The organism is Enterococcus sp. DIV2419 (genome assembly GCF_051711865.1).
In the GTDB taxonomy this organism is placed as follows: domain Bacteria; phylum Bacillota; class Bacilli; order Lactobacillales; family Enterococcaceae; genus Enterococcus; species Enterococcus faecalis.
Genome location: NZ_JBIONS010000001.1, coordinates 940460 through 1055802, shown reverse-complemented (window position 1 = coordinate 1055802; position 115343 = coordinate 940460). Strand labels below are relative to the sequence as shown.

Here is a 115343-nt window from a genome sequence, read left to right as displayed (position 1 = left end):
CAGGATCAATAAATTGCTCAAAAGTCTCAATGACATTTCCTTTGTGCATTTTGACAGCGGCCAATTCAATAATTGTATCATAAACAGCGGAAAGCCCCGTTGTTTCCACGTCAAAGACCACATAGGTAGCATCTGTTAATTCAATATGTTCTTCGTTGTAAGCAATAGGTACACCATCATCAACAATATTAGCTTCCACGCCGTATAAAATTTTAACGCCTGCTTTTTTACCTGCAGCATGGGCATCAGGAAACGCTTGGGCGCCGCCATGATCCGTAATTGCGATGGCCTTGTGCCCCCATTTCCCCGCTTGCGCCACCAAGTCACCGACTTTATTGGTCGCATCCATTGTACTCATGTTACTATGCATGTGTAATTCTACACGTTTTTCACCTTCTGGCGCGTAGTCTTTTCTTGGCGCATGGGCGACTTCCATCAAATCTTGAGCATTCATGACTAAATCACGCATGAAGGTATCTTCTTGTACACTACCACGAACACGAATCCAACTTTGTGGTTGAATCGCATCAAAAACTTGTTCATCTTTTTCCCCATTCGAAAATTTCTTCACCACGAAAGAGGAAGTATAATCAGTTATTTTCAAAATTAAAATTTTTCGTTTAGAACGCAATTCACGCACTTCTTTATCAAAAATAAAGCCTTCAATCGTTATCCGACGTTCTTCTTCCAGTATGTTTCCCATTGGCATAATGGGTTCATCATTGGGAATATTCCGACCTAAACGAATTGGACCATCAAACGCAGGCGCTTGTTGTTGTTTTTCTTTTTTCATTTGTTCATGTTTAACAAGCGATTCAGCAGCTTGTTGTTGAAAGGCTGCGGCTTGTTCTAATTTTTGCTCTTCAAACTTTTTCAGCACTTCTGCAGCTTGCTGTTGATCCATTTTTGGTTCAATATGAAATTTAGGAAACCCGTAAGAGAAATAAAGTTCCTCAATAATTGGTAAATATTGTTGCTTCAAATAAGGAATAACTGCTTCATTATCAACAGGTAAGATAATTTTCCGATCTTCAAATTGTGGTGTCTGTGTTTTTAAGACTTTCTGAACTAACGGTGTATTACATTGACTATTTAACAAGGCCAACTGCCAATAATCCGTTAATTGTTCCTCTGTAAATGTTGTCTGATTTGTGGTTATTTGAACGGAAACCTGCGCAATTTGTTGAAAAGCTAGTTCCAATTGTTGCATAAATGTTTGATATAGCATCACTGGCATCAATTCATCAAAACTTAAATGAAATTCCCATAAGCGACTTTGTTGGTGAACAATGACCTTGTCAATCCGGCCATTTTGAATTAAGGGATGTTCTTTCGCTGTGTCATCTAACTGAATTTGCGTCATCAGTTTATCAAATAAATCGCGTGCTTTTTCTGTCACAAAATGAACCTCCTTCTATCATTGAAAAAAGGCCCTCAGACAAATCTGTCAAGTGCCTTTTTTCGGTTTCTCTGCATTCGCTTCTCTATTAAGTATACTCGTTTTTTGTAAAAAAACAATCTTGTTTCTTTTCTAAAAAGAGCTAAGAAGAGCTTGAAGCAAAAATCACTTTAGATTTTTGCTTCAAGCTTAAACGCTGATAAGTGGCGGAAACAGTTTATCCTAATCATTCTGTCCGCCCTTTTCATTATTATTCCGCTTCTGATGTTGTGTTCATCAAAATAGAAAGTGTACTTTCTAATTCTTCTTTGCGTACTTCCAACATTTCACCAGTACGTTTGATTTTGACTTCTACCACACCATCGACTGCTTTTTTCCCGACTGTGATACGGATTGGACAACCAATTAAATCAGCATCAGCAAATTTTACACCTGCGCGCTCGTTGCGGTCATCAACTAATACTTCGTAGCCCGCTTCGGTCATCATTGCTTCAACTTCTTGTGATAGTTTTGTTTGATACTCATCTTTCACATTCATTTGGACCACGTGTAAATCAAATGGCGCAATTCCTGTTGGCCAATTAATACCGCGCTCGTCTGCATTTTGTTCAACGATTGCTGAAAGTAAACGACTAACGCCGATGCCATAGCAACCCATGATCACTGATTTTTCACGACCGTTTTCATCTAAAACTGTTGCGCCCATAGCATCACTGTAACGCGTTCCTAATTTGAAGATATGACCAATTTCGATTCCTTTGGTAAAGGCTAAGACACCATTGCCATCAGGAGAAGGATCGCCTTCTTGAACAAAGCGTAAATCTTCGTAACTAATTGGTTGGAAATCACGATCTGGATTTACATTTGTCAAATGATAGCCATCTTCGTTAGCCCCAACAATGGCGTTGGCTAAATCTTGAACGGCTAAATCTGCATAAATTTTAACATCTTCGGAAACATTGACTGGACCAATTGAACCAAAGCCAGCTCCTAAGACACGGCGGGCATCTTCTTCCGTTGCTTCATCTAAGAAATCAGCGCCTAAGAAGTTTTTCAATTTGACATCATTGACATCATGATCGCCACGAACCAAGACCATTACTGGCTCTTCATCGGCAATAAATAGTACTGATTTAATAATACGTTGTGGCTCAACTTCAAAGAAGTTTGCCACTTCGGCAATTGTACCCACTTCTGGTGTTGCAATTTTTTCTAAATCTAATTGTGTTTCATGTGATTTTTTCGGCGTATAAAGACTTGTTGCCATTTCTAAATTGGCAGCATAATCACTTTCTGTTGAATAACAAATAGTATCTTCCCCAATTTCAGAAATCGCCATAAATTCTTTAGAATCTTTACCACCCATGGCACCACCGTCCCCAATAATGGCACGGAATTCTAGTCCACAGCGTTCAAAAATGCGTGAGTAAGCTTTTTCGTAATCACGGTATGATTGATCTAAACTAGCTTCATCGGCATGGAAAGAATAGCCATCTTTCATGATAAATTCACGGCCTCTTAATAAGCCAGAACGTGGGCGTTTTTCATCACGATATTTTGTTTGAATTTGGTATAAATTCAAAGGTAATCGTTTGTAAGAATTAATTTCATCACGAATTAATTCTGTGAAGGTTTCTTCATGCGTTGGGCCTAAGATATAGTCACGGTCATTGCGATCTTTTAAGCGATACAAGTTAGGTCCATAAGTTTCATAACGGCCTGATTCTTTCCAAAGTTCTGCTGGTAATAACGCAGGCATTAACATTTCAACTGCATCAATTTTCTCAAATTCTTCTCGCATAATCGTTTTTAATTTTTCTAAAACACGATTGGCTAAAGGTAAATAAGAATAGATCCCTGCAGCGACTTGACGAATATAGCCTGCGCGCAACAGAATTTGATGACTTAAGACTTCTGCATCATTTGGTACTTCTCTTAACGTTGGAATTAACATTTTTGACTGTTTCATTAAAACTCTCCTCTATTTTAAAATCAACTATTTTTGATTTCTTTACACACTTTTTTACTTAAGCTTTCTCCTTAAAAGAAAAAGCGTTGAATATCGTTCCAAGTAACTAACACCATTAACACCATGACAAACCCAAAGCCAATTAACGTAATGATGCCTTCTTTTTCAGGACTAATTGGTTTTCCACGTACACCTTCAATAATGTTTAAGACAATTTTCCCGCCATCTAAAGCTGGGATCGGCAACAAATTAATAATCCCTAAGTTCATTGACAACATGGCCATTAAGAATACAACTGTACTTACTCCAGCATTGGATGCTTCTTCCGATAATTTAAACATCATGACTGGCCCACCTAGTTTGTTTAAGCTAAAGCCTGTGAATAGTGAGCCGAGTGCTTTAAAAATCTGTGTCGTACTATTCAAAGTATCCTGAATACCGCCCATCAATTTTGACGGTAAATCGGTTTTCATATAAGGATAAACGCCGACTTTACCAATCGTTTGTTTTTCCATTTTTTGTTTTTCTGGTGTCACTGTTAGTTGCTCTTCTTTGCCGTTACGCTCAACTACGAACGTTAACGGCTTTTCGGGGTTCTTCTGCACAATGGTTGTAAAATCTTCGTATTTTTTGATTTTTTGATTATTAATCGATAAGACTTTATCGTTTTCTTTCAACCCAGCTTCTGCGGCTGGGCCATTAGGAATCACTTGTCCAATTTGGTTCGTGTTTAAATCAGTGACGCCTCCTTGTAGAAAGACCGCTAACGTAAACAGAATAAACCCTAAGATAAAGTTATTCATGGGTCCCGCAAAGTTCGTCAAAATGCGTTGCGATAATTTCGCTGATTGAAATTGAACGTCAAGTGGCGCAATCCGCACCTCGGTTCCATCACTTTCAATAATCGTTGCATCATGGTCAACTTTATAAACGGTTTCTTCTTCCTCGTTTCCATTGACATAGCCCTTGATGAATAATTCTTTTTCAAGATCAAAATCAACGACTTCCATCGGAATACTATGAGGTAATTGTACTTTTTTACTTGTATTAATTTTAACCACATTACCCACGGCATTTAACTCAACAGATAGAGGCATACCTGGTGTGATTTCTGTCATGTCTTCGCCCATCCCAGCCATTCGCACATAGCCACCAATTGGCAATAAGCGAATCGTATAAGTGGTGCCATCTTTTCCACGATGCGCAAAAATCTTTGGTCCCATTCCGATTGCAAACTCACGAACTAAAATACCCGCTCGTTTTGCAAAATAAAAGTGGCCAAATTCATGTACGAGGACAAGAATACCGAAGACAATAATGAATGTGATAATTGTTTTCATAGATGTCCTTCTTCCTTCATTCACTGACGTTCAGTGCTTTTTATTATTACATGGGAAAGTCTCGTAAAACTTGCTCTGTTCCCTTCCCGATAAACCAGTGCAACTGTTTACTGAGAACAGTCGCCACTGTTAGTGAACAAATCTTTCCTTATGTAAGACAAGTTTTATTTTAGCATATTCACTCATAAATAACCATTGGACTTGACCACTTCGCCTAGATATTTTGTGTTTTTTTAGAAAACTGTATAAATGAGAGGAATTGATTACTACGACCAGTATTTATTTTAAAGACCTTCAACAATAGTAGCTAACTTTAGACCATAAACTTTTCCGACAGTTTGTCGTATTTTATCAACATGCTGATTGACATGTGCTACCATGAAAGTATTAATAGTAATTTTAGGGGGAATGAATCAATGTATGGAGAATTACATGGTAAAGTAGCCGTTGTCACTGGTGCAGCTACGGGTTTAGGATTATTTATTACTCTGCGTTATATCTTAGAGGGCATGAATGTTGTTGCTGACTATGTCGGTGAGCTGCCTAAAGAATTTGAAGATGTCCAAGCCAAGCACGCAGACCGCGTAAAATTCGTGAAGGCTGATGTCTCTAATGAAGAAGATATTAAAGCGTTAGCTGAAACCGCTTTAAAAGAGTTTGGTCATGTTGACATTTGGGTAAATAACGCCGGTGTGGAGGCTTCTTTTCCGACAATTGATATGCCATTAAAAGAATGGCAACGTGTCATTGATGTCAATTTAAACGGTGTCTTTTTGGGTTCTAGAGAGGCACTCCGAATATTTAGAGATCAAAAAATCAAAGGGTCAATCATTAATATGTCCTCCGTTCACCAAAGAATTCCTTGGCCAACGTTCGCCCACTATGCGGCAAGTAAAGGCGCAACCGAAATGTTCACGAAAACAATCGCTTTGGAATATGCGGAATATGGTATTCGTGCCAACTGTATTGCACCTGGAGCGATTAACACACCTATTAATGCTGAAAAATTTTCCGATCCCGAACAGTTAAAACAAACAACGAGCATGGTTCCTATGGGCATTATTGGTAAACCAAATCAAGTAGCTGCTGCGGCCGCTTGGTTAGCTTCTGATGAATCCTCATACGTAACCGGAACAACACTCTTTGTAGATGGCGGGATGTCTCTATATCCTTCGTTCCAACACGGAGCTGGTTAAAAAGTAGTCTGCAACAAAATTCTCTACGAATTTTTGTTGCAGACTTTGTACTATCACACACAAAATCTATCCAGGAGGCTTACCATGAAACTAGTCAAAAATGTTCTTTTAATTTTAATTGGTTTAGTTATTATCGGGATTGGCGCATCCACTTTAAGAGTGGCAGGTTTAGGAGTTGATCCTTTCACTGCTATGAATATCGGACTTTCTTCAATGTTTGGTATGCAATTAGGCATTTTTCAAATTATTGTCAATGCGTTTATTTTATTCTATGTCTATTTAAAAAACAAAAAAGCCATTGGTCTGGGAACTATTTTAAATATGCTTTTAGTAGGGATTTTGATTCAACAGATTTCTACTTGGCTTCAACCTTACGCCAATAGTTTAGGAGGCTCAACAATTGGCAAACTACTTTCTTTATTCTTCGGAGTCCTGATTTTTACATTTGGCTGCGCCTTATACATGGCTACAGATCAAGGCGAATCCCCCTATGATGCGATTGCGCCAACCATCTGTCAACAAATCAACAAACCTTACGCTTCTGTTCGAAAAGCACAAGATTTGTTGGTCCTATTAATTGGCTTTATTGCTGGTGGTCCAATTGGGATTGGTACAATTATTTGTGCATTTGGTGCTGGCCCACTTATTAGTTTTTGGAACAAGTTACTTCAACCTTTAGTAAAATAATTTTTTAACTAAAATATAAGAAAAAGCGATGACTTCATAGAGATTTTCTTCTCGAGTCATCGCTTTTTTATTTGTACTTTCTTTGAAGAAGCATGATTAGTGTGTTTCTTGTTTGGCTTTCCGTTGTTATTTTGGTTGATTATTTTGTTGGTAGAGTGAAAAACTAGCTGACAGAGCCTTCCACTACCGATTTTTGATTGAGATAGGTTGAAATATCAGTCATATCAATGATTTGGGGCAGTTGGAAATTTGAAAGTTTTCAATAGATTTCATTGATTTTGAAGTCCGCTGGTGTACATTTCGGTGTATAAAAATTTGACTTTCGTGGGCGAACGTTTGGTAGGTATTTCTGATTCTAGCATCAAAATAAACGCTATCAAAGAGATTGCAAGTCCTAATTTAGCTTTTAAGTCTAAATTAAGGACTTGTATTTATCTGTTCATTTTTTACAGACTAGAAACAATCTAAAGACAGGCAGCCTACTTATTCATAATTTTACAATATAATTTGAAAAGAGTTCTTTTAAATCTGAAACTAAAAATTGATCGTAATTCAAATAATCCTGAAAAAGTGTTTTTTCTTCACAAGGAGTATAAAATATCTCTCCATATTCTGAAATACGTACATCATAACATTCTATTTTATCATTGAAAATATCATATCTCTTACTACTATATTTTAGCCCGATATCTTTCATTATATCCATTTCTTTCATATATAACTCTCCATAATTTAGCATAATAAACAGCATCATAGGGTCATTATAAAAATGTTTTAATAAAATGTCTTTTAAATATGTTTCTTTAAAATTGTATTCTATATTTCCACGATATATTTGCACTGATTCAAAGTCTTTATGATCTATGATAATTTCATATGTAGGTTCTATTCCATACACTATACATTCCAGTATACTTTCAGGATTTGTCATAGAAACAAAAATCGTATAGTTATCGTATTTCTCTTCTAATTCATTCAAAACACAAGTAAAGTGTTGCTTCCAAATTTTATTTCCGTAAAAAGCGTTCTTTGCATTGTAAAACACTTCTTTTAGTTTTGCTAAATGGTTAGAATTGGTATAATCATAAAAAAACACATAATTCGTATCGTTCACTCCCGCTACGTCTTGTACTAATTTATTTACTGTGTATAATTGATTTTTAGCAAAAGCTCCTCCACAGATATGATGCTCAATCTTCCAACTAGAATTCAACATATTCAAAAATTTCTCTGGATAACCAATCTCAGATGTATCAGAATATGATCGGTTAATCACTTCACCTAATATTGCTTGTTCTATTTCTCCTTGTAGATCTTCTCCATCATAATTTTTTTCAATTTCTAATAATTCTTCATATAAATTTCCATAATCTATTAAGTCATTTTTACCCTGCTTTTTACAAAATTCTATATAGTTACTAATTGGTATTGTTTGGAAAGCAAGATATATCGCTTTTGGATAGATAACCTGATTATTATCACCTTGATAATTTAGATTTAATAAAATATATTCCTTGATACCTAGTTTTTCTAAAAGATAACTTATTATTGATAGTTCATCATCTATACAATGTTTAGCCTCATAGAGGAAAATATGTTGAATTCTTGATATTTTTCTTTGGATAGGATTAGGAACTGATTTTATCTTTCTTTTAGCTATTGGTATAAATTGATTATTGACTTCGATCTCATAACCTTCAACGAGTAAATCAGTTTCTAATACAAATTTAGAAAAAGGAACCAATAATTCATCCCAAGTTGTAGAAATTAAAATAACTCTAATTTCACTTTGCTTAATATATAGATTTCTTTTTAATAGAGCTGAATATTTGAAAATTTCGTGTAGCGCTTGTCGTGCAGCTTGATTACTTCTTTTTATTTCAATAATCACATAGTTTCCTTGCTTATCTTTAGCTAGTAAATCTACATATCCTTTTGTTCCATCATTATTGGGTAATAAGTATTCTTTTCCAATCAGACTTAGTTCATCTGATAAAAAGTTTAAATTTTCTGCTAAATAATCCCGAATATGGGACTCCATTTCCAAACCTCCTTCATAGGTTGAATCAAAATTTCTATACAAAAATAGTATTGAAATTTGATCATTCATTCCAATACTATTCTTATTTTATAAGTTCCCTACATACCCTCTACCTGACACAGCTCTATTCAAGATAAATTGGAAAATTGTTTCTGTCTTATTTTGAAAGACTTCTTTATCATATGAATCTGGCAAGGCTTTATCAAGTACTGTTTCTATTTTATTTTTCACTCGTTGTTTTGGCTGTTCATCTTTAAACCAGTCAACACTCAAAAATTTTCCGTTTTCTTTCATCAACGAATGATATAATTGAGTGGCTGCTGATTTCACTTGCTTTTCTTCTTCTTTTGTTAGTTTTTCTTTCAAGAGTAAATCATATAAAACCAATTCTTCTTCGGAAAGATGTTCTGTTGATGCACGCGCATCTTCTTTTTTCAAATCTTTTACAAATTTCTTTAACTCTTCAAAATAATTTTCATTTGCGGTGGCACCCGCATTATATCCTTGAACCAACTTTTCATACCTTTGAGCGAAAGTAACTCTTGTTTCATTTTTATTTAGCATTGCTTCTAATTTTTGTTCAATAAAATTTCTCAACTCAACCAATTCAATATTTACATATTCTGATTTTTGAATTTTTGCAATCACGGATTCCACATCTATTTCTGAAAGTGAGATTGTCTTATTATAATCAGCATCTAAATCTTCTTTGATATAAAATAAATTCTCCGAATCCACGCTCACATCCAATAACGCTTCAACTTTCACTTGTGCATCTTCAATTCGTTCATTTTGAATCAAATTTCCCATCATTTTTGACATGTATTGAACCAACTTATAGATACGATTATCCCAATCATATTGGAAAATTTCAGGACAAGAAGCATCATAAATATTCTTTAATAAATTCGTATAAATAATAAATTGTGCTTTTTGCTCATCGTTTGCTACAACAGCATTAACTGCTGCTTTCACCTTACAAGTTTTTGAAAATGCCTCTTCAGCAGTTACTATTTCCATTAAATCAATTTTTAAGGATGCACAAAAATGAATCATTTCTTCTTGAGTTAAGATAAGCATCTCGATCAACTCATCTACTTGTTTTACTGGCAAGTCTAATTCAGCCTCATGATGAGAACCGCCGTAGTCTTTCAGGGCTTTTTTCATATAATGGAAAATGTTTACATGATCTACAATCAAGCCGTTGATCTTAATCCCACGTTTATCATCTGAATACACACGATTCGCACGAGCTATGGCTTGCATTAATGTGTGGCTTTTCATTGGTTTATCTAAATAAAGCGTGGAAACAGAAGGCGCATCAAAGCCTGTCAGCCACATAGCAGTCACAAAAACTAACTGCAAAGGATGATCTGGATCTTTAAATTGTTCTTCAATATCCCGACCTTCATCATCAACTTGATGAGATCTTTTTCTATGTTGTGTAATATCTAAGCCAAATCGTTCAAATTTTTCTTCTTCTCCGCTTTCTTCGCTTACCACAACAGCCATTTCGACACTATTCATGAATGTTTTCTCTTTTAATAAAGCTTCTTTCTCTTCCTGAGAATGTGTTTGTTGCAACTCAGAATTAATAGCTCGTATTCTTTTTTTCCAATGCTCTTGCACTTTGTTATACATCATAACTGTCGCATATTTATCGACTGAAATAACCATCCCTTTTCCTAAAAAACCTCTTTTTGGAAAGTGTTTCACGATGTATTGAGCAACTTCGTCTAACCGGTCGTCTCGTTTCATTACGTTTAAAGAACTACGATATTTATTCTCTAATTTCTTTCTTTCTTCGTCTGTTAATTCTTCCTTATCAATAATATCCAAAAATTCATCATTTAACAGATCATTATTTAAATTAACTGTAGGGACTTTTTTTGTATAGAACAAAGGAACTGTGGCACCGTCATTAATGGAATCATTAAATGTATATTCACTCACTGGCTTTCCAAAATAATCATAGGTTAATTGTTTGCTACCTAATAATGGCGTTCCTGTAAAAGCAACATATTGTGCATTTGGAATACCCTTACGCATATTTTCAGCTAAATTTTTATATTGGGTTCGATGAGCTTCATCTACAATCACAATAATATCTTTTCGTTCAGATAGTAGAGGAAAATCTTTATATTTATCGTATCTAAATTTTTGTATCGTAGTGAAAATCATTGAAATATTACTTTTAAGTAATTTTCTAAGTTGCAAACCACTTTTAGGTTTAACCATGTTAGTATCTTCAACCACACCTGTTCGCACAAAATTTTTGATTAACTGAGAATCTAAGTCATTTCGGTCTGTCACAAGTAAAAAGGTATAGTTGCCTGCAAATTTCCGTCTTATTTTCCGAACATACATAACCATGGAAAAGCTTTTCCCACTACCTTGTGTATGCCAAAATACCCCTAATTTTCCGTTTCTAACTTCTCTATTCTCAAAAGCTTCAATCGCATGATTAACACCTAAAAACTGATGATTTTTCGCAACGATTTTCATATCTTTATTTAGATACAAAATAAAGTTTTCAATATAATCTAAAAGTTTCGCTTTTGGCATAAGTCCTTTAAGTAAATATTGGATGGAGAGCTCTTCATCATGAATTTTCGTTCGATCAATTACTTCTTTTTCATCTTCTATTTTAAGCCATTCAAAATAATGAGAGAAAGTCGAATTATAGCTACCTGCTTTGGTGATATGTCCATTTGAAATAATACATAATTGATTGAAGAAAAATAATTGTGGGATATCCTTTTTCTGATCCATCAGATTTTTTGAATACCCTACTTGGACATTTTCACTTGGTTTCTTTAACTCAATCCAAACTAAAGGAAGTCCATTGATATACACGATAATATCCGGTCGACGGTATCTAATCTCACCAGCAATCCAAACTTGTCGAGCAGCAATAAAAGAATTATTTTCAGGATGCTCAAAATCAATTAGCTTTAATGTTTCAATCTGTTCCTCATCATTAAGAGAGAATTTTATATTGATTCCATTGATTAAAGACTGATAATATTCGTAATTTTTATCTTTTAACAACCTAGAATTTAAAGAATCATCCTTGATAATTGCTTGTACTTCCTCAACAATGAGTGCTTCTGGAATTGATGGATTCAGTTTACGAGCGTATTCTAAAAGAACATCAGGTAAAACGACTTGTTTTTTTGTCTGTCGATGTGTTCCATCCTTAAGAGAAGAATTTGTTTTTGTGTAAGCATTCAAAAGTGAATAACCTAAATTTTCAAATTCCTCCATAATACGCAATTCCAGATCATCTTCCGTGATAAAATCAACCATTTTTAGACCTCCTTTAGTTCAAGTTTCGTTTTTCTTACTCTAGTTCAATTTCTCCCGAAAGAAGTTTTGGGAGTAGAGTATCTCGAGTATCTTCTAAAAACTTTATTTCTTTTTCTAACTGTTCAATTTTACAAAAAATTGGATAGACAATTTCCTTAAATTTAATCAAACTCATGTCATTTGGAATAATGAGTTTAATATTTTTCATAACTGTTCCAGAAACCTCTTTGAAAGTAGAACCACTCGCCATACTTTCAATCTTGCTTACATTTTTTTTAAGAAATAAATATAAAAACTCTGTCAGTATCTTTTTGTTTGGAACGATGGATTTAAACCCTTGATTTGTTGAAAGGTCATTACTTGCAATAGCAACATATCCTACCGGCGCTCGGGAACTAAACAATATAGTTCCTTTTGGCATTAACTTTGCGCTACTTTTAGATAAGCCTAATTCAGTAATATCCAATTTCCCATTAGATATAAATACACTTTTTTGAATAGACAAATCTTTTGGTGTAATCCATGGAATACCACCTTTTAAGTAATACTCCTCTTTCTTTTTTGAAGGAGTCCCTCCACCTATTACTTGTCCTAAATCACTAATCTTTCCCACGGTCCACTCTTCTGGAATTTCACCCAGTTCACTTTCAATCATTTTACCACCACTTGATTTGTATGGATTTCCCTTTTTATCTGGAAACTCAAAATCAATGAACCAATGGTTGAAAAGAGTTGTTGCGGTTTCTTCTAAAGTGTTTATAATTTGATTGTTGAGTTCAATTTTTTTTGAACAGGATTTATAAAAATCTCCAATTTTCTTTTGTATTTCTAGCATTGGAAAGTCAAACATCAACTCAGATATTACAGTAGGTTTAATTGATGGATATGTCGAAGTACTATTTTCAGCAGTTTTTTGTAAAATATTTGTCGTAGAAGGCAGTGTTAATAAAATATACAAATAAGTTGGATTTACTTTTTTTGTATTTGGAGACAACACAGCAAAACCAGTTGAAGCTATAAGATTTTCAACCGGATTATCTATCAAACCATAATGAAGCTTATTTGGTCTAACAGTTGATATTAATATATCATTAGGTCTTACAATTCTCTTAGCTCTACTCGGTATTTTATCAACATTAAGATTATAAGTTACTAATTTAGATATAATATTTTGATTTAAATTTGCCGTATCCAGATACCTTATTTTTTTACGTACATCATTTTTCTTTAAGGAAAATTTATTTATTTCACAAATTTCAGAAATACTATATTTCATACCCTATTCCTCCTAGGGCATTACGTATGTCTTTTTCCAACTCATTGGATTGTTGAAACTGTTCTGCTAATTGCTTTGTTAACTTTTGCATCTTCTCTTCGAATGGTTCTTCATCTGATTCTATCTCTTCTACACCAACGTATAGACCAGGGGATAAACTCCAGTCTTTTGATTCAATGCTGTTTTCCCCATGAACTGGAACAACGCTACATAATCCTGCTATGTCTTTATACAGTCCTTCTGGAAATTGTTCATTGACCCAATTTAGTTGTTTTTGCCAATGTTCCTTTTGGTCATCATTTAAGTCAATATTTTCTTGATACCAGTTTTTGAGTTCTTCATATTCTTGAGTATTGCCTTCGTATAACCTTGTAATCAAGGCAAGATTTTTAATATGCGCCTCATCAAATTTACGATGTGCACGATCTATCTGTCTATATAATTCTTTTTTATCAGCATTAATAAACAAAACTTCTTCATGTTTCTTTGATTTATCAAAGAACCAAAGAGTTGCTGGCAAAGTAACTGTATTAAACATATTTGAAGGTAACACAACAATTTGTGAGAGGTGACCACTTTCTAATAAACGTTTGCGAATTTCTTTTTGTCCGCCGTCCCCTGCTGTGGAAGCTCCATTTGGCATAACTAATGCTGCTTTTCCATTTTTTTTCAGTGCAGTGGCAAATTGATTAATCCATAAGTAATTGGCATTGGGGACTTTCTCAATTTCATCATTTTTACTAGAATTTCTTGGAATACCATATTCATTAAATCTTTTTTGATTACATACACGCTCGTATTCAACACCCCTTACATTAAACGGAGGATTGGCAAAAACATAATCAAACTTCTCATAGCTAATGTGGGGATCTTCGTAAAATGAATTGGCTTGGAAAATATCTCCGTTCATGTTATGAAGTAATAAATTCAGTTGAGCTAATTTTACAGTTGCGGGTTCTTTTTCAACGCCGTGGGCTCTTAAAGCATTTGGGCCATAGCCATGTTTTTTCGCATAAAGAGCCGATTGAACAAACATGCCTCCTGAGCCACATGCCGGATCTAATATTCTACCTTTTTTGGGTTGGACAACTTCTACCATATATTGAACAACTGATGCTGGGGTGTAAAAGACACCGCCACCTTGTCCTTCAGCCATGGCAAATTTTCCAAGAAAGAACTCATAAATTTCTCCAAAAATATCAACTGATCCCTCAGTTGGAATATCTTTAAAATTCTTCAGCAAATTTTTTAAATTCGTTGCTGGTATTTCTTTGTATTTTTCTTTGGGTAATGCTCCTTCTACAGACGATGCGTATCTTTCCATTTCAGTCATTGCATTTACAATTGCTGGCGCAATAACATCTTCTTTTTCTGGAAGATTTAATAAATAATCGTATCTTGCGTCATCTGGCACATAAATTCCTGCTAATTCAAGAGCAATCTCACTTTTATTTGCTGAAATACGTGTACTTTTTTGTCTTTTTTCAAATTCTTCTTCAATAGCTTTTTCAAATTTTTTATATTTAGCATCAGCAAAACGCAAAAAAATTAGCCCTAAAATGGGTTCAGCATAATCGTGGGCACTTAAATTAGAGTTGGCACGCATATCAATCGCCGTCGTCCAAAGATCGTCTTTCAGTTTTTTTAATTCTTTATCATTCAAATTTAGTTGCCCCTTTATCTATAAAAATATGTTTAATTATTTATATACCTAGTCAAGTAAATTATATATGAAAGCAATGTAAAAGTATACTTTTCAGTGTATTTATAGTTAATCATTACCTGTCTCGATGGAATCTATTGTATACACAACATTATCCCAATCTGAACTTAGTAAATAAGCCATTCTCAATATCTTAAAGAATGACTTTTTTACTATTTTTTATCATTACTTCAATGCAATCTTATTCTTTGTCCTATCAAGCAGATAATCAATGCTCACATCAAAACAATTGGTTATTTTAATTAGAGTACTAGCCGTCCACTCTATTTTTCCAGTTTCATATTAAGAATACGTATTTTGTGACACATTCAACAATTTTGACATTTCTTGTTGCGTTAGATCATTATCTTCTCTTATCGATCTAATATTTACATATTTCATTTTCATCACCCAATTCCATTATAAATATCTGTAATAAAGATATTATTAATTTACAAACAATTATAGAAAGGATTGATAAATTATGATAGAGAATAAAGCAATTGTTTTAACAACCAATAACAAGCAACCCATCAAACGAGTCTCCTAACAAGACATGTATGCTATGAAAGATACTCTGGAACAACTTGAATCATGGACAGATATTTTAACGGTAGTAGATAAACATTTTGCCAACAGAAAACTACCATTAGACAAGAAAAAAATCGCCAGAGATTACTACTCTTTATCTCAAATTTATGGATGATTTTTCAACCTGTATTGACCGATTAGAAACACAACTTGACCAATTAATGAAAAAAGAAAAAGTGAAAATCTCTCAATGATTCAATTATTATTTTATGAGTTCTTCGAGCATTGACAGATCTAGCTAATAAACGAAGTCAACAGCTATGCTAAAACTACATAATAGTTGTTGACTTCGTTTATTGCATTAATGCATGTAAAATATCATTTTATTCATTTCACACAATTAGGCAAGATAATCCTTTGTTCTATCCATATCACTTCATGTCGAGCCTTCCAACACTGCTTTAATCCAACGATTCAAGAATCAGTTTACAAATTTCAATTTTAATCAACAGCTCTTTTCAACTCATCAATCTCTAATGGTGAAAGAACCGTTGAAAGATTTGCATGACCTGCAAGTCTTTTCTTTGATTCCAAAGGTAATTGTTGCATGATGCTTAATAAAGTACGACTGCCAAAATAACTTTTTTCAATTTTTGCATTTTCTAACAATAAAAAGAACAGCTTAATCAATAAATCTTTTTTCTCACTATTTTTTTGTTCTTTAAGACTATCAGAAAGTGAATGAATGTTTACCTTCCCTTTATAATCAGAAATATTTTCTTCAAATACCTGTAAAGCCTTTTCTCCTTTAGTTAATACAGTGCTATCTTCATCTAAATAATAAAGAATGTCTCTTGCAAAATTACCTTTCTTATCATGCAGCATTATTTCTCGAAGCCACTCGTTTTCATACTCAAACTCAAATTCGCTTTGAAGAATAAGAATAAGTATCCAAGAAAAATTGATGCTATTCCAATTTATCTCCATTTCTTCATCACTAGGGTTTATCTTAGATAGAGCAATCAAGAACAGATTATTTTGATTCACATTATTCACATAGCCTTTTTTCAGTAATTCTTGACCTATAAGTTTAAATTTGTCTAAATCCCCTTGCTTGAATCCGCTTATTGAAAAAGAATACCCTTGGAACGTATTGATCGTAACCTTTTCTAAATCTACTGAATTGTCAACTGTTGTCAAAGCCCCCTGTGTAAATTCTCTAAATTGATTAAAATTAACATTAGCTACAATCTCTTTAATTAAACCACGTTTAGACTTGTCCTTTTTGTTTAGTAATATCAGTATGTCCAAATACCTTCCTAACTCAGTATTCATAAAATCATCACGTTCAATTAATTCAGGTCTCTCTTTATCTACATACACATAATTATAACTAAGTTTATTAACGTCAACTTGAAATAGCTTTTCAAAAGCTATATTTTCAAATTCTTTTTTAGAAATCAACTCTTGAAAGAAGAATTTTTCTTCCCAACTAAAGCTATCCAAATTGAATTTTTCTAAAAATATGCTTAACGCTTTCTCTTTTAAATCAGGGTTATAATCATCCGTTAAAATTTTGAGAAAAAGTCTATCAAATTTTGGGTATAAGCATGACCCCTTATCAATAATTATCTTTTCTATTTTTTGCGAAACTACATCATTTTTTTTCAATAGATTTAGCAAATAATTAGAAGTTTCTTTATTGGTTTTTTCAGAATAAAAGTCTTCTCTTTGTGAAAATGACTCATCTTGACTACCTAATAAAATCTCCAGGATTGATTCTTCATTTTCTTTAAGAATCTGACTACTGTCTATAAATGAACGAGGATAAACCATGCTAGCGGGTTCTGATTCAATCGCATTTTCATAAACTTCAAGTACATCTTCTCCTATTTTTGTTTTATGCTTTCTTGCAAATTCATTTAGCTCAGTTCCAAAAATAGTATCGGTAAAATCAATTTTAGCTATTAACTTGTTAACAATAGGATTAGGCAACTCCTTTTCATTATCAATATTAACTAGCATTCGTTGAAATAGACGAGTTTCCAATAAAGGTTCGGGGAAATTATCTAAAATAAACGTATCTTCGTACAATAATTTCTCGTCTAGAAGGGAATTATAGATAATTTTTATTAACCCATCCATTGAAACAATTTCATTAAATGACCAATAGAGATATCTTCCTTCTTCTTTTAGTGACTCGATAATTGGCATAATCAATTCACTTCTAAGATTAATTTTAAGACTTTGTTCACCGTAAAAAATATTTCTATGATGTGAGTTTTCTTGTTGAAATTGCTCACTTAACCAATATCCCATCAAATCTGAATCTTCAGAAAAAGATGTATTAACTAACGATTGGTTTTGTGCCAGATGTCTTCTTACTTCATTCATATCTTCTTTTGAGATATTATCTGAGGTCGGAAGTTGTTTATATACTTCAAAAAGATCTTGGCAGTAAATATTTAGTTTTTCATCATTAAAAATTCCAATAATTATTTTGAGTTGTTCATTGTTTACATCATTAAAATTTTTACTAACCATATTCCAAAAACTGCTGATATTACTAATTTTCTTCAATATAATCTGACTACGTAATGTAATTTTTAAAATCTTTTTTTGTAAATCAATATCATCAGTTTTAAAAATATCGGATAAATATCGTTCATCTTCTGAATATTTTTCAAGTGTTTTCTGATAAATTTCATTATCGGTTGATATACTATGAAGTATCGCCCAGTCCTCACTAGACTTAGACACTTCTATTTTTTTCTGAACGGTACTTACCATTTTCTCTACTTCTTTTGGCAAATCATCATAATCATCACCATACCAAAAAATGGTTGTACGATTATTTTTTTGATAGGTTTGATTATAAAGATTTCTAAACTCTTGAGATTCATTCGGCTCTGCTTTCATCATAGCAAAATTTTTAGATGTTGCTGGTAGTAAGGATAAAATCTCTTCTTCTTCCATACTACTTCCAAGAAACAAGACAATAGGTTGTTTTGTTTCAAACCATGTTCTTAAATTCTGAAATTCTTGTGTCTCTTTTAAATATTGCCGAGAATAATCCAAGGATGAATTAACAAAATAATGCCCTTCTCCTTCTGTTGTTCCATGCAAATGCAAAACATCGCCTGATGTTAGTCTGCTGCTCCAAGTGGTGAATTCATGTATATTATTTATAGATTTAAATGCATCTTTTTGCCTGATACGTTTCAAATGTTTCTCAATTTCGAAATCATAATTTGATGTTATAAAGATTGGATCTAATTTTATCAATTCAACCAACACACTATTTTCTAAATAATCTGGTACGACCTCTTTAAAAAAATATTTTTCAAAATTAAGTTTTACATCGTCAAACTCTTCTCCTAAAATACCATGCAACAAAGTATGTAATAAATCAATCTTTCTTTTGGGGCCATTATTCGATTTCAAGATTTCATCAAATTGTGAGAGTAATTTACTTGAAACTTTTACCTTTTCCCCCGCAACATGTTGTATATTGAATTGCCAAAAATGAATTAATTTTTCAATGTACCCATTCCAATTAGGGTAACCTTGCGAAAGTGAAATACCTGCTCCTATAAAAACAACTAGATTAAAGTTTTTTACTGCTCCTGCTAATGAATCAACTAACTCATTAAATTCATTTTCTGTATAATAGTTGCTCATAATAATCTCCCATCTTACTGCAATCATTTAGTTATCAGCATCTTTGGGTGTGATTCCTAAATATTATTTATCGATTTTCTTCAATAACTCTAACACTTTTTTGCAATACATATAATTATCTCTATTATACCAAACTTTCTATTTATAAACATATCTTCATCCAAGGCCAATTTACAAACTCATCAAGATAGAAAAATATTTATTCTAAAAATGCCTATTGATGCTAGTCTTAGTGCCACTTTTATTTTCAGATATCAAAAAAGCTAGGGATGCATATATGATGGCATTCCCAACTTCTATTTTGTTATTAGCCAACAGACCCCTACATAATGATTTTGAGTTAACAACTGGAATCAACGGAAAATAAACAAGGAGAATCCTACTATTACTACAGCATATGATTACGTTAGACTACAAAATAGATTAATCAAATTTGATCAGAAAAAAGAGCGGTACTCCCGTATTTCAGAGTTCCTACCCTTTCTTATTTTTTCTATTGCCTGACAATGATAATTTACCTCTTCTAAACTATCTCAAACATGATATACTTAACTAAATGATTTCAGTAATAATAAGGTTGGTGATTAACTCTTGTTTTTCTTTTTCGATTTTAAAAATAATGATGTTCCTAGTTTTGATAAAATGATGATACCGACTCTAATTGCTCTACAAGAACTTGGTGGAACAGCAAAACTAAAGGTTTTAGACACAAAAGCAATTGAAATTATGAATCTTCCTAAAGAGATAGCAGAAATTCCACATAATAATGATTCAAATAGAACTGAAGTTTCCTATAGACTTGCATGGGCAAGAACATATTTAAAGAAATATGGTCTTATTGAAAATACCACTCGAGGCACATGGTCTCTTACAGACTCCTTCAATGGGGATATTAAAAGTATAGACTCAGAATCAATAATTAAAGCTGTCCGAGAGAAAACAACTGATCGTTATCTTCTATCTAATATTGAGTCTGCCCGAGCATTTGAAAATCTCGTTTATGGAGTAATAAAAGAACGTGCAAAATCACAAAAAAAGAGATACAGTTTTTCCAATCCTGATAATTTTGATTCTGAGTTTGACATAAATTTACCGGATGGAATAGATAATATAAAAGGTCTTACATATGGAATCATAAAATATGCAAGCCCTAAAAATCAAAACATGCAACAACTTATAGTAAAAAATATAAACAGAGCCGATACATTAGGAACTGGCTATACAATACTCCTAATTATCAATTTCCAATTATCAGAAAAACAAAAAAAATTTATTTCTGAAGATGTAAAACCTTTGCTAAAAAATAACTTGATTATATGGGATAATACTGATTTATTTGAAAAAGCAAATCCTGAATCTAATTATACAAAATATATACTCTCACCAAAACGAGCTCTTATAGAAGATACACTGACTTCTACTCAATCTCAAAAAGAAAAAGACAAGAACAAATCTAATCATATTGAAAATGTAAGAAAAGCTTATAAAAATAATGATCTCGTTCTTTTTTTAGGTGCCGGTGTTTCTATTGATTCTGGTATCCCTCTTTGGTCTGAGTTGATTAAGAAATTACTTATCCAGATGATAATTAAACGTTCTGATAATAAAGAGCTAACTTCAGAAGAAATTGATATGCTAAGTGACCTTGCTTACAATAATAAAGAGGATTCTCCACTTACTCAAATGAGGTATATACGTTCTGCATTTGAAGATGATGAGTATTATGAACTGGTGCATGATGTTTTGTATTCAAAGCCACTTTCAAAAAATAATAAAATCCTAGATGCAATAATTAAACTAGCTGCACCACAATACTCAAATGCTGGACTAAAAAGTATCATAACCTATAATTTTGATGACTTAATTGAACAAAAATTCGAAGAAAAAGAATTTGAACACAATTCAATTTACCAAGAAGAAAACATGATTGCTATAGATAAATTAAATATATACCATGTCCATGGCTTTTTGCCATCTAATTGGTCAAAAAAGGAAAACGATGCTAATTTAATATTCTCTGAAGAAGATTATCATCGTGTTTATAGAGATTCTTTTTCGTGGTCTAACTTAACTCAAATAAATGCCTTTAGAGATAACACCTGCCTCTTTATTGGCTGTTCACTAACCGACCCTAATTTAAGAAGATTGTTAGATGTTTCTACGAGGAATAAAGAAAGTGCCCGACATTATGCAATATTACGAAAAAATAGAGTTGAAACTACTGATAGCAAACACGAAAAATTGTTAAAAATATATCAAAATATTGATGATAATATAAGAGAAGCCTATTTTCGTGAGCTTGGTATAAATATTATTTGGGTAGACTCATTTGAAGAAATACCCGATATAATTTTAAAACTGAAAAAATAGACTACTACAAAAATGAACCCTAGTTATCTCACTATGGTTCATTTTTATTCTTACTATTTCTTTATCCAGTTTATATCTTTTTATTTCCCCTCGTCCTCCTTTATGTTTTCTTATATCTGCTATGAAACTAATACCAATTAAATTGTATATAAAGACTTGTAGAAAACCTATTCCCTTTTTGTCTTTTTTATACCTTATTCATTTTAATAACACTAGAAAAACTGTCCCATACCACCAGAAAGTCTTAAGCAAATAGCATGCAAAATATAAGATGTGGGATTCTATTCGAAAACAGACTGGACAGATTTTAGCCTATGGCGTTTCTATGGAATATATTGATAGTAACCCTATGAGAAAAACAATGCGTCCTAAGCATAAAGAGTATGAGGGAAAACGAAAGTTCTATACTAAAGATGAATTGAATACCTTGCTAGATGCGTTCAAGGACTTTTGAAACACTAAGCAATATGCCTTCTTCAGATTACTAGCATATACTGGGATGAGAAAAAGCGAAGTTCTTGCATTACAGTGAAAAGATATTGATATGTTTAATAAAGAACTGCATGTTAACAAAACAGTTGCGATTGATGAACATAAGAATATCATAATCCAAACGCCTAAAACCAAAGCCTCAAGAAGAACGATTTCTCTTGATAAAGGGACTTTAGCAATCTTAAATGACTGGAAGATGCAACAAAGAACTGAATATCTTAAACTAGGCTATAATACGAGCTCAGAAGAGCAATATGTTTTACAACACTTAAAAACACGCTATACATTCCAAACACTGTGACTGATTGGTTAAGATATATTTTGAAAAAGTATACCTTGCCTCGTATTACTCCTCATGGGTTCAGACATACTCATGCTAGTTTGCTATTAGAAGCTGGAGAATCTGTTAAGGTAATTCAACAACGATTAGGGCATGAAAATAGTAAAGTGACATTAGACATCTATGCACACATTACAAACAACGCACCTAAGAAAACTGGTCAAAAGCTGGTCATTTCTACTATCAAGGCAAAATAAAAAAGCTAGAATCCTTATATATCAAGGGTTCTAGCTCCTATAACAGGTTTTATCCCACACTGCCTTCCATCTCATAACTAATCAACCGATTCAACTCAACCGCATATTCCATCGGTAATTCTTTCGTAAATGGTTCAACAAAGCCCATAACAATCATTTCTGTCGCTTCGGCTTCAGACAAGCCGCGACTCATTAGATAATATAATTGTTCTTCAGAAATTTTTGAAACTTTGGCTTCGTGTTCTAAGGACACTTGGCTGTTATGGATTTCGTTAAATGGAATTGTATCTGATTTTGATTTTTCGTCCATGATAATCGTGTCGCATTCGATGTGGGAAATCGAACCTGCGCTGTCTTTTCCAAAAGTCACTTGGCCACGGTAGTTAACTTCGCCGCCGTCTTTAGCAATTGATTTTGAAACAATTGAGCTAGAGGTATTCGGCGCATTGTGAATCATTTTGGCCCCAGTATCTTGGATTTGGTTAGCGCCAGCAAAGGCAATCGATAACATCGTGCCACGGGCACCTTTGCCATCTAAGTAAACGCTTGGGTATTTCATGGTTGTTTTAGCTCCTAGGTTCCCATCAATCCATTCGACAGTGGCACCTTCGTAAGCTTTAGCACGTTTGGTTACTAAGTTGTAGACGTTATCTGACCAGTTTTGAATAGTGGTATAACGACAATAAGCATCTTTTCTAGTGAAAATTTCTACGATGGCCGCATGCAAGCTGTTACTTGAATACGTGGGTGCCGTACAACCTTCAACATAGTGAACGCTGGCCCCTTCATCGACAATAATCAAGGTCCGTTCAAATTGGCCAGTATTTTCAGCGTTGATTCGGAAATATGTTTGTAATGGTACATCAACTCGAACGCCTTTTGGTACATAAATAAAGGTTCCGCCTGACCAAACAGCTGAGTTTAAAGCGGCCAGTTTATTATCTGTCGGCGGCACAAGTTTTGAAAAATACTCTTTGAATAGGTCAGGATATTCTTTTAAAGCAGAGTCAGTATCTGTAAAAATGATGCCTAATTTTTCAAATTCTTCTTTCATGTTGTGGTAAACAACTTCTGATTCATATTGAGCAGAAGCCCCAGCTAGATAAGCACGCTCAGCCTCGGGAATCCCAATTTTTTCAAAGGTTTCTTTGATTTTATCAGGTACATCATCCCAATCGCGTGCGGGTTTGTCACTCGGTTTTTGGTAATATTTAATTTTACTAAAGTCAATATCTGACAGGTCTGGACCCCATTCTTGCATGGGCATTTTATTGAATTGTTCTAACGATTTTAAACGGAAGTCAAGCATCCATTCTGGTTCGCCTTTCACGCGAGAAATTTCGCGAACGACGTCTTCTGTTAGGCCGTCTCCGGTACTAAAGACTGGTTCCACATCGTCGTGAAAGCCAAATTTATATTCTTCTAATTCAGGTACTGTACTCAATTCGTCGTCACCCTTTCTTTATTTTTCACAATGTAAATGACCGGCTTCGCCTTGTCCGTTATTAGCAACAGCCTGCTCTAAGGCTTTCCAAGCCAGGGTTGCACATTTAATCCGAGCTGGAAATTTAGCTACGCCGCTTAACATTGCTGCATCGCCTAATTTTTCATCTTCGGCCACTTCATTTCCTTGAACAAGTTGGGAGAAATCCTCTGCTAAGGCCGTTGCTTCGGCGATTGTTTTTCCTAAGACTGCATCAGTCATCATACTAGCACTTGCTGTACTGATGGAACAGCCACTTCCTTGAAAGGCGATATCTTTAATCACACCGTCTTCAATGGCCACATCCAGTTCAATCACATCTCCACAAGTAGGATTATTCAGTTCAATTGTTTGGCTAGACGCATCTAGCGTTCCGTGGTGATGTGGGTGGCTAGAATGGTCCAAAATGACTTGGCGATATAAGTTATCTAATTTAGAAAGTGCCATGCTGGAAAAACTCCTTTGTCGCTTTAATCGCTTCAACTAAGCGATCTGCGTCTTCTTTGGTATTGTATAAATAAAAACTTGCCCGTGCAGTTGCTGGCACGCTCAAATAGTTTAATAGCGGTTGCGCGCAATGGTGACCCGCTCTGACAGCGACCCCTTCCATATCTAACGCCGTAGCCACATCATGTGGATGTAAGCCTTCAATATTAAAAGCAATCACACCTGTGTGGTCTTTGGGATTCTGTGGACCATAAATCGTCAAGCCCTCGATAGCTTGCAACTTCGGCAAAACATAGTGAACAAGGGCTGCTTCATGTTGATGAATGGCCTCTAAACCAATTTCAGTTAAATAATCAATGGCGGCACCTAAGGCAATTGCCCCAGCAATATTAGGTGTGCCAGCTTCAAATTTCCAAGGAAGCTCTTTCCAAGTACTTTCTTGAAGATGAACAAAGTCAATCATTTCGCCACCAAATTCCACAGGTTCCATTTGTTCCAATAAATGACGTTTGCCATAAAGGACACCAATTCCAGTTGGTCCACACATTTTGTGACCACTAAATGCATAAAAATCAGCATCGATGGCTTGAACGTCCACAGGCATATGAGGAACTGCTTGCGCGCCGTCTACCACCATCACAGCGCCATTTTGATGAGCTAATTGTGTTAATTCTTCGATTGGATTAATGACCCCTAACACATTTGAAACATGAGCAATCGAAACAATTTTCGTTTTTTCTGTAATTTGTTGACGTGCACTTGCCATGTCTAAAAAGCCGTCTTCAGTGACGTCTATATACTTCAAAATGGCCCCTGTACGTTGAGCTAATTGTTGCCAGGGAATAATGTTTGAATGATGTTCCATGTAAGATATGACGATTTCATCCCCGGCTGTAACTGCCAAGTCACCATAACTTTTGGCAATCCAATTCAAACTGGTTGTTGTTCCTCGTGTAAATAAAACTTCCGCTGTTTCTTTGGCATGGATAAATTGGCGAACCTTTTCGCGGGAGGCTTCATAGTCCTTCGTTGCTCGTTCGGCTAACGTGTGCACCCCACGATGAACATTGGCATTATCGGTTTCATAATAATGTCGTAAAACATCTAACACTGCCGTTGGTTTTTGGGTTGTTGCAGCATTGTCTAAATAAACTAGCGGTTCATCATTAACTTCTTGAAATAAAATAGGAAACGATTGACGAATGGTTGCTGCATCCATCATGCGTTTAACTTCCCTTCAATTACTTCTACAAATTCATTTTGTACTTCTTTAACTGGAATTGCTGTAATGACAGAACCTAGGAAGCCACGAATCACCAAACGTTCCGCTTCTTCTTTACGCAAGCCGCGGCTCATTAAATAATACATTTCTTCTGGATCTACTCGACCAACGCTGGCTGCGTGTCCGGCAGTCACTTCATTTTCATCAATTAAAAGAATTGGATTGGCATCACCACGAGCTTTATCAGACAGCATTAAAACACGACTTTCTTGCTGTGCGTCGGCTCCTTTTGCGCCTTTTAAAATGTGGCCAATTCCGTTAAACGTTAAAGTACCACGTTCACGAATGACTCCATGTTGTAAAATATGACCAATCGAATGTGGCGCTTTGTTTGTCACTCGTGTGTCGATGCCTTGTGTTTGTTTACCTGCACTAATTGCAACGACTTTAACTTCTGAATGAGCACCTTCGCCAACTAAATCAGAATCAAAATCAGCCACAACATCGCCATCATTCATGACGCCTAGAGCCCAATCAACAGAGGCATCCCGCATAATATAGCCACGACGATTCATATAAGTCGTTACAGTTTTCCCTAATTGATCCACAGCTGAGTATTTAACTTTTGCGCCATCTTTGGCAATTACTTCCACAACAATATTTCCAGAAGCTTTCTTTGCGTGATGACCGGTTGATTGAAAACGTTCTAAATAACTGAATTCACTATGATTATCTGCAACGATTAAAACATGTTTAAAGAAAGGTTGGTTGCTATCTGAATCCTGAATAAACAAAGATTCAATGGGCTCTTCAATCACTACGTTTTTAGGAACGTATAAGAAAACGCCACTATTCATGAAAGCCGCATGAGCAGCTGTCAGCTTATCTTCTTCTGGTAATACGGCTTTAGTCATATAGTATTCTTTAACTAATTCTGGGTACTCTTGTAAAGCAGTAAAAATGTCTGTAAAAATTACCCCTTGTTCCGCTAATGAGGCTGGCAATTGCTCAAAAGCATGAAAAGATCCTTGTTGAACAATTAAAGGATTGTCTTTCATTTGATCAAAACTTGCGACATTTCCTTCAGAAGGCACATAACTTTCCATGTGAACATTTAATAAAGGCCAACGATGAAATTTCACACGATCAATATGTGGTAACTCACTTTCGTCAGCGTTTCTTAAAGCCGTTGTTCGCAATTCAGTCATCCAAGCTGGTTCTTCATGTTCTAGTGAAAAAGCGGTGACTTCGTCAAGATAATCCATTAGATTTACTTTTTTCATTTATCTTGTCCTCCTTACGCTTCTTCTTTGTAATCAATACCTAATTCTTGGCTGATACCAGCATAGCCTTCTGTTTCTAAACGTTTTGCCAAATCAGCCCCACCGGTTTTCACAACGCGGCCTTCCATCATGATATGAACAACATCTGGCGTGATATAGTTCAATAAGCGTTGATAATGGGTAATAATTAACGCACCAAAGTTCTCGCCGCGCATTTCATTAACCCCTTTAGAAACTACTTTTAACGCATCGATATCTAAGCCTGAATCAATTTCATCTAAAATGGCAAACGTAGGCTCTAACATCAATAATTGTAAAATTTCATTTCGTTTTTTTTCGCCGCCAGAAAACCCTTCGTTTAAGTAACGCTCAGCCATTTCTTCAGGCATATTTAATAATTCCATTTTGCTATCTAATTTTTTTAAGAACTGCATGACTGACATTTTGTTGTCTTCGTCACGTTTTGCATTGATTGCTGCACGCATGAATTCAGCATTGGTAATCCCTGGAATTTCACTTGGGTATTGCATTGCTAAGAATAAGCCTAGGCGAGCGCGTTCGTCTACTTCTAAATCTAAAACGTTGACGCCGTCAAATAGAATTTCTCCTTCTGTGACTTCATAGTTAGGATTTCCCATAATTGCTGCTGATAAAGTAGATTTACCAGTCCCATTAGGTCCCATAATTGCATGGATTTCTCCAGTATTAATTGTTAAATCGACCCCTTTTAGAATCTTTTTATCTTCAATTGATACGTGTAAATTTTTGATTTCTAACACAGACATGTACAATTCCCTCCAACTTGTTTTAATCGTTTTTCCGTTCTCACTCATTTTAGCCTAATTGAGAATGAATCGCAAATTACAATTGCTAAAAATAACAACTCTTATCATCAAATTTTAGGATTCAATTTGTGAAGGAAAATTTTAAAAGGCTGATATTTCAAAGTTTCTCTATATTTTTAAGTGATCCTCCCTACACAAAGAAAAAAATTCTGGTAGAATAAAAAAATTTATTAAAGAAAGCGTTTTCTTAAATAATTACTTTAGAATGACTTTCGCAAAGAGAGCGTTGAGATACGCCTTCATCATCTATACAAAAAAATCCAGAGCATTTGCTTCTCTGGATTCAATAATTTTTATTAGTGATTGGTTTTATACTTCTAAAAGTTCTTGTTCTTTTTCAGCAGTAATCGCATCGATATTTTTGATGCTATCATCTGTTAATTTTTGAACATCTTTTTCAAATGAACGTAATTCATCTTCGGTGATGTCGCCATTTTTTTGAGCTTTTTTCAACTCATCCATTGCATCACGACGAACGTTACGGACAGCAACTTTTGAGTTTTCCGCTTCTTTTTTCACGTCTTTGGCTAATTCTTTCCGACGTTCTTCCGTTAATTGTGGAATCACTAAACGGATGACATTTCCATCATTGGTTGGGCTAATGCCGATATCACTCATTTGAATAGCTTTTTCAATGTCAGCGATAGAATTTTTGTCAAACGGTGTAATCATTAATACACGTGCTTCTGGGATATTGATACTTGCTAATTGGTTAACTGGTGTTGGTGCACCATAATATTCTACTTGAATACGGTCTAATAGACTTGCGTTCGCACGACCAGCACGAATTTGACCTAATTCACGGCGTAAGCTTTCTTCCGCTTTTGTCATTTTTTCTTTGGCTGTTGCTAAAACTTCTTTAGACATTCTTTATTTCCCCCTTACAGTTGTTCCGATATTTTCACCAAGGATGGCACGACGGATATTTCCTGCTTCATTTAGGTTAAAGACAACTAAAGGAATATCGTTATCCATACTTAATGAGCTTGCTGTTGAATCCATTACTTGTAGCCCTTTAGAAATAACATCTAAATGTGTTAGTTCTTCAAATTTTGTCGCTGTTTCATCCACACGTGGATCCGCAGAATAAACACCATCAACATTGTTCTTCGCCATTAAGATGACGTCCGCATCTACTTCTGCAGCTCGTAACGCAGCCGTTGTATCTGTCGAGAAGTAAGGATTTCCTGTTCCTCCGGCAAAAATAACAACGCGGCCTTTTTCTAAATGACGTTCTGCACGACGACGAATGTATGGTTCTGCAATTTGACGCATTTCAATTGATGTTTGAACACGTGTAGGCACACCAAGATTTTCTAATGTATCTTGCAATGCTAAGGCATTCATCACAGTAGCTAACATGCCCATATAATCTGCTTGTGCACGTTCCATGCCCATTTGAGCACCAATTTGTCCACGCCAGATGTTTCCGCCGCCAACCACGATGGCCATTTCGATACCTAATTCATGGACCTCTTTAATTTCTTGGACGATTTCTTTAATGACTGGTGGTTTAATGCCAAAACCGTCTTCTCCGGCTAGCGCTTCTCCACTTAACTTTAATACGACACGTTGATACTTAGGTTTAACCATCATAATTCCCTCCAAGATTCTCTAAAAATCATTCAATTCCTCATTTAGATGACTTTTCACCAAAATGATTTTTTAGACCAAGCAGTGCGATCCACTGGTTTTGCCTAAAAAAAGGGAGCGCATATCAAAGTTATGCGTTCCCAAATGGCTGAAAGACTGCCTTGAATCAAGCAGTAATCAATTTATGCAGCTTCCTTTGGGGATCGCTGTCTGTTTAGATACTTATGATTCACGGCTTTTCAACCGAGCGTTTGATGCTCTTAGTTTTTCATTTGGCTCATTACTTCATCCGCAAAGTTATCTTCACGTTTTTCGATACCTTCGCCAACTTCAAAACGTACGAATGATTTTACTTCGCCGCCTTTAGAAGCAACAAATTTTTCGACAGTCATATCTGGATCTTTAACAAATGGTTGGTCAACCAAAGCGATTTCTGCTTTGAATTTTTGTAGACGACCAACAACCATTTTTTCAACGATATTTGCTGGTTTACCTTCGTTTAATGCTTGTTCAGTTAACACAGCTTTTTCGTGTTCTAATTCTTCTTGAGGAATTTGAGATTCGTTGACATAGCGAGGGTTGATTGCCGCGATGTGCATAGCAACATCTTTCGCTACTTCTTCGTCAGTTGTGCCATCGATAACTGTTAATACAGCAATACGGCCACCCATGTGTAAGTAAGCGCCAAATGCAGCATTGTCAGCTTTTTCGACAACTTCAAAACGACGGAAGCTGATTTTTTCACCGATAACAGTTGTTGCTTCGATTAAATCAGATTCGATTGTGCCTTTTTCAGTTTTAATAGCCATTGCTTCTTCCATCGTAGCTGGTTTGTTTTCAGCAACTTTAGTCGCAATATCTTTAACTAAATCTTGGAACATTTCGTTTTTAGAAACGAAGTCAGTTTCTGAGTTTACTTCAACGATTGCTGCAACGTTACCTACAGTTGCTACGTTTGCTAAACCTTCAGCCGCAATGCGGTCATTTTTCTTCGCTGCTTTAGCCATACCATTTTCACGTAAAAAGTCTACGGCTTTTTCCATGTCGCCTTCTACTTTTACTAATGCTTTTTTAGCGTCCATCATTCCAACGCCAGTCATATCGCGTAATTCTTTTACCATTTTAGCTGTAACGTCTGCCATTATTTGTGTCCTCCTCGGATATTATCAATTCTTTTTAAAAAAGCTATCTCAAAGGAGAATCAGGCTTTTTGTCGCCTAGCCTTTGAGACAGCTCCGTAATCATTATTATTCAGCTGATTCGTTGTTTCCTTCAACAACATCAACGATTTCTTCGATTGAAGTTGCTTCTGGTGTTTCTTCAACGAATAACTCTTCAGTTGCTTGGTCTTCCCCTTGGTTACCTTCGATGAAAGCGTCAGCCATTTTAGCAGTGATTAATTTCACAGCGCGGATTGCATCATCATTTGAAGGGATTACAACATCGATCTCATCAGGATCACAGTTTGTATCAACCATTGCAACGATAGGAATGTTTAATTTGTGTGCTTCTTGAACAGCAATGCGTTCTTTACGTGGGTCAACGATGTACATTACATCTGGAATTCTTGGCATATCAGCGATACCACCTAAGAATTTTTCTAAACGTTCACGTTCTTTGTTTAAGCCAGCAACTTCTTTCTTAGGTAAAACTTCGAAAGTGCCGTCTTCTTCCATTGCATTGATTTTTTTCAAGCGAGCAATACGTTTTTGGATTGTATCCCAGTTAGTTAACGTACCACCTAACCAACGATGGTTTACATAGTATTGACCAGCGCGGATTGCTTCATCTTTGATTGCTTCTTGTGCTTGTTTTTTAGTTCCTACGAATAAAGCAACGCCGCCTTCTTCTGCAACGTTTTTCATGTAATCGTAAGCTGCATCTACTAATTTCACTGTTTTTTGTAAGTCAATGATGTAGATACCGTTTCTTTCTGTGAAGATATATTTCTTCATTTTTGGGTTCCAGCGACGAGTTTGGTGACCAAAGTGTACGCCGGCTTCTAGTAATTGTTTCATAGAAATTACTGCCATGTTGTGTTTCCTCCAGTTTGGTTTTTATTTTCCTCTTCTTTTCGTCAACTCCTTGAAGAACTACCGTAGTAGCACCACTTCGCAGATGGAAAAGAATGTGGATTTCGTGTGTGAAAATCACACCTTTAACAGTATAAGATATTTTCAGAAAAATAGCAAGCCTTAAAACTAGAAATGTCGCTCCTACTGCGCTTGCCAAACAAGATGACATTCTTCGTTTCCCGTTTCATCGATGGTTCGCTTTTGTTGGACAAAGCCTTGTTTTTGATAAAAGGCATAAGCTGCTTGATTTTTCCTGTAAACAGCCAAAGATAAGAGGTCCTGTTCTTCTTTTGCTACTTGCAGTAATTTCTGACCGATGCCCTTCCCTTGAAACGCTTTTTTTATAAAAATTCCTGCGATATAGTTATCCATTAAGCCTAAAAACCCAATTATCTGACCCTCTTCTTCCGCTAAGATCAGTGTTGCTTTTGGCAACGCAGCGCGGACAAATGCCTTATTTTCTTGCCAATAAGTTGGTGCGACAAATGGATGAGCTTCTAGATTCGTTTGCAGCCAAATAGCCATAATGGTTTCTAATTCTTTTTCTGTTAACTGGGTTGTCTTTTTGATAGTCAGCATTTTTTGACACTCGTTTCTGTTATTGATTATTTTCAAAATAAAACATTAACACGCCTGCTGCGATAGCGACATTCAATGATTCTGCTTGACCTTTCATTGGAATATAAAGATTTTTCGTGGTTTCTGCTAACAATTCTGGCGAAACTCCACTACCTTCATTGCCTAAAATCAACGCATAATTTTCCACTGCCTCTTGTTCATAATAAGCAATCGCAGCTTCATTTAATTCTGTACCGAAAACTGGTAGTCCTTGCTTCTTGAATGCCTGAACCACTTCAGTCAACTCTCGTTGGAGAACTGGTAAATGATAGTGACTTCCCTGCATTGAGCGCAACACTTTTGTATTGTAAATATCTGCTGTGCCTTTACCTAAAATCACGCCTGCTAAACCTGCTGCATCAGCTGTGCGAATCATCGTACCAACATTGCCAGGGTCTTGGATATTATCTAAAAGTAACCAACCACCTTTAAAAGAAAGCGACTGCTCTTGTTGCGTTTCCAAGGTGACAATTGCCAAAATTCCTTGTGAAGTTGGCAGCTCCGACAAACTATTTAAAACCTCATCACTTACAAAAATTAATTTTTCTGTTTCTTGTTCAGCTAACCAAGTTCCCCATTCTTGTTGACCTCTTTGGTTAAACAAAATCCACTGGACATCGGCATTGGCCTTCACAGCTTCTTCAACTAAATGAAATCCTTCTATTATATATTGGTTCAGTTCTTCTCGGTACTTCTTTTTGTGTAATTTTTTCCATTCTTTTAATTGGTTATTTTTCGTTGATGTAATTTCTTTCATAAGTCACCTCGCCTTTGTATTATAGCATGCTTCTAGCTTGCTTGGATACTTGCTAGAACCAAGAAAAATCGCTATCATAAAGAAAAAAGCAAAGGAAGTGTCTCTCATGGAAAAACTAAGAATGAATGTACAAGGACGTGTCCAAGGTGTTGGCTTCCGCTACATGACAAAAATGGTGGCAGATCAATTAGGTGTCACTGGTTCGGTGAAGAACGAAGACGACGGGTCCGTTTCAATTACAGCAATTGCACCTGAAGACATAATGGAAACATTTATCAAAAAAATCAAAGATTCCCCCAGTCCGGCGGGACGTGTAACGTATGTTGATATTCAAGAAGACCCTTTGTTAGAAGAAACGGAACAATTTAAAGTGATTCAATAAACTTACTTTCTAACGATTGATTTCTTTGGGAAGAAGCCTTGAACAGCAAGTAGTTCCTGCTTTTTATTGATTTTTGTAAGAGCTTCTTTTCGATTTTGATTGAAAAAGAGCGCTGTTTCAAGTATAGTTAACCATGTAAAAATTTTTTAGAAAAGGACCGAATTACATGCGTAAATTAAACCGATGGCTTTACGGCTCTGGCTTACTATTTTTAGTAATGTTTTTATCAGGCTGTGTGAAAACAGGAGCAGATGGACAACCAACTGGTGAAGGTTTTGTCTATAACTTCCTTGTTTTACCGATGAGTAATGCAATTACTTATCTTGTCGATAACTTTAATTGGAACTATGGTTGGGCGATTATTTTTATCACCATTATTGTACGGATCATTATTTTACCGTTAGGCTTACATCAATCGAAAAAAAGCTTTATCCAAACGGAAAAAATGCAAGCAATCAAACCCCAAGTGGATGTTGCACAAGCAAAAATGAAACAAGCAAGTACGCGTGAAGAACAAATGGCCGCACAAGCAGAACTACAAAAGATTTATAAAGAAAACAATGTGAGTATGGTTGGCGGAATTGGTTGTTTGCCTTTATTAATTCAAATGCCTATTTTCTCTTCTCTGTTCTTTGCTGCTCGTTATACAAAAGGTATTGCCACGGCAAGCTTCTTAGGAATGAATTTAGGGCAACCAAATATGATTTTAGTGGCATTAGCTGGTTTAGCCTATTTAGCTCAAGGCTATATTTCAATGATTGGTATTCCTGAAGAACAAAAGAAAACAATGAAATCAATGCTGATTGTTTCACCATTAATGATTGTTTTCATGTCCTTTAGCTCACCTGCAGGCGTAGCGCTTTACTGGGTAGTTGGTGGTATTTTCACATGTATTCAATCTGCCATCACAAATATCCTCTTACGTCCAAGAATTAAAAAACAAGTACAAGAAGAATTGAAAAATAACCCACCAAAACAAGTGGTTACTCCTATTAAGGATGTGACACCAAAAGAAACAAACAAAGCAACGCAAAAAACGAACCAACCAAAAGCAAACGGCAATAAAGGTCGCAATGCTGGAAAACAAAAACGTAAATAAAAAAAGGATCGCCTCTAAACGGCGATCCTTTTTTTACTTCAATTCTTTCCCAGTCATCTCTTCAATAGTTCGAATAGACTTTGGACCAAAGCCATGCAACGAAAGTAACGCTTTTCGGCCTCGTGCGTAGAGTTCATCCACACTGTCGATTTTTTCATTCGTTAGCGCACGAACAGCTGGCTTTGATAATTGTGTTAAAATTTGTTCAAATGTTGTTTCTAGCATGCTGTCGGTTCCTCCTTAGCGGTCGAAAAGCAGCGCTTTTTATTTTACAATTAATAAATCTAAGCTAGCAATTGATAACGCCATTTTAGCAATTTGCATTAATTGTTTTAATCGGTTTTGTTTGACTTTTTCATCCTCAACCATAACCATCGTTTCATTGAAGTACGCATCAATTAACGGACGTAGATTTACTAGTGCTTCATAGTTTTCTGCAATCGTGCGTGTCGCAAATGCTTCAGATAAATCGTTAACCGCTTGATACAGTTCTTTTTCTGCCTTATTTTCAAACAGACTTGGATCAATCCCTTCTTCAGTATCACCTAAAAGTTCTTGACCTTTTTTCGCTAGATTAATAACACGCGTTAAGGCTTCCATTGATGGTTTAAAATCTTGATCTTCAAAACGGCTTTTTAAAATATTCGCTGAAGCAAATAATTTCGATAAATCGGCTTGCTCAGCAGACACCACTGCATCGATAATGTCATGGCGAACATTTTTCGTCATTAATAATTGACGTAAGCGAGCTTTCACAAATTCAACGACTTCTGCTTGTCCTTCGTTTAGTAAAACGCCATATTTCTCAACATCTTGATTCACTGCTTCATCAACTTCTGTTTGTAATTGAACTAATGGGAAGGTCCAGCCTTTATCTTCAATAATTCGGATAACGCCATAGGTTTGACGACGAAGTGCATAAGGATCGTTAGAACCTGTTGGAATCATACCAACTGAGAAGAATGAAAAGACGCTGTCAAGCTTATCGGCTAAGGCTAAAACAGCCCCGATTGCTGTTTCTGGCAATTCACCTTCACTGGAAGTTGGTAGATAATGTTCTCGAATCGCCGTTGCTACGGCTGGTTTTTCGCCTTGTAATAAGGCATATTTTTCTCCCATAATTCCTTGTAATTCTGGGAATTCACCAACCATATTTGTTACTAAGTCAAATTTATAAATTTCAGAGGCACGTTTTAAATCTTCCAATTCCTCCTCAGATAAGCCAACTTTTCGACCAATGATTTGTGCAATTAAAGCAACCCGTTGCATTTTTTCATAAATTGAACCAATCTTTTCATGGAAAGTCACATTTTTTAGTTTTTCAACACATGCTTCAATCGTTAATTTTTTATCTTCATTGTAAAAGAATTCTGCATCTTCTAAACGAGCAATTAACACTTTTTCATTTCCTTTAATCACGTTTTCAAGGTGAACATTATCCCCATTGCGAACAGCGATAAAATGCGGCATTAATAAGCCTTGGTCGTTACGAACTTCAAAGTAACGTTGGTGTTCTTTCATAGAAGTCACTAATACTTCATCTGGAACAGATAAATATTTTTCATCAAAACTGCCTACAAATGCAGTTGGATATTCCACTAAATTCGTAACTTCTTCCAATAACTCTTCATCTAAAGCTAACTGCCAATTTTTTTCTGCAGCGAGTGCGTTCGCTTGATCAACAATCATTTGTTTCCGTTTATTCGGTTGAACCACTACAAATTGTTCTTTTAATTTTGCTTCATATTCATTAGCATGTTGGAACGTCACATCGTCTCCCAAGAAACGGTGGCCACGAGAAGTTTGCCCTGTCGTCACGTCTAACACGTTGAAAGGAATTACTTCATCATCAAGTAGTGCCACAATCCAGTGAATTGGACGAATATATTCGAAATCATAGTTTGCCCAGTGCATTGTTACCGGGAAAGTTAGACTTGTAATCACGTCATTTAATTTTGTTAATACCTCTTTGGCACTTTGGCCTTTGGTAAACTTCGTCACATAGACATATTCGACACCATTTAATTCTTTGAAAACAATGTCCTCAGTTGTAACTCCTTGGCCGCGTACAAAACCTTGTGCAGCTTTTGACCAATTTCCTTCAGCATCTAAAGCAATCTTTTTCGCTGGACCCTTTACTTCTTCTTCAACATCTGCTTGTTTTTCAGGAATCGCAGTTACTTTCACGGCTAAACGACGAGGTGTGGCAAAGGATTGCACTGTTTCATAGTCTAAATGATGTTCATCTAAAAATTTGATTACTTTTTCTTCAAGTTGGATACGGCTTGGTGTGACAACATGTGCGGGCATTTCTTCTAAGCCAATTTCTAATAATAAATCTTTTGCCATGTTATTCTGCCTCCTTGGATACACTTTGATCTTTATTTAATAATGGGAACCCTAATTTTTCACGTTCAGCCACAAAAATTTTCGCTACGGAACGAGCCATATTCCGAATGCGGGCTAAATATCCTGCACGTTCCGTTACAGAGACAGCACCGCGAGCATCTAATAAATTGAATGTATGGCTACATTTTAAAATATAATCATAGGCTGGATGAACTAAACTTTCTTCAATACAGCGTTTAGCTTCTTTTTCAAATTTGTCAAAGTTTTCTAAAAGCATTTCTTGGTTACTAATTTCAAAGGAATATTTTGAATGTTCATATTCAGGTTGCACAAAAATTTCACCATATTTAACGCCTTGTGTCCATTCTAAATCATAGACACTTTCGACTTCTTGGATATATGATGCTAAGCGTTCTAACCCGTAAGTAATTTCAGAAGTGACAGGATGACATTGTAAGCCGCCAACTTGTTGGAAATACGTAAATTGGGTAATTTCCATGCCATCTAACCAAACTTCCCAACCTAAACCAGCACAGCCCATTGAAGGATTTTCCCAGTTATCTTCTACAAAACGAATGTCATGTTCTAATGGATCAATTCCTAATAATTTCAAACTTTCTAGATAAAGTTCTTGGATATTTTCAGGAGAAGGCTTCATTACAACTTGGAATTGATGATGTTGGTATAGACGGTTTGGATTTTCACCATAGCGTCCATCAGCTGGACGACGAGAAGGTTCTACGTAGGCAGCATTCCATGGTTCAGGTCCAATGGCACGTAAAAACGTGTAAGGACTCATGGTGCCGGCTCCCTTTTCTGTATCATAGGCTTGCATTAACATACAGCCATTAGATGACCAAAATTTTTGCAAGGTTAAAATCATTTCTTGTACGGTTAACTTGTTTTTCATTGTTTTCCTCCTTGGAATATTTTTTATAGACATAGGGATTGACTTTGCTTCGGGAATGTAAATTTAAAAAGGGCTACAGAAAAACAATTTTGTAGAATGGGATAATTTTTATGCTGTTATAACGTTCCACATCTACTCCATGTTTTTGGCTAAGCAGTTTGTTTTAACATAGAGGAGACAACGTTCCCTTTGGTCACCTTGTACTGTTCCACATCTGCTCTGACACTTTGTGTCAGTCGCAGTGAGGAACATGCAAAAAGTCCCCATGCCTATTAATAGACATAGGGACGAATAATTATCGCGGTTCCACCCTACTTCCGATGTGTTCATCGGCAGCTTCGTTTGTCGTACTCCAAAGTGCCTTTCAAAAGTTCCGTGTTTCTGGCTCCCACTCTCCCAGATTCGCTTAACAGAGGGTTCTTTTTACTTCTCTTTTTCTTCGTACGTATTTAACTTCTCTATCATAATACGGTGTCTGAGGGAAGTTGTCAAATTTTTTTTTAGAAAAACGTCTGCTTGTTTATGTTTCTTTTTCTTCCTTCTTTCGTGGTGGAATTTTTAACGTATTTTCCCACGTTTTCATTTGATCAATAAATTTTTTGCTTTTTAAGTGCAACCCGACATATTCATCGTATAACATATCAATCGTTTCTCGAATACTTTTCTTAGTTTCTTCTTTTACTTGAATGTTTTGGACTTTTTCATAGGAGACTTGCGAAAATAAGCGAATAAAATGAATCGCTCTAGGATCTGCATGGTAGCGCTGTTCATCTAAATGCCAATGTTTTTCACAAAGCACACCGCTATACTTTGAAGAGTAGTCAAATTTCCCTTGTGTTTCGCCACAAGCCACACAATGATGCCATTCTGGTCGTACACCAAACCGTTCTAACAATTGAATTTCAAAAATATTTGTAATGATTTCCGGATCTTTTTGCTCATTTAAAGCGGATAATGCCATGTGGGTAAATTGAAATAAGTTCGGATCATAGTGCTGATCTTCAATTGCTGCATCGACTAAGTTTAAAATATATGTTCCATATGCGTTAATAAATATGTCTTGTTGAATGTTTCGAAAAGGTTGAACTTCTTTGCTGCTATTGAGAAAAGATAAGCCTTCTTCTCTAAAATTTCCGATGTAGACGGCTTCTGTAAATGGCAGAATCGCTGGCAAAAGAGGATTATTTTTTCGATGCGCGCCTTTCACAAAAAACATCAATTTTCCATAGGATTCTGTAAAAATTTTGACGAGTTTATCCTTCTCTTTAAAATCCTTCGTAAATAAAATAATGCCTTTGGTCTCCCCTAATGCCATTCAATTCACTTCCATTTCTTATGTAAATTAGTGTAGTGTTTGGGAAGTTCGTTTATACACTCGCTTCTCAAACACTACTTTCTTAATATTCTTCTTTGCGATAACCAAAATCTTGTAAATAGATTTTTTTGTCACGCCAGTCTTTTTGGACTTTTACCCACAGCTCCAAATACACTTTGTCATCTAATAAATATTCAATATCTTGACGCGCCTTGGTACCAATTTGTTTCAGCATTTTTCCGCCTTTGCCAATGATGATGCCTTTTTGACTGTCCCGTTCTACAATAATGGTTGCTTGGACATGGACTTTATCGTTTTCATCCCGTTTCATTGAGTCCACAACGACAGCGACAGAATGAGGAATCTCATCTCTTGTTAAAAGTAACACCTTTTCACGAATTAATTCAGAAACGATAAAATATTCTGGATGATCCGTAATTTGGTCATCAGGGAAATATTGTGGTCCTTCTGGCATTTGCTCAACGAGAACATCCATTAAATGCTCAAAATTATTTCCTTCCGTGGCAGAAATTGGAATAATTTCTTTAAAGTCCATTTGTTTCGAATAGTCTTCAATAATACTCAATAAATCATCTGGATGGACTTTGTCAATTTTATTAATAATCAAGTAGACTGGACTATTATTATTTTTCAATCGTTCAATAATAAAGTCGTCACCTTTCCCGCGTTTTTGATCAGCACTTACCATAAATAAAGTAGCATCTACTTCACGCATCGCATTGTAGGCACTTTCCACCATGAAATCGCCTAAGCGGTGTTTAGGTTTGTGAATCCCTGGAGTATCGATAAAAACAATTTGTGCTTCAGGAATTGTATAAATTCCTTGAATCTTATTACGAGTTGTTTGTGCTTTGTCACTCATAATTGCAATTTTTTGGCCGACAATTCGATTTAACAATGTTGATTTTCCAACATTTGGTCTGCCGACAATGGCTACGAAACCAGATTTATGTTCAGTTGTCATTGTATTTCTCCTCTTATTTCCACATTTGAATGATTTGTAAAATTTTTGGTACAAATAGAATTAGTCCTACTAGCACTGCGAAACCGGCTGTTAATAAAACAGCTCCTGCGGCCATGTCTTTAACCTTTTTTCCGATTGGATGAAAGTGAAAATCCGTAAACATATCTACGACATTTTCAAAAATTGTGTTGATAATTTCTGCCAACCAGACAAGAAAAACGGCCAATAACAACCACAGCCATTCAGCAAGTGTTAAAGAAAACAAGAAACCAAACACAATGGCCGTGACACCAAACGCCACATGTTTGCGCATATTACGTTCTTCTCGAAAAACTGTTTTGATTCCTTGCCAAGCAAATTCTAATGAATTAATAAAATGTTTATTTTTTCCTGTTTGCTCATCTTTTAAGGCCATACGCATCTAAAATCTCTTTCTGTAAACCAAACATTTCTTTTTCATCTTCAGGTTCCATATGATCGTACCCATTCAAATGTAAAAAGCCATGTACTGCCAAAAAGCCCATTTCTCGTTCCAATGTGTGCCCATATTCAACTGCTTGTTCTGCTGCTCGCTCTGTTGAAATAATTAAATCACCTAGATTACGTGGTAGCTCTGCCAACTCTTCATCATCAAAAATAATTGGCAATTCGTCTTCCCCTTCATCCTCTAAAGCAAAACTGATGACATCTGTAGGCATATCTTTGCCCCGATAGTCACGATTAATCACTTGGATACCTGCGTTATCTGTAAAAGTCACCGACATCTCCGTATCTTCGGCAATTTCTAGAAAACCCGCTGCAAATTGCAGCAAGTTTTCGATTTCTTTGATTTCTTCTGTTGGTACTTTCTCGGTTTCATCAATGAAAGTAATATCCATTAGTCATCTCTCTTTTCTTGTTCATCTTTCATTTCTTCTGCTTCAGCTTTCATTTTTGGATACTTAATCCGTGAATGGAAGGTACTGCACAATCCATTAATTAATGATTTTTCAATGATGCGAATCTCTTTCATCGTTAACCCGCATTCATCTAATTGGCCATCTGAAATTCTATCTTGAATCACATTATGCACAAAGGCTTGAATTTTTTCGTTGGTGGGATGATCCATCGCCCGCACAGCAGCCTCACAGGTATCAGCAATACTCACAATCCCTGCTTCTCGTGTTTGTGGACGTGGCCCAGGATAACGGAAGTCGGATTCTTTAATTTCAGGATTGCGTTCTTTTGCTTTCACATAGAAAAATTTCATCAATGTTGTGCCATGATGTTGTCGACAAATGTCAATCACCATTTGCGGCATATTGTACTCTTCTAAAATTTTGGCGCCATCAATTACGTGGCCAAAAATAATTTGTTTACTATCTTCTGGTAATAAAAAGTTATGTGGATTTTCTGCACCAGCAGGTAAGTTTTCCACAAAGAAATTGGCGTGTTTAATTTTACCAATGTCATGGTAATAACAAGCAACTCGTGTTAATAGCGACCGCCCGCCAATCTCAGCAACAGCGTTAGCGCTCAAACTAGCCACCATCATGCTATGATGATAGGTACCTGGCGCTTCTTCTAACAGTTGTTTTAACAACGGATGGTTCGGATTACTTAATTCATTCAAGACAATCATACTATCATCGGTCACTAATAATTCGATATACGGATGCAAGCCCATTGTTGCTAAAAATGAAAGTACCGTTCCTGCACTTGCACAAATTAAAGCTGTCCACGTTTTACCATCTGTTAAACTCATCCCTTGATAAATCATTAAGACAACCGCCATGAAAACAGGAAAGACCACTACCCACATTAAAGCTGGGAAAACTTGCTCACTCATCCGTTTTCGTTTAACAACTGTTGCTAGAAATCCTGAGAATAAGTACATAATCAGAATAACCGTCAACGAGTTTGTGCCAATAGAATTATAAAAGATAAATAACGCAAAAACGACTTGGAAAATGGCAGCGATTATCCCTGAACGACGATTCACAAAATGATTTAGAATCAGCGGCGCAAAGGCTGCTGGATAGAACAAGGGAATATACATCAACTGCTCTGTTTGGAAAATCTGGAAGAATTTCATTAAAATAACACTGATTAGCATAGCACCCGTGTAAAAGATAATAAACGAGCGTTGTCGCGAAGGCTCAGTCACTTGTTTTGTAAAGAAAATCAACACTTCAACTTGAAGTAAAATAGCTAATGCTAATGCCACCATCGGAAAAATAGACGTATTTTGACTAGTCATTCCTAGTAACTCAAGTTTTTCGACCGCTTTTGCATCAATTTGAGTACCTTCACGAACAATAATTTCGCCTTGATAAATCATTGCGGGTTGAACAGCATTCATCGCTTTTTGGCGTAGCTCTTCTGTTCGTTTTTCATTGGCAATATCGTTTACCACAATCCCTTGGTTAACAATGTAACGAATGACTTGTTGCATGGTACTCGTAATGTCTAAGTATTGAATTTTACCGTTAGCTTCTTGGCGAATTTTATCCAAATCAGATTCTCGAACGTGATTTTGCATTGCGTCATCCACCAACATCAAACTTTCTGAACGAACCTTATCTAATTGCTCAGAGGTTAATGTAAAGATTGTTTGATAAAAAACATTAGGAAAACTTTGATAAAACGTAACTTCATCTTGCGGTAAAGATTCAAACAATGACTTTAAGCTAGCTACTCGTTCTTCCACGGTCGGCGCAGGAATCGTTTCTTCCTTTTTGGCCTTTGCTTGCTTATTGCTGTACTCTTTGTCTACTTTTTCATTCGCAGAATCAATCAATTTAAATAATTTATCAATACGATTATGTTGGACAGATGCCGTATCTTCTTGATAAATATATTCGGGTGTGACAGCTTCTGCTGCCAATTTTTTTCTTTGTTCTGTTTCGTAGGTATTCTCGATATTTTTATTTGCACGAATGGTTTTCTCGGCCAGTTGACCTTCTTTAATTTCTACTCTTTTCTGATGGACACTGCCAAACATAATCATAAATAAAAGAAGAGAAAAAACGGCTAATAAAATAGGTAAATAGGCTTTACCTAAACGATCCCCTAACTTTGTAAGTACTTTTTTCAAAAGGTACTTTCACTCCTTCCCTAACTGCTTAGGAATGCTTTTGTTGTTCTTTTTCATAGGCTTGAATAATTTGTGCTACAACCGGATGACGCACAACGTCACTGGCTTCAAAATTTACAAAGGCAATTTTTTCAATGTCTTTTAACGTACGCTCGGCGTTAACTAAACCACTTGTTACACCACGTGGCAAGTCAATCTGACTAGTATCTCCATTAACAATCATTTTTGAACTAAACCCTAAACGAGTTAAAAACATTTTCATTTGGGCAACCGTGGTATTTTGTGCTTCATCTAGAATGACAAAAGCATCATCCAATGTACGACCACGCATATAAGCAAGCGGGGCAATTTCAATAACGCCGCGTTCCATTAAACGATTTGTATGATCCATACCAAAAATTTGATACAAGGCATCGTAAACTGGACGTAAATAAGGATCGACTTTTTCTTTTAAGTCACCTGGTAAAAAGCCCAAGCTTTCGCCAGCTTCCACCGCTGGACGAGTTAAAATAATTTTTTGTACTTCGCCTTTTTTCAAGGCTGCTACTGCCATCACCACGGCTAAAAAGGTTTTTCCTGTCCCCGCAGGCCCCACCCCGAAAATGACGTCATGAGTTTTAACTGCATCGATATATTTTTTTTGACCAACATTCTTAATTCGGATGGCCCGACCATGATGGTCCTTCATAATTTCTTCTTCATACATGGCAATAAACGCCTCTAAATTTCCAGCTTTGGCCATTTTTAAAGCAGAAACGACATCTGGCGTATGCACTTTGATGCCTCGTTGAATTAATGTTTGTAGCGCTCTTAACACGGAAGCGACTAACTCTACCTCTGATGATTCGCCAATTAACTGAATAACTTCGCCACGACTATTAATCGTTACGTGGGTATTCTCTTCTAAAAATTTGATATGTTTATCATGTGTTCCTAAAAGCATGTGTGCATCATCAGAATCAGTAAGTATTAATTCCAAAGATTTTGACTGATTATCTGTCAAAAAACGTCCATCTCCTTTATTATATAGTCCTTTACAATGATACCACATTCTTATCTGTTTAAAAAGAAGTCGTACCTGATTTGACTTTGAAAGTCAAAAAAGAGAAAACCGTAAAAAGCTACCGGTTTTCTCTTTGTATAAAAAAACTAGGACAGTATCCTGTCCTAGTTTCGATAACGCTCTTAGTTTTCTTGTAATAATTCTTTCACAATTGCGTTAACTTGGTTGCCATCGGCTTTGCCTTTGACTTTCGGCATCATAGCGCCCATCACTTTACCAAAATCTTTTGGTGAAGTGGCGCCAGTTTGCGTCATTACCTCTTGAACTAGTTGACGAATTTCTTCCTCCGTTAGTTGTTGAGGCATATATTTTTCAACAATTGCTATTTCAACTTTTACTTTTTCAACAAGATCGTCGCGTCCCGCCTTTTCAAACTCTGATAAAGAATCTTTTCTCTGTTTCATCTCACGAGACAATACAGTGAGTTCTTCTTCTCCGTTCAATTCACGGCCCGCTTTAATCTGATCATTTTGAATGGCAGTCTTTAACATACGAAGTACGGCTAAAGTTTCTTTGTCTTTAGCTTTCATCGCTGTTTTAATGTCGTCATTCAATGTGGTTAGCAATGACATACCACCAACTCCAATTCATTCAAAACTAGAATTTTTTACGTTTTCTAGCTGCTTCAGATTTTTTCTTACGCTTTACACTTGGTTTTTCGTAGAATTCACGTTTACGTGATTCTTGTAAAGTACCCGCTTTTGAAACGGAACGTTTGAAGCGACGAAGAGCATCATCAAGAGATTCGTTTTTACGAACGACTGTTTTTGACATGTAATTCCCTCCCTCCGAGCTTAAAAAGTAACCGTTTTTCTTATTTGTGGGAAAAACCCACAAATTAAAATACTGTCCTTGTTATATTATAGCTAAAGCATAAATAACCGTCAACCACTCTACTGATAAAATACGAAATTTTTGTTTGATTTTTCGTCTTATTCGCTATTTTTCACAACAATCGGCACAACGACCAAGTATTTCAAAGCGATGTCCTTCAATTGAACAACCTTTTAACTGTTCTTCAAAAAAATTCATCGGACACATGTGAATTTCTTCCGTTTTGCCACAAACCGTACAAATAAAGTGATGATGATGTTCCACCTCTTGGCAACAACGGAAGCGAAACTTTTGTTCGCCATTTAATTCTGTTTTTTCTAGCAATTCTAAGCGCTCAAAGTCATGCAAGTTACGATAAACCGTATCATAACTGACTCCTTTAAAGGTTTCATTCATAAATTCATACACTTCACGTGCAGAAACATACCGATTTCGCTTAATCAAATAGCTCATCAGTAATTCTCGTTTTTTAGTATATTTTAATCCACTGGCTTTCATGGTTTCTAAGGCTTGTTCAATATTGGTTTTTACTGGTGTCATCGCCATTTCCTCCCTCACCAACCTAAATCAGAATCATTACGAAATAGATTCTGGACTTATGGTATAATAAAATTATTAAAAATGCAAGAAAGGACTTACCCTCTATGACTATTTCTGAAGAAAAAAAATGTGTGACGATTTTTGTCATCTCAGATTCTGCTGGCGAGACCGCTTCAAAATTGGCGGCTGCTTCAATGGCCCAGTACCCAACTGTTGATTTTACTTTGATTAGACGAACATTCGTTAAAGACGAAGATAAACTGGTGCAAGCGTTAGAAGATGCCAAAAAAGCAGAAGCCATGGTACTGCATACTATTATTAATGATCATCTCGTGGCGATTGCTAATCAATTTTTCAATGAGCATCAATTGTTCCATTTTGATATTTTGACACCACCAGTTGCGGAAATCGAACGATTAACAGGTGTCGCACCCATGCGGGAACCAGGTGCCTTACATCATCTGAATGAAAATTATTTTAAACGAATTGAAGCAATGGAATTTGCTGTCAAATATGACGATGGCAAGGACCCACGAGGCTTTTTAGAAGCGGATGTGTTACTTCTTGGCGTTTCCCGAACTTCTAAAACACCGCTAAGTCTCTTTTTAGCCAACAAGAACTTAAAAGTTGCTAATTTGCCACTAATTCCTGAAGCACATTTACCGAAACAATTATTCGAAATGGACCCTAAAAAAATTGTTGGCTTAACCAATGATCCCAATGTTTTAAACGGGATTCGTAAAGAACGAATGCGCGCATATGGATTACCTGAAAATACTTCTTATTCAGATATTGAAAAAATTCGGCGAGAACTGGCTTTTGCAAATGATCTTTATCAAAAATTAGGTTGTATCGTTATTGATGTCGCTTCTCTTTCAATTGAAGAAACTGCCTCAATGATTCTTAATGCTTTGAACTTAGAAGATCATAGCTATTATTCCACGGAAACAGCCGAGGATTAAAAAAAACGAGAAAAAATCACTAGTGATTTTTTCTCGTTTTTTTTTAAAAGACTTGAACGCCTTCTTGATCAATATTGAAAATTTGGATGCTCGCTTTGGTAGATAATTTCTCCAAACTTTGAACAATTTCGTTGGTTCGTTCTTCTGGCGACAAGATTAGCACAGTTGGACCAGCACCGCTTAAGAAAGAGCCATAAGCACCTCTTTGCTGAGTTAAACGACGAATTTCTTTTAAGTGAGGAACCAATGAACGACGATACGTTTCATGCCATTTATCTTGTTCCATCATTTTGCCTGCTAAAGGTAAATCCCCGTTTAAAATTGCGGCAATCATAACATTGGCAATTGAGCTGGCCGCGACCGCTTCTTTATAAGCCAATTTTTCGGGCAAAACAGCGCGACTTTTTTCGGTAAATAACGGTTCCTCTGGAATAAATGCAATGACATCACACATTGGAAAATGATGTTTGACATGGTAGACTTGGTTTTCTACATGGCTAGCCACCACGAAATCTCCTAAAATAGCAGGGGCAACATTATCCGGATGTCCTTCCATCTCTGTGGCCAAACGAACTTTTTCTTTAGGGGACAAATTTAAATGTGCTAGTCGGTTAGCTAATTCAATGCCTGCTACAATCACACTTGAGCTACTGCCTAGTCCTCTTGCAAGGGGAATGTCAGAAACCATCCGAATAACTTTTGGTGTTAATTCTGGTGCAATTTTCAATGCCGTTTGAATTAATAAATTCTCTTCATTAGTAGGGATCTCTTCTCCCAAAGTATGTTGAATTTCCCAAAATTCACTTTCACCTAAAACGTTGATTGTTAAATAAGCGGATAATGCAATGCCACATGAATCAAAGCCAGGTCCTAAGTTGGCACTAGTGGCAGGTACTCTTATTTTCATAGTGTTGCGACTCCTTTTCGTAAGTGCAGACGCATTTCTTCCACGTCACTCATTTTTGAAATAGCTACTTCTGTCTCCATTGCTGTATCAGGATCTTTCAGTCCGTTACCAGTAAAGACTGCCACGACGGTTTCACCTGCTTTGATTTTACCGCTTTTAACATGTTGAATAACTCCAGCTAATGAAGCAGCCGAACCAGGTTCAATGAAAACCCCATCTTGAGCAGCAATTTTTCGGTAAGCCGTTAAAATTTCTTGATCTGTCACGGCATCAATGAAACCACCCGATTCATCGCGTGCCTGTTCTGCTAATTGCCAACTAGCAGGATTCCCAATCCGGATCGCTGTTGCCACGGTTTCAGGTTGCTCAATCACTTGGCCTTTCACGATTGCTGCGGCACCTTCTGCTTCAAAACCATGCATTCTTGGTAAAGTTGTTCCTTGTTTTTCATGCCATTCTTTAAAGCCTTTCCAGTAAGCGGAAATATTGCCGGCATTTCCAACTGGAATCGCTAAGACATCGGGCGCTTGACCTAATTGTTCACAAACTTCAAAAGCTGCTGTCTTTTGCCCTTCTAAGCGATAAGGATTCACTGAATTAACTAGCGCAACTGCCTCAGTTTTCGCAATCTCTCGCACCGCTTTTAATGCTTCATCAAAGTTACCTGGAATCGAAATAATGTCCGCCCCATACATAATAGCTTGCGCCAATTTTCCCAGTGCGATTTTTCCTTCTGGAATCACTACATACGCTTTAATGCCTGCTCTTGTGGCATACGCAGCAGCGGCGGCACTAGTATTTCCTGTAGAAGCACAAACAATCGCTTTGGCACCTTCTTCTACCGCTTTTGCTACAGCCATCACCATCCCGCGATCTTTGAATGAGCCGGTGGGATTTAAGCCTTCGTATTTTCCATATAATTGAATACCTAATTCTTTGGATAAATTAGGTAAAGGAATCAGTGGCGTATTTCCTTCGGCTAAAGAAATCATTGGTGTTTTTTCTGTTACGGGCAAATACGCTTGATACTGTTTTAACAAACCTTCATACATGTTTACTCATCTCCTATAACCTTCATTACATTTAATAACTGAAAGGCTTCCGTATTTTGAATAGCTATCACAACTTGTTGCATTTGTGCTTTTGATATCTGGTGTGTAATGGCAACAATTCTTGCTCGCTGTCCATCTGATTTCTGTTGAACTAATTGATCAAAGCTGACTTCTGCTTTAGTCATTAATTGCGTCAACTGCAAAAATTGTCCTGGTGTATCTGGAACATCTAACGAAAAATAATACTGCCCAAATACATTTTCGGAACTCGTCAATTGGGTTTTATGTTGATACGAATTGAACATATGGCCAGTCGTTGCCAAGCGAATGTTTTTAGCAATCGTAATTAAATCACTGACAACACTGGTTGCTGTCGGTTTAGCGCCAGCTCCTGGACCGTAATACATTGATTCCCCCACGCCTGCACTTTTTATAAATACTGCATTGTACTCATTCCGAACAGATGCAATAGGATGCTTTTGATTGACTAGCATAGGCGCCACTTCCACCGAGATACTATTCTCATTTTGTTCAGCAGAGCCAATCAATTTGATTTCATACCCCAGTTGTTTAGCCATGGCGACATCATCTAAAGACAATCCGCGAATTCCACGAATATCAACTTGTGGTAATGAAACATTCATCCCAAAAGCAAATTGACTTAAAATAACCATTTTATAGGCTGCGTCAATTCCATCGACATCATTTGTCGGATCCGCTTCAGCAAAGCCCAACGCTTGCGCTTCTGCTAAAGCTTCTTCATAACTTTTATCAGCAGAAACCATTTGCGTAAGCATATAATTCGTCGTACCGTTCACAATCCCTAAAACTTGTTGAATATTGTCTGCCGCTAAGCTATTAGCAATTGTTCTTAAAATAGGAATCCCGCCAGCAACACTTGCTTCGTAATATAAATCACAATGATGTTTTTGGGCTAACGCTACTAATTCACTCCCATGTTGCGCCAGTAAATCTTTATTGGCAGTCACAATATGTTTGCCCTTTTCTAAAGCTTTCATGATATACGTTTTGGCTGGTTCAATGGTTCCCATTAATTCCACAACGATTTGAATCTCTTTATCTTCTAAAATATCATCAATTGAAGTTGTTAAAGAAAGACCGTATTCCTCCGCTTGCGCTTGTTTCGTTTCAAGATTTCGGACAAATGCTTTTTCAATGACTACATTCATTCCTGTCACTTGTGAAATTTTCTCTTGATGTTCTTTCAAGAGAGTTAAAACGCCAGTGCCTACAGTCCCTAATCCTAGTAACCCGATCTTTAAGGTATCCTTCATTTTTACCTCCATCAACAGCGCTATTCTAGTTACGCTATTTTTTCCTACTTTTTATCGATGTTCAATATGCTCAAAGGTCTGATTTAAAATATCTATTACATGATGATCATCCAATGTATAAAAAATCGTTTTTCCTTCGCGACGTGCCTTGACAACCCGGCTATCTCTTAATAATTTTAGTTGATGAGAAACGGCGGACTGTTCCATTCCCAATTGTTCACTAATCGCCGTTACGTTATGTTCGCCTTCTTTTAAAAGTAGCAAAATTCTTAAACGTGTTGGATCACTTAATACTTTATATAATTGACTTACTTGTTTGATTTCTTCCATTTGTTTCATTATAGTCGCCTCACTTTGCACTCATTATAACACAGAGTTTTTTAAAATAAGAACTGCGATTGTTCTTTCCTACGAAAAATATAGCACAAAGAAAGTTGGAAAAATGACAAACTTGTCGATTTTCCAACTTTCTTCATCTATTCGTGGTTGGCTTGCTGAACTGCATCCATCACGGCATAACGGAAGCCATTTTTTTCTAAAGCTACGACACCGCGAATCGTACTTCCTCCTGGAGAAGTCACTTCATCTTTCAATGCTCCTGGATGTTTTTTCGTGTCTAAGGCTAAGGTCGCCGTTCCTTTTATCATTTGAGCGACAATTTCATAAGATAAGTCCCTTGGTAGCCCTTCTAAGACTGCTGCATCTCCCAATGCTTCCATAAAGATATCAACAAAAGCTGGACTGCAACCAGCCACAGTACCAAAAGTTTCCAGTTGTGCTTCACGAATTTCTTTGACTAACCCTAAAGTAGCAAGAAGTTCCATTACCAGGTCCTTCGTTTGGCCTTCAATTGTTGGTGCCAAGGCTACGCCAATCACGCCCTGATTCACGCTAACTGGTGTATTAGGAATGGCATGAACAACTTTGGCTTCTTTATTGCCAAGAGCCATTTGTGCTTCTTGTATGGTATGACCTGTTGCAACAGAAATCAATAGACTTTCGTTGGAAAAATGAGGGGCTAATTCCTGAAGGACAGGTAACACGACCTTTGCTCCTGTCGCAATAAAAATAACCTTACATTCTTGGAAAAGTGCATAATCTGTGACAAGTTGAAAGCCCCACTCTTTTTGAAGTGCTTCTGCTGTTCCACTTGAGCCGCCTTTCACATATAAATGTTCCTTCTTGACTGCCTCAGCTTTCAGTAACCCTTTAATCATGGCACCGCCCATACTGCCAGCACCGATAAAGCCAATTTTCATAGCATTCCCTCCTTAGTTAAATAAAGTGTTTGTGTCAAAAGCTAACTGACTTTTGACACAAACACTAACATTCGTACTTTTTTCCGTACAGCCTGTTTCGTTTATTTTATTTTGTTAATTCATTAACGACTGCTTCAAACGCAGCAATTTTTTCAGAAGCTTCTGAACTACTTGTTGCTTTTGTTGCTAGATAGAATTTAATTTTTGGTTCTGTTCCTGATGGTCGGATAGCAATCCAACTGCCATCTTCTAAATGATATTTCAACACATCAGAAGGAGGCGTTTGTAATTGTTCTGTTTGACCATCTGCAAAAGTGCGTGTTAATTCTTTAAAATCTTCCGTTTGAGCAACTTGAATCCCGGCAAACTCAGTTGGCGCTTGTTCACGACATTTTGCCATTAAAGCTTTGATTTTACCGCTGCCTTCAATTCCGCTCATTGTTACGGAAATAGTTTTTTCTTCAAAGTAACCAAATTCTTCAAAGATATCTTGTAAGCCATCGTATAATGTTTTTCCTTGTTTTTTATAGAAAGCCGCTACTTCTGCTAATAAAACTAACGCTTGAATTGCATCTTTATCACGAACAAAAGGTTTCACTAAGTAACCATAACTTTCTTCAAAACCAAACATAAACGTTTGACTGTTGTCTTCTTCGTATTGTTGAATTTTTTCAGCAATAAATTTGAAACCTGTTAAAACATTAAACATCTTCGTATTATATTTCTCAGCAATCGCTGTAGCAAGTTCACTAGAAACGATTGATTTTAGAACCGCAGCATTTTGAGGTAACGTGCCTGCTTGTTGATGGGCTTCTAAAATATAATGAATCATAATTGAACCTAATTGATTTCCTGTTAATACTTGGTAGTCTCCGTTTGGCATCCGCACAGCGGCACCTAAACGATCAGCATCTGGATCTGTTGCAATCAATAAATCAGCGCCTTCTTTTTCCCCTAAACGAATCGCGTATTCGAAAGCTGAATGTTCTTCAGGGTTTGGTGACTTAACTGTAGTAAAGTCAGGATCAGCAACAGCTTGCTCAGGTACTAAAACAAATTTTTCAAAGCCGGCTTGTTTTAATGCCTTTTCTCCTAACATTTTCCCAGTTCCATGCAAGGGAGTGTAAACTAATTTTAATTCTTTACCCATTTCGTTAATTAATTCTTGATTAATCGTAACTGTTTTAATTTCTTTCAAATACGCATTATCGACTTCTTCACCAACAATGTTAATTAAACCGCTGTGGGCAACTTCTTCATCTGATAAGACATCAATTTTCAAAGGATTTTCGATACTACGAACATATTTAGTTAATGCATCTGCATCAGCTGGCGGCATTTGACCACCGTCTTCACCATAGACTTTGTAGCCATTATAAGCAGCTGGATTGTGAGAAGCCGTAATCATGATTCCCGCAAAAGCTTTAAAGTAACGGACCGCAAAAGATAATTCTGGTGTTGGTCGTAAGCTTTCAAACACAAAAGAAGGAATATCATGTTTAGCTAATGTTTTAGCTGCTTCCATTGCAAATTCTGGAGACATGTGACGTGAATCATAGGCAATAGCTACACCGCGACGTTTTGTTTCAGGATCTTGCGTATCCATAAAACGTGCAAGCCCTTCTGTCGCTTGACGAACCGTAAAGATATTCATCCGATTAATACCGGCGCCTAAAATCCCGCGCATCCCGGCAGTCCCAAATTCTAATGGTGCGTAAAATGCATCTTCACATTTTTCAGGGTCTGTATTTAAGTCCTTTAATTCATTTTTTAAATTTTCTGGAATATTTTCTTCATTTAACCATTGTTGGTAAACTTGTTCCCAAGACATGGAAAACACCTCATTTGTTTTTTTGTTTTTACTTTTTAAGTATAGCATTGGATATTCGTTTAGAAAAGGGAAGTTGTAGCGTTTTCTCTCAGCAAATGATTTTTATAAGAAAAATCTTACTTACTGTTCTATTTTTGTTTGTCTATTTTCAGAAAGCTGTCGTGTAATCCGTACCATTCTCTCACAAAAAAGAGGCATTTCTTCTGGTGAAATTCGGGAACAGTTCAAGCGAATACTTCCACGTTTTTCACTAAAAGCGACACTTGGTGCTACCAAAACACCTTCTCGTAAAAACACTTGCCAATCTTCTGGCTTAAGTGCCCCTTGACGCCAATGTGCCCATAAATAAAAGCCGCCTTTTACTGGCGAAACTTCCCATTCTGACAACGATTTAAATACTTGATATACAGCTGTTGCTCGTTGTTCCACTTGTTTATTTAATAACGTAATTTTTTCAGAAAAAGAAGGATCTTCAATCGCCATTTTAGCGAGCATCTGCGGAAAAATACTCAACGAAACATCCATCATTTTTCTGGCTTCTGCAATTTGTTTCGTCACGGAGGCAGGCGCACTTAACCAACCAATTTTCGTGGTCGAACCTAAAATTTTTGACAACGAACCGATATACAAGACATTATCTGGATCTAATTTTTTTAAAGGAGGAATTTCTGTTTTCGGGATAAAACTTAGCTGCCCAAAAACATCATCTTCTAAAATAGGAACTTGATACGTTTGACAAACTTTCACGAGCTGTTCTCTTTTTCTCAAAGGCATCACTGTCCCAGTGGGATTTTGAAAGGAAGGATTAACCATAACCATTTTGATGCGATGTTGTCGGATTGTTTGTTCTAGCGCTTCAAGATCAATCCCTTCCTCTGTCATGGGCACACCAAATAAGCGCACACCAGCAGCTTGGAAAATTGGTAAGGCATAGAAGAAAGATGGATCTTCTACGGCAACACTATCTCCTTGTCTCAATAAAACTTGCAAAACTAAAAAAAGTGCTTGTTGCGCACCTGAAGTAAGCAATAAACTTTCACTTGGTAAATGAAGCTGATATTCCGTTGCTGTAATGGCTTGGATTTCTTTTCTTAACGGCAAATAACCTAATTCATCTTGTGCTTCCTCTTTTAAAAATTGTTTCCAATTTAATGCTGGAAAATCGAAACTGGGAATTAAATCTAACGGCAACTCGCCTGTATACATATCTAAGTCAGTCGGCAAATTTTGTTTAGCTCGTAACTCAATCTCTGCCACCAAGGGATGAACTTGTTTGAACACATTTTGTTCTAAATAACGATGCCAATCCGTTCGTGGCGTCATCATTACCCCCCATTTTCCTTCGTTGACAATCGTTCCGCTCCCTCTTTTTCGCACAATCCAGCCTAAGTCCACCAGTTCGTCTAATGCATGAACAACGGTTGAACGATTGACAGACAAGTACTCTGCCAGTTTACGTTCCGAAGGGATTTTTTCGCCTGGTAATAATTCGCCTGTTTGAATCTTTTGAACAATCATTTCCATAATACTGCGATAAATGGGAACATTTTGTTCTTTTTTAAGTTGCCACATAGCAATCACCTCAACAATTGGATGAGTTAAAAGTAATCCAGTTTAATGCTTTTGTCAATCGAAAATACAAGAAAAGTGAGACAGCCGTTTTGACGAATGTCCCACTTTTCTGTTTTACTATTAACAGGTTTGTCTCAATGTTTGTGTAAAAATGCTTGGATGGTGTTATAAAAGATTCCTGCGAACATAAAGATTAACCAACTAAACCGCCAATCCCCTAAAACAAAACTAATAAATAGATAGAGTGCAACAACTAAGGGCCAATAAACGGATGCAATAATTGCACCGACAGGATTTCCCACAGGTCCTTCCTCTGTTTTTGTTTGTTGAGGGGCAAAATCAGGATGACCAACATGTTCTGAATAAAAATAAGTTTCATTTAACAATTTATTAAAACTTCCTTTAATTACTCCACCAAATATAAACAAGAAGACGCCAACCGATACTAAAAAGAAGAGCCAACTAATCCCCATCGTTCCATTATAATATTGTCCGCCCATCATTTGATGCATGGAACGGCGCATCATCAGATGAAGGCCACTACTAAAGACAACAACTGGGATTAAACCCAAAATACAAAAAACGACGCCCGCTGCCATACAAAAAATAAATGATCGTTGAAAACTTTGTTCTCTTTGTGCAACTTCTTTTTTTAACTTAATCGGAATCAATCGTTGCCCCAGCTGTTTGTCCATTGCAACAAACCGATTACCAGCAACAATAAATAATGGAACGCCGATTGCCACACCTATGAAAAGACAAACTAAACCAAGACCGTTAGAAAGAACACCCCGCATACCAACCAGCAAGCCAACACCCACCATGATTGCAACAACACCAAGACCAATTTGAATAGCACCTTTACGTTGGACAGCTAAATAGTCAAGTCCTTCCTCCACTGAAATTTCTGGCAAACCGTTCATTGAATCGTTTGTTTCATCCACTTGTTTATTTTCTAAATTCAATTCTTCCATTAATTCATCAATAGTACCAAATTCAGAAATAATTGTACCAATTGCTTCATTTTCCGATTTTCCTTGGCTGAGCAAGTCTTCATAACGATCCTCAGCATTTGCTAATAAGTCCGCCTTTAATTATTTTGTTTCAGATGTTTCAACAACTCCTGAAAATAAGCTATCAATAAATTCTTCTATAATTTTCATTTTCCCATCTCCTTTACAAATGCTTCGACGACGTCTTTTGTTACTTCCCATTCTAGTAACTTTTCCTCTAAATAACGCTCTCCTGCATGGGTTATTTGATAATAGGTCCGCTTTTTGCCATGCGTTACTTCTCCTGGAAATGATTCAATGTAGCCATTTTTCTCTAAACGTGTAAAAGCAGAATAAAGTGTCGTTTCTTTAATCGAATATTGTTCTTTAGAAATTTCACGAATGCGTTTAGAAATCGCATAACCATATGAAGTGCCGGATTGTAAGATTGAGAGAATAAAGGTATCGTTGTATCCTCGAATTGCATCACTACCAATCACATAAATTCCTCCCTCAAGTACTTCAACTATCGTACTACGTCTGTCGTTGTAATTATCTTAACACGATTACTACGATAGGTAAAGTAAAAAAAGCACGTAATGCAGAAATCATTTTAATTTCTGCACTACGTGCTGTCTTCTTTTCAGTCTATAGTTGAATGTTAAATGGTATCACCATTAAAAATAGAATTTTTTACAATCACATAATCAACTTTACGAATCGCTTCTAAATCGCGACCTCCCGCGTATGAAATGGAAGATTGTAAATCTTGTTGCATTTCGACTAAAGTATCTGCCAACTTCCCTTTATGGCGTAACCAGATTTTTTTGCCTTCAACGTTTTTCTTTTCGCCTTTTTGGAATTCAGAGGCGCTACCAAAGTATTCTTTGTAAACAACGCCATCTTCCACTTTTGTTTCACCTGGTGATTCTTCATGTCCAGCAAATAATGAACCAATCATGACCATAGTTGCCCCAAAACGCACAGATTTTGCAATGTCTCCATGGGTCCGAATCCCACCATCTGCAATAATTGGTTTCCGAGCAGCTTTGGCACACCAACGTAAAGCCGCTAACTGCCAGCCACCTGTCCCAAAGCCAGTCTTAATTTTAGTAATACATACTTTTCCTGGTCCAATCCCCACTTTGGTGGCATCGGCTCCAGCGTTTTCTAATTCGCGAACGGCTTCTGGCGTTCCAACATTGCCCGCAATAACGAACGTTTCTGGTAAAAATTTTTTCAAGTGTTGAATCATATTAATCACCGCATTTGAATGACCATGGGCGATATCAATTGTCACGTAGTCAGGAACTAAACCTTCTCGGGCTAACGTTTCAACAAAAGCGTATTCCCCTTCTTTCACACCCACACTAATTGACGTGATTAAGCCCTTTTGTTGCATTTTTTTAATAAATGGCACTCGCGCCTCTTCATCAAACCGATGCATGATATAAAAATAACCATTTTCAGCAAGGGTTTCCGCAATCGTTTCATCAATAATTGTTTGCATGTTCGCTGGAACGACAGGCATTTTAAACGAATGTTTTCCTAAAGTTACTGTAGTATCACATTCAGAACGACTATTCACGATACATTTATTGGGAATTAATTGGACATCTTCATAATCAAAAACTTTCATACTTACTGCCTCCTAGTTATTTACAAAAATAACGTAAAAACCGAACATTCGGTCATTTAACGTTCGTGTTTACAAACACCATTGTTAATTTACACTATTTACCGCCACTTGTCAAAGGCGTTTTAACGAAAATTAATCTTTTTATCCTTCTTGAACGTTTGGTAAAATGGCCTGCAATAAAATAGCAACAATTGAGGCAGTTGCCACGGGTGAACTAAATAAATATTGTAAAAATTGTGGTAGAGTTTCCAAAAACTCTTTTGGTAACAATGTCAACGCTAACGTCATAATAATCGGAACGGCAATTACATACATCTCTTTTTCATGAATTGTTACATCACTCATGACTTTCATTCCACTTACAGAAATGATGCCACAAACAACCACAAAAACACCGCCGATAACTGGTGCCGGAATGGCCGAAATCAAGGTGGAAAGTTTTCCAGATAAGCCAAATAAGACAAACCACGCACCTGCAGCCACAAAAACCTTGCGACTAGCAACTCCAGTGATTGAAATAATCCCAGCATTTGTAGAGTAACTAGTTACTGGCGTGCCGCCAATGAATGAAGAAACTAAGCAACCTAAGCCTTCACCAATTACGCCGCGATTAATTTTTTCTTCGGTCAAAGGTTCAGCGACAACATGACTCACAGCAAACCAAGTGCCTGTTGTTTCCGCCATTAAAACCAGATAAATAACTAACATCGTGGCAATAGCTGACCAATCAAATTGGAAAGAAAAGTTAACTAATGGTAACTGAGGCAAACTAAACCAAGCCGCTTCACTAACGGCCGATAAATCAAGTACCCCTAACAATTGTGCCGCGATGCTCCCAAATAATAATGCCAAAATGACAGAAGAAACGCGGAAAATCCGCCCTTTTTTCAAAGCAGAACCTAAGAGTGCAAAGAAAATCAACGTACCCGCTGCTATAAATGCTAATAAAATATTTTGTCCTAATTCCCCTTTTGCGTGGTAAATATTATCCGATAAAGCGACTGGCATTAACGAAAGCCCCACCACAAAAATAATTGTTCCTCCCACAATTGGTGGAACAAATTTAGTGATTAAACGATTAAAAATACCAGTAAATCCTAATATAATAACAACAATTGCCCCCACTAAACTAGCACCTAAAACTGCGCCCCAGCCATTTCCTTGTTGGTTATTGGCAAAATAAATTCCTGCAATTGCCCCGATTGGAATAAATGAAGGGCCTTGCGCAACTGGTAATCTCATACAAAAATGAGATTGAATAATCGTGGCAAGTCCTGCTGCTATGAATGTTGCTTGGATTAAAGAAGACGTTTGTGCTGTGCTAATCCCAATAATTGAAGCAATGATCACAGGTACGACGTACACGTCCATTGCTAAGACATGCTGAATCCCTAACATAGTGGCCTGCCCAAAAGATACTGAATCTTCTGGCCCCACTGTTAAATGAAGATTATTTTGTTTCTTTTCACTCATTTTTTATACTCCTTTAGTTGCTGACATTAAATTTTTATCATGTACTTTTTCACCTTGTACCCAGACTTCTCGAATATTTTCTGGTCGTGCTAAATATAAGATTTTTTGGAAAATATCAAGCAATGATTCCCCTGGATTTTTAGGGATTCGTGCTTGTGACAAGCTTGTATTAATAATTTGAACATCCCAAGCATACCCTTTTTCTAATTTTCCAATTGGCAAACTTAGCGCTTGACCACCACCAGCAGTAGCTAAATAAAACGCTTCATTTACTGTAATCCGTGCTGTTTTAACACCTCGTACTTCTGGTTTTTTTGTAGCATCGACGCCATCTTCTAACATTCTAGAAGAAATAACCGCTTGCTTTAAATTGTCAAAAAGACTTGGTGAAAAACCACCTGAAAGATCACTACCTAAACCAACTTCTACTTGATGTTGATGTACTAATTTTGCAATCGGTGTTACTGCATTGCCAAAATAAGCATTAGAGATTGGGCAGTGCGCCACAGCCGTCCCTGTTTCATGGAATAAATTCATATCTGCTTCTTCTAAAAAGCCTGCATGTGCCATCACTGCTTTTTCTGTTAATAAACCAAAATCATTCAATGCTTGGGCATCATTTTTTCCAAAACGTTCTTGAACAAATTGATGTTCCCAATCACTCTCACTACAATGACTTTGAACATGGACTTGATATTTCGCTGCTAATTCTCCTAATCCTTTAAGTGCTTCCTCTGTACAACTAGGAATGAAACGCGGAGTTACAACGGGATACACGCCTTGTTTTGTTTGCTGCGCTAATGTTTGAATTTCTTGAATAAACCGTTCCGTTTCTTCTAATGCTTGTTGCGTTGTTTGATCACGATAGTATTCAGGATTCTCATTAAGATCATCCATTACAACTTTACCAATTAAGCCACGCTGCCCTTTTTCCGCACAAATCTCTGCCAAACGACGGCTAGCTTCATAATGAATGGTTGCAAAATAAAGGGCTGTTGTTGTCCCATTAGCTAACAATTGGGTTACCAATTCATCATAGACTTGTTGGGCAAATGTTAAATCTGCAAATTTGGACTCCAAAGGAAACGTGTACGTATTCAGCCATTCATACAATGGAATATCCAAGGCGGTCCCAGATTGTGCCCACTGAGGTGCATGGACATGTAAATCAACAAAGCCGGGTAAAAGATAAGAATCTTGGGGCAATTCTTGAAAACGTTGCGCCTCTTTTTGTTCTGCTAGCACAGTTTCATACGCTTCAGTATCTGGTTCAATTATTTCCTGAATTACTCCGGCCTCATCTATACAAAAAAGTGTCTCTTCATAAACTTTAATCTCTTGCAAATTTTTACTAGAAAAACCTGTTCCTTTTATTACAAAATGAAACATTTAATACTCCTCCTTACTATCACATGAAGATTATACATAAACTTTCGTTTAATAACTATAAAAATGTGAGTTTTTTTAAAAAAACACGTGTTAAAACAAGCAAAAACCGAACATTCTAAGAATGATTTATTTTTTCTTTGGATAAACAAGAAAACTTTCTATTCTTAAGATTCTTCGGTATACTTGAAGAGAATCGTTAGAACTTTAGGAGGTCCTGAGATGATACAGATCGAACAAATTAGAACAGGTGTTATTCAAGAAAACTGTTATCTTGTTTATAATGAAGAAGCATTATTAATTATTGATCCAGGTGCAGAAGGAGCAAAACTAATTCAAGAAATTACCCGTTTAGGGAAGAAACCAGCCGCTATTTTATTAACACATACTCACTATGATCATATTGGTGCGGTAGAAGAATTGCGCCATCATTATCAAATCCCTGTTTATGTTAGTCCATTAGAACAAGCGTGGCTTTCCAATCCTATTTTGAATCTTTCAGGATTAGGCAGACATGACGATATAGCAAATATTATTGTTCAACCCGCCGAACATGAATTTAAACTAACCGATTATGAAATTGGCGGCATGAAATTTTCCGTAGTCCCAACACCTGGTCATTCAATTGGTAGCGTCAGCTTTGTCTTTGATGATTTTGTTGTTGTTGGGGATGCATTGTTTAAAGGTAGTATTGGTCGTACTGATTTACACACTGGTGATATGCAACAATTATTACACAGCATTACGACCTATCTATTCACTTTACCAGAAGAATTTCCTGTTTATCCAGGCCATGGTGATGCCACGACCATTCAACATGAAAAAGCCACAAACCCATTTTTTAATTAGAGATTTATTCACTATTTAAAGAAACTTAGGAGGAGTAGCAATGACTGAAGCAACGACACTTTATATTATTCGTCACGGAAAAACGATGTTTAATACGATTGGCCGAACCCAAGGCTGGTCAGATACCCCCTTAACCAAACAAGGAGAAGAAGGCATTTATCATTTAGGCTTAGGTCTTAGAGACATAGACTTTAAGGAAGCCTATAGTAGTGATAGTGGTCGTGCCATGCAAACCGCTCAGATTATTTTACAAGAACATCAAAACCACCAAAAGATTCCTTACCTAACCGATAAACGGATTCGTGAGTGGTGTTTTGGTTCTTTAGATGGTGGCTATGATGGTGAACTTTGGGGTGTGGTGCCACGCATTTTAGCTTTTAAAAGTTATGAGGACATGATGACCACGAAGATTACCTATCGCGAGTTAGCAAATGCTATTATTGAAGCCGATACGGCTGACTGGGCGGAGCCTTATGAAGTTATCCGTGATCGTGTTTGGTCTGGTTTCGAAGATATCGCTCATCATCGAGAAAAAAATGGTGGCGGCAAAGTCATGGTGGTTTCCCATGGACTAACAATTTCCTTTTTACTTTCCTTAATTGATGCAAGTTTGCCTATGCAGATGGCACTGGAGAATGGTAGCGTGACGACCTTAACTTACGAAAAAGGAACATTTACCATTCAAGGAATTAATGATATTTCTTATATTGAAAAGGGAAAAAAGATCGCTGAAAAACGCCGTTTATTGTAAAAAAAGAGAAGGCTATCTGTCAAAATGACAGATAACCTTCTCTTTTTGTTTATTCTTTTAAACGTTCTACATTTTTTCTTGAGATTTGAATTTTTTCTAAGGTTTCCTTATAGTTTTTTGCTGCATAAGCAAAAAATAAAACATCGACTACATACAATTGTGCCACCAAGGAAACAGTAGCCGCACTTCTCAATGGCACGTCTTCCCCACTAGAGGTTTGAAGGACGATATCACTTTTTTCACCAATCACTGATTTTTCATCTTGTGTGATACTAATAATAGGAATCCCTTGCTGCTTCGCTAAATTAGCTAAAGTACTTGCTTCTTTATTCGTTCCAGAATTAGAAATAACAATAAAAACACTAGGCTTTTCTGTTGAGCCTAACATAGAAGCAAATAAATGATGATCCAATGTTGTAAATACCGTTCGGCCTAATCGCGTAAACTTTTGATAAATATCTTGAGCAACCAACGAAGAGGCGCCCAACCCATAGACAAAAATTACTTCTGTTTTTTCCAACAAATCAACGGCTTCGTTCACTGCGACATCCTCTAATGTCTGACCGCTTCGCTCAACCACATGAACAAAGCGCGCCTGTAACTTTTGTTTAATATCAGCTGTTGATTCCCCTTTAGTAACTTCAGTATACATTTGCTGCTTCATTTGGCCAAGATTTGCAGATAATAAAAGTTTCAACTCTGTGAAGCCATTCACATCCATAGAATGACAAAAGCGAATAATTGCCGCTGGACTTGATCCTGCTTGTTTCGCTAGCTCTTGCGCATTCATTGAAATAACTGTTTCTGTATTTTTTAAAATATATTCTGCGATTTTTCGTTCTGATTTTGGTAATTGTTGTAGACGATCTTGGATAGATAAGACAATATTTTGTTGCATAAACACCCCTCCTGATACACCATTTCCTACGCAATTAAATTTTAACAAAGAAAAAGGGAGAAGCCAAGTTCTCCTTTTTTCTATTTATTATTTAGTTGTTTGCATGTCTTTAGGAATCCCAAAGAATAACGTTGCTACAAAACCACCTGCGTAAGCAGCCAATAAACCTAATACATATGCAAGCCATTGGTTGTTGGCAATTAATGGAATTAAAGCCACCCCACTTGGTCCAATAGCAATCGCACCAACATTACCGAAGGCCCCAATCACCGCACCACCAATACCACCGCCGATACAAGCAGTAATGAATGGACGTCCTAATGGTAAAGTAACTCCGTAGATTAATGGTTCACCAATACCTAAAATCCCAACTGGCAAGGCACCTTTAATCATTTCAACTAATTTTTTATCTGATTTACAACGAATCCATAATGCTAAAGCTGCACCGACTTGTCCCGCACCAGCCATGGCCAGAATTGGTAATAACAAAGTCATCCCTGTTTGATTAATCATTTCAATGTGGATTGGCGTCAAAATTTGATGTAAACCAAACATTACCATTGGCAAGAAGGTTAAACCAAGAGTAAAGCCAGCAACCATGCCACCTTTTTCTAAGACAACATTGATAATACCAACTAAGCCATTAGAAATAGCTCCGGCTACAGGCATGATTAAGAAAATAGTTGCTAAGCCAATCACTAAAAGTGAAATGGTTGGCGTTACGATAATATCAATTGATTCTGGGACAATTTTATGCAATTGTTTTTCTAACAATGATAATAACCATACGGCAAAAATAACACCGATAATTCCGCCTTGTCCTGCAGATAATGTTCCCCCAGTGAAAATATTACTGATTGGTGCATCTGGATTCATTCCTGTCAACATTGTGACTGCCCCAATAACACCACCCAACGCTGGCGTTGCACCAAAAACGCTGGCACTGTTAATCCCAGTGTAAAGAGCTAAATAAGCAAAAATCCCATTTTTAATGATATTTAAGACATCAATATATTGTTGCCATGAAGCTGAAATATCACCAGCAACAACTAAGTTAGACATAACAGCTGCAATCCCGCCAATAATACCAGCCCCAACAAAGGCAGGAATCATCGGAACAAAGATACTAGAAATGGCTTTTAACACTTTTTTAAATGGTGAAGTGTTATTTTGTTTCGCTTTTTGTTGTGCTTTCATTTGAGCGGCTTTTTCTTCTACTAAATCTTTTCCAGATTTGCCTGCTGAAGCATCAGTTGCGGTGTCATGATTAAATGGTTCTCCCAATTTGACACCTGCTTGATCTACCATTTCTTGTGCAACCTTGTTAACAGTCCCTGGACCAACAACTACTTGCAACGTATCATCTTCTACGACGCCCATAACGCCATCAATTTTTTTCAATCCTTCAATATCTACTTTGTCATAATCGCGGATATCCATACGAACACGAGTCATACAATGAATGACTTTGTCCACGTTTTCTTGACCACCAACTTCTTTATAAATCCCATCAGCAATGCGTTTAATTCTTTCTTCTGCCATGTTAAAACACCCTCCTAATTCCTTAATTTAATGTATTCTTGATAAATTGATTCCCGTCAATTAATTTTTGTGTTGCTTCTTCTTTAGTACTATCAGTTAAAATCATTACAATTGCTAACTTCACATTTTCTTCTGCCTCTACAAATTTTAGTTCGGCAACTTCATAACTACAACCCGTTGCTTCCATAATAATTCGTTTGGAACGCTCCACTAATTTTTCATTGGTTGGTTTTACATCAACCATTAAGTTATTGTAGACTTTCCCAATACCAATCATGGAAATAGTTGATAACATATTTAAAATTAATTTTTGAGCTGTCCCAGATTTCAAGCGAGTCGAACCTGTTAAAAATTCAGGTCCTGCATCTACTTCAATCGGCATTTGTGCATACTTACTAATTTCGGCATTTTTATTACATGCCACAGTTGCGGTAGCTGCTCCCACCGTTGTAGCATATTCTAAACCGCCAATTACATAAGGCGTCCGACCACTGGCTGCAATCCCAACAACAATGTCATTTGCTGATAATTTTAGATCAACTAAATCTTGACGACCTAGTTCTTTTGAATCTTCAGCACCTTCTACTGCGACAGTCATTGCTTTTTGACCACCAGCGATGAGGCCTTGAACCATCTCTGGCTCGACGCCAAAAGTTGGTACGCATTCGGCTGCATCTAAGACACCTAACCGACCACTCGTACCAGCGCCCATGTAGATCAAGCGGCCGCCTTGATTGAAGCTTTTGATGATGGCTTCTACCACTGGTTCAATGGCTGCTAATTCTTGACCCACTGCCATTGCAACTTTTTGGTCTTCTTGATTCATTTTTTGTAAAGCTTCTTTGACACTCATCTCATCTAAGCCCATTGTATTTTCATTTCTACGTTCAGTTGTTAAGTTTTCTAAATTCATTTTCTATCGTTCCTTCCGTGACTAGCGTAAATTGATTGCCTGCCTTGATTAACGGCAATATCGTTTGATCTTTTTCAATAATTCGTGTAATCGTATTGACTTTTTCATCTTTCGGCAAGTCCACAAGTGTGACTTGAATTTCTCCCATATAGCGACCATATTTTTCATTATCAATCGTTACGGTTCCCACTGGACGTGCTTCAGTCTGCTCTGACTCAATCGTTGCAATTTCATCTTTTCTGAACATTTCACTCGTTCTTGATAATTCACTTCGCAAAACATCTCTTGCAGCATCTAAACGATTGGTATGAGTCCCAAGTATTCGCTTCAAATAGCGGCTCTCGCTAGGTGCTACTTCTAACAGAAATTGATTGGTTTGGTGATAATAACCAAATTGAGACATGGTTCGCTCACTAATTATGGGATCACCAATATAAACAGCATCGACATAAGGATCAGCCATCAAACCGACGGCAGCGGCGAAAGGATTTTGCCCACGATGTTTTTCTAATGTTGGTAAACCAGCAAAAATTGGGCCTCTTGTTTGCCCATCTCCTGGCACAAAAGTAAAAACTTGCAAGCCTAACTCTTTAAGCCAGCGGTTCTTCTCATTAAAAAATGTTGTTCCAATGCCGGTTTCAGGTCTTGGATAATAATTATGCCAAGCTTCTAAGCGAGAAAAGTCCGCTTGGTGAGCCTTTAACTCAGCCACTTCTTCCAGTGTAATGGTACTAGCATTCAATCCTATATCAATCTTATGTGAAGCATGAGCCATTTGTTCTATCGTAATGCCGTAGTCCATCCGGAGGCCAGTTACGCCCAACTCGATTAAAGGCTCTAATTCATCGAAAGAAAAACCCGCTCTTTTTAACGCTTCACCTGAAATATCTACCATAATTTTCATTTTTTCTGCCTTAGCAATTGCCCCTAAATCAGTCAAGCGTTGGCGATAAAGAGAAGTATCATCTTCTGGAATGTGTAAAGAAGTGAAAATACCATCAAATCCAAGCGCTTTCATCTTTTTGATATAAATAATTGTATCGTTTGTAATCTCTTCACCAAGAAAAACTGAAATACCATACATCTTTTTAGCTCCTCTCTAATACGCTTTCATTATAACTTGTTTGAAATAAAATTTCAACTATTTTTCTAAATATTTTTTAATTCCAAAATAAAATTTTATTTCTGTTCAAAAAAAAAACGAGCGTGGAACAAAAATCACTTTGGATTTTTGCTCCACGCTCAAAAACTGATAAACGGCGGGAATAGAACCAACTCCTTCGGAAATAAGCCGAAATTCTCCAAAAATCAAAGATCAATTTTCGGAAATTTCTTCTTATTTCTCGGAGCTAAACGGTTCTGTCCCGACCTCGTCTAATGCATTAATTGGCTGTGGCAGAGCCAACTGGTGTACCAGCTGTAACCACGCCAGTTTTCTCTAACGAAAATTGTGCTACTTTATCCATGTTGGTAATAATAACAACCATTTCAGTTCCTTTACCAGCTGCTTTAATTGCTTCTAAATCAGCAATTGCGACCACCGTATCTGCAGTCACTTGGTCGCCTTCTTTCACTTTAATAGTGAACGGTGCCCCGTTTAACTCTACCGTATCGATACCCATGTGTAATAAAATTTCAAGACCGTTTGTCATTTTTAAACCAATGGCATGTTTTGTTTGGAAAACGCTTAAAACTTCTCCTTCAATAGGTGCATAAATTTCACCATTTTCTGGAACTACTGCGTAGCCATCTCCCATCATTTTTTGTGAAAAAACAGGATCATTCACTTCACTAATTGGGATAACGGTTCCATTGGCAACGGCATACATTGTATTATTTTCGACAACTTCATTCTTTTTCTTCAAAAATCCAAACATTTCTCTTCCCCCATTTTTTAAAGTATCACTAGTATAGAAAAAAGTTTCATGAATTACAAGTGGCACCTTTGTATAATTCTAAAATTTATTTTAAAATAAGAATTTGCATTGGCATTTACTTTGTCAGCGGGTATACTTATACTTGATGTGTTTTGCATTTATTTCAGAAAGGAATGGTGACATGCTTTTTGCTAACCTATGGAAAGCAATTATTCTTGGTATTATCGAAGGAATTACCGAGTGGCTTCCAATTAGTAGTACCGGACATTTAATTTTAGTGGATGAGTTTATTAAACTCGATCTAAGTAAAGATTTTATGGAAATGTTCAACGTCGTTATCCAATTGGGAGCGATTATGGCGGTTGTTATTTTATACTTCCACAAATTGAATCCTTTCTCACCAAAGAAAAATGGCGAAGAGAAAAAAGATACTTGGATTCTTTGGTCTAAAGTCTTAGTCGCTTGTTTACCAGCGGCAGTTATTGGTCTAAAATTTGATGATTATTTAGATGCACATTTTTATAACTTTTTAACAGTATCGATTATGTTAATTGTTTATGGGATTGCTTTTATTATCATTGAAAAACGAAATAAAAATGTTGCACCGAAGTGTACTAATCTAAAAGACTTCACTTATAAAGCCGCTTTAATCGTTGGTGCTTTCCAAGTACTGGCATTAATTCCAGGAACTTCACGTTCAGGAGCGACCATTTTAGGGGCAATCTTAATTGGGGCCTCACGTTTTGTTGCAACAGAGTTTTCATTTTTCTTAGGAATTCCAGTAATGTTTGGAGCAAGTTTTTTAAAAATCTTTAAATTCTTGGCCAAAGGAAATACGTTTGGATCAGAAGAAATCATTATTTTATTAACTGGCTCTATTGTTGCCTTCGTTGTTTCCATCATTGCGATTAAATTCTTATTGAATTACTTGAAGAAAAACGATTTTACAGTTTTCGGTTGGTATCGTGTAATTTTAGGTGCGATTTTAATTGGCTACTGGTTATTCTCATAAAAATAAAACCGTTGCTTTCAACAGTGAAAGCAACGGTTTTATTTTTTTAAATCGCCAAACGTTATTCGCTCAATCCCCTGTTCTTCAAACCACTGACGAACACAAGGATCACAAATCGTTGCTAATTCTTTGCAGCGTAAAGTGGTATAAGAAGAATTGTCTAACACAAATTGATCCAAATACCCAACATCAAAATGCATCTCAGCAATTGCCGATTCCGGCATCCGTAATAAACCAAAGTCATCTTTTAAAAAATTCTCCACTGATACGCCTTCGTGAATATAAGATAACGCCCCAGACTCTAACAAATGTGTCACCTGGAAATAACCTTGTTGCGGTGGATATTCTTTTTCCCCACTATATTTCAGGGTTGTATGAAGTCCGTACTCTTCTGCTAATTCTAAAAATACTTGATCAACCACTTCATCACCAATTGAATGGCAATCAAAATGTTCAGGATAATGTCCAGTTAGTTCCTTAAAGCGCGTCAATTGCGCAATCGTTTCAAGTCGTACTTCTTCATATACGAAGGTTACTTGTTTTTGTTGACGATAATAAGAAGAGCGATGAAAATTGCCTTGTTCATCTACCAGTGAAGGAATCATACATGGGTCCGCACAAGGTTTCCCTAATAAAAAATTCGTATGCTGACCTACAAATAATCCTGGATAATTTTTTGCTAACGCAACGGCGTGTTCTGCTGTTGGTAAATTGGGCATCAAAAGTGTCGACGTTGTTAAACCATCGACATAACTTTTGATAATGCCATGATTAATCGCTTCTGACATCCCAAAATCATCAGCATCAACAATTACTTTAACCAACAGCTCCCCCTCTTTTCTTTACGTATTTTTGATGACAATTCCGACAATAATATTAACAGCTGATTCACAATCATTAATCGTGCGCTCAAGCTGATCATAAACATCTTTCCACTTGATAACTTTTAATAAATCTTTTTCGTTAGTCATCAAATCTTTCATGGCGCTACTGTATAATTTATCGCCTTGAGATTCAATCGTATTCACTTCATCAATCAATGAAACTAACGTTTTGGAATTCTTAAATTTTGCAAATTCCTTCGTTGCTGATTTAACGCCTTCTGTCGCTTTAACAATATAAGCAGTTAATTCTAGCGCGGGCGCAATCATTTCTTCGACAACTAAATGATCAAGTAAATAAGACAAACTATTAATGCTATCGATAATGTTATCTAAGTGATCCGTAATATCGACAATATCTTCTCGATCAATTGGCGTAATAAAGGAAATATAGAGTTCATTTAAAATTTTGCGAACAATTTCATCATTCTCTTTTTCCAATTGATGAATCGCTTCTGATTTTTTTACTAAGTTTTCTAATGAATAATTGTCTACAATTTCTTGCAAAACCTTTGCCGCTTCATAAGCATTTGTTGCTAACTGGTTTAATTCTCCAAAATAATCAAATTGTTTTTTACGTGCCATGTTTTTCTCTCCTTAAAAAATTGCAATAAATAATTTTGACATCACATAAGCGATCAGCCCACATCCTGGGAAAGTTAAAATCCATGCTATCAGCATTTCTTTCACGATATGCCAGTCAACACTTGAGATTCGCTTAGAAGCACCTACTCCCATAATCGCTGTCGTTTTTGTATGAGTAGTTGAAACTGGAATCCCAAAAGCCGATGCTAAAAATAAACAAATAGCCGTGCTTAAATCTGCAGTGAAGCCTTGATAGCGTTCGAGTTTTACCATATCCATCCCGACTGATTTAATGATTCTCATGCCGCCCACAGAAGTTCCGATGCCCATTGTAATGGAACACAGAACCATAACCCATAACGGAATCACAAAACCGCCACCTGTTTTTTCGACTAAATTATTATAAAAAAGCACTAACATGAACACGCCCATAAATTTTTGCCCATCTTGCGCACCATGTAAAAAAGCATTAGCTCCTGCACCAAAGGCTTGTCCAACTGTAAAAAATTTGTTGGCTTTTCTTCTAGGCACAGCCGAGAAAGCTTTCACAACAAGTTTGGCAATCAAATAACCGCCGCCAAAGCCCATAACGGTAGAAACAACTAGACCAACAAGCACTTTGATCCATTCCGAGCCATTGACTGCACCCAAACCACCTAATGCCATTGCCGAACCAGTCAAGCCGGCAATTAACGCATGGCTTTCACTTGTGGGAATACCAAAATACCACGCAGCAACTGCCCAAACCACAATTGAAAAAAGCGAAGCAGCCAAAGCCACCTGTGAAGCGTTTCCATTTGCGTCAAAACTAACAATGTTACTAATCGTTTCAGCTACTTGGGCATTAAAAAAGGTCATGACTAATGCACCTAAAAAGTTCATCACAACAGCCATCCAAATTGCGACATTCGGTTTTAACACCCGAGTCGAGACAGCGGTTGCAATTGCGTTCGGCGCATCCGTCCAACCGTTAACAAAAATTACACCCATTACCAAAGTAATCGTTACCAATAATGCAATACTCACAAAGACACCACCATTTTTCATTTATCTATTTTATCATAGCATGTTTTAAAAAAAATGTATGCTTTTTTCTTAAGGCTCTGGCAAATTTTCTTATTTTTTTCTTGAAATTGTCTGTTAAGGAAAAAAACTTGTCGTCTTTTATTGCAATGGAACAATGGATTAGGTATAATGATTACTGTTGAATTACATTGGCTGACCAGTGTAAAACCTAAATCATCGGAGGTGAAACAAATGCCAAATATCGAATCTGCAATCAAACGCGTACGTACAAGTGCTAACGCGAATGCGAAAAATTCATCTCAAACAAACGCAATGCGTACAGCAATCAAGAAATTTGAAGAAGCTGTAGCTGCTGGAGCTGATAACGTCGATGCTTTATACAACGAAGCTGTTAAAGCTGTTGATATGGCTGCAACTAAAGGTTTAATCCATAAAAACAAAGCTAACCGCGATAAAATTCGTTTAAGCAAATTAGCTAAATAATGTGAGATAGAAGTTAGCATTCATGTTAGCTTCTTTTTTCATCAAAAAATGTCCAAGTCTGTTTTCACAAAGACTCGGACATTTTTTTATAAAGGTGAATCAATCCACGGTAAATCTGTTGTGAGATGTTGACTAAATAATTTAGTCTCTTCTCGCAAAGCTAAACGTTGTTGTCGTCTCGTTTCATAATTGGAACAAATCAACTTTTCTTCTGCAGTTTCTGGGACGACTGCCGCTAATTGGAAGTCACTTTCAGGATTCATATGAGACGGAATGGCTACAAAAGTTGTAAAACAAGTCGCCGCTAAATAACGCTCTCCAGTTGTTAAATCTTCTCCTACAACTTTAACAAATACTTCCATCGATTTATGATGCACGCCAGAAACAAACGTTTCAACACACACTGAGTGATTTTCTTTTAAAGGTTTTAAAAAATTCAAGTTATCTAAAGATGCTGTAACTGCCCCTCTCCGACAATGTCGTGAAACGGAAATGGATGCGGCGTCATCAATTAAAGACATTAATTTCCCACCAAATAGTGCACCAAAGGGATTTAAATCAAAGGGAAATACACGATGTGTTTGAATCACTCGTGATTCTCGACAAAATTTTTCTTTCGTCATTAACGATTCCTCTACTTTCATTTATAAACTTTTCCACGCTTTACTTTAGCTTACTTTACCATTTGATGCAATCCTTACTTTTTAGGAAACATTTAAAAAATAACAAATTTGCAAGTCCCATTTATTCATTTTTAAGAAAGTTGCTGTATAATAATAACGGTTAAAGAACTTTTAAGGAGATGGATACACATGAAAATTGCAATTGCTGGTGCCGGCGCTATGGGCAGCCGTTTAGGAATTATGTTGCATCAAGGCGGAAATGATGTAACTTTAATCGATCAATGGCCCGCGCACATTGAAGCCATTCGTAAAAATGGTTTAATCGCTGATTTTAATGGAGAAGAAGTTGTCGCAAAACTACCAATCTTCTCACCAGAAGAAATTGACCATCAAAATGAACAAGTAGATTTAATTATCGCTTTAACCAAAGCACAACAATTAGATGCAATGTTTAAAGCGATTCAACCAATGATTACCGAAAAAACATATGTACTATGTTTATTAAATGGCTTAGGTCATGAAGATGTACTAGAAAAATATGTACCAAAAGAAAACATCTTGGTTGGCATTACCATGTGGACAGCTGGTTTAGAAGGACCGGGACGTGTTAAACTTTTAGGTGATGGCGAAATTGAATTAGAAAATATTGATCCTTCTGGTAAAGAATTTGCTTTAGAAGTCGTTGATGTCTTCCAAAAAGCTGGTTTAAATCCAAGCTATAGTAGCAATGTTCGCTACTCTATTTGGCGGAAAGCCTGTGTCAATGGCACGCTAAACGGTTTGTGTACAATCCTTGATTGTAATATTGCCGAATTTGGTGCACTACCTGTTAGTGAATCCCTTGTTAAAACATTAATCAGTGAATTTGCAGCAGTCGCAGAAAAAGAAGCCATTCATTTAGATCAAGCAGAAGTCTATACACATATTGCTCAAACTTATGATCCAAACGGTATTGGCTTGCACTATCCGTCTATGTATCAAGATTTAATTAAAAATCATCGTCTCACAGAAATTGATTACATTAATGGTGCTGTTTGGCGCAAAGGACAAAAATACAACGTAGCAACACCTTTCTGTGCCATGTTGACACAGCTTGTTCACGGAAAAGAAGAACTATTAGGAGCTAAATAATAAGAAAGTGCCAGAGACAATCGTTGTATGACGATTGTCTCTGGCACTTTCTTATTTTGCTTGCGCAGTCAATTTTAAAATAAATAATTGGAATAGTAATTCTTTATCCATTTGGCCCGTTTTCATGCGGTAATCATTTTCAACTAATTCATCATAAAGTCTTTCTAATCGAGACAATTCAAATCGTCGGACTTGTTGTAACGCTAACTTGACTCGATAAGGATGAACCTTTAATGTATCAGCAATATTCGCTTGTTGATAGCCCATCTTAGCCAAAATTTTTGTTTGTAGAAAAAGGCGAATCTGATTCAATAAGATTGCATTTAACTTAATGGTTTCTTCTCCTTGTAAAAGTAAATCTTCATACAATTGAACAGCTTTTTCACTGTTTCCAGAAAGTACTTCGTTGGTTAAGTCAAAAACATTATGTTCCAAAGACTTAGGGACTAATTCTTGAACCGCACCTCGTGTAATTGTCTTCGTCTCAAGGGCATATAAATACAGCTTCTGTAATTCTCCCATAATTTTTGATAAGTTCAAGTCTGTCAATTGAAGTAATAAATCAAAAGCATCGGAGCGAATAGTGTACCCTTCGCTCTCAATCGTTTGAGAAATATACTGACGAATAGCCTTTTCATCCATTGGATTGACGTCAACCACTGTGGCATTTTTTTTCAATGCTTTGGTAACTTTTTTGCGTTCATCTAATTTTTCATATGAGGCCATAAAAACAAGAACAGTTGTTGGTGATGGACTTTCCAAATAATTCAATAAAAGATTGACATCATGTTCCACACCGTTTGTTTTTCTTTCGGCAGTTAAAAAGTAAGGATTTTCCACAAAGACAAGGCGATAATCACCAAAAAACGGAATTGTTTCCGCTTCAGCAATCGCTGCACTTAAAGGTGTTTCCTCCATATCAAATGAGAAAAAGTTAAATTGATCATCCTCTTCCGTCAACAATTCTTTCATCAATGTTGTTTTAAATAATTCAGTTAAATAAAGTTCTGTTCCTATTAATAAATACACTGGAGCGATTTTTTGCTCTCGCACTTCTTTCAAAGCTTTTTGTAACTCCATTGGCTCGCTCCTTTTCTCGTTTCTCTTGTTTATCCTATCATGTTACTTCTGGAAATACTAGTCTTGTTCTTTAACAAATTTGGCTTTAGAAAGCCCTTGCCAAGGTAACCATTGATAATAAATCATTCCTTGAAGATCGGTCCGATAATAATTTATTTTTTGCTCCTCCAGCGTCGCTAATGTCTCCTGATGAGGATGTTTAAAACGATTATTCAGTCCAGCTGAAATCAATGCTTCTCGCGAATTAAGCTGTTTGATAAATCTTTTAGTAGACGACGTTTTACTACCATGATGACCGACTTTCAAGATGTCGATTTTCAACTGGGGATAGCGAGCCAACACTTGTTCTTCTCCTTCGGCTTCCAAGTCACCAGTAAATAAAAAATGCCGTCCGCCTAATTGTGTGGAAAACACTATCGAGTCATTATTGCCCCCAATACTGCTCTTATTTGGTGATAAAATTTGAAAAGAAACGGGCCCATTAATTCGCTTGGGCGCTAAAATTGGCCGACAGTCTGTCCCGCTTTTTTGGAGTTGTTTCAAGACTTGGCGAAACGAAAAATTGGCTTCAGCTGCTCCTTTAGGAAAATAAAGAACAGAAATTGGAACCTTCTGCGCAATGGCTAATAAATCGCCAAAATGGTCTTCATGTGCGTGTGTGATGATCACTTCATCTAAACGTTTGACTCCTTGACTTTTGAGAAAAGGAATCACTGAATATTCCGCTCCTGATCGACTATTTTTCCGTTGCCGCCAAGCTTCTTTGTCAAAAGACAACCGACCACCTGTATCGATCAGTGTATTTTTTCTGTGAAAAGGCGCTTGGATAAACAAACTATCCCCTTGGCCTACATCGATCATTGCAACAATGCCAATTGGCGAAAGGTATTTACTATTTATCAAAACAATTAGTAGTCCGATTGAGAAAAAAATTTTTTTAGACTTGTCTGCTAAATAAATCATTGAAAGTCCGATTAGTAATAACAAACTAATTTGTATCCAAGAATTTAAATAGCCGATGGTCAGCTTCGGATTTAAGTGAACTAGCACCCACTCAAATAAGCCATTCATTGTTAAAAATAGTGGTTCGAGCAAGGCTGCTAAATAACGTGCTGGCATAATAATCACTAGAAAAAAGCTCAACGTCAAAAGCGGTAACAAGAACCGTTCAAAAATTGGTAACAAGAGAAATGTTAAGAAACTTCCTAACAAGGGCCATTCATAAAATGATTGGACTAAAATAGGTAAGGAAGCCACAGCCAATAGGAAAGAGCCTAAACAATTTTTAATGAAAGGCGAAGAATAACCAACCAATGTTTGCTCTAAAAACAGCAGAACAAAAGAAAGTAAGTAACTAAATTGACCGCCGACTGAAAAAAAGAGGGTTGGCTGAACAATCAAGTGCACTAAGAGAGTTAAACTCCAACAATCGAGGGCCGGAACCTGCCAATTAAACCGTCGATTGAACGTATTGAGGTTTGTTTGTAAAAGCGCCCGCATGACACTGACTGAGAATCCTGTTAAACCAGCATATATCAGTGAAAAACCGCATTGCCACAAAAAATAACTTTCTTGCGTTCGGCGAGCAATTCTTAGCATTAGCAAGCGAAATAAACGAAGGAAAAAAGAAACGTGCATCCCTGACAAACTAAAAAGATGCAAAATGCCTAATGCTGAAAATTTATCGCTTATTTCAGCAAATTCTTCATTACGAAAACCTAAGAGCAACGCATTCATATACATTGCACTAGTCTCAACAAAATTTTTCTGAATATGTACCATCGCCCATTTCCGCCAGCCGCTAATGATTTCTTTAAACCGCCAAGAAAAAAAAGGACGCGGTTGTCCTATCTCCTCAATGAATAAAATAGCTTCGATTCCTTGATTCTTTAAAAATAGTTGATAATTGAAGCCATTTTTGTTGGTTTGACCTTGGGGCGAGTCTAAAATACCTACAGCGGTTGCCTGAATGGTTGTGGTTAGTTGTTGCCATTGCTGTTTTTCTTTCACACTTTTTAATTGATAAAATGCCAGTACTTTCTGCCTTTTGCCTTTTACGATCCAATTGGCAGGAAATTTTACTTGATCACCATCTACTTGTATTTCATCTGGTAATATCGTTAGCTGTCCTGACAAGCGGACTTCTTTAGGCAACAAAGAGACTGGCTTTAACCACTGGAAAATCAATATGCCCCCTACTATTAAAAAACTGCACAAAAAACCTCCCAATATAACAGGAAAACTTTTTGTACAGACAATACGGATAACAGTGATAGAAAAAAGAAGAGCTCCTAATAAACTAGGTGCGAAAAAACACCACAGTCCACAACTAGTCAGTAGAGCTACGAAGAACCAATTATTCCTCAGCTGAGGAAGGATTGTCCTCAAGTGTGGCAAATTCTTCTCCCCATTGTAATTCGGCAAAATATTTTGGTACTAAAGTCACTTTTTCAACCGTGGCTCCTACTTGTTCAATTAAATTTAGGGCGTACGCATCATTACGGTAATCCTTTAAATAATAAATCTTTTTAATCCCTGCTTGTAAAATCATCTTTGTACATTGCAGGCAAGGGAAATGTGTCACATAAATTTCTGCCCCTTCTGTAGGGACGCCAAACTTCGCACATTGTAAAATTGCATTCATTTCTGCGTGGATTGTTCGAACGCAATGATTATCAACAACATAACATCCTTCATCAATACAATGCGTTCCGCCACTGACTGAACCATTGTAACCTCCTGCAATAATTCGTTTGTCGCGAACAATGGTTGCTCCGACAGTTAACCGTGTGCAAGTACTTCTTAATGATAATAAGACGCTTTGTCCCATAAAATATTGGTCCCATGGAATTCGTTCCATAATAAACCTCCTTTATTTTTAATGACTCCTGTGTTCGATTTGCCAAATCATTTAATCTTATTACAAATAGTATGTTATCCGCATCCCATAGTCAAGAATTCTCAGGAATTTTCTGTTAAAAGTTAGCCAGTCACTGTCAACATGTCTTTTAAACGTTCTACTGTTTTCTCTCCAATACCTGGAACATTTTTCAGTTCCTCGACGGTTTTAAACGGTCCTTGTTCGTCACGAAAGCGAATAATCTCTTGTGCTTTTTTCGCACCGATTCCTGAAATCGTTTGCAGCTCTGCTTCTGTTGCCGTATTAAGGTTGATTTTTTCCTCCTGATTTTGCTGAGCAGGTGCTGATTCCTGCAGCGTTTCTAATGACTGTGCCACTGCTTCTCCTTTTTTGGGCACGTAAATAATCATTTGATCTTTTACTTTTTGAGCGTAATTGACCTGGGTAGTATCAGCTTCCTCGCTCACACCTCCAGCTAAAGCTAAAGCATCCCAAATCCGCTGCTGATTTTTTAGTTGATAGATTCCTGGTACTTTCACTGCGCCTTTAATATCAACATAGATCATTGTTTCTGCCCTTTCTTTTGTGGCATCTGTGGCGACCTCTGCCGTAGTGGTCAGGCTTGTCTCCTCCCACATTGTGGTGTCTACTCGTGGCTCCTTATTAACCATCAAATAAATGCCCACGAATAGAGTTATCAAAATAACTATAGACGCACCACTACCTAGCAATAGCCACTTTTTGGGTAACTGTTTCAACCAATCCATCGTTTGTCCTCCCTTCAAAATATAATTACGCATTTTTTAACAAAAAAATGCGCCTGGACCAAAAATCACTAGTAATTTTTGGTCCAGGCACACTTTTATTTTAATTTTTCTAGATAGTTCAAGGCATCTTGAACCGTTTTTACTGGGACAATTTTCATTTTTGTCCCAATTTTTTTCGCAGCTTCTTGTGCTTCTTGATAATTCGATTTGATTTTTGGCTCAACTTTTTTCATTTCTGAAGTTATTTCATCATCGGGTGCAAAGAAAATTTCTGCGCCGTTCTCACTGGCAGTTACAACTTTTTTGTCAATGCCACCGATTCTACCAACGATTCCTTGACTGTTCATCGTACCTGTTCCAGCAATTTCATGACCTTTACGTAAATCTTTATGACTTAATTGTTCATAGGTCTGCAAAGTAAACATTAAACCAGCCGATGGCCCACCAATATCACCCGCTTCAATAGATACTGGGATAGAAGAATCAATTTCTGTATGATCAGTCAAACCAATACCAATCCCCGCTTTTTTATCTGTTGGCAATTCAATTAATTTACCGGTCGCTTCTTTTGTTTTGCCATCTTGAATAAATTGAACAGTGACTTTTTGATTCACTTTTTGTGCTTTAATGTAATTCATTAATTCTTCACTGCTTTTAAAAGATTTGCCATCCACGCCTGTCACGGTATCGCCAACTTCAATTTTTCCTTTAAAACTTGAGTTGTCTTCCATCGCTAACACATAGACGCCTTTAAATTTCATCTCATATGGAACCTTCGCTAATTTTAAGGCTTGCTCAATTGCGGCGTTTTTTGAGGAATCCATATAGTATTGTTGAATTCGATTATATTCGCTATTACTACTATCTCCCATTAATTCTTTTTTGGACATGACTTCTTGAAAATCCGAAAAGTTTGCTTTTATGGCAGAAAAAATAGTGGCCGAACGAATGCCCACCGTTGTTAAATAAAAAGCACCTGACTGCGTATCTTTTTTTCCATCAACAGTTACAAACTCTTTTAAATTTTCTGTCGTTCCTGGTCCTTCAATATAATAAGGAATTGGGACGATAAACAAACCAATTAGCAGCAATGCCAATACCATTGGAATGAGTGATTTAAACGAAAATTTTTCTGTTTTTTTATTCATTATTTTAGCTCCAGTCATTCTTCTTTTGTTTTAACGCGTGATAAATATTGGGAGGAAGATAGTCAGACACATCGCCCCCAAAACGTAAAACTTCTTTTAGTAAACTGGAACTTACATGTGCATATGGTTCTTCTGCTAATAGAAAAACCGTTTCAATTTCTGGCGCCAGATGTTGATTCATTTTAGCAATGTCTTTCTCGTACTCGTAGTCTTTGACGTTTCTAATGCCACGAATCAAAAAATTAGCCCCTAATGATTTTGCACTTTCCACAGTTAACTGGGTTTCTTGCATGATAACACGCACATTTGGCATTTCTTTAGTTGCTTCTTCAATTAAATATTTTTTCTCTTCTGGCGTAAATAATGTTTGCTTACTTGTATTTATAAAAACGCCAATGATGACTTCGTCAAATAACTTCGCACTGCGTTCAATCAAATTTAAATGACCATTTGTCATCGGATCAAAACTTCCGGGAAATAGAGCAATTTTACGCATCTTACGCCTCCTGACGATAAATCGTTACTTGAGTGATTCCGTAAACGGTTTCTCTTGTTTTTTCTAGTGTACCAATCGTTTCCGGTAATTTGACAGTTTTATCTGTTTCACAAACGATAACGGCTTCGTTTGTTAATAACTGCCGTTCTAACATCTTTTCTAATTGTGAAACAATTTCTTGTTTGGCATAGGGCGGATCCAATAAGACCAAATCAAATTGTAGCTTCTCTTCATAAAACTGTTCTAAGGCACGATTAGCATCCATTTTTCTAACTTCAAATTTTTCTGGTTCTTTTGTAATCGCAATATTTTCTTTAATTACTTTTAGTGCAGCAAAATTCTTTTCAATACAAATACTTTTGTCCATTCCACGAGAAACGGCTTCAATCGCTAACCCGCCACTTCCTGAATATAAATCCAGCGCCATTCCACCTTCGAAATATGGACCAATCATATTAAAAATAGATTCTTTTACTTTATCTGTTGTGGGCCTAGTATTGTCGCCATCTAACGCTTTCAGGCGCCGGCCACCATATTCTCCAGAAATAACACGCATTGTTTCGACTCCTTTATCAATCATTCTTTTATAATTCATTATAACAAAAAGAGTGAAAAATGTTTGAAATTTCTCATAACATTTCTCACTCTTTTGCATTAGACATTCTCTGCTAAGCGAATCTCTGTAGATAATTCCTCTACTACATAGCCGTCGTCTTCTTGTTCTTGATAAGCCGCTTTGGTACCAATTTTTTCAGCAAAATTCATTTCGACATCTGGTCGATACGATTTATCGACACTACGAACAAAATGTAACTGATTAATTTTTTCCATGTTACTTTCAATATTTTCTTCATTCATGTAAATCACCACATATTTCATTTTTCGTGAAACATAGTGAATCAGTCCATATCGGCGTAACTGTTTTAACGGTTTTAATGTGTATACCCAAACAATTAGGCAACGACGCTCTTGAAGCGTAAATTCTTTTTCTTCTTTAGCTTGCATGGCAGCTTCCTCCACAACCTGAATGTTTCTTTCCTCGTTCAAAGAAAGGATTTCCAGCATCTACTTTAATATCTTCAGAAATTAGTTGCGCAATCTTTAAACCAATTGTATCTAGCAACGTTTGAACGTTTGTCTCAGCAAAACGATAATTTGCAACGATTTCATTTAAATCAAGCGCCCGCTTCGCTTTACGTAGGGCTCGTTGTTTCTCCCGAAAATCGGGTGCATGAATTCCATAAGCTTCTACTCGTTCAAAGGCTGACTTAGCTTCTAAAAATGCTTTTTGTAACTGAGCAACTTCCGCCGAAGCATACATAGCTTTTTTTGTTTCTTTATAGTTTTGAACAGCATCACTTTCTAAAAGTGCTGAAATTAAGCATTCTGTTTGATCTTCAATTGCAAATAAATGTTCTGTTACAATCATAACTTTTCACTACTCTCCGTGATTTGCCTATTTTCTGGTCGTTTCTCTAATAAGACTAACACACCTTCGTTGGAAAAGGCAACGCCCAATTCTGTCATTTCTGACTCAGCAAAATAGCTATCATATTGCGGGTCCGAAAACCATGACAAAATAGTAAAGGTACTATCATAAACAGGTTCTTGGAAAATACCTGCTGGTTCTCTCAACGAAAGTTTGCTCGTTTTAACTAATAAAGAAAATTCGTCCTTAGTCAAATGAAAGGGATGAATGGCTGTATGTTCCTCTCTCGTTTGTAACAATTCTGCTTGTCGATTTGCCGACAAAATTGTTGGTGTATGGTTAGCCATCGTTTGATACAATGTTTGGGCATCTTTTTGACTTTGTGTAGAGACTGAAAAAGCAGCTTGATTTTCTTGCTGTTTAACCAGATTCATGACATAAATCGCTTGGTTACTTTGAACAGGATCGAAGGTCATTGACTGCGTTATATCAACTGGCAAAGGAGAACCTTCATTTAATTGATACGGCATTTCCGTGAGCAACGTTTCTTTATTGACATAATTAACTGCCATTAAACCGCCTGTCCGCTGATTAAAAAATAACACTGCAAAACTGCCATTATCAAAAGCAACCAGTGGTCGATAGTTCATATCTTCTTCCATCAGCTCGACATCGTAAGCTTCATGATGAAAATTAAATGCAAAATTCGAATAAATCGTCATTAAATCAGACAAGTCAGCAAGCTTCATATCTATCTTAAACGGTTCTATCATTTTGTCATTGTTAAAGGCCTTAATTGCGATGACTTTATTTTCTCGAACGTTGACTTCTAAGTAATCATTCATCGTCAAACCGAACGTCCATAATTCATACGTACGACCTGTTTTAATTTTTTCTTTAGGATTGCCAAACTGGCGGATAAAGGTTTCCACATCTTTCCCTATGTATGCTGCGTAGCCAGAAGCTGGCAATTCTTCATGAGGAACAGCGGTGTGAGCGCTGGATAAGCGCCCACTTTGAGCTGTTTCGGTTGGTTTTTCAGCAGGGAAAAAAACTGGCTCTAAATATCCGATGAGTAGAACTGTTAAAAAAACAGCAGTAAAGGCCCAAAATCGCTTCATTTTTTCCCCTCTCATCTTATTTTTCTTTTACTTCTAATAACAAATCACCTGAGCTGATTGCTTCGCCTTCTTCAACATAAATGTGATCTACCGTGCCCGCAAAACGTGCTTCGATAGTCGTTTCCATTTTCATGGCTTCTGTAATCAGCAACGGCTGACCTTTTTCTACTTTATCGCCACGTTTGACCAATACTTGTAGAACAGAACCAGACATCGTTGCCCCGATTTGTTCTTTATTAGTTGGTTCCGCCTTTTGTTTAACTTGAACAGCTGACTTAATAGAGGCATCTTTAACTAAAACCTCACGACGTTGCCCATTCAAATTGAAGAACAAGACACGGTTTCCGTCAATATCAGGTTCGCCAATTTCATCTAAACGAATAATTAACGTTTTTCCTCGTTCAATTTGAACTTCCAATGTCTCTCCTTGACGAATACCATTAAAGAATGTTGGCGTATCTAATAAGGTTATATCTCCAAAGGTTTCGTATTTTTGACGATACTCTAAAAATACTTGTGGATACATTAAATAACTTAAAACTTCTTCCAATTTAGGTTGATACCCAATTTTTTCGGCTAATTCTTCTTGTACTTTCGCAAAATCAACAGGTGCTGCTAAGTCACCTGGCCGCTCTGTGAAGGCTGGTCGACCTTTTAGAATAATTCGTTGCAGCTCTTTCGGGAACCCACCAACTGGTTGACCTAAATCACCTTGGAAAAAAGTCACAACGGATTCAGGAAAACTTAGTTCTTCACCACGCGCATAAACATCTTGTTCTGTCAGATGATTTTGAACCATGAAGAGTGCCATGTCTCCCACGACTTTTGAAGATGGCGTCACTTTTACAATATCGCCAAACATCAAATTCACTGTGTGATACATTTTTTTGATTTCATCCCAACGGTGCCCTAAGCCTACCGCTTTTGCTTGCTGCTGTAGATTAGAGTATTGACCACCAGGCATTTCATGCATATAGACTTCTGTTTGCGGGGCATTTAAGCCATTTTCAAATGGTTGATAATACATGCGCACATCTTCCCAATAATGATTGATTTTCTGTGCATTATCAATGTTAATAGTTGGCGTCCGTTCACCATTGACTAAAGCATAATATAGACTGTTCATACTTGGCTGGCTAGTTGCGCCACTCATCGCACTCATTGCGACGTCAACAATATCAACGCCCGCTTTAGTAGCTGCTGAATATGTGATGATCCCATTGCCACTAGTATCGTGGGTATGGAGATGAATTGGTAAATCCGTGGCTGCCTTTAATTCACTAATTAAACGATAAGCAGCTTGTGGTTTCAATAAGCCAGCCATATCTTTAATCGCAATGATTTGTGCACCTAAATTTTCCAATTCTTTAGCCATATCAAGGTAATATTGAACATTATATTTTGCTCGGGCTGGATCATTGATGTCCCCAGTATAACAAATTGCTGCTTCCGCAATTTTTCCGGTATCCCGAACGACTTGAATACTTTTTTCCATTTGAGGAATCCAGTTTAAGCTATCAAAGATTCGGAAAACATCGACTCCTTGGCGAGCAGATTCTTTAATGAATTCTTCAATAACATTATCAGGGTAATTTTGATAGCCTACCGCATTAGAACCTCTGAACAGCATTTGTAAAAGTGTATTTGGCATCAACTGACGAATTTTTCTTAAACGTTGCCATGGGTCTTCGGTTAAGAAGCGATAGGCAACATCGAACGTAGCGCCACCCCACATTTCACTAGAAAACAGCTCAGGCAGGGCTACATCAGTTAGACCAGCAATTGCTTTAAAATCTTGTGTTCTCACACGAGTAGCTAATAAACTTTGGTGCGCATCACGGAACGTGGTATCTGTCATTAATACACTTTCTTGATTCTTAACCCAATCGATGACGGCGGTTGCTCCTTGAGCGTCTAGAATATTTTTAGCTGTGATCACTTTTTCTGGAACTTCAATATCTGTCGGCACGCGCGGGGCTTCAAAATATTTTTTCTCCGTTCGTTCAATGCCAGGGAACCCATTGACCGTTACTTCTCCAATGTATTTCATCGTTTTATTGCCACGATCGCGCATACGAGGAAATTCAAATAATTCAGGTGTATTATCAATAAAGGTTGTTTTGGCTTCGCCAGATTGAAACGCTGGATAGCTCACAACATTTTGTAAAAACGGAATATTTGTTTTCACGCCACGAATCCGAAATTCTTTTAAGCAGCGTTGCATTTTACTGATTGCCTGTTCAAAAGAGAAACCATGCGTACAGACTTTAACCAATAAAGAATCAAAGTAAGGCGTCACAGCGTAGCCAGAATAAGCATTTCCTACATCTAAACGCACACCAAACCCACCTGGTGAACGATACGTATCGATTTTCCCTGTATCTGGCATAAACTGGTTCAGGGGATCTTCAGTCGTAATCCGACATTGAATAGCCGCGCCTTTTAATGTCAATTCGTTTTGTTTTGGCAAATGCATATCTTTATGCAAATCAAGCCCTTGTGCAATTTGTAATTGAGAGATCACAATATCAATATCTGTAATCATTTCTGTGATAGTATGTTCTACCTGAACACGAGGATTCACTTCAATAAAATAAAACTGATCCCCTTCTACTAAAAACTCAACCGTTCCCGCATTCACGTAGCCGACATGCGCCATTAACTGCACAGCAGCCGAACAAATGGCTGCTCGTTGTTCTTCATTCATTGATACACATGGTGCGACTTCTACCACTTTTTGGTGGCGTCGTTGAACGGAACAATCACGTTCAAATAAATGCAAGACATTCCCATGATGATCGCCTAAAATTTGTACTTCGATATGTTTAGGATTAGAAATATACTTTTCAACATAAACCTCGTCAGAACCAAAGGCTGCTTTCGCTTCGCTTTTTGCTCTTTCGTAACCTTCTCGTGCTTCCTTGGCATCGTGGGCAACGCGCATCCCGCGACCGCCGCCACCTAAAGCAGCTTTAATCATGATAGGAAAGCCATGCGTTTCACCAAAAGCTACGACCTCTTCCACCGTTGCTACTGGCCCGTCTGAGCCTGGGATCGAAGCAATCCCCGCAGCTACAGCTGCTTCTTTCGCTTTAATTTTATCGCCAAAAATATCTAAATGATGTGTTTTAGGTCCGACAAAAATGATTCCTTCTTCTTCACAACGTTCGGCGAAGCGTAAGTTCTCTGATAAAAAGCCATAACCAGGATGAATGGCATCTGCTCCCGATTTTTTGGCAATTTGGATAATATTTTCAATGTCTAAATAGGCTTCAATTGGTTTTTTCCCCTTACCAACTAAATACGCTTCATCTGCTTTGAAACGATGAACAGAATACTCATCTTCTGCAGCATAAATCGCTACTGTACGGATATCTAATTCTGTACAAGCTCTAAAAATTCGAATCGCAATTTCGCCACGATTGGCAACTAATACCTTTTTCATAACGTCACTCCTACCATCAATTTCCTTCAAATTTATTGGTTCTGTTCTAAAGATAAATAGTACTCATTTTCTAATTTCTGACGTGTTTCATCTGCACTGATATTCAGGACAAAGGCCACAGCAATCGAAATAATCAGCAAACTATTCCCACCTTGACTCAAGAACGGGAAAGTAATTCCTGTTAATGGAATAATCCCAGTAATCCCACCAACATTAATAAAGACTTGAATTAATAACATTGTACCAATTCCAATACACATTAGTGAATTAAAAGGTTTCTTCGAGCGTACACCGACTAAAATAATTCGCGCAATCATAAACATCAACAATCCTAAAATCGCTAGACCGCCGATAATGCCTAACTCTTCTAAAGTAATCGCAAAGATAAAGTCCGTATGTGCTTCTGGTAAAAAGCCTTTTTTCTGAACACTATTCCCTAGACCTTTGCCAAACCAGCCGCCATTACTGATTGCATAATAAGAATTAGCTAACTGATGGCCTAAGTTCCGTTCATCTAAAAATGGATTTTTAAAAACAGCAAAACGATTATAAATATATTGATAACGTGCTGGGAAAATTTTCCCTTTAGACATAATTAATAACTGAATAGCCGTGATACTACCTAAAATGCCCAAGCCACCGACCAAGTAGGTATACATATAATTAATCCCACTTGCTAAAACCATCACGATGGTAATTAATGTTAGAATGGCCGCATTCCCGAAGTCAGGCTGGATTGCAACTAGAGCAATTAATACAAAAACGAGCATCAACGGGCGCCCGGCAGCTTGTTTAAATTGATCCATGCCTCCATTAATTGTCTTTTGTCGCCGTGCTAAAATATAAGACAGATACCAGACAACCATAATTTTTAAATACTCAGCTGGTTGCATCGAAAATCCACCAATCTCAATCCAACCACGTGCGCCGTTAATTTCTTTCCCGATACCAGGAATCCGAACGGCTAAAACCATAACCGTAATTACTGCAATGGCAAACATGATAAAACTTCGATTCTGGAAAACGGATGTTTTCATCTTATAAATAAAAAACATTGCAACTAACCCTACTACCCAAAAGGCAACCTGGTTAATAACGAATGACGTAGGTGAAAAACCTTTCATTACTTGTAATGCGGATGTGGAACTATATACCATAATCAATCCCACGATACTTAAAATTAAATATGGAATAAAAATACTATAGTCTAGCAAATGCCGTTTCTTTACTTTGTTTGGCAAAGCTTAACCCTCCTTGCCAATCTCGTTTTTTTCTTGTGTTTCTTCATAAACATCTGTATATAATTGATTCAATTCGCGTTCTAAATCACTTAGTAAGCGATGTCCTTCATCATTAGTTAAAATCCCCAAACGGGTCGCATAGGTCACTTGTCTTGAAAAACCATACATTTGTGTATCCACCACTTCTTCAAATGCTTTACATTGAGAAATGCACAAACTGTTTTTTTGATTACGAATAAGCATTTTAATGCGTTCTGCATCGTCTTCTAATAATTGAATGGCAAATTTCTTTGAAATTCCTTCGTCCATTTGTACAGAACCTCCCTATCTTAATTAAATAATTATAACATAATTCTCAGTTAGATACATGATGATTTCAGAAAATTTCCTTTAAGAAATTTTCTAAAACCAAGCGATATATTAAGTAAGAAATCTCTTTATATAACAAGCTTATTTTATCAATACAACAACAAATACATTAAAAGACTTTTTCCTTATTTTCTGCTTTTAATTTTAAATAAAATAACAAACTATATCATTTTTTTGTCTCTTGATATTCTTTAATTACTTCTAAAAAGGCGGTGCCATATTTATCTAATTTATTTTGGCCGACCCCTTTTATTTGCAATAATTGAATCGTTGTTTGCGGTAATTTTTCACACATTTCTTTAAGTGTACTATCGGAAAAGACTACATATGGCGGTACGCCTGCCTCTTGAGCCATGTCCATACGTAATTCGCGCAATCGTTCAAACAAGGCATCATCCACTGCTACTTTTCGAACTTTTTGGTCTTCTTTTCGGAAGACCTTCCGTTCCCCTAAGAGCACCTGAACACCTTCTGTCGAGACTGATAACAACGGGAATTGCCCATCAGAAGGAATTAAATAACGTTCTGCTGTCAAATAATCAATCAGCTGTGTGACTTCTTTTTGCGTGCGACCTTTCATTAGTCCGTATGTTGGCAAACGATCAAAATGCCATTGATCAATTTTTTGATCTTTTGAGCCAGTCAAGACTTTACCAACTAAGCCCTTACCGAAACGTTCTCCCATACGTTTTACACAAGACAAGACTTTTTGGGCATCGACCGTAATATCGACTAATTCTCGATTATCCAGACAATTCGAGCAGCGACCGCAGTCCGTCCCTTCTTCACCAAAATAGCGTAAAATATATTTTTGTAAACACATTTGTGCATTCGCATATTGTGACATTTCCCGTAATTTCAAGTACTCTTTCTGCTTATAATCAATGGTCATTTCAGATTGTTCAATAAAGTATTGTTGAATTTGCAAGTCTTGTGGAGCAAACATTAACACAGCATCACTAGGCAGACCGTCACGACCAGCTCGGCCAGCTTCTTGGTAATAAGATTCAATATTCCCTGGTACTTGTGCGTGAATGACAAAACGAACATTACTCTTATTAATCCCCATACCAAAGGCATTTGTTGCTACCATCACTTGCACTTGATCATACAAGAATGCTTCTTGATTTTCACTACGTAACTGTTCACTCATGCCCCCATGATACATCCCAGCTGCAATTTTTTTACTTTCTAATAAATGATAAATTCGTTCAACTTCCTTCCGCGTGCTTGCATAAATAATACCTGATTGTCCAGTATTCATCTTTAAATATTCCAAAAGAAAAACGTCTCTATTTTGATCTTTCACGACTTGAAAAGATAAATTTTCTCGAGCGAATCCTGTTTTGATTTCATTTTCTGATGGAATTCTTAATTGCTTGACAATATCCTCCGCTACTTGTGGCGTTGCTGTTGCTGTTAGTGCAATCACAGTTGGTTGCTGTTGAAATTGATCGATAATCTCTGCTAAACGCAAATAGCTTGGACGAAAATCATGCCCCCATTGTGAAATACAGTGTGCCTCATCTACTGCCAATAAATCAATCGGTACATGTGTCAGCATCTGTTGAAAATCATAAGATTCTAATCGCTCTGGCGCAACATACAATAGCTTGACTTCTTTGTTAACCGCTAATTGAATACGATGATTCATTTCTTGATAGGAAATGGTACTATTGATATATGTAGCTGGAATCCCCATTAAATTCAGGGCGTCTACTTGATCTTTCATTAAAGAAATTAATGGTGAAATCACCAATGTTAAATTATCCAGAAGTAAGGCTGGCAACTGATAACAAATTGATTTGCCTCCACCTGTTGGCATAATGCCTAAGACATTTTCTTGTCGCAATACATGACGAATAATCGTTTCTTGTCCTGGCCGAAAATCATCATAGCCAAATGTATCTTTTAATAATTCTTGTAATGCACTCATTTATTGCGCTCCAATCTTTGTTCTACAAGTCATTTTAACACGCTAATCTAACAGGAACAAGGTGTGTTAAACCAAGACACAATCGTGAAACACCAGTTAACGTGAAACATCAAAAAGAATGAAAAATTGTGAAAGCTTGCTATCAAAAGCTTTCAAAAATAACGACATTTGCTTGTTGTGGATAACGAGTAGTTATCCACACATAAAAAAATAACCTTATCTTAAAATACGCATTAATTCGTTTTTGCCATCAAAAAAACCAACTATTTTCGTAGTAAAACGAGCATAGTTGGTTTAAATGTTTATTTGTCGAAAAATTATTCAGCTTTATCTGGTACAACTTTATCTGTTTCAATTAAAGGTACTTTCATTTTTTTCAATTCTTGATATCGCTCTGAAGTTTGAACACCGTATACTTGATAACGAATTCCAGAAACATTGAGTTTCTCAATGACCGCTTCATCCGCAATATCATTAGCGACAGATAATAATGCGTTTTTATATGATTTAATTTTTTTTATCTCTTTAGGAATATCTTCTTTTTTATCACATAACCATGAGACAGTAGCATCTGGATACTTTTGAATCACAAAATTTCGACTTGGTTCATCACTAATCACAAAAAAACTTCGATCATAAATTTCATATTTTTTTAAGATGTCCATAACATTTTTAACAAAATGTTCATCCAACCAGTTTCCTTTAGATCCATCAACATTAACCATCAATCCATTATTTGCAGCTGCTTCAATTGCTTCTTCAAACGTCGGAATTTTTATTGATGTGTTTTCATATTTAGGATAACTAGCCGTTTTTATACTTAATTTTTTTAATTGTTTCATGGTAAATTTTTCTGATCTTCCCTGTCCATTCGTTGTTCTATCCAATGTATTGTCATGCATTAAATATAATTGACCATCTTTATTGCTACGAACATCAATTTCTACACCATTATAATTCTGGTTAGCTGCTTCATTAATTGCTTCAACAGTATTTTCTGGAGCTTTATTATGATCTCCACGATGAGCTATAATTTGTGTCTGGTTTTTAGGTAATAAACGTTCAACAGAACTATTAGCACAACCAGTTAATAGAAATACCCCTACTATCAGATATTTTGCGATTTTATTCACTTATCCACACAACTCCCTTACTTATTAAAAGAAAAAGTACAATAGCCATTGGCATTTTGTACTTTTCAAAAAAATTATTCAGCTTTTTTCTTTTTCTTGCTTGCTTTTTCGCGTTCGTTTTTGTTAAGAATTTGTTTTCTTAAACGGATGCTTTCTGGTGTTACTTCACAGTATTCATCTTCATTCAAGAATTCTAATGATTCTTCTAACGTTAATTTTTTCGGTTTTTTAATGACTGATGTTTGGTCTTTCGTTGCCGAACGAACGTTAGTCATTTGTTTGGCTTTTGTGATGTTCACAGTTAAATCATTGTCGCGGTTGTTTTCCCCAACAATCATTCCTTCGTAAACTTCTGTCGTTGGTTCAACGAAAACTGTACCACGTTCTTCAATACTCATGATTGAGTAAGTCGTTGCTTTACCAGTATCGATTGAAACTAATGCACCTTGATGACGGCCACCAATCGTTCCTTGAATCATTGGTAAGTATTGATCGAAGGTGTGGTTCATAATACCATAACCACGAGTCATTGATAAGAATTCTGTTGAATAACCAATTAAGCCACGAGCTGGTGCTAAGAAGATTAAACGCATTTGTCCGTTACCGGCATTAATCATATCTTGCATTTCGCCTTTACGTAAACTTAGGGATTCAATCACGCTACCCATGTATTCTTCAGGTGTGTCAATTTGAACACGTTCAAATGGTTCACATTTAACTCCATCAATTTCACGTTCAATAACTTCTGGACGAGAAACTTGTAATTCATAGCCTTCACGACGCATGTTTTCAATTAAAATTGATAAATGCAATTCGCCACGGCCTGATACAGTCCAAGAATCTGGGCCAATTGGATCAACACGTAAAGATACGTCTGTTTGTAATTCAGCCATTAAACGTTCTTCGATTTTACGAGCGGTGATGTATTTTCCTTCACGTCCCGCAAATGGAGAATTGTTAACTAAGAAAGTCATTTGTAAGGTTGGCTCATCAATGTGTAGAATTGGTAATGCTTCTTGATTGTGAACATCTACAACTGTTTCCCCAACGAAAATGTCTTCCATTCCAGAAACGGCAATTAAATCGCCCGCTTTTGCTTCATCAATTTCCACACGTTGTAAGCCAAAGAAACCTAAAATTTTCGTTACACGGAAATTTTTCACGCTGCCATCTAATTTCATCAACGCAACTTGGTCGCCGACTTTCATTGTGCCACGGAACACACGGCCAATCCCAATACGTCCAACGTAATCGTTGTAGTCTAGTAATGAGACTTGGAATTGAAGTGGTTCGTCTGAATTGTCAACTGGAGCTGGCACATGTTCAATAATTTTATCAAAAATTGGGGCCATTGTTGGCTCTTGATCTGCTGGATCATCTGATTCACTTGAAGTTCCGTTTAAAGCAGAAGCATAAACAACTGGGAAATCTAATTGATCGTCGTCTGCGCCTAATTCGATGAATAACTCTAAAACTTCATCTACTACGTGTTCAGGACGAGCAGAAGGTTTGTCAATTTTATTAACAACCACGATTGGTGTTACTTTTTGTTCTAATGCTTTTTTCAATACGAAACGTGTTTGAGGCATTGTTCCTTCATACGCATCGACAACTAAAACAACACCGTCTACCATTTTCATGATACGTTCTACTTCACCACCGAAGTCCGCGTGTCCTGGTGTATCTAGAATGTTGATACGTGTACCGTTATAATCTACGGCTGTATTTTTTGCTAAGATAGTAATTCCACGTTCACTTTCAAGTGCATTGGAATCCATTGCACGTTCTTGTAATTGTGTGTGTCCATCTAAAGTGTCAGATTGTTTTAAAAGTTCATCTACTAAGGTTGTTTTACCATGGTCAACGTGGGCGATAATTGCCACGTTACGAATATCATCTCTGTATTTCAATTTAATTGCTCCTTATCTATATACGCTTATGTTACTTAAGTCCATAAAAGCCGACTGCTTATTATAGCAAACTTTTTTCATTAAAAAAAGGCTTTCGCCTGCAAAAATAATGAAAGTTTTAGAAATTATTCGGCTTTTTCTGAAAACAAGGACATTTTTTTACAAATTTTTCTCTTTTAAAAGAGGAAGAGCCTTACCTTTCAGCAACGCTCTTCTTTGATTATTCCGATTCATTTAAGTATCGGGTAAATACTTCATCATAGGTTTCAGGAGTTGCTGCAATAAAGTATTCACGACCCGTAAAAGTTAATGGTTTTCCTGTAATACCAGAGTATTTAAACCCAAATTCTTCCAAAAGTACTAAGCCTGCTGCATAATCCCAAGGACTTAGATTAGATAAATAGCCATGATGGTTGCCTTTTAACATGGCAATAATTTCCAAACCTGCACAACCGCTAATACGCACGCCCATGCTTGCTTGTCCGATTTCCGTTGCGTGATGAATATTTTTTCCATGCATGTAAGCATTCATGCCCCATAATCCATCTGCCAAGGCTTTCATAGTAGGCGCTTTTAATAATTGATTATTCCGATAAACGCCAATCCCTTTGCCGCCCCAATAAAGTTCTTCTCGCATCACATCATAGATAAAACCTAATTTACCAATGCCCTCTTCATAAACAGCTAACATAATACAAAAATTTTCTCTTTCCATCACGAAATTCATTGTGCCATCAATCGGATCGATGATCCACACGCGTCCAGCAAAACTTTTTAAGGTATTGTAGCCTTTTTCTTCCCCTAAAATTTGATCTTCGGGAAAATTTGTTTGAATTTTATTCATTAAAAATTCTTGGGTTTGTTCATCCATATTTGTCACTAAATCAGTGCGGCCATTTTTCTGTTGAACGGTTAACTCTGATTCCAAGTTCATTCGAATCACATCGGCTGCTTCAAAAAGCCAACTTTGAATTGTTTGAATAAATTTTTGCGTTTCAGTCATCTAATCATCCCCCAGCTTTAATTTACCGCTTCCCTGTTTTTTAGCTTGTTGAAGCGTACGATATAACGAATATCCTGAAGCATTTTCAAATTCACGACCTAAGCGTTTTTCTTCGCCGATACTTTTAACGACCGTTTTAAATTGTTGATAAGTTGTTAAAAATTTGTCAACAGGCAAGCCTGTTTCGTGGGCTTGCTCAACTGCTGTCCACATATTAGTGACAATCACCATTTCCTCTGTCGTCCAATCTAAATCTAATGGATATTGATAGTCTTTCATGTCTTCACCTCATCTTCTCTAGTTTAGCATATTTTCATAAAAAAACATCTTATTTACGTCGATTTTTTAATGCGTTAAAGAGAGGATATTCTGCTGTTCCTTTGCGATACAAACTTTGTTGTGAAGCATAAATACCGCTATTTCCTGAACACATAAAACTGATTAAGCAGACCATGAAAAAATAGACCGCCGCTTCACTACCAAATAGTTCAATGCCCATAATGAAACAAGCAATCGGCGTATTCGTGGCGCCAGAAAAAACACCAATAAATCCTAAACCTGCTAAAAAAGGAATTGACAGATGTAACAAAGGGGCCAAAGAACTACCTAACGTAGCCCCAATTTCAAACAATGGCGTCACTTCTCCTCCTTGGAATCCGGCACCCAAGGATAACACCGTAAAGAATAATTTCCCAACAAAATCAAAAGGCTGCGCATTGCTTGCAAAAGCATCTTCTAGTAAAGGTAAACTCAAGCCTAAATAACGTTGGTTGTTTAAGACGAGCACAAACAGAACGACAATGGACGCCCCAAGAAACGCACGAAGGTAGACATTAGCAAACCAATTTGCATAGGTCTTTTTTAAAAAGACAATGGAACGACTAAAAACCCAACCTGCCAAGCCAAAACAAATCGATGCCAAAAATAATTTTGCGAATAGATCAACCGACCAAGTCGGAATTTTGCCCATCGGATAATGCGTATGTGTTACACCAAAACTTTCAGTCACAAAATTAGCAAATAAGCCTGCAAAAAAACTTGGGAAAAGTGCCTCTGCACGAACTTTTCCAATCGCCAAAACTTCTAATCCGAAAACCGTTCCCGCTAATGGTGTGCCAAAAACAGAACTAAAACCTGCACTAATTCCGCTAATAATAATTACTTGTCGTTCCAAAGCGGACAGTTTAAAGACTTTTCCTACAGCATTTGCGATTGCGCCCCCCATTTGCACCGCCGTCCCTTCACGACCAACAGAACCACCAAATAAGTGCGTAGTAATCGTGCCAAACAATGTTAAAGGAATTAAGCGCAAGGGAATATCTTCTTCCCCGCCATTGCCTTGTTCAATCACTAAGTTATTTCCTCGGCTAGCATTTTTCCCAAAACGCGTATAGAAATACGTAAAAACGACACCGCTAATGGGGAGGATAAAGAGTAACCAAGGGTTTGCTAAACGAACATCTGTTACATAGGTGAGACTCTTTAAGAAAAAGGCAGATAACGCCCCCATAAATAAACCAATAATTGCGGTAATGAGCAACCATTTTGTCATATAACCGCCAATTGATAGTAGTTGCTTTGTTTCTTTTTTCACTTTACATGCTCCTTTACAATTTTCTTATCGCCGATCCTAGCGTACAGAAAAAGCCTACCAAAGGGTACACTTCTCCCGTTTGGTAGGCGTCATTAATTTATTCGTCCAATAAATAGTTCGTGGTGAACACCATCACCATGTTGCTATTAAACTATTAAAAATAATACCACGCAACTCTGGAAAGTGCAATAGAAGAATAACTCATTACCTTTAACAACCTTTACGTGTCTTTTTAGACACTAGTTCATTAAAAAAAATAACCATGATTTCTTCGCTTTCCAAATCTAACAACTTAGAAATCAATTTAATATCTGAAGCTTTAAATACAACCTCTCCTTTTAATTTCTTATAAATTGTTGAAGCTGAGATTGGTTGACCTGCAGCGGTCATTTCACTTGCTAACCATTCAACATTTTTCCCTTTTAATTTCAATTTTGAATGAATTAAATTTGATTCCATTTTACTCCCCCTTTTCACCCCTTTTAGTGTCTTATTAGACACTGGAAGTATATCATTTTGTGAAAAAACCGTCAATATATGCCTATTCAATAGTTATTTATCACTCTATGTATAGAGTAAAACATGTTTCTTTTGCGACACTTTTTGTGCTAGAATGTTTTTACGGAGGTGGTTTTTTTGAAAGAAAATTTTTTGAAGCAAAAAAGGATGGAGAAAAATCTTACATTAGAACAAGTTGGAAATTTTGTTGGTGTTGGAAAAAGTACCGTCAGGAAATGGGAAACTGGAATGATTGAAAATATGGGGAGGGATAAAATTGTCGCCTTATCTAAAATTTTAGATGTATCACCTCTTGAAATCTTAGGTATTCCTGAAACGGAAGAAACGCCATTTGTTGTCCCAACCAATATTATGAACATTTACAAACAGTTAACAACTGAAAATCAAGAAGCAGTCTTTCGATACGCTCAAAAGAAATTAACAGAACAAAATTACTTTTAATATTTATTTTAAATAGATGAATGCTAGACTTTTTAGTCAACGTCAAACAAAAAAAGCTTATCCGTAAGGATAAGCTTTTTATTAGATTGACTGTTGGCCAAAATACTGACGCCATTTGGTTTTCATGGCTGTCGTCATCGGCAACGCTGCTTCTTTTACAGCACAATATTTGTCAACAAAGGTTACAATGTAACTTTCTTTGTATTTTGGTGGTGCAATAGTTGCGCCCCACATATGTTTAATAATAATGTCTCGTTCTAAATCAGACAACTCTGTAATTTTTTCAGCATTTTTGGCTGCAATTCGTGGATGAACATAGGCATGAGAGCCTTCGTCAAACTTTGTTGTGCGCCAATCATAGTAAAACAAATCATGCAATAAACCAGCACGAGCTGTTGCACGAGCATTGCCGTTCCAACGCTTTGCTAATTTATAGCTATGATAGGAAACACTAATTGAATGTTCTAAACGAGTTGAATGCATATGTTGTGTGTATTCTGCTAATTTTTGGACTTCTTCGGTTGCTAATAAATCTTCTACATAAGAAAGATATTCTTCGTCTTCACGCCATTTTTCTGTCATATAATTGGGTGCCACCTTTTCTAATCCTTTTATAACTTGACTCGAGTATAGCACCCCAGCTATTTAATTACTATGAATTTCTCAATCTGTAACTTAACTTTAATATTTGCTTAATAAGTTTAGCGTTCAACGCAGTAAAATTTTCACAAAAACTTCTACATTTCTTCTGGTGCATGTAACCCTAGTAAACGTAAATCTTCTTTTAGAACAGTAGCTACTGCATAAACTAACGCTAAGCGTGCCTCTTTTTGAGCATCTTCATCCAAAATCCGAACATGGGCATAATATTTATTGAACGCTTGTGCTAAATGAATGCTATGTTTCGCAATAACAGATGGTTCATATTTTTCAGCAGCTTGCATCACAGTTTCAGGGAATTTTTGTAACAACTTCACGACTTCCCAGCTATCCTTGTCATTTAGTGCATAACGTTGTGTGGCGTCTGGTGTAAAGTTTGCTTTACGTAAAATACTCATCGCACGAGCATGTGTATATTGAACATATGGCCCAGTTTCTCCTTCAAAACGAACAACTTCATCTAATACAAAATCGAAATTATTTAGACGATCATTTTTAAGGTCATGGAAAATAACTGCACCTACACCTACTTGTTTCGCCACTTCTTCACGATTTGCTAAGTCTGGATTTTTCTCGTTAATTTGATTTCCTGCTAAAGTAACAGCTTCATTCAATACTTCTTCTAATAAAACAATTTTCCCTTTACGTGTGGATAATTTTTTACCGCCTTGAGTAATTAAACCAAACGGAATGTGTTCCATATCATCTGACCATTCAAATCCTAGTTCTTTCAAGACTGCTTTTAATTGTTTGAAGTGATTGCTTTGTTCGTTGCCGACTACATAAAGTGATTTGGCAAAATCATACGTCCGTTTACGGTAAAGCGCAGCAGCTAAATCCCGTGTGATATATAACGTCGCACCATCTGATTTACGAATAAGTGCTGGATTTAAATTATATTCTGTCAAATCAACAATTTCTGCACCTTGATTTTCTGTTAATAAATGTTTTTCTTCTAATAAAGTAACAATTTCATCCATTTTATCATTATAAAAGGCTTCGCCATTATAAGAATCAAATTCAACTTCTAACATGGAATAGATTTTATCAAATTCTTTTAGAGACTCGCTACGGAACCATTTCCATAATTCATTAGCTTCTTGGTCTCCTTCTTCTAATTTTTTAAACCATGCACGTGCTTCGTCTTCTAATTCTGGTTTTTCTTCTGCTTCTTCATGAAATTGCACATATAAGCGCAATAATTCATTAATTGGTTGTTGGCGGACTGCTTCTTCAGAACCCCATTTTTTATAAGCTACAATTAACTTACCAAACTGTGTACCCCAGTCACCTAAGTGGTTAATCCGAATTGGCTGATACCCAATTTTTTCTAAAATAAAGGCAATTGAATTCCCGATTACCGTAGAACGTAAGTGCCCCATAGAAATTGGTTTAGCAATGTTTGGTGAAGACATATCAATAGGAACATTGCCATTATTACCAAAGGTACTGTTTCCGTAGTTGTTTTTTTCTTTGACTACTGCGCCAATGACAGCTTGACTGACTGCTTCTTTATTCATGAAGAAGTTTAAATAAGGTCCCACCACTTCAATTTTTTCAAAATTTGTGCCATCAAATTTTTCTGCTAATTCTGCTGCAATTTGTTGTGGTGCTTTACGATAAATTTTAGCTAATGAAAAGGCTGGAAAAGCCACATCTCCATGATCGACAGATTTAGGATTTTCCAATAATTGTTCGATTTGATCCATCGTTAATTCTTCATTTAAAACATCATGTAACGCTTTTGCTACGATTTCTTTGTTGTTCATAAGAACCCTCCTGATTAATTTGTAAGTATAAAAAACAAAAACGTCTCTGACAAAACAAAATGATTTGTTTTGTCAGAGACGAGAATTTACCCGCGGTACCACTCTAATTGTCTATACTACTTGGATAGACCTGCTTCATCGATAACGGTGATTGCCGTCTGCTTTCAGCAGAATTCTAAAAGTGCGCTTCCTCATTCCGATCACTCTTGGCTCCCACCTTCCCAAGATCGCTAAGCTGACGTTGAAATAAGTACTCTCTTTATCATCGAATGTCATTGTTAAACTGGCTTCATTATAGCAAATTTTTGTCTAGCTGGCTAGCCTTCTTCACTAATTGTCATAAAACTAACGCCAGGTTCTGCATTTAAGTTATACGAAGCGAAGTGATTCTTTTCAGCTTCGATAAAAGCAGCAGCGCCAATCATCGCCGCGTTATCCCCACAAAGTTTTAATGGCGGAATAAGTAATGTTACTGCTGGTAATTGTTCACTGATTGCATGTCTCATTGCTTCTCGTAATCCTTGATTCGCAGCAACTCCCCCAGCAATTAGCAATTGCTTAACAGGATATTCTTGACAAGCACGAATGGTTTTAGTCACCAATACTTCCACCACACTCGCCTGAAAACTTGCGGCTAAATCCTTTGTAGACAGTACTTCACCACGTTGCTCTGCATTATGAACCGTGTTAATAAACGCACTTTTCAAACCACTAAAGCTAAAGTCATAGTTATCCTCTTTTAGCATCGCCCGTGGAAATTGGTAGGTATCTGTGCCTTCATGGGCCAAAGCATCAATCTCTTTGCCACTAGGATAAGGCAACCCTAACACCCGTCCGACTTTATCGTACGCTTCACCAGCTGCATCATCACGTGTTTCACCAACAATTTCGAAAGAGCCATCTTCTTTCATGTAGACCAATTCCGTATGTCCTCCACTAACGAGTAAGGCCATCAATGGAAATTCGAGCGGTGCTACAAAACGGGCAGCATAAATGTGTCCAGCCATATGATTGACTGGAATAAGTGGTAATTGGTGCGCCCAAGCAAATGCTTTTGCTGCAGAAAGTCCTATTAATAAAGCACCGACTAACCCAGGCCCATAGGTCACAGCGACGCCACTAAGCTCTTCTGGTGTGACTTTTGCTTCTGTTAATGCTTCTTCAATACAGATCGTCACTTGTTCGACATGATGACGACTCGCAACTTCTGGAACGACTCCGCCAAAACGTTGATGGCTCTTAATTTGCGAAGCTACGATATTGGAAAGAATTTTGTCGCCATCTTCAATGACAGCCACACTTGTTTCATCACAGCTACTTTCCACAGCTAATAATAATTTACGTTCTTTTGTAAAAATTGTCATTGGGCTTCCTTCCTTAATTTCGCACACATTACAAAGGCATTTTCTTGCGGTTCTTTATAATAATTTTTTCGAACAGCTACTTTCCGAAAACCTGTTTTCTCATAAAGTTTTTGAGCTAATGTATTCGATTCTCTGACCTCTAAGAAAATTTGTGTAATGTCACGACTTTTAACATATTCTTTAAAAGCTTTCATTAATTGACAACCAATTCCTTGGTGTTGTTTCTGACCATTCACAACAACGTGACTAATTTCTGCTTCATCTAAAATAAAATGATAGGCAATATAGCCTAACCACTGGCCATTTTCAACTAAAAAAAGATATTCGCTATTTTCCTGAGCAAAATCTTCTGCGAATTGTGTTTCTGTCCAAGGGGAGCCAGTTGTATAAGAAGAATTACTAAAACGCCATAATTCTTCACCAATATTTGCTACAGATATTTCTTTTTTTGTTACTAACATTTTTTCTTCACTCTTCTTTTAAATCAATTATCATTTCTAGTGCGTCTTCTTTATTTTCGTCATAATAGCCTTTTTTCACCGTTTGTGAGACAAAGCCAATTTTTCGATACAAACGTTGGGCTTTAACATTACTCATTCGTACTTCTAGCGATAAGGTTTCACAACGGTTTTTCTTGGCAAAAATTCGCGTTTCTTCTATTAAAGAACGACCTAAACCTAAGCCTTGGTATGCTGTGTGAACAGCGACATTCGTAATGTGTGCATCCGTTCCTTGAATCCGACAGCCAATAAAGCCAACTGTTTTTCCGTTAATTGCCGCTAACAAATAGAGATGCGGCGCTTTTGAGCCAAGTTCTGCCATGAAAGCAGACATCGTCCAAGGAAGTTCCCCAGCATAAACTTCGCGTTCAATTGCAAGTAAATCCTTAATATCTTGGTAAGTGATTTCACGCAATTGAAATTCTTGCTGGTTCATTGCAATGGTTTTAGTTATATACCGTTGCCGTCTTTTTGTAAAGTATTTTGTCACAAAATTAAAGTTTTTCCACATAGCTTTCTCCATTAGGCGTGTGTGTCTTCAACCAATTTTCTTCCGCTTCTACTTTTTTCAAATACGCAGGTAAGAACCCATGAACATTTTCAACAGGTTCAGCCACACTACCTAACGCAGCCAAAACTGCGGCATTAGGAATTTGCCATTGCGGGACATCACAAATTTCCCCATGAGGAATGATTTGAGCTATTTCTTCAGTGAATTTTTCAACATCTTCACCAACAAAAAAAAGATTTGGTTCATTTTTTAGTTGTTCTAATAACTCCCGCAGGGAAATATGTTGGTCCGGTAACTCATTTTGCCACACGCCATTGACAAACCGATAAGCACCAGCATAGACGTTTTTACGACGCGCATCAAAAAGAGGCACAATTAAACCAGTTTGTCCAACACAATTGGCAGCTAACGTTTGTAGACTGGAAATGCCTACTAGCTCTTTCTTTAAAGTATAGGCCAATGTTTTGGCAGTCGTCACGCCTAAACGTAAGCCAGTGTATGATCCAGGTCCTTCTGCTACGACAAAACGATCAATTGCCGTTGGCGCCAAGTTCAATTGACTCATCAAATAGTCAATTGCCGGCATTAATGTTAAGCTATGATTTCTTTTAACCGTTGCTGTATAACTTCCCAGAATTTTTTGATTTTCACACACAGCAATACTCAATGTTTGGTTAGATGTATCTATTGCTAAAATTCGCACACGAATCCCTTTCCTTCTACAATTTAGTCGCTTCATTGTAGCACACTTTCCTTTTTCTAAAAAGGGAAAACGAGGTTTCTTTTTACAGAAACCTCGTTTCGTTCATTTTCTCTTTTTATTTAATGGTTGCTTCTAAGTAATCAATTAATGGTTTACTGATATCTGTTGCAGAACCATTTTCTCCTGAATTTTCAACCATAATCATTGTTAAGAATTTATTGTTACTACGATCTAACGTTAGAAGGAAACTGTTTTCTTTGCCATCTGTATCTTGTTTATCTTTTATTTCAGCTGTTCCTGTTTTAGCAGCCAATGAGAAGTTCGGATTGTACATATTATAAACATAACCTGAAGGATCTTCCACACTACCTAAAAGATCTGTGGCAATTGTATTCGCTGCGTTGGCGCTGATTACATTGTCTTTTTTCTTCGTTTCTTTGTCTAAAACTAATTTTGGATAGACCAATGTTCCATTATTTTGGAAAACACTATACATGGTAGCTTGCTGGATTGGCGAAATTAACAATTGGCCTTGACCGTAGCCCGTATCTGCTAAAAGAATTTCAGAATTAAATTTATCTTCATTTGAAATTTGAGCAGGCGTCATGGCAATTGGTAAATCTAGTTCCTCACCGAAAATGAATTTATTAAGACCCGCTCTAAATTTGTCTTCCCCCATACGTAATGTTTGTTGGGCAAAATAAATATTATCTGAATTAACTAAAGCGGTACGCAGATTGACTGGACTTGCTTCTTTTACACGTGTCGCAAAATAGCCACCCCAAGATTTATCTTTTTGCCATTTCAAGCCATTAATTTCTAGCTCTTCATCTGGCTTCAATGTCCCTGCATCTAAACCAATGGCACCGGTAATTGTTTTAAAGGTAGAGCCTGGTGCATAGCCTGTCGCAAAACGTGCTGTGAATGGTAAATCTTTGTTGTTATTGTAAGCATCATATTCTTTTTGAGAAATACCATTGGCCATTTTATTAGGATCATACGAAGGTGAACTAACCGTTGCTAATAAATCGCCTTTTTGAGGATCGGTAATGACCGCACTACCAGGACGTTTGTCAAATATAGCGAAGGCTTGTTGTTGTACGCCACTGTCAATCGTTAATTTAATCGTTTGACCATCTTTTTTCTCTTTGGTTTGTAAAGCTTTTTTGACATTCTCTTTGTCATCTAAAATAACTAGTGAGCCACCATCTTGCCCTCTTAATTCTTTATCAAACGCTCGTTCTAAGCCAGTTTTACCAATTACGCCCGTACTACTTAACTCTGGATTTTTTTCAATATCTTCTGCAGTAATGGTGCCCGTATACCCGATTAATTGCGCAGCTGCTTCCCCCAGCGGATAATAACGTGACTCTATATCTTTTGTCGCAGCCCCTGTTGGTAATTCTGTCACTGGTTCAGAAGCGACTGTGATTGGTACAAAGGAGTCTGCTTGGACCCACCCTTGGCTTAACTTTTGATTGATTTCATCAACAGAAACGCCGAACTTATCACTAAAAGCTTTGATATTGGCTGTTTTTTCTGCGCCAGAACCGAGTTTGCCAGGCACTACGCCCACTTCGTCAAACACTTTGTTAATTGCTAGCCCACTACCATTACGATCGACAATTTCTCCACGTTTGGCATTATCTACTTGAATCGAAATTTTATCATTTCCTGACATATCTGGAAAAATTAAAGACGGCTTCCAAGCGATTTGGTAGGTATCGCCTTTCTTGGCGATACTTGATTGATAAGACAAATCTTTCATTTCGCCTAAAGGAGTGCTCATCGATAATTTATAGGTAAATGTGTATTGATTGTCTTTCGCCTTTTTGACTTGAACATCACTAGCTTTGACTCCTTCAGCTTGAATCCCTGAATAAATTGCTTGGTATTTTTCAACAACAGATTTAGTATCATAGCCATTTTTCTTTAAGCTAGCTTCTTGAACAACGGACGGTAACTTATCAAATTCCTGTTTTGACAATACGTTTAAAAATGTAGTAGCTGTTTTCTTCGCTTCGGCTAATTCTTGTTTGGCTTGCCATTGACTATAAGCATAATACCCGCCACCGGCAGCAGCGATTAGAACCAAGGCAGAAACACCAAGAATAAGTGGTTTTTTTGAAGATTTTTTATTACGATTGCTTCGTTCCATTCAATAATCCCCTAACTATATAATATGTCTTTTCTTCTATTATACGTAACTTTTTTTAAAATGCTTGTGTTTCACCTATACTTTTTTTAATTTCTTAATAAAGTTTGATCAAATTTTTCCATTTCATCAGGCTTTCGTTGGATTTCTCTGCATTCATTGTGTGGTATACTAGCTGTAACAATTAGTTTTTTATTAGGAGGAATGAACATGGGACTTATTAAAGCAGCAACAAGTTCAGTTGGCGGTGGCTTGGCCGATCAATGGCTAGAGGTTATTGAACCTGATAATATGGGGGACACAACCGTCATGACAAAAGGTGTTTTTGTGCGTAAAGATGATAAACGTGGTTCTAATCGTAAAGGAACGGACGATGTTTTAACAGATGGATCTGTTGTACATGTCTATCCCAACATGATGATGCTTCTTGTCGATGGTGGCAAAATCATCGATTACACTGCTGAAGAAGGCTATTATACAGTCAAAAATGATTCTGCGCCTTCAATGTTTAACGGTTCTTTAAAAGATGCGATTGCAGAGACCTTCAGTCGTTTCAAATTTGGTGGCGTAACTCCACAAAAACAACAAGTTTTTTATATTAATTTGCAAGAAATTAAAGGCATTAAATTTGGAACACCTGCGCCATTAAACTATTTTGATAATTTTTATAATGCCGAACTTTTCTTACGTGCACACGGAAATTACTCAATTAAAATTACAGATCCTTTGCTATTTTATACTAATGCGATTCCTAAAAACCAAACGCAAGTAGATATTAATGATATTAATGAACAATATTTGGCAGAGTTCATTACAGCATTGCAAGCAGCAATCAATCAAATGTCTGCTGATGGACAACGTATTTCTTATGTTCCCTCAAAAAGTGTTGAATTAAGCAAATATATGCAAACTGCGCTTGACGAGGATTGGCGCACCAATCGCGGCATGGAAATTGTTTCTGTAGCAGTTGCAAGCATTTCTTATACAGATGATTCAACTAAATTAATCAACATGCGAAATGAAGGTGCTATGCTCAGCGATCCAGGTGTTCGCGAAGGCTATGTTCAAGGTTCCTTGGCTCGTGGTATGGAGGCTGCTGGTAAAAATGAAGGTGGCGCTATGAGCGGCTTTATGGGCGTTGGTATGGGCATGAATGCGAATGGCAACTACTTTGCGCAAGCGTCTCAAACAAACCAACAACAAATGCAAGAAAAACAAAACCAGCAAAACGCACAAGGGGCTACAGACACTTGGACTTGCCCACAATGTGGGACTGAAAACACTGGGAAGTTTTGTTCAAACTGTGGTACACCAAAACCAACAAACGAAAAACCAAAATTAGAAATGAAATGTAGTGAATGTAGCGAAATTGTTGACTTAAGTAATGGTATTCCTAAGTTCTGTCCACATTGTGGTAAACCATTCCAAGGGGTTCCTTTATAAGCAAGTAGTGAACAATTAAAGAAAAGGGTCAGGCACAAGTCTACCCTTTTTCTTTGAATCAGATTCCTGTTATTTACTCACTCTATTAGAAAGGACGGTTGCAATGGAAACAACATTTACCCATAAATGCCCCAACTGTGGCGGCCCGCTCTTATTTAATCCCAAAGATCAAAAATTTCATTGTGAATATTGTTTAAATATTTACACGGAAGAAGAAGTGACTCGTTATGAGCAACAGCAACATGAGGCGCATTTAGAGAATCCCACAACAACGACTGACGAGGAAAATTTGACTTTCACGGCGGAAGAAGAATCCTCCGCTACGCAACAAACAGAGACCACTGAGAATGAAGCAGCTGCAGATGCAGGCACAATGGAAATTTTTAATTGTCCCAGCTGTGGCGCTCAAATTGTCACCGATGCAACAACGGCAGCCACATACTGTTATTATTGCCATAATCCAGTTGTCTTGGCTGGTCGATTAAGTGGCGAATTTTTACCAGAAAACGTCTTACCCTTTACAATTGAAAAAGACGAAGCGATTGAAAAATTTCTCGCTTGGACCAAGAAAAAATGGTTCATTCCTCGAGATTTTTTCAGCAAAAATCAAATCGATAAATTAACTGGGGTTTACTTCCCCTATTGGGTCGTTGATGCAGAAGTCGACGGACAACTGCAAGCTACTGGCACAAGTATTCGCATTTGGCGCGTAGGTGATATTGAATACACCGAAACAAAACGTTTCAATGTGGGACGTTCAGGAAAATTATCGTTTAAAGAATTAGTTAAAAATGCCTTGTCAAAAAACGTCCAACAAAAAATGGTGGAAGGCGTTCAACCATTTTTAATTGATCAAGCGGTGCCTTTCAAAAGCCAATACCTAGCAGGTTTCCAAGCAGAAAAACGCGATATTGAATATGAAGCAATCAAAAAACACGTCCAACAAGAATTACAAGATTATTCGGAATCATTGTTACGGGACTCTGCTTCTGGTTATACTACGTTGACAAATGTTCGCACGGATATTTCTCTAAACCAAGAAAATAATCACTATATGCTTTTGCCAATTTGGTTAGTCACCTATCGCAGTCAGGAACAATCAAAAAAAGTTTATTATTATGCCATGAATGGACAAACAGGTAAAGTAAGCGGTGTGCTTCCAATTAGTTACACCCGTTTAGGACTAGCAACGTTAGGCATTTTCGCTGGACTCTTAGCACTCTTTTTATTAGGAGGTTATTTCCTATGAAAAAACGACTTTTACCTATTTTTTTCCTAATACTTCTTACCTTTGGCCTTGCCCTACCCGTTTCGGCGGCTGAAAATTCAATTGATGATGGCGCACAATTACTGACACCTGATCAAATCAACCAACTAAAGCAAGAGATACAACCTTTAGAAGAAAAAACAAAAGCCTCTGTCTTTATTGTGACCACAAATAATAATACCTATGGCGATGAACAAGAATATGCAGATCATTATCTTTTAAATAAAGTTGGCAAGGATCAAAATGCGATTCTTTTTCTCATTGATATGGACTTACGGAAAGTCTACATCTCTACTTCTGGAAACATGATTGATTATATGACGGATGCACGAATTGATGATACCTTAGATAAAGTAATGGATGGGATGAGTCAAGGAAATTATTTTGCGGCTGCTCAAACTTTTGTTCAGGAAACTCAAACATTTGTTGATAAAGGGGTTCCTGGGGGGCACTATCGTGTGGATAGCGAAACAGGTAAAATCACCCGTTATAAAGTCATTACCCCTCTGGAAATGGTAATTGCTTTTGCTGCTGCGCTAATACTCAGCTTGGTCTTCTTAGGCATCAATATTTCTAAATACCAATTAAAATTTTCAAGTTATCAATATCCCTTTAGGGAAAAAACAACTTTAAACTTAACCTCCCGCACAGATCAGTTAACCAACTCTTTCATCACTACGCGTCGTATTCCTAAAAACAATGGCGGCAGTGGCGGAATGGGCGGTGGTGGTAGCACCACCCACTCAACTGGCGGCGGCACATTCGGTGGCGGCGGTCGAAGTTTTTAGATTTTTTATCTTTTTTAATTATTTCATAAAAATAATGGTGTTATTTTTATGAAATAATGATAAAATAAGTATACTGTGGTGTGTTATTTTTACACAGGACGGTATACTTATTTTCATTTAAACTAAGTGATTTGTAGTCCAAAGTTATTTAATTGGGGATTGTTTTCAACTATTTAGTAAGCGCTACAAATCATTAACTAAACTATGGGAGGGAAAGTGAAAATGAAAAAATTTTCTATGTTAGGATTAGTTTTAATTAGTACTCTGATTTTAGGTGCATGTGGTTCTGGAACAAACAACACTAATAAAACTAAAAAAACCTCAAGTACTGCTACCGCAACAACTGAAACAAAAGCTAAAGAAGATAAAGGGACTTATAAAGATCGAACATTGACTGTTCCTGATGGTGTATTAAAAATCACCGAATTCCAAAAAGGTACAAGTTTCGATGGTAAACCAATCTTTTATGTACTATTTGATTTGACTAATAACACTAAGGAAGCACAAGATGTACAAATGTTATACTCTAGTTTTGTTAGCGTATCACAAAATACCGGCGATACAACAGAAGATTTAACTTATGGAATTGTTAATGATTCTCCGATTAAAGATAGAATTGACATGTTAAATAAAAAAGTTAATCCTGGCGCAACTGTCCAAGCAGCATACCCTTATGAATTTGCTGATGAAACAAAACCTGTAACTTTTACTTTCAGAGACAGTATGTTCAGCATGGGAGATCCTATCGCTGTTGAAGAAATTACAATTAAATAGTCTGTAAGCAAGTAGGCACTTAGTTCTACTTGCTTTTTTGGTTTGTTCTTCATAGAGTTGAATGGTAAAATTAATTTATCTTAACAAAAAGGAGTCATCCCATGAAAAGTATGTGCGAACTGTGTGATCTAAATCCTGGTAAAATCATCACCTTTGATAATCACGGTATCTGTAAACATTGTGCAGAACATTTAGAGTTAAAACCAAAAGAAATTAAAGATCGAACAATGGAAAGTATTATAAAACGTCAAGAAGAAATTATAAAAAAGGATCAAGCAATGCAAGCAAAGGGAAATTTATGTTATCTTTGCGAAGAGGAAACTGGCAAGTACTTTACGAGTGATTTTTATCGCGTAGGAAAAAGCTGTTTAAAAAAACTTAAAGTATCCACTTGGTCCGTTGATAAAAAAAGTTTAGCTGATTTACAACAAATGCAAGAGTTAATAAACAAGCAGTCTGAAATCGCAAAAGCAAATGAAAAAAATGCTGAAGTTTATGGAAATCTATGTGCTCTTTGTCAGGATAATAAAGGAAAATATTTAACTTCAGATAATTACCAAATCTGTAAGAAATGTGCAGGTCAACTCGGTGTCCAGGGACAAGGATATACCCAAACTTGGACATTGACGGATTTAAGAAATGTCCAAGAAGACAACCGGCTATTCAATCCTACAACAACTATTGCTGGCTCGATTGAATTCGATGAACCTGAAAAAAATTTCGACTGGTTGGTTCATCAAAAATTTTACCAGTAAGCATTATCGCTGATTACAAAATTTTAGAGAAAAAAAATACCCATTTCACCGAAGAAAACGTACCTTATGATCGCGTCAGTAGTGTCTATATTTTGATTAATCTAGATGATTTGCAACGCCCAACCATCACTATTTCCTTTTTAAAGACACTTAGTGAGCAAACTACTGAATTTGATCGTCAATTAGCGATCGATAGAGCCCGTTTCAACGCCGAACGAGCCCTTTCATCATTAGACACTATTGTTCGTCGAATAAAAGAAAAAGAAATACCAACTCCTATAAAGAGTGATAAAAACCAACCGATTGAACCAAAACTATCTGATTCACAAAAAAACTCACCTAGCGCTATTGAAGACGTAATGGCTGAGTTAAGAAATTTAAAACTGTTAGTTGATGAAGGAATTCTAACAGAAGAAGAATTTCAACAAAAGAAACGGCAATTGCTTAAATTAGATTAATAAAAAAATCCTGAAAAGACTCGTCATCTTTTCAGGATTTTTTTCTTCTTGGTATTTTCCCATAATTCTTGATAAGGTATTTCATGGATATCACGAAAATAAGCTACTTCAAACTTTTCAAAATCAGTTGACTGGCAGTTGCCGGTTAAAACACCAATTCCTGCTTTACCATGACAAGTTCCCATGAAAACATCCACGAGCGAATCACCTACCATAATTACTTCTGTCGCCTTCAATTGACATGACTGACAAAAGGCTTGGAGCATGTCCGCATCTGGTTTCGGTAAGTAACGATCTCCTGTCGCAATAAAATCAAACATTTCTGTTAAACCAAGATATTCCATAATCAACATAGTCGCTGGCAAAGTATCTGAAGTTGCTAATCCAATTTTATAGTTCTTCCGTTTCAGCTCAAGAAATAACTGTTTTAAATCACCAATTGGTTCGATCTTTTTCAGATTTTTTCGTAAATAATCATAAAAAAATTGCTCCAGCCATCGACTGCTGATTCCCTGTTCGACTAATTCCTCAAATTGCGCCAATTCCTGATAAAGTTCCTGATAAAGGACTTCATCAAGTAAATGTTTTTGCAAAAAACGTTGCTCCTGAATAGTTAATATCTTTTTTATTTCTGCTGAATGATGAGGGGCTAACATACTTAGTGTTTCAAAACAAGCTTGCAAACCTGCTTGCCAAAGAGTGTCAAAACGAATACACGTACCATCTTTATCAAATAAAATTCCTCGATTTTCCATGAAAGAACACCTCAAAACGTTTGCTTTGCTTCCTATTTGTTTCTTCAAGTATACTAATCATTTATTTGATTTTGATATTCTTTTTGTATCATTTGTGTAAAAAAAATATAAAAAAGCAACGAATTTAGAAAAATTCGTTGCTTTTTTATTAATCAATCACTTTTTTCACTTTGAATTCTTTTGTTTCAGTAGACGGTTCTGTTTGATCAGCTAATTCAAATAAAATATGGGTACCATTTTCTTCATCTTCAACGATAATCAGTTTTCCTGGAATCTTTCGAGTATCTTTCGCAATTTGGGCTTCTTTAATTAATTCTTTTTGATCTCTTTTTGAAGCAAGGGCATTTCCTAAATTAAAAAAGACAGTTTCTTCCATAATTAACCACTCACTTTCTATACTTTTCTTAAGTTAATTATAGCATATCGCTAGAAAAAGTGGCAGCTTGTGTCCTTTTACTTTCATTTAAGCATCAATAATCAAGGAATAAGCATAAGGACTTTCATAAATTCCTGAAGCATAATAATGGAGCCTCTTTTTAAATAGCGGGCCGTCAATTACCAACGTATCGTACTCCCCGTTTTCTCCGCAAATATCTAATTGATGCTCTTTAAGATACGTGATAAATGTTTCATTTAACGGTTCTCCTAAAAATTTTATTGGAATACCTGCCTCTTTGCTGACCGTTTTGATAATTGCTGTGTACCCTTTTGCCAAGAATTCTTTCACAAGTGCTTCGCGATTCTCCTGCCAAAGAGGTAATTGTGGCTCAAGCCCAGCACTTAATGCAACTTGGCGATCCCAAGCACCATTTTGTTCAATATCTATATCGCCAAAACAAACCGTTTCTGCACCCAATTTTTTAGTTTCATGCAGTGCCTCAACCACTTTTTCTGTGTAATTTGTTTCATTGTTATGTGATATAACAAGTGGTAAATCTAACGCTTCAGCCGCTGCTTCTAAGACGGAGATTGGTATCCCGTGAACCCAAGAACGATTAATTTCATCACTTAGTGTTGTCACTAATGCTACTGGCTGATTTCCTGCTTGTATCAATCGATCCATCGCCAATAAACAATCTTTACCAGAGCTATAACTTAAACAAAATTTTTTCATAAACGTTCCCTCTTTTCTCTATGACTATACCTCAAAACAATACATCCGTATACATATTTATTATTTAAGTATAACTAATACTGAATAGTTATTTGAATCAAAACATGGTATAAAATAGAGGTAAAGCAAGCTTTATTCACTTCTTTATATCTCTTTTCAACGGATGATCAGCTGGCGGAAACCAGCTGATCTTTTTTTCAAAAAACACAGCTATCTTTTGCAGTTTTCTTTTCCTCATGTTATAAAGAGATAGTAGGAAGCATTTATTCACTTCTTTACAAATCTATCTTAATCTTAGACAGTCGGCGGAAAACGGCTGTCTATTTATCTGGAAAAATTATGAACTCGTCAGCTAGTGGTCAGTTGACGAGTTTTATGTTATAATAATTAGAACACGAAAAATATTTTTAAACGAACCATTCAATTGTTTTGATGATTTTATTCAAAACTGGCGTGTCTAGAGAGATACAAGGATGTATTAGAGGTAGGGAATACATCGCTTAAATGAAAAATACTTGAATACTAGAAATAGTCTGATCCAACTTTAAAATAATAATATTGATTCGTTAGATAGCCTTCTCTTTAAAGAGAAGGCTATTGTCAATTAAAGAGTAAAACCACCGCATGTTTAAAATTAAACTTATCTCAAACATACCCTGTCGGTGTTTCACGCATTATCTCAACAAACAGCAAAAATCCAGAAGAGTCTCTCTTCTGGATTTTTGCTTATTTGACGATACTTTTTTTTAATTTTGTTAATCAATTTAAAATAATCCACATAAGTGCATAATTGGGAAAACAAATAATAAACTATCAAAACGATCTAAAATACCACCATGTCCTGGCAAGATGTTACCAGAGTCTTTCACGCCATAATGACGTTTGATAGAAGATTCAACCAAATCACCGAATTGCCCTACTATAGAAAATAGAACCGTCAATACAAGCATCACCGGCATTGGATAAGGAAATAGCCCTTTATTAGCTGTGAAAACTAAAAACAACGCTGCTACAACCACGGCTGATAAAATACCACCAAGTGCACCTTCTATTGTCTTGTTGGGTGAAACATCTGGCATCAATTTATGACGACCAAATCGTCGTCCAAATAGATATGCACCAATATCCGTTGCCCAGACAATGAATAAAGCAAATAACAAGACTTCAAAACCTGCGGAACGGGCACTAATAAAGTTCTGGAACCCCATCCCTACATATAAACTGACAATAACTGGAAAGCCAGCTTCTTCAATCGTATATGTATTTTTAGAAATCACCGAAGCACCTAACAACAACATTACAGTGACATAAAATAAAATGAAATTTGTTTGCATTTCCGGCAAAAAGTTTAACCACTTAATTGTTGGGATAACTAAAAAAACGGCCCCTAATGCTGATAAAACACCTTCAAAACTTAATAACGTTAATCCTTTCATACGGAATAACTCGTACACGCCGACTACTGCCAAAGCAACAGCGGCAATCTCAATTGCAAAACCACCATACCAGATAATTGGAATAAAGATGATTAATGCGACGATAGCTGTGATGACACGTTGTCTCACTGCGGATCGCTCCCTTCTGTTTCTGTAGTTTCTTTTAGACCTCCAAAACGACGATTACGATTTTGGAAAGAAGCAATCGCGGTTTCTAAAGTGTCTCCTGAAAAATCAGGCCATAATGCTTTTGTAAAAAACAACTCGCTATAAGCAATTTGCCATAGCAAGAAATTACTAATTCTCTCTTCCCCACTTGTTCGAATCAACAATTCTGGATCGCGAAGTTCCGCGGGTAAAAAGCCAGTCATTAAGTGATCTGCGATCGTTTCTTCTGTAATCTCATCTGCCGTATATGCTTTTTCTGAAACCTCTGCAGCAATCTGTTTCATGGCAGTTAGTAGCTCCGCACGCGCCCCATAATTCAAAGCAAAGTTCAAAACCATGCCCGTATTGTCCTTGGTTTGCTCAATGGCGCGCTTAACAGCATCTTGCGTATGGCTTGGTAGAAACTCTTGGTAGCCCATTACATTGACTTTAACATTTTCCTTAATTAATTCAGGCACGAATGTATCAAAAAAATCAACAGGCAATTGCATTAAGAAATTGACTTCATCTGTTGGTCTCTTCCAATTTTCCGTTGAAAATGCATAAAGTGTTAAAACTTTAACGCCTAAATGACTAGCATGCTTCGTTATTTTTTTAACCGTATCCATGCCTTCTTTATGTCCAGCAATTCTCGGCAGTCTTCGATTCTGTGCCCACCGGCCATTTCCGTCCATAATAATGGCAATGTGCTGCGGAATTTGGCCTTCTTTATCAAAGGCGTACTGGCTTGCTTCTTCTACATATTTATTTTTTTGCGGAAAAAAACGTAACATCTTTTTCCCTCCATTCCAAAAAATCTATCTTAATTATTATAACAATAACTAATGCAAATGCCTATGCATAGTCCCTGAATTTTCCTGATAATTAAGAAATTCCTTGTAACTTTATCATTTATAGTCCTTTTTTAAAAGAAAAAAACTTAGACTTGGCAGGTAACTCAACATGATGTATCTGTCTAGCCCTAAAATTTTAAATAAACAACGGGACAGGAGCAGCTTCTTCGGAAATAAGCTGAACGTCCTTGAGAGACAAAAAGCATCTTTCAGAACTTTCTTCTTATTTCTTGAAGCTTAACACGCCTGTCCCGACCTCAAGTTTTTATTCTATTGTCTTTTTCTCTTTATTCATTGACTGGAACAATGGCACCGTTCCATTTTTTCGTAATCCAATCTTGGACTTCTTTGCTACGTAACACTTTGACTAATTTTTTTACATTTTCGTTGTTTTCGTCTTCTTTACGAACCGCAATAATATTGGCATAAGGTGAACTTTCTTTTTCTAAGGCAATCGCATCTTTTTTCGGATTTAATCCTTGATCCACGGCAAAGTTTGAGTTAATTAAAACCGCAGCCCCTTCTTCATTGTCATAAAGAGTCGTCATGATTGCTGGATCACTTTCATGATTGAATTTCAACTTTTTAGTATTTTTATCAATATCATCGAAAGTAGCAGTTGTCCGGTCTATCCCTTCTTTCAGCGTGATTAAACCAGCATCTTCTAAAATCGTTAAAACACGTGGCCAATCTGAAACGGAAGAGCTAACGTAAATCGTTGAACCATCAGGAATTTCTTGTAACGATTTGTATTTTTTCGAGTAAAGCCCAACTGGTTCTAAATGAATCGCACCTGCATTCACAAAGTCATAATCATTTTCTTTAACCGCTTCATTAAAGAACGGCACATGTTGGAAATAGTTGGCATCGATATCGCCACTTTCCAACGCCTTGTTAGGTAGCACGTAATCTGTATAAGTCGTCACTTCTAATTTTACGCCTTCTTTTTCTAATAAAGGTTTTACATGTTCTAAAATCTCTGCATGCGGAACCGGTGAAGCTCCAACTTTCAAGACCGAGTCATCACTCTTTTTATTGCCGCAAGCCCCTAAAACTAAGACAGCTACTGCTAAAGTAATTACTGACCATAATGTACGTTTTTTCATCTTATTCCCTCCATTTATCGTTTATCTATTTTTTTAGCGACTGTATCCCCAAGCCATTGAATCGCAAAGACAATAATTAAGATACAAATCGTTGCTACTAAGGTAACTGTATTTTGACCACGTTGGAAGCCATCTTGATACGCCAAACTTCCTAAACCGCCCGCTCCAATAGCAGCTGCCATTGCAGTATAGCCCACTAAAGAAATGGTTGTAACGGTTAAGCCAGAAACAAGCGCTGGCAGACTTTCTGGTAATAGAACTTTCCAAATTATTTGGAAACGATTGGCCCCCATTGCTTTGGCTGCTTCAATCACGCCTTTATCGACTTCACGAAAAGCAATTTCGACCATGCGAGCATAAAAAGGTGCTGCGGAAATAATCAATGCTGGTAAGGAGCCTTTGACACCAGACATACTTCCTAAAATAATTTTTGTAAAAGGAATTAACAGAACGATTAAGATAATAAACGGAATCGAACGGAAAATATTTACAAAAATGGCCACTAGCCAATACAGTAATCGGCTCAAAATCCCTTTTCTGCCTGACGTTTCAAAAAGTAGTAGTCCTAAAATCAGCCCTAAAATGGCGACCACTATGATTGAAATCCCTGTCATATAAAGTGTTTCAATCGTTTTTTCTTGTAGTTTACTTATATCAATTTGCGAAAAATCAAAGAAACTTGCTAAGCCACGATTATTCATTTCCAATCACCTCTGTTTCTACACGAAGTTTACGTAATCCTTCAATGGCTGCTAGAATATTTTGCTCTTCGCCTAATAATTGAATATAAAGAGAACCCACTGCACCCTGCTTCGTTTGCTGAATGTTCCCTTGAATAATACTGACTTCTACTTGATATTCTCGGACAATATGCGAGATAATTGGCAATTTCGCTTGTTCGCCGTGGAAAAGTAGGCGAACAATTTTTCCATTCGGATATTGTTCCAACATTTCTTCGACAACCAGTTCCGTTTCTTCAATGTTTTTATCCGCTTCTTGTTGGATAAAGCGTTTCGCAATTTCTGTTTGAGGCTTTTTGAAAATATCGATCACTTTACCTTCTTCAACAATTTCACCATATTCCATCACGGCTACGCGATTACAAATTTTACGAATCACGTGCATTTCATGGGTAATTAATACAACCGTTAAATTTAATTCTTGGTTGATTTTTAGTAGTAATTCTAGCACCTCATCAGTTGTCTGCGGATCCAAAGCACTCGTTGCTTCATCACAAAGCAAAATGTCAGGATTGTTAGCTAAGGCACGGGCAATCCCCACTCGTTGCTTTTGCCCACCAGAGAGTTGACTTGGGTAGGCGGTTTCCCGTCCTTCTAAACCAACCAACTTGATTAACTCTTCTGCGCGGCTTTTCCGATTTTGTTTTGGAACACCAGCAATTTCCAATGGGAGCATGATATTTTCTAGGACCGTCCGTGACCATAATAAATTAAAATGTTGAAAGATCATCCCAATTTTTTTACGGAAGTTTCGTAGTTCTTTATTTGGCAACAATGCAATATCTTGTCCTTGAATTTCTACTTCACCTTCTGTAGGTGTTTCAAGTCCATTCAATAAGCGAACCAACGTACTTTTTCCTGCACCCGAATAGCCAATAATGCCATAAATATCACCAAATTCAACCGTTAAATCAATATCTTTTAAAGCCGTGACTTTACCCGCTTTACCGGAAAACTCTTTTTTTACATGACGTAATTCAATTAATGCCATTTTGTTCTCCTCTTCTTTCTGTTCTACTTTCTTATTTTGAAGGTTTAGCACTTTTTATGAAACGAATTTGCTTAATAAAAACAAAAAAACTTCCATCCTTTTGCTATTACAGCAAAAAGGACGAAAGTTTGTCATTTCGTGATACCACCTTAATTCGCTATTATTTCTCAATAATAACCTCATACGGTACTTGATTCTTCGCATACCGTTGGCTGT

Annotated in this window: 103 protein-coding genes, 3 pseudogenes, 1 riboswitch and 2 other annotated features (2 of these 109 running past the window's edge); of the genes and pseudogenes, 18 read left to right on the top strand and 88 right to left on the bottom strand. The window is 36.7% G+C overall.

Annotated elements, in window-relative coordinates; translation table 11 throughout:
- The 3 genes from IGI97_RS04975 to rseP all read right to left on the bottom strand — a co-directional run.
- A protein-coding gene (locus IGI97_RS04975) for a PolC-type DNA polymerase III (protein WP_002381593.1) crosses the window boundary here: on the bottom strand, positions 1-1399 show its 5' portion. 2957 nt of this gene lie to the left of the window's left edge; 1399 of the gene's 4356 nt are visible here — the first part of the coding sequence; the start codon lies at positions 1397-1399; its stop codon lies beyond the left edge, outside the window.
- 250 nt (positions 1400-1649) lie between these two features.
- The gene (locus IGI97_RS04970; RefSeq protein WP_002356780.1) at positions 1650-3368 is read right to left on the bottom strand and encodes a proline--tRNA ligase; all 1719 of its coding nucleotides are present in this window, start codon (positions 3366-3368) and stop codon (positions 1650-1652) included.
- 71 nt (positions 3369-3439) lie between these two features.
- The gene (gene rseP / locus IGI97_RS04965) at positions 3440-4708 is read right to left on the bottom strand and encodes an RIP metalloprotease RseP (protein ID WP_343440902.1); all 1269 of its coding nucleotides are present in this window, start codon (positions 4706-4708) and stop codon (positions 3440-3442) included.
- Positions 4709-5124: 416 nt separating this feature from the next.
- Between rseP and IGI97_RS04960 the strand changes: the two genes are divergently transcribed.
- Together IGI97_RS04960 and IGI97_RS04955 are read left to right on the top strand one after the other, a co-directional pair.
- Positions 5125-5904, top strand: a complete 780-nt coding sequence (locus IGI97_RS04960) for an SDR family oxidoreductase (RefSeq protein ID WP_002359767.1) — start codon at positions 5125-5127, stop codon at positions 5902-5904.
- Positions 5905-5988: 84 nt separating this feature from the next.
- Positions 5989-6591, top strand: coding sequence for a YczE/YyaS/YitT family protein (locus IGI97_RS04955; protein WP_002384244.1), 603 nt, complete (start codon positions 5989-5991; stop codon positions 6589-6591).
- A gap of 487 nt (positions 6592-7078) precedes the next feature.
- On the opposite strand, the gene IGI97_RS04950 is transcribed toward IGI97_RS04955, so the two are convergent.
- The 6 genes from IGI97_RS04950 to IGI97_RS04925 form a co-directional block, all read right to left on the bottom strand.
- Positions 7079-8701 (bottom strand): endonuclease NucS domain-containing protein, encoded by a 1623-nt coding sequence (locus IGI97_RS04950; RefSeq protein WP_438738104.1) that lies wholly within the window; start codon positions 8699-8701, stop codon positions 7079-7081.
- Positions 8702-8719: 18 nt separating this feature from the next.
- Positions 8720-11941 carry a type I restriction endonuclease subunit R gene (locus IGI97_RS04945; protein WP_438738102.1) on the bottom strand — a complete coding sequence of 1074 codons (3222 nt, stop codon included), beginning with the start codon at positions 11939-11941 and terminating at the stop codon, positions 8720-8722.
- A gap of 34 nt (positions 11942-11975) precedes the next feature.
- Positions 11976-13217 (bottom strand): restriction endonuclease subunit S, encoded by a 1242-nt coding sequence (locus tag IGI97_RS04940; protein ID WP_438738099.1) that lies wholly within the window; start codon positions 13215-13217, stop codon positions 11976-11978.
- Complete coding sequence (locus tag IGI97_RS04935; protein WP_438738097.1) at positions 13207-14880, bottom strand: N-6 DNA methylase; 1674 nt, start codon at positions 14878-14880, stop codon at positions 13207-13209. The genes IGI97_RS04940 and IGI97_RS04935 overlap by 11 nt, the downstream gene beginning before the upstream one ends.
- 342 nt (positions 14881-15222) lie before the next feature.
- On the bottom strand, positions 15223-15321 hold the full coding sequence (locus tag IGI97_RS04930; RefSeq protein WP_414736174.1) for a helix-turn-helix domain-containing protein: 99 nt from the start codon (positions 15319-15321) through the stop codon (positions 15223-15225).
- A gap of 630 nt (positions 15322-15951) precedes the next feature.
- Positions 15952-19131, bottom strand: a complete 3180-nt coding sequence (locus tag IGI97_RS04925; RefSeq protein WP_438791808.1) for an SIR2 family protein — start codon at positions 19129-19131, stop codon at positions 15952-15954.
- A gap of 591 nt (positions 19132-19722) precedes the next feature.
- Between IGI97_RS04925 and IGI97_RS04920 the strand changes: the two genes are divergently transcribed.
- Together IGI97_RS04920 and IGI97_RS04915 are read left to right on the top strand one after the other, a co-directional pair.
- On the top strand, positions 19723-21501 hold the full coding sequence (locus IGI97_RS04920; protein WP_438791807.1) for an SIR2 family protein: 1779 nt from the start codon (positions 19723-19725) through the stop codon (positions 21499-21501).
- A gap of 220 nt (positions 21502-21721) precedes the next feature.
- A pseudogene (locus tag IGI97_RS04915) lies at positions 21722-22530 on the top strand (site-specific integrase); the annotation flags it as partial.
- Positions 22531-22579: 49 nt separating this feature from the next.
- On the opposite strand, the gene sufB reads toward IGI97_RS04915, so the two are convergent.
- The 11 genes from sufB to IGI97_RS04860 all read right to left on the bottom strand — a co-directional run bounded on the left by sufB (position 22580) and on the right by IGI97_RS04860 (position 32853).
- Positions 22580-23974: a Fe-S cluster assembly protein SufB gene (sufB, locus tag IGI97_RS04910; RefSeq protein WP_002356769.1), complete on the bottom strand. Its 1395-nt coding sequence runs from the start codon at positions 23972-23974 to the stop codon at positions 22580-22582.
- 18 nt (positions 23975-23992) lie between these two features.
- Positions 23993-24460 carry a Fe-S cluster assembly sulfur transfer protein SufU gene (sufU, locus tag IGI97_RS04905; protein ID WP_002356768.1) on the bottom strand — a complete coding sequence of 156 codons (468 nt, stop codon included), beginning with the start codon at positions 24458-24460 and terminating at the stop codon, positions 23993-23995.
- Complete coding sequence (locus tag IGI97_RS04900) at positions 24447-25682, bottom strand: cysteine desulfurase (RefSeq protein WP_002372178.1); 1236 nt, start codon at positions 25680-25682, stop codon at positions 24447-24449. Before IGI97_RS04900 ends, sufU begins: the two co-directional genes overlap by 14 nt.
- On the bottom strand, positions 25679-26965 hold the full coding sequence (gene sufD / locus IGI97_RS04895) for a Fe-S cluster assembly protein SufD (RefSeq protein WP_285705503.1): 1287 nt from the start codon (positions 26963-26965) through the stop codon (positions 25679-25681). The genes IGI97_RS04900 and sufD overlap by 4 nt, the downstream gene beginning before the upstream one ends.
- Before the next feature lie 14 nt (positions 26966-26979).
- Entirely contained in the window at positions 26980-27750 is a 771-nt protein-coding gene (sufC, locus tag IGI97_RS04890) for a Fe-S cluster assembly ATPase SufC (RefSeq protein WP_002356763.1), read from the bottom strand.
- A 369-nt stretch (positions 27751-28119) separates the two neighbouring features.
- Positions 28120-28677 carry a ribosome recycling factor gene (gene frr, locus IGI97_RS04885; protein ID WP_002356762.1) on the bottom strand — a complete coding sequence of 186 codons (558 nt, stop codon included), beginning with the start codon at positions 28675-28677 and terminating at the stop codon, positions 28120-28122.
- 3 nt (positions 28678-28680) lie between these two features.
- Positions 28681-29403: a UMP kinase gene (pyrH, locus tag IGI97_RS04880; RefSeq protein ID WP_002356761.1), complete on the bottom strand. Its 723-nt coding sequence runs from the start codon at positions 29401-29403 to the stop codon at positions 28681-28683.
- 260 nt (positions 29404-29663) lie between these two features.
- Positions 29664-30545 (bottom strand): translation elongation factor Ts, encoded by an 882-nt coding sequence (gene tsf, locus IGI97_RS04875; protein WP_002356760.1) that lies wholly within the window; start codon positions 30543-30545, stop codon positions 29664-29666.
- Positions 30546-30650: 105 nt separating this feature from the next.
- Entirely contained in the window at positions 30651-31436 is a 786-nt protein-coding gene (gene rpsB, locus IGI97_RS04870; protein ID WP_002356759.1) for a 30S ribosomal protein S2, read from the bottom strand.
- A 183-nt stretch (positions 31437-31619) separates the two neighbouring features.
- Positions 31620-32057, bottom strand: a complete 438-nt coding sequence (locus IGI97_RS04865) for a GNAT family N-acetyltransferase (RefSeq protein ID WP_002367049.1) — start codon at positions 32055-32057, stop codon at positions 31620-31622.
- A 19-nt stretch (positions 32058-32076) separates the two neighbouring features.
- Positions 32077-32853: a TrmH family RNA methyltransferase gene (locus IGI97_RS04860; protein ID WP_002356757.1), complete on the bottom strand. Its 777-nt coding sequence runs from the start codon at positions 32851-32853 to the stop codon at positions 32077-32079.
- 106 nt (positions 32854-32959) lie between these two features.
- On the opposite strand from IGI97_RS04860, the gene IGI97_RS04855 reads away from it, so the two are divergent.
- Complete coding sequence (locus tag IGI97_RS04855) at positions 32960-33235, top strand: acylphosphatase (RefSeq protein ID WP_002356756.1); 276 nt, start codon at positions 32960-32962, stop codon at positions 33233-33235.
- 166 nt (positions 33236-33401) lie between these two features.
- Complete coding sequence (gene yidC, locus IGI97_RS04850) at positions 33402-34334, top strand: membrane protein insertase YidC (RefSeq protein ID WP_002384232.1); 933 nt, start codon at positions 33402-33404, stop codon at positions 34332-34334.
- Between the two features lie 33 nt (positions 34335-34367).
- Here yidC and IGI97_RS04845 read toward each other — a convergent pair whose 3' ends face one another.
- The 12 genes from IGI97_RS04845 to IGI97_RS04790 all read right to left on the bottom strand — a co-directional run bounded on the left by IGI97_RS04845 (position 34368) and on the right by IGI97_RS04790 (position 45412).
- Positions 34368-34559 (bottom strand): DNA-directed RNA polymerase subunit alpha C-terminal domain-containing protein, encoded by a 192-nt coding sequence (locus IGI97_RS04845; RefSeq protein ID WP_002356753.1) that lies wholly within the window; start codon positions 34557-34559, stop codon positions 34368-34370.
- A 39-nt stretch (positions 34560-34598) separates the two neighbouring features.
- A complete protein-coding gene (glyS, locus tag IGI97_RS04840) occupies positions 34599-36683 on the bottom strand; it encodes a glycine--tRNA ligase subunit beta (protein ID WP_438738089.1) in 2085 nt (694 codons plus the stop codon).
- Position 36684: 1 nt separating this feature from the next.
- A complete protein-coding gene (gene glyQ, locus IGI97_RS04835) occupies positions 36685-37593 on the bottom strand; it encodes a glycine--tRNA ligase subunit alpha (RefSeq protein ID WP_002379669.1) in 909 nt (302 codons plus the stop codon).
- Between the two features lie 520 nt (positions 37594-38113).
- The gene (gene recO / locus IGI97_RS04830; protein WP_002374343.1) at positions 38114-38908 is read right to left on the bottom strand and encodes a DNA repair protein RecO; all 795 of its coding nucleotides are present in this window, start codon (positions 38906-38908) and stop codon (positions 38114-38116) included.
- A gap of 82 nt (positions 38909-38990) precedes the next feature.
- Positions 38991-39893: a GTPase Era gene (gene era, locus IGI97_RS04825; RefSeq protein ID WP_002359745.1), complete on the bottom strand. Its 903-nt coding sequence runs from the start codon at positions 39891-39893 to the stop codon at positions 38991-38993.
- 13 nt (positions 39894-39906) lie between these two features.
- Positions 39907-40308, bottom strand: a complete 402-nt coding sequence (locus IGI97_RS04820; protein WP_002382764.1) for a diacylglycerol kinase family protein — start codon at positions 40306-40308, stop codon at positions 39907-39909.
- Positions 40292-40771 (bottom strand): rRNA maturation RNase YbeY, encoded by a 480-nt coding sequence (ybeY, locus tag IGI97_RS04815; RefSeq protein WP_002356745.1) that lies wholly within the window; start codon positions 40769-40771, stop codon positions 40292-40294. The genes IGI97_RS04820 and ybeY overlap by 17 nt, the downstream gene beginning before the upstream one ends.
- The gene (locus IGI97_RS04810) at positions 40771-42969 is read right to left on the bottom strand and encodes an HD family phosphohydrolase (RefSeq protein WP_002356744.1); all 2199 of its coding nucleotides are present in this window, start codon (positions 42967-42969) and stop codon (positions 40771-40773) included. The genes ybeY and IGI97_RS04810 overlap by 1 nt, the downstream gene beginning before the upstream one ends.
- Before the next feature lie 28 nt (positions 42970-42997).
- Entirely contained in the window at positions 42998-44020 is a 1023-nt protein-coding gene (locus IGI97_RS04805; RefSeq protein WP_002356743.1) for a PhoH family protein, read from the bottom strand.
- A gap of 134 nt (positions 44021-44154) precedes the next feature.
- Positions 44155-44604, bottom strand: a complete 450-nt coding sequence (locus IGI97_RS04800; protein WP_002356741.1) for a GatB/YqeY domain-containing protein — start codon at positions 44602-44604, stop codon at positions 44155-44157.
- A 25-nt stretch (positions 44605-44629) separates the two neighbouring features.
- Positions 44630-44806: a 30S ribosomal protein S21 gene (gene rpsU, locus IGI97_RS04795; protein WP_002356740.1), complete on the bottom strand. Its 177-nt coding sequence runs from the start codon at positions 44804-44806 to the stop codon at positions 44630-44632.
- A 165-nt stretch (positions 44807-44971) separates the two neighbouring features.
- A complete protein-coding gene (locus tag IGI97_RS04790) occupies positions 44972-45412 on the bottom strand; it encodes a Fur family transcriptional regulator (RefSeq protein WP_163327375.1) in 441 nt (146 codons plus the stop codon).
- A 98-nt stretch (positions 45413-45510) separates the two neighbouring features.
- Here IGI97_RS04790 and IGI97_RS04785 point away from each other — a divergent pair, with 98 nt between their 5' ends.
- Positions 45511-46368 carry a pyruvate, water dikinase regulatory protein gene (locus IGI97_RS04785; protein WP_002389973.1) on the top strand — a complete coding sequence of 286 codons (858 nt, stop codon included), beginning with the start codon at positions 45511-45513 and terminating at the stop codon, positions 46366-46368.
- 43 nt (positions 46369-46411) lie between these two features.
- On the opposite strand, the gene thrB is transcribed toward IGI97_RS04785, so the two are convergent.
- The 12 genes and pseudogenes from thrB to guaD all read right to left on the bottom strand — a co-directional run bounded on the left by thrB (position 46412) and on the right by guaD (position 59777).
- Positions 46412-47275: a homoserine kinase gene (gene thrB, locus IGI97_RS04780; protein WP_010709745.1), complete on the bottom strand. Its 864-nt coding sequence runs from the start codon at positions 47273-47275 to the stop codon at positions 46412-46414.
- Positions 47272-48327, bottom strand: a complete 1056-nt coding sequence (gene thrC, locus IGI97_RS04775; RefSeq protein WP_002356733.1) for a threonine synthase — start codon at positions 48325-48327, stop codon at positions 47272-47274. Before thrC ends, thrB begins: the two co-directional genes overlap by 4 nt.
- Before the next feature lie 2 nt (positions 48328-48329).
- Positions 48330-49622 carry a homoserine dehydrogenase gene (locus IGI97_RS04770; protein WP_002359742.1) on the bottom strand — a complete coding sequence of 431 codons (1293 nt, stop codon included), beginning with the start codon at positions 49620-49622 and terminating at the stop codon, positions 48330-48332.
- Between the two features lie 51 nt (positions 49623-49673).
- Positions 49674-49982 (bottom strand): ArsR/SmtB family transcription factor, encoded by a 309-nt coding sequence (locus IGI97_RS04765; protein ID WP_002356730.1) that lies wholly within the window; start codon positions 49980-49982, stop codon positions 49674-49676.
- Positions 49983-50098: 116 nt separating this feature from the next.
- Positions 50099-50881, bottom strand: coding sequence for a pyrroline-5-carboxylate reductase (proC, locus tag IGI97_RS04760; RefSeq protein ID WP_002362189.1), 783 nt, complete (start codon positions 50879-50881; stop codon positions 50099-50101).
- Positions 50882-50987: 106 nt separating this feature from the next.
- Positions 50988-52712, bottom strand: coding sequence for a phospho-sugar mutase (locus tag IGI97_RS04755; RefSeq protein ID WP_438738087.1), 1725 nt, complete (start codon positions 52710-52712; stop codon positions 50988-50990).
- A gap of 120 nt (positions 52713-52832) precedes the next feature.
- Positions 52833-54284 carry a PLP-dependent aminotransferase family protein gene (locus tag IGI97_RS04750; protein ID WP_002372187.1) on the bottom strand — a complete coding sequence of 484 codons (1452 nt, stop codon included), beginning with the start codon at positions 54282-54284 and terminating at the stop codon, positions 52833-52835.
- A gap of 134 nt (positions 54285-54418) precedes the next feature.
- Positions 54419-55447: pseudogene (locus IGI97_RS04745) on the bottom strand (permease prefix domain 1-containing protein).
- Complete coding sequence (locus IGI97_RS04740) at positions 55444-55776, bottom strand: PadR family transcriptional regulator (protein ID WP_438738085.1); 333 nt, start codon at positions 55774-55776, stop codon at positions 55444-55446. Before IGI97_RS04740 ends, IGI97_RS04745 begins: the two are co-directional and overlap by 4 nt.
- 161 nt (positions 55777-55937) lie before the next feature.
- The gene (gene guaC, locus IGI97_RS04735) at positions 55938-56915 is read right to left on the bottom strand and encodes a GMP reductase (protein ID WP_002362677.1); all 978 of its coding nucleotides are present in this window, start codon (positions 56913-56915) and stop codon (positions 55938-55940) included.
- 141 nt (positions 56916-57056) lie between these two features.
- Positions 57057-58388, bottom strand: coding sequence for a nucleobase:cation symporter-2 family protein (locus IGI97_RS04730; protein WP_002359736.1), 1332 nt, complete (start codon positions 58386-58388; stop codon positions 57057-57059).
- Between the two features lie 3 nt (positions 58389-58391).
- Positions 58392-59777 carry a guanine deaminase gene (gene guaD, locus IGI97_RS04725; RefSeq protein WP_282897049.1) on the bottom strand — a complete coding sequence of 462 codons (1386 nt, stop codon included), beginning with the start codon at positions 59775-59777 and terminating at the stop codon, positions 58392-58394.
- 219 nt (positions 59778-59996) lie between these two features.
- Between guaD and IGI97_RS04720 the strand changes: the two genes are divergently transcribed.
- Complete coding sequence (locus IGI97_RS04720) at positions 59997-60623, top strand: MBL fold metallo-hydrolase (RefSeq protein ID WP_002356716.1); 627 nt, start codon at positions 59997-59999, stop codon at positions 60621-60623.
- Positions 60624-60663: 40 nt separating this feature from the next.
- Complete coding sequence (locus tag IGI97_RS04715; protein WP_002359733.1) at positions 60664-61374, top strand: histidine phosphatase family protein; 711 nt, start codon at positions 60664-60666, stop codon at positions 61372-61374.
- Positions 61375-61423: 49 nt separating this feature from the next.
- Here IGI97_RS04715 and IGI97_RS04710 read toward each other — a convergent pair whose 3' ends face one another.
- From IGI97_RS04710 to IGI97_RS04690, 5 genes are all read right to left on the bottom strand, one after another.
- Positions 61424-62272, bottom strand: coding sequence for a MurR/RpiR family transcriptional regulator (locus IGI97_RS04710; protein WP_202242711.1), 849 nt, complete (start codon positions 62270-62272; stop codon positions 61424-61426).
- A gap of 87 nt (positions 62273-62359) precedes the next feature.
- Positions 62360-63814 (bottom strand): PTS transporter subunit EIIC, encoded by a 1455-nt coding sequence (locus IGI97_RS04705; RefSeq protein ID WP_002356713.1) that lies wholly within the window; start codon positions 63812-63814, stop codon positions 62360-62362.
- 22 nt (positions 63815-63836) lie between these two features.
- Entirely contained in the window at positions 63837-64727 is an 891-nt protein-coding gene (gene murQ / locus IGI97_RS04700; RefSeq protein WP_002356712.1) for an N-acetylmuramic acid 6-phosphate etherase, read from the bottom strand.
- On the bottom strand, positions 64702-65811 hold the full coding sequence (locus IGI97_RS04695; RefSeq protein ID WP_438738083.1) for a DUF871 domain-containing protein: 1110 nt from the start codon (positions 65809-65811) through the stop codon (positions 64702-64704). The genes murQ and IGI97_RS04695 overlap by 26 nt, the downstream gene beginning before the upstream one ends.
- 298 nt (positions 65812-66109) lie before the next feature.
- Positions 66110-66670, bottom strand: coding sequence for a PTS sugar transporter subunit IIA (locus tag IGI97_RS04690; RefSeq protein WP_002380597.1), 561 nt, complete (start codon positions 66668-66670; stop codon positions 66110-66112).
- 115 nt (positions 66671-66785) lie between these two features.
- Between IGI97_RS04690 and IGI97_RS04685 the strand changes: the two genes are divergently transcribed.
- Positions 66786-67616 (top strand): undecaprenyl-diphosphate phosphatase, encoded by an 831-nt coding sequence (locus IGI97_RS04685; protein ID WP_002356708.1) that lies wholly within the window; start codon positions 66786-66788, stop codon positions 67614-67616.
- 38 nt (positions 67617-67654) lie between these two features.
- Here the strand turns inward: IGI97_RS04685 and IGI97_RS04680 are convergent, their stop codons facing one another.
- From IGI97_RS04680 to IGI97_RS04670, 3 genes are read right to left on the bottom strand one after another with little or no spacing between them, the layout of a single operon-like run.
- Positions 67655-68440 (bottom strand): ChbG/HpnK family deacetylase, encoded by a 786-nt coding sequence (locus IGI97_RS04680; RefSeq protein ID WP_252671405.1) that lies wholly within the window; start codon positions 68438-68440, stop codon positions 67655-67657.
- A gap of 18 nt (positions 68441-68458) precedes the next feature.
- The gene (locus IGI97_RS04675; protein WP_002356705.1) at positions 68459-69082 is read right to left on the bottom strand and encodes a DUF47 domain-containing protein; all 624 of its coding nucleotides are present in this window, start codon (positions 69080-69082) and stop codon (positions 68459-68461) included.
- 12 nt (positions 69083-69094) lie between these two features.
- Entirely contained in the window at positions 69095-70129 is a 1035-nt protein-coding gene (locus IGI97_RS04670) for an inorganic phosphate transporter (RefSeq protein WP_438738080.1), read from the bottom strand.
- A gap of 210 nt (positions 70130-70339) precedes the next feature.
- Here IGI97_RS04670 and rpsT point away from each other — a divergent pair, with 210 nt between their 5' ends.
- Positions 70340-70591 (top strand): 30S ribosomal protein S20, encoded by a 252-nt coding sequence (rpsT, locus tag IGI97_RS04665; protein ID WP_002356703.1) that lies wholly within the window; start codon positions 70340-70342, stop codon positions 70589-70591.
- An 86-nt stretch (positions 70592-70677) separates the two neighbouring features.
- Here rpsT and IGI97_RS04660 read toward each other — a convergent pair whose 3' ends face one another.
- Positions 70678-71235, bottom strand: coding sequence for an acyl-CoA thioesterase (locus IGI97_RS04660; protein ID WP_002382741.1), 558 nt, complete (start codon positions 71233-71235; stop codon positions 70678-70680).
- A gap of 168 nt (positions 71236-71403) precedes the next feature.
- On the opposite strand from IGI97_RS04660, the gene IGI97_RS04655 reads away from it, so the two are divergent.
- Positions 71404-72345 carry a ketopantoate reductase family protein gene (locus IGI97_RS04655; RefSeq protein WP_078126961.1) on the top strand — a complete coding sequence of 314 codons (942 nt, stop codon included), beginning with the start codon at positions 71404-71406 and terminating at the stop codon, positions 72343-72345.
- A 51-nt stretch (positions 72346-72396) separates the two neighbouring features.
- On the opposite strand, the gene holA is transcribed toward IGI97_RS04655, so the two are convergent.
- The 20 genes from holA to IGI97_RS04555 all read right to left on the bottom strand — a co-directional run bounded on the left by holA (position 72397) and on the right by IGI97_RS04555 (position 94411).
- Complete coding sequence (gene holA, locus IGI97_RS04650) at positions 72397-73425, bottom strand: DNA polymerase III subunit delta (RefSeq protein ID WP_002364451.1); 1029 nt, start codon at positions 73423-73425, stop codon at positions 72397-72399.
- Between the two features lie 57 nt (positions 73426-73482).
- Positions 73483-75747, bottom strand: a complete 2265-nt coding sequence (locus IGI97_RS04645; protein WP_438738786.1) for a DNA internalization-related competence protein ComEC/Rec2 — start codon at positions 75745-75747, stop codon at positions 73483-73485.
- 34 nt (positions 75748-75781) lie between these two features.
- Positions 75782-76285: a ComE operon protein 2 gene (locus IGI97_RS04640; protein WP_002356697.1), complete on the bottom strand. Its 504-nt coding sequence runs from the start codon at positions 76283-76285 to the stop codon at positions 75782-75784.
- Positions 76286-76407: 122 nt separating this feature from the next.
- Positions 76408-77085, bottom strand: coding sequence for a helix-hairpin-helix domain-containing protein (locus tag IGI97_RS04635; protein WP_016634873.1), 678 nt, complete (start codon positions 77083-77085; stop codon positions 76408-76410).
- A gap of 62 nt (positions 77086-77147) precedes the next feature.
- Complete coding sequence (locus IGI97_RS04630; protein WP_002394720.1) at positions 77148-78218, bottom strand: SepM family pheromone-processing serine protease; 1071 nt, start codon at positions 78216-78218, stop codon at positions 77148-77150.
- Positions 78205-78696 (bottom strand): pantetheine-phosphate adenylyltransferase, encoded by a 492-nt coding sequence (coaD, locus tag IGI97_RS04625; RefSeq protein ID WP_002356693.1) that lies wholly within the window; start codon positions 78694-78696, stop codon positions 78205-78207. Before coaD ends, IGI97_RS04630 begins: the two co-directional genes overlap by 14 nt.
- A gap of 1 nt (position 78697) precedes the next feature.
- The gene (gene rsmD, locus IGI97_RS04620; protein ID WP_077932795.1) at positions 78698-79291 is read right to left on the bottom strand and encodes a 16S rRNA (guanine(966)-N(2))-methyltransferase RsmD; all 594 of its coding nucleotides are present in this window, start codon (positions 79289-79291) and stop codon (positions 78698-78700) included.
- A gap of 59 nt (positions 79292-79350) precedes the next feature.
- A complete protein-coding gene (locus tag IGI97_RS04615; RefSeq protein WP_002359714.1) occupies positions 79351-79701 on the bottom strand; it encodes a YlbG family protein in 351 nt (116 codons plus the stop codon).
- On the bottom strand, positions 79691-80125 hold the full coding sequence (locus IGI97_RS04610; RefSeq protein ID WP_002356689.1) for a YlbF family regulator: 435 nt from the start codon (positions 80123-80125) through the stop codon (positions 79691-79693). The genes IGI97_RS04615 and IGI97_RS04610 overlap by 11 nt, the downstream gene beginning before the upstream one ends.
- Positions 80122-81246: a CAP-associated domain-containing protein gene (locus IGI97_RS04605; protein WP_080390954.1), complete on the bottom strand. Its 1125-nt coding sequence runs from the start codon at positions 81244-81246 to the stop codon at positions 80122-80124. The genes IGI97_RS04610 and IGI97_RS04605 overlap by 4 nt, the downstream gene beginning before the upstream one ends.
- A gap of 16 nt (positions 81247-81262) precedes the next feature.
- The gene (locus tag IGI97_RS04600) at positions 81263-84691 is read right to left on the bottom strand and encodes a pyruvate carboxylase (protein WP_033788125.1); all 3429 of its coding nucleotides are present in this window, start codon (positions 84689-84691) and stop codon (positions 81263-81265) included.
- A gap of 32 nt (positions 84692-84723) precedes the next feature.
- Positions 84724-85932, bottom strand: a complete 1209-nt coding sequence (locus IGI97_RS04595; RefSeq protein ID WP_002356686.1) for an FtsW/RodA/SpoVE family cell cycle protein — start codon at positions 85930-85932, stop codon at positions 84724-84726.
- Positions 85933-85935: 3 nt separating this feature from the next.
- A complete protein-coding gene (locus IGI97_RS04590) occupies positions 85936-86241 on the bottom strand; it encodes a YlaN family protein (protein WP_002356684.1) in 306 nt (101 codons plus the stop codon).
- Positions 86242-86467: 226 nt separating this feature from the next.
- Positions 86468-88237 (bottom strand): DNA helicase RecQ, encoded by a 1770-nt coding sequence (gene recQ, locus IGI97_RS04585; protein WP_002356683.1) that lies wholly within the window; start codon positions 88235-88237, stop codon positions 86468-86470.
- 317 nt (positions 88238-88554) lie between these two features.
- On the bottom strand, positions 88555-89370 hold the full coding sequence (locus IGI97_RS04580; protein WP_033594478.1) for a glycerophosphodiester phosphodiesterase family protein: 816 nt from the start codon (positions 89368-89370) through the stop codon (positions 88555-88557).
- Between the two features lie 74 nt (positions 89371-89444).
- On the bottom strand, positions 89445-91280 hold the full coding sequence (gene typA, locus IGI97_RS04575; protein ID WP_002356682.1) for a translational GTPase TypA: 1836 nt from the start codon (positions 91278-91280) through the stop codon (positions 89445-89447).
- Positions 91281-91500: 220 nt separating this feature from the next.
- Positions 91501-92283, bottom strand: coding sequence for an inositol monophosphatase family protein (locus tag IGI97_RS04570; RefSeq protein WP_438738077.1), 783 nt, complete (start codon positions 92281-92283; stop codon positions 91501-91503).
- Positions 92284-92562, bottom strand: coding sequence for a UPF0223 family protein (locus IGI97_RS04565; RefSeq protein WP_438738075.1), 279 nt, complete (start codon positions 92560-92562; stop codon positions 92284-92286).
- A gap of 49 nt (positions 92563-92611) precedes the next feature.
- Positions 92612-93877 (bottom strand): voltage-gated chloride channel family protein, encoded by a 1266-nt coding sequence (locus IGI97_RS04560; RefSeq protein ID WP_438738073.1) that lies wholly within the window; start codon positions 93875-93877, stop codon positions 92612-92614.
- Positions 93878-93953: 76 nt separating this feature from the next.
- A riboswitch (Fluoride riboswitch) is annotated at positions 93954-94023 on the bottom strand.
- 64 nt (positions 94024-94087) lie between these two features.
- Positions 94088-94411 (bottom strand): hypothetical protein, encoded by a 324-nt coding sequence (locus IGI97_RS04555; RefSeq protein ID WP_002395335.1) that lies wholly within the window; start codon positions 94409-94411, stop codon positions 94088-94090.
- A 93-nt stretch (positions 94412-94504) separates the two neighbouring features.
- Between IGI97_RS04555 and IGI97_RS04550 the strand changes: the two genes are divergently transcribed.
- Positions 94505-94837 carry a helix-turn-helix domain-containing protein gene (locus tag IGI97_RS04550; RefSeq protein ID WP_002356667.1) on the top strand — a complete coding sequence of 111 codons (333 nt, stop codon included), beginning with the start codon at positions 94505-94507 and terminating at the stop codon, positions 94835-94837.
- Positions 94838-94918: 81 nt separating this feature from the next.
- Here IGI97_RS04550 and IGI97_RS04545 read toward each other — a convergent pair whose 3' ends face one another.
- The 7 genes from IGI97_RS04545 to pbp4 form a co-directional block, all read right to left on the bottom strand.
- The gene (locus tag IGI97_RS04545; protein WP_002356666.1) at positions 94919-95419 is read right to left on the bottom strand and encodes an HD domain-containing protein; all 501 of its coding nucleotides are present in this window, start codon (positions 95417-95419) and stop codon (positions 94919-94921) included.
- 155 nt (positions 95420-95574) lie between these two features.
- Entirely contained in the window at positions 95575-97266 is a 1692-nt protein-coding gene (argS, locus tag IGI97_RS04540) for an arginine--tRNA ligase (RefSeq protein WP_002356665.1), read from the bottom strand.
- 71 nt (positions 97267-97337) lie between these two features.
- Positions 97338-97541 (bottom strand) — a binding site (T-box leader).
- 42 nt (positions 97542-97583) lie between these two features.
- Positions 97584-98630: a tRNA (adenosine(37)-N6)-threonylcarbamoyltransferase complex transferase subunit TsaD gene (gene tsaD, locus IGI97_RS04535; protein ID WP_002356664.1), complete on the bottom strand. Its 1047-nt coding sequence runs from the start codon at positions 98628-98630 to the stop codon at positions 97584-97586.
- Positions 98627-99091: a ribosomal protein S18-alanine N-acetyltransferase gene (gene rimI, locus IGI97_RS04530; RefSeq protein ID WP_002359702.1), complete on the bottom strand. Its 465-nt coding sequence runs from the start codon at positions 99089-99091 to the stop codon at positions 98627-98629. The genes tsaD and rimI (IGI97_RS04530) overlap by 4 nt, the downstream gene beginning before the upstream one ends.
- Positions 99092-99098: 7 nt before the next feature.
- Complete coding sequence (gene rimI, locus IGI97_RS04525; RefSeq protein WP_438738070.1) at positions 99099-99653, bottom strand: ribosomal protein S18-alanine N-acetyltransferase; 555 nt, start codon at positions 99651-99653, stop codon at positions 99099-99101.
- Positions 99625-100344, bottom strand: a complete 720-nt coding sequence (gene tsaB / locus IGI97_RS04520; RefSeq protein WP_002356660.1) for a tRNA (adenosine(37)-N6)-threonylcarbamoyltransferase complex dimerization subunit type 1 TsaB — start codon at positions 100342-100344, stop codon at positions 99625-99627. Before tsaB ends, rimI (IGI97_RS04525) begins: the two co-directional genes overlap by 29 nt.
- Positions 100345-100459: 115 nt before the next feature.
- A complete protein-coding gene (gene pbp4 / locus IGI97_RS04515; protein ID WP_438738068.1) occupies positions 100460-102502 on the bottom strand; it encodes a penicillin-binding protein PBP4(5) in 2043 nt (680 codons plus the stop codon).
- A 207-nt stretch (positions 102503-102709) separates the two neighbouring features.
- On the opposite strand from pbp4, the gene IGI97_RS04510 reads away from it, so the two are divergent.
- From IGI97_RS04510 to IGI97_RS04490, 5 genes and pseudogenes are all read left to right on the top strand, one after another.
- Positions 102710-103942 (top strand): SPFH domain-containing protein, encoded by a 1233-nt coding sequence (locus tag IGI97_RS04510; RefSeq protein ID WP_002356656.1) that lies wholly within the window; start codon positions 102710-102712, stop codon positions 103940-103942.
- Positions 103943-104045: 103 nt separating this feature from the next.
- A complete protein-coding gene (locus IGI97_RS04505; protein ID WP_033597286.1) occupies positions 104046-105191 on the top strand; it encodes a hypothetical protein in 1146 nt (381 codons plus the stop codon).
- Positions 105188-105997, top strand: a complete 810-nt coding sequence (locus IGI97_RS04500) for a TPM domain-containing protein (protein WP_438738065.1) — start codon at positions 105188-105190, stop codon at positions 105995-105997. Before IGI97_RS04505 ends, IGI97_RS04500 begins: the two co-directional genes overlap by 4 nt.
- Before the next feature lie 222 nt (positions 105998-106219).
- The gene (locus IGI97_RS04495) at positions 106220-106771 is read left to right on the top strand and encodes a DUF5067 domain-containing protein (protein WP_010783600.1); all 552 of its coding nucleotides are present in this window, start codon (positions 106220-106222) and stop codon (positions 106769-106771) included.
- Positions 106772-106872: 101 nt separating this feature from the next.
- A pseudogene (locus IGI97_RS04490) lies at positions 106873-107984 on the top strand (SHOCT domain-containing protein).
- A gap of 23 nt (positions 107985-108007) precedes the next feature.
- Here the strand turns inward: IGI97_RS04490 and IGI97_RS04485 are convergent.
- The 8 genes from IGI97_RS04485 to IGI97_RS04450 all read right to left on the bottom strand — a co-directional run bounded on the left by IGI97_RS04485 (position 108008) and on the right by IGI97_RS04450 (position 115127).
- A complete protein-coding gene (locus tag IGI97_RS04485) occupies positions 108008-108739 on the bottom strand; it encodes an HAD family hydrolase (protein ID WP_282897057.1) in 732 nt (243 codons plus the stop codon).
- 148 nt (positions 108740-108887) lie between these two features.
- Positions 108888-109115 (bottom strand): hypothetical protein, encoded by a 228-nt coding sequence (locus IGI97_RS04480; RefSeq protein ID WP_002356649.1) that lies wholly within the window; start codon positions 109113-109115, stop codon positions 108888-108890.
- An 87-nt stretch (positions 109116-109202) separates the two neighbouring features.
- Positions 109203-109853 carry a diphthine--ammonia ligase gene (locus IGI97_RS04475; RefSeq protein WP_438738063.1) on the bottom strand — a complete coding sequence of 217 codons (651 nt, stop codon included), beginning with the start codon at positions 109851-109853 and terminating at the stop codon, positions 109203-109205.
- A gap of 764 nt (positions 109854-110617) precedes the next feature.
- Positions 110618-111418, bottom strand: a complete 801-nt coding sequence (locus IGI97_RS04470) for a phosphatidate cytidylyltransferase (RefSeq protein ID WP_002359680.1) — start codon at positions 111416-111418, stop codon at positions 110618-110620.
- A complete protein-coding gene (locus IGI97_RS04465) occupies positions 111415-112230 on the bottom strand; it encodes an isoprenyl transferase (RefSeq protein ID WP_010825437.1) in 816 nt (271 codons plus the stop codon). Before IGI97_RS04465 ends, IGI97_RS04470 begins: the two co-directional genes overlap by 4 nt.
- Positions 112231-112577: 347 nt before the next feature.
- On the bottom strand, positions 112578-113396 hold the full coding sequence (locus tag IGI97_RS04460) for a MetQ/NlpA family ABC transporter substrate-binding protein (RefSeq protein WP_438738061.1): 819 nt from the start codon (positions 113394-113396) through the stop codon (positions 112578-112580).
- 14 nt (positions 113397-113410) lie between these two features.
- Positions 113411-114097: a methionine ABC transporter permease gene (locus tag IGI97_RS04455; protein ID WP_002356640.1), complete on the bottom strand. Its 687-nt coding sequence runs from the start codon at positions 114095-114097 to the stop codon at positions 113411-113413.
- The gene (locus IGI97_RS04450) at positions 114090-115127 is read right to left on the bottom strand and encodes a methionine ABC transporter ATP-binding protein (protein ID WP_048737955.1); all 1038 of its coding nucleotides are present in this window, start codon (positions 115125-115127) and stop codon (positions 114090-114092) included. Before IGI97_RS04450 ends, IGI97_RS04455 begins: the two co-directional genes overlap by 8 nt.
- A 113-nt stretch (positions 115128-115240) precedes the next feature.
- Positions 115241-115343, bottom strand: a binding site (T-box leader) (it continues 145 nt past the right edge of the window).

Excerpts from the sequence above, each read along its gene's own strand:
- IGI97_RS04970 (WP_002356780.1), bottom strand. The coding sequence starts at position 3,368 with ATGAAACAGTCAAAAATGTTAATTCCAACGTTAAGAGAAGTACCAAAT.
- rseP (WP_343440902.1), bottom strand. The coding sequence starts at position 4,708 with ATGAAAACAATTATCACATTCATTATTGTCTTCGGTATTCTTGTCCTC.
- IGI97_RS04960 (WP_002359767.1), top strand. The coding sequence starts at position 5,125 with ATGTATGGAGAATTACATGGTAAAGTAGCCGTTGTCACTGGTGCAGCT.
- IGI97_RS04955 (WP_002384244.1), top strand. The coding sequence starts at position 5,989 with ATGAAACTAGTCAAAAATGTTCTTTTAATTTTAATTGGTTTAGTTATT.
- IGI97_RS04950 (WP_438738104.1), bottom strand. The coding sequence starts at position 8,701 with ATGAATGATCAAATTTCAATACTATTTTTGTATAGAAATTTTGATTCA.
- IGI97_RS04945 (WP_438738102.1), bottom strand. The coding sequence starts at position 11,941 with ATGGTTGATTTTATCACGGAAGATGATCTGGAATTGCGTATTATGGAG.
- IGI97_RS04940 (WP_438738099.1), bottom strand. The coding sequence starts at position 13,217 with ATGAAATATAGTATTTCTGAAATTTGTGAAATAAATAAATTTTCCTTA.
- IGI97_RS04930 (WP_414736174.1), bottom strand. The coding sequence starts at position 15,321 with ATGAAATATGTAAATATTAGATCGATAAGAGAAGATAATGATCTAACG.
- IGI97_RS04925 (WP_438791808.1), bottom strand. The coding sequence starts at position 19,131 with ATGAGCAACTATTATACAGAAAATGAATTTAATGAGTTAGTTGATTCA.
- sufU (WP_002356768.1), bottom strand. The coding sequence starts at position 24,460 with ATGGCACTTTCTAAATTAGATAACTTATATCGCCAAGTCATTTTGGAC.
- IGI97_RS04900 (WP_002372178.1), bottom strand. The coding sequence starts at position 25,682 with ATGATGGATGCAGCAACCATTCGTCAATCGTTTCCTATTTTATTTCAA.
- sufD (WP_285705503.1), bottom strand. The coding sequence starts at position 26,965 with ATGAAAAAAGTAAATCTAATGGATTATCTTGACGAAGTCACCGCTTTT.
- sufC (WP_002356763.1), bottom strand. The coding sequence starts at position 27,750 with ATGTCTGTGTTAGAAATCAAAAATTTACACGTATCAATTGAAGATAAA.
- frr (WP_002356762.1), bottom strand. The coding sequence starts at position 28,677 with ATGTCTAAAGAAGTTTTAGCAACAGCCAAAGAAAAAATGACAAAAGCG.
- pyrH (WP_002356761.1), bottom strand. The coding sequence starts at position 29,403 with ATGGTTAAACCTAAGTATCAACGTGTCGTATTAAAGTTAAGTGGAGAA.
- tsf (WP_002356760.1), bottom strand. The coding sequence starts at position 30,545 with ATGGCAGACGTTACAGCTAAAATGGTAAAAGAATTACGCGATATGACT.
- rpsB (WP_002356759.1), bottom strand. The coding sequence starts at position 31,436 with ATGGCAGTAATTTCTATGAAACAATTACTAGAAGCCGGCGTACACTTT.
- IGI97_RS04865 (WP_002367049.1), bottom strand. The coding sequence starts at position 32,057 with ATGCTGACTATCAAAAAGACAACCCAGTTAACAGAAAAAGAATTAGAA.
- IGI97_RS04860 (WP_002356757.1), bottom strand. The coding sequence starts at position 32,853 with ATGAAAGAAATTACATCAACGAAAAATAACCAATTAAAAGAATGGAAA.
- IGI97_RS04855 (WP_002356756.1), top strand. The coding sequence starts at position 32,960 with ATGGAAAAACTAAGAATGAATGTACAAGGACGTGTCCAAGGTGTTGGC.
- yidC (WP_002384232.1), top strand. The coding sequence starts at position 33,402 with ATGCGTAAATTAAACCGATGGCTTTACGGCTCTGGCTTACTATTTTTA.
- IGI97_RS04845 (WP_002356753.1), bottom strand. The coding sequence starts at position 34,559 with ATGCTAGAAACAACATTTGAACAAATTTTAACACAATTATCAAAGCCA.
- glyS (WP_438738089.1), bottom strand. The coding sequence starts at position 36,683 with ATGGCAAAAGATTTATTATTAGAAATTGGCTTAGAAGAAATGCCCGCA.
- glyQ (WP_002379669.1), bottom strand. The coding sequence starts at position 37,593 with ATGAAAAACAAGTTAACCGTACAAGAAATGATTTTAACCTTGCAAAAA.
- recO (WP_002374343.1), bottom strand. The coding sequence starts at position 38,908 with ATGGCATTAGGGGAGACCAAAGGCATTATTTTATTTACGAAGGATTTT.
- era (WP_002359745.1), bottom strand. The coding sequence starts at position 39,893 with ATGACAACTGAACATAAATCTGGTTTCGTAGCCATTGTCGGCAGACCA.
- IGI97_RS04820 (WP_002382764.1), bottom strand. The coding sequence starts at position 40,308 with ATGGCCTTAAAAGATGAGCAAACAGGAAAAAATAAACATTTTATTAAT.
- ybeY (WP_002356745.1), bottom strand. The coding sequence starts at position 40,771 with ATGGATATTACTTTCATTGATGAAACCGAGAAAGTACCAACAGAAGAA.
- IGI97_RS04805 (WP_002356743.1), bottom strand. The coding sequence starts at position 44,020 with ATGTGGTATCATTGTAAAGGACTATATAATAAAGGAGATGGACGTTTT.
- IGI97_RS04800 (WP_002356741.1), bottom strand. The coding sequence starts at position 44,604 with ATGTCATTGCTAACCACATTGAATGACGACATTAAAACAGCGATGAAA.
- rpsU (WP_002356740.1), bottom strand. The coding sequence starts at position 44,806 with ATGTCAAAAACAGTCGTTCGTAAAAACGAATCTCTTGATGATGCTCTT.
- IGI97_RS04790 (WP_163327375.1), bottom strand. The coding sequence starts at position 45,412 with ATGGCGATGACACCAGTAAAAACCAATATTGAACAAGCCTTAGAAACC.
- IGI97_RS04785 (WP_002389973.1), top strand. The coding sequence starts at position 45,511 with ATGACTATTTCTGAAGAAAAAAAATGTGTGACGATTTTTGTCATCTCA.
- thrB (WP_010709745.1), bottom strand. The coding sequence starts at position 47,275 with ATGAAAATAAGAGTACCTGCCACTAGTGCCAACTTAGGACCTGGCTTT.
- thrC (WP_002356733.1), bottom strand. The coding sequence starts at position 48,327 with ATGTATGAAGGTTTGTTAAAACAGTATCAAGCGTATTTGCCCGTAACA.
- IGI97_RS04770 (WP_002359742.1), bottom strand. The coding sequence starts at position 49,622 with ATGAAGGATACCTTAAAGATCGGGTTACTAGGATTAGGGACTGTAGGC.
- proC (WP_002362189.1), bottom strand. The coding sequence starts at position 50,881 with ATGAAAATTGGCTTTATCGGTGCTGGCAGTATGGGCGGTGCCATGATT.
- IGI97_RS04755 (WP_438738087.1), bottom strand. The coding sequence starts at position 52,712 with ATGTCTTGGGAACAAGTTTACCAACAATGGTTAAATGAAGAAAATATT.
- IGI97_RS04750 (WP_002372187.1), bottom strand. The coding sequence starts at position 54,284 with ATGTGGCAACTTAAAAAAGAACAAAATGTTCCCATTTATCGCAGTATT.
- guaC (WP_002362677.1), bottom strand. The coding sequence starts at position 56,915 with ATGAAAGTTTTTGATTATGAAGATGTCCAATTAATTCCCAATAAATGT.
- IGI97_RS04730 (WP_002359736.1), bottom strand. The coding sequence starts at position 58,388 with ATGAGTGAAAAGAAACAAAATAATCTTCATTTAACAGTGGGGCCAGAA.
- guaD (WP_282897049.1), bottom strand. The coding sequence starts at position 59,777 with ATGTTTCATTTTGTAATAAAAGGAACAGGTTTTTCTAGTAAAAATTTG.
- IGI97_RS04720 (WP_002356716.1), top strand. The coding sequence starts at position 59,997 with ATGATACAGATCGAACAAATTAGAACAGGTGTTATTCAAGAAAACTGT.
- IGI97_RS04715 (WP_002359733.1), top strand. The coding sequence starts at position 60,664 with ATGACTGAAGCAACGACACTTTATATTATTCGTCACGGAAAAACGATG.
- IGI97_RS04710 (WP_202242711.1), bottom strand. The coding sequence starts at position 62,272 with ATGCAACAAAATATTGTCTTATCTATCCAAGATCGTCTACAACAATTA.
- IGI97_RS04705 (WP_002356713.1), bottom strand. The coding sequence starts at position 63,814 with ATGGCAGAAGAAAGAATTAAACGCATTGCTGATGGGATTTATAAAGAA.
- murQ (WP_002356712.1), bottom strand. The coding sequence starts at position 64,727 with ATGAATTTAGAAAACTTAACAACTGAACGTAGAAATGAAAATACAATG.
- IGI97_RS04695 (WP_438738083.1), bottom strand. The coding sequence starts at position 65,811 with ATGTATGGTATTTCAGTTTTTCTTGGTGAAGAGATTACAAACGATACA.
- IGI97_RS04685 (WP_002356708.1), top strand. The coding sequence starts at position 66,786 with ATGCTTTTTGCTAACCTATGGAAAGCAATTATTCTTGGTATTATCGAA.
- IGI97_RS04675 (WP_002356705.1), bottom strand. The coding sequence starts at position 69,082 with ATGGCACGTAAAAAACAATTTGATTATTTTGGAGAATTAAACCAGTTA.
- IGI97_RS04670 (WP_438738080.1), bottom strand. The coding sequence starts at position 70,129 with ATGAAAAATGGTGGTGTCTTTGTGAGTATTGCATTATTGGTAACGATT.
- rpsT (WP_002356703.1), top strand. The coding sequence starts at position 70,340 with ATGCCAAATATCGAATCTGCAATCAAACGCGTACGTACAAGTGCTAAC.
- IGI97_RS04660 (WP_002382741.1), bottom strand. The coding sequence starts at position 71,235 with ATGAAAGTAGAGGAATCGTTAATGACGAAAGAAAAATTTTGTCGAGAA.
- IGI97_RS04655 (WP_078126961.1), top strand. The coding sequence starts at position 71,404 with ATGAAAATTGCAATTGCTGGTGCCGGCGCTATGGGCAGCCGTTTAGGA.
- holA (WP_002364451.1), bottom strand. The coding sequence starts at position 73,425 with ATGGAGTTACAAAAAGCTTTGAAAGAAGTGCGAGAGCAAAAAATCGCT.
- IGI97_RS04640 (WP_002356697.1), bottom strand. The coding sequence starts at position 76,285 with ATGGAACGAATTCCATGGGACCAATATTTTATGGGACAAAGCGTCTTA.
- IGI97_RS04635 (WP_016634873.1), bottom strand. The coding sequence starts at position 77,085 with ATGCGTAATTATATTTTGAAGGGAGGACAAACGATGGATTGGTTGAAA.
- IGI97_RS04630 (WP_002394720.1), bottom strand. The coding sequence starts at position 78,218 with ATGACTGGAGCTAAAATAATGAATAAAAAAACAGAAAAATTTTCGTTT.
- coaD (WP_002356693.1), bottom strand. The coding sequence starts at position 78,696 with ATGCGTAAAATTGCTCTATTTCCCGGAAGTTTTGATCCGATGACAAAT.
- rsmD (WP_077932795.1), bottom strand. The coding sequence starts at position 79,291 with ATGAATTATAAAAGAATGATTGATAAAGGAGTCGAAACAATGCGTGTT.
- IGI97_RS04615 (WP_002359714.1), bottom strand. The coding sequence starts at position 79,701 with ATGCAAGCTAAAGAAGAAAAAGAATTTACGCTTCAAGAGCGTCGTTGC.
- IGI97_RS04610 (WP_002356689.1), bottom strand. The coding sequence starts at position 80,125 with ATGATTGTAACAGAACATTTATTTGCAATTGAAGATCAAACAGAATGC.
- IGI97_RS04605 (WP_080390954.1), bottom strand. The coding sequence starts at position 81,246 with ATGAAGCGATTTTGGGCCTTTACTGCTGTTTTTTTAACAGTTCTACTC.
- IGI97_RS04600 (WP_033788125.1), bottom strand. The coding sequence starts at position 84,691 with ATGAAAAAGGTATTAGTTGCCAATCGTGGCGAAATTGCGATTCGAATT.
- IGI97_RS04590 (WP_002356684.1), bottom strand. The coding sequence starts at position 86,241 with ATGGACGAAGGAATTTCAAAGAAATTTGCCATTCAATTATTAGAAGAC.
- recQ (WP_002356683.1), bottom strand. The coding sequence starts at position 88,237 with ATGAGTGCATTACAAGAATTATTAAAAGATACATTTGGCTATGATGAT.
- IGI97_RS04570 (WP_438738077.1), bottom strand. The coding sequence starts at position 92,283 with ATGACTGAAACGCAAAAATTTATTCAAACAATTCAAAGTTGGCTTTTT.
- IGI97_RS04565 (WP_438738075.1), bottom strand. The coding sequence starts at position 92,562 with ATGAAAGACTATCAATATCCATTAGATTTAGATTGGACGACAGAGGAA.
- IGI97_RS04545 (WP_002356666.1), bottom strand. The coding sequence starts at position 95,419 with ATGACAGAAAAATGGCGTGAAGACGAAGAATATCTTTCTTATGTAGAA.
- argS (WP_002356665.1), bottom strand. The coding sequence starts at position 97,266 with ATGAACAACAAAGAAATCGTAGCAAAAGCGTTACATGATGTTTTAAAT.
- tsaD (WP_002356664.1), bottom strand. The coding sequence starts at position 98,630 with ATGACAATTTTTACAAAAGAACGTAAATTATTATTAGCTGTGGAAAGT.
- rimI (WP_002359702.1), bottom strand. The coding sequence starts at position 99,091 with ATGTTAGTAACAAAAAAAGAAATATCTGTAGCAAATATTGGTGAAGAA.
- rimI (WP_438738070.1), bottom strand. The coding sequence starts at position 99,653 with ATGGAGAAAGCTATGTGGAAAAACTTTAATTTTGTGACAAAATACTTT.
- pbp4 (WP_438738068.1), bottom strand. The coding sequence starts at position 102,502 with ATGGAACGAAGCAATCGTAATAAAAAATCTTCAAAAAAACCACTTATT.
- IGI97_RS04510 (WP_002356656.1), top strand. The coding sequence starts at position 102,710 with ATGGGACTTATTAAAGCAGCAACAAGTTCAGTTGGCGGTGGCTTGGCC.
- IGI97_RS04505 (WP_033597286.1), top strand. The coding sequence starts at position 104,046 with ATGGAAACAACATTTACCCATAAATGCCCCAACTGTGGCGGCCCGCTC.
- IGI97_RS04500 (WP_438738065.1), top strand. The coding sequence starts at position 105,188 with ATGAAAAAACGACTTTTACCTATTTTTTTCCTAATACTTCTTACCTTT.
- IGI97_RS04495 (WP_010783600.1), top strand. The coding sequence starts at position 106,220 with ATGAAAAAATTTTCTATGTTAGGATTAGTTTTAATTAGTACTCTGATT.
- IGI97_RS04485 (WP_282897057.1), bottom strand. The coding sequence starts at position 108,739 with ATGGAAAATCGAGGAATTTTATTTGATAAAGATGGTACGTGTATTCGT.
- IGI97_RS04480 (WP_002356649.1), bottom strand. The coding sequence starts at position 109,115 with ATGGAAGAAACTGTCTTTTTTAATTTAGGAAATGCCCTTGCTTCAAAA.
- IGI97_RS04475 (WP_438738063.1), bottom strand. The coding sequence starts at position 109,853 with ATGAAAAAATTTTGTTTAAGTTATAGCTCTGGTAAAGATTGTTTATTG.
- IGI97_RS04465 (WP_010825437.1), bottom strand. The coding sequence starts at position 112,230 with ATGTTACGTTTTTTTCCGCAAAAAAATAAATATGTAGAAGAAGCAAGC.
- IGI97_RS04460 (WP_438738061.1), bottom strand. The coding sequence starts at position 113,396 with ATGAAAAAACGTACATTATGGTCAGTAATTACTTTAGCAGTAGCTGTC.
- IGI97_RS04455 (WP_002356640.1), bottom strand. The coding sequence starts at position 114,097 with ATGAATAATCGTGGCTTAGCAAGTTTCTTTGATTTTTCGCAAATTGAT.
- IGI97_RS04450 (WP_048737955.1), bottom strand. The coding sequence starts at position 115,127 with ATGGCATTAATTGAATTACGTCATGTAAAAAAAGAGTTTTCCGGTAAA.